Origin of the sequence: Lentzea sp. HUAS TT2 (assembly GCF_051853195.1) — a bacterium.
In the GTDB taxonomy this organism is placed as follows: domain Bacteria; phylum Actinomycetota; class Actinomycetes; order Mycobacteriales; family Pseudonocardiaceae; genus Lentzea.
This window is the reverse complement of the sequence record NZ_CP196667.1, coordinates 7,916,213-8,026,316: the sequence shown is the minus strand read 5'-3', so window position 1 is coordinate 8,026,316 and position 110,104 is coordinate 7,916,213. Positions and strand designations below refer to the sequence as shown.

Annotated in this window: 118 protein-coding genes, 1 tRNA gene and 1 pseudogene (2 of these 120 cut by a window edge); 58 read left to right on the top strand and 62 right to left on the bottom strand. The window is 68.8% G+C overall.

The features are described from left to right. Positions 1–141: the end of a hypothetical protein gene (locus tag ACSHWB_RS38325; RefSeq protein WP_439658209.1), read on the top strand. The gene continues 699 nt to the left of window position 1, outside the view; only the last 141 of its 840 coding nucleotides appear in the window; its start codon lies beyond the left edge, outside the window; it ends in the stop codon at positions 139–141. Positions 142–270: 129 nt separating this feature from the next. On the opposite strand, the gene ACSHWB_RS38320 is transcribed toward ACSHWB_RS38325, so the two are convergent. Continuing rightward, positions 271–600, bottom strand: coding sequence for a hypothetical protein (locus ACSHWB_RS38320; RefSeq protein WP_439658208.1), 330 nt, complete (start codon positions 598–600; stop codon positions 271–273). 174 nt (positions 601–774) lie between these two features. Between ACSHWB_RS38320 and ACSHWB_RS38315 the strand changes: the two genes are divergently transcribed. Continuing rightward, a complete protein-coding gene (locus ACSHWB_RS38315) occupies positions 775–4,524 on the top strand; it encodes a DUF4365 domain-containing protein (protein ID WP_439658207.1) in 3,750 nt (1,249 codons plus the stop codon). A gap of 23 nt (positions 4,525–4,547) precedes the next feature. Here the strand turns inward: ACSHWB_RS38315 and ACSHWB_RS38310 are convergent, their stop codons facing one another. From ACSHWB_RS38310 to ACSHWB_RS38290, 5 genes are all read right to left on the bottom strand, one after another. Next, positions 4,548–5,087: a restriction endonuclease gene (locus ACSHWB_RS38310; protein ID WP_439658206.1), complete on the bottom strand. Its 540-nt coding sequence runs from the start codon at positions 5,085–5,087 to the stop codon at positions 4,548–4,550. Further along, positions 5,084–6,046, bottom strand: coding sequence for a hypothetical protein (locus ACSHWB_RS38305; protein ID WP_439658205.1), 963 nt, complete (start codon positions 6,044–6,046; stop codon positions 5,084–5,086). Before ACSHWB_RS38305 ends, ACSHWB_RS38310 begins: the two co-directional genes overlap by 4 nt. Positions 6,047–6,289: 243 nt before the next feature. Further along, positions 6,290–7,132, bottom strand: a complete 843-nt coding sequence (locus ACSHWB_RS38300) for a DUF5753 domain-containing protein (protein ID WP_439658204.1) — start codon at positions 7,130–7,132, stop codon at positions 6,290–6,292. A 117-nt stretch (positions 7,133–7,249) separates the two neighbouring features. Next, entirely contained in the window at positions 7,250–8,143 is an 894-nt protein-coding gene (locus tag ACSHWB_RS38295; RefSeq protein ID WP_439658203.1) for a helix-turn-helix domain-containing protein, read from the bottom strand. Beyond that, positions 8,109–8,315: a hypothetical protein gene (locus ACSHWB_RS38290; protein ID WP_439658202.1), complete on the bottom strand. Its 207-nt coding sequence runs from the start codon at positions 8,313–8,315 to the stop codon at positions 8,109–8,111. Before ACSHWB_RS38290 ends, ACSHWB_RS38295 begins: the two co-directional genes overlap by 35 nt. A 344-nt stretch (positions 8,316–8,659) precedes the next feature. On the opposite strand from ACSHWB_RS38290, the gene ACSHWB_RS38285 reads away from it, so the two are divergent. After that, positions 8,660–10,210: a transcriptional regulator gene (locus ACSHWB_RS38285; RefSeq protein WP_439658201.1), complete on the top strand. Its 1,551-nt coding sequence runs from the start codon at positions 8,660–8,662 to the stop codon at positions 10,208–10,210. On the opposite strand, the gene ACSHWB_RS38280 is transcribed toward ACSHWB_RS38285, so the two are convergent. The 3 genes from ACSHWB_RS38280 to ACSHWB_RS38270 all read right to left on the bottom strand — a co-directional run bounded on the left by ACSHWB_RS38280 (position 10,199) and on the right by ACSHWB_RS38270 (position 12,623). Next, a complete protein-coding gene (locus ACSHWB_RS38280) occupies positions 10,199–10,549 on the bottom strand; it encodes a signal peptidase I (protein WP_439658200.1) in 351 nt (116 codons plus the stop codon). The two genes, ACSHWB_RS38285 and ACSHWB_RS38280, sit on opposite strands and share 12 nt — an antisense overlap. Next, positions 10,546–12,111, bottom strand: a complete 1,566-nt coding sequence (locus ACSHWB_RS38275) for a transcriptional regulator (RefSeq protein ID WP_439658199.1) — start codon at positions 12,109–12,111, stop codon at positions 10,546–10,548. Before ACSHWB_RS38275 ends, ACSHWB_RS38280 begins: the two co-directional genes overlap by 4 nt. Positions 12,112–12,239: 128 nt before the next feature. Continuing rightward, positions 12,240–12,623, bottom strand: coding sequence for an XRE family transcriptional regulator (locus tag ACSHWB_RS38270; RefSeq protein ID WP_439658198.1), 384 nt, complete (start codon positions 12,621–12,623; stop codon positions 12,240–12,242). A gap of 179 nt (positions 12,624–12,802) precedes the next feature. Between ACSHWB_RS38270 and ACSHWB_RS38265 the strand changes: the two genes are divergently transcribed. The 6 genes from ACSHWB_RS38265 (at position 12,803) to ACSHWB_RS38240 (ending at position 18,204) form a co-directional block, all read left to right on the top strand. Continuing rightward, a complete protein-coding gene (locus ACSHWB_RS38265) occupies positions 12,803–12,979 on the top strand; it encodes a helix-turn-helix domain-containing protein (protein WP_439658197.1) in 177 nt (58 codons plus the stop codon). Then, positions 12,972–13,310: a WhiB family transcriptional regulator gene (locus tag ACSHWB_RS38260; RefSeq protein ID WP_439658196.1), complete on the top strand. Its 339-nt coding sequence runs from the start codon at positions 12,972–12,974 to the stop codon at positions 13,308–13,310. The genes ACSHWB_RS38265 and ACSHWB_RS38260 overlap by 8 nt, the downstream gene beginning before the upstream one ends. Further along, positions 13,307–13,639 carry a hypothetical protein gene (locus tag ACSHWB_RS38255; RefSeq protein WP_319965296.1) on the top strand — a complete coding sequence of 111 codons (333 nt, stop codon included), beginning with the start codon at positions 13,307–13,309 and terminating at the stop codon, positions 13,637–13,639. Before ACSHWB_RS38260 ends, ACSHWB_RS38255 begins: the two co-directional genes overlap by 4 nt. After that, positions 13,636–14,229: a hypothetical protein gene (locus ACSHWB_RS38250; RefSeq protein ID WP_439658195.1), complete on the top strand. Its 594-nt coding sequence runs from the start codon at positions 13,636–13,638 to the stop codon at positions 14,227–14,229. Before ACSHWB_RS38255 ends, ACSHWB_RS38250 begins: the two co-directional genes overlap by 4 nt. After that, positions 14,226–16,304 (top strand): FtsK/SpoIIIE domain-containing protein, encoded by a 2,079-nt coding sequence (locus ACSHWB_RS38245; protein WP_439658194.1) that lies wholly within the window; start codon positions 14,226–14,228, stop codon positions 16,302–16,304. Before ACSHWB_RS38250 ends, ACSHWB_RS38245 begins: the two co-directional genes overlap by 4 nt. A gap of 151 nt (positions 16,305–16,455) precedes the next feature. Next, on the top strand, positions 16,456–18,204 hold the full coding sequence (locus ACSHWB_RS38240; RefSeq protein WP_439658193.1) for a recombinase family protein: 1,749 nt from the start codon (positions 16,456–16,458) through the stop codon (positions 18,202–18,204). On the opposite strand, the gene ACSHWB_RS38235 is transcribed toward ACSHWB_RS38240, so the two are convergent. Next, positions 18,186–18,268, bottom strand: a tRNA-Leu gene (locus ACSHWB_RS38235). The two genes, ACSHWB_RS38240 and ACSHWB_RS38235, sit on opposite strands and share 19 nt — an antisense overlap. Before the next feature lie 145 nt (positions 18,269–18,413). Between ACSHWB_RS38235 and ACSHWB_RS38230 the strand changes: the two genes are divergently transcribed. Further along, on the top strand, positions 18,414–19,340 hold the full coding sequence (locus ACSHWB_RS38230; RefSeq protein WP_439658192.1) for a squalene cyclase: 927 nt from the start codon (positions 18,414–18,416) through the stop codon (positions 19,338–19,340). Here ACSHWB_RS38230 and ACSHWB_RS38225 read toward each other — a convergent pair. The 6 genes from ACSHWB_RS38225 to ACSHWB_RS38200 form a co-directional block, all read right to left on the bottom strand. Beyond that, positions 19,337–19,942, bottom strand: a complete 606-nt coding sequence (locus ACSHWB_RS38225) for a response regulator (protein WP_439658191.1) — start codon at positions 19,940–19,942, stop codon at positions 19,337–19,339. The genes ACSHWB_RS38230 and ACSHWB_RS38225 overlap by 4 nt on opposite strands. Beyond that, positions 19,939–21,096 carry a sensor histidine kinase gene (locus tag ACSHWB_RS38220; RefSeq protein WP_439658190.1) on the bottom strand — a complete coding sequence of 386 codons (1,158 nt, stop codon included), beginning with the start codon at positions 21,094–21,096 and terminating at the stop codon, positions 19,939–19,941. The genes ACSHWB_RS38225 and ACSHWB_RS38220 overlap by 4 nt, the downstream gene beginning before the upstream one ends. Next, entirely contained in the window at positions 21,078–21,785 is a 708-nt protein-coding gene (locus ACSHWB_RS38215; protein ID WP_439658189.1) for an ABC transporter permease, read from the bottom strand. Before ACSHWB_RS38215 ends, ACSHWB_RS38220 begins: the two co-directional genes overlap by 19 nt. Further along, complete coding sequence (locus tag ACSHWB_RS38210) at positions 21,782–22,600, bottom strand: ABC transporter ATP-binding protein (protein WP_439658188.1); 819 nt, start codon at positions 22,598–22,600, stop codon at positions 21,782–21,784. Before ACSHWB_RS38210 ends, ACSHWB_RS38215 begins: the two co-directional genes overlap by 4 nt. Before the next feature lie 144 nt (positions 22,601–22,744). Next, positions 22,745–23,623: a LysR family transcriptional regulator gene (locus tag ACSHWB_RS38205; RefSeq protein ID WP_439658187.1), complete on the bottom strand. Its 879-nt coding sequence runs from the start codon at positions 23,621–23,623 to the stop codon at positions 22,745–22,747. An 18-nt stretch (positions 23,624–23,641) separates the two neighbouring features. After that, positions 23,642–24,046 carry a hypothetical protein gene (locus tag ACSHWB_RS38200; RefSeq protein ID WP_439658186.1) on the bottom strand — a complete coding sequence of 135 codons (405 nt, stop codon included), beginning with the start codon at positions 24,044–24,046 and terminating at the stop codon, positions 23,642–23,644. Positions 24,047–24,128: 82 nt separating this feature from the next. On the opposite strand from ACSHWB_RS38200, the gene ACSHWB_RS38195 reads away from it, so the two are divergent. The 10 genes and pseudogenes from ACSHWB_RS38195 (at position 24,129) to ACSHWB_RS38150 (ending at position 33,457) form a co-directional block, all read left to right on the top strand. Continuing rightward, a complete protein-coding gene (locus ACSHWB_RS38195; RefSeq protein WP_439658185.1) occupies positions 24,129–24,695 on the top strand; it encodes a TetR/AcrR family transcriptional regulator in 567 nt (188 codons plus the stop codon). An 11-nt stretch (positions 24,696–24,706) separates the two neighbouring features. Next, on the top strand, positions 24,707–25,354 hold the full coding sequence (locus tag ACSHWB_RS38190; protein ID WP_439658184.1) for a GAP family protein: 648 nt from the start codon (positions 24,707–24,709) through the stop codon (positions 25,352–25,354). 58 nt (positions 25,355–25,412) lie between these two features. Beyond that, entirely contained in the window at positions 25,413–26,570 is a 1,158-nt protein-coding gene (locus ACSHWB_RS38185; RefSeq protein WP_439658183.1) for a PucR family transcriptional regulator, read from the top strand. Positions 26,571–26,713: 143 nt separating this feature from the next. Further along, entirely contained in the window at positions 26,714–27,307 is a 594-nt protein-coding gene (locus tag ACSHWB_RS38180; protein WP_439658182.1) for a DUF6801 domain-containing protein, read from the top strand. Positions 27,308–27,334: 27 nt separating this feature from the next. Further along, positions 27,335–28,224, top strand: a pseudogene (locus tag ACSHWB_RS38175) (glutaminase). Between the two features lie 19 nt (positions 28,225–28,243). Further along, a complete protein-coding gene (locus ACSHWB_RS38170) occupies positions 28,244–29,569 on the top strand; it encodes a M20/M25/M40 family metallo-hydrolase (RefSeq protein WP_439658181.1) in 1,326 nt (441 codons plus the stop codon). Between the two features lie 10 nt (positions 29,570–29,579). Beyond that, positions 29,580–30,365 carry an SDR family oxidoreductase gene (locus ACSHWB_RS38165; RefSeq protein WP_439658180.1) on the top strand — a complete coding sequence of 262 codons (786 nt, stop codon included), beginning with the start codon at positions 29,580–29,582 and terminating at the stop codon, positions 30,363–30,365. 64 nt (positions 30,366–30,429) lie between these two features. Beyond that, complete coding sequence (locus ACSHWB_RS38160; RefSeq protein WP_439658179.1) at positions 30,430–31,263, top strand: alpha/beta fold hydrolase; 834 nt, start codon at positions 30,430–30,432, stop codon at positions 31,261–31,263. 11 nt (positions 31,264–31,274) lie between these two features. Beyond that, entirely contained in the window at positions 31,275–32,375 is a 1,101-nt protein-coding gene (locus ACSHWB_RS38155) for a hypothetical protein (RefSeq protein ID WP_439658178.1), read from the top strand. Then, positions 32,375–33,457: a hypothetical protein gene (locus ACSHWB_RS38150; protein WP_439658177.1), complete on the top strand. Its 1,083-nt coding sequence runs from the start codon at positions 32,375–32,377 to the stop codon at positions 33,455–33,457. The genes ACSHWB_RS38155 and ACSHWB_RS38150 overlap by 1 nt, the downstream gene beginning before the upstream one ends. A gap of 41 nt (positions 33,458–33,498) precedes the next feature. Here the strand turns inward: ACSHWB_RS38150 and ACSHWB_RS38145 are convergent, their stop codons facing one another. The 3 genes from ACSHWB_RS38145 to ACSHWB_RS38135 form a co-directional block, all read right to left on the bottom strand. Further along, positions 33,499–33,960: a hypothetical protein gene (locus ACSHWB_RS38145; RefSeq protein WP_439658176.1), complete on the bottom strand. Its 462-nt coding sequence runs from the start codon at positions 33,958–33,960 to the stop codon at positions 33,499–33,501. A 171-nt stretch (positions 33,961–34,131) separates the two neighbouring features. Beyond that, on the bottom strand, positions 34,132–37,770 hold the full coding sequence (locus tag ACSHWB_RS38140) for an nSTAND1 domain-containing NTPase (RefSeq protein WP_439658175.1): 3,639 nt from the start codon (positions 37,768–37,770) through the stop codon (positions 34,132–34,134). A gap of 46 nt (positions 37,771–37,816) precedes the next feature. Then, positions 37,817–38,539, bottom strand: coding sequence for an MmyB family transcriptional regulator (locus ACSHWB_RS38135; protein ID WP_439658174.1), 723 nt, complete (start codon positions 38,537–38,539; stop codon positions 37,817–37,819). Positions 38,540–38,609: 70 nt separating this feature from the next. Here ACSHWB_RS38135 and ACSHWB_RS38130 point away from each other — a divergent pair, with 70 nt between their 5' ends. Further along, positions 38,610–39,542 carry an aldo/keto reductase gene (locus ACSHWB_RS38130; protein ID WP_439658173.1) on the top strand — a complete coding sequence of 311 codons (933 nt, stop codon included), beginning with the start codon at positions 38,610–38,612 and terminating at the stop codon, positions 39,540–39,542. Here ACSHWB_RS38130 and ACSHWB_RS38125 read toward each other — a convergent pair. The 3 genes from ACSHWB_RS38125 to ACSHWB_RS38115 form a co-directional block, all read right to left on the bottom strand. Further along, positions 39,535–39,747, bottom strand: coding sequence for a DUF5703 family protein (locus tag ACSHWB_RS38125; RefSeq protein WP_439658172.1), 213 nt, complete (start codon positions 39,745–39,747; stop codon positions 39,535–39,537). The genes ACSHWB_RS38130 and ACSHWB_RS38125 overlap by 8 nt on opposite strands. Continuing rightward, the gene (locus ACSHWB_RS38120) at positions 39,744–40,400 is read right to left on the bottom strand and encodes a YncE family protein (RefSeq protein ID WP_439658171.1); all 657 of its coding nucleotides are present in this window, start codon (positions 40,398–40,400) and stop codon (positions 39,744–39,746) included. The genes ACSHWB_RS38125 and ACSHWB_RS38120 overlap by 4 nt, the downstream gene beginning before the upstream one ends. Before the next feature lie 196 nt (positions 40,401–40,596). Continuing rightward, on the bottom strand, positions 40,597–41,562 hold the full coding sequence (locus tag ACSHWB_RS38115; protein WP_439658170.1) for an aldo/keto reductase: 966 nt from the start codon (positions 41,560–41,562) through the stop codon (positions 40,597–40,599). A gap of 72 nt (positions 41,563–41,634) precedes the next feature. Between ACSHWB_RS38115 and ACSHWB_RS38110 the strand changes: the two genes are divergently transcribed. Genes ACSHWB_RS38110 through ACSHWB_RS38100 form a run of 3 tightly spaced genes read left to right on the top strand, consistent with a single transcriptional unit; the run spans position 41,635 to position 44,211 of the window. Beyond that, a complete protein-coding gene (locus tag ACSHWB_RS38110) occupies positions 41,635–42,684 on the top strand; it encodes an LLM class F420-dependent oxidoreductase (protein WP_439658169.1) in 1,050 nt (349 codons plus the stop codon). Continuing rightward, complete coding sequence (locus ACSHWB_RS38105) at positions 42,681–43,508, top strand: undecaprenyl-diphosphate phosphatase (protein WP_439658168.1); 828 nt, start codon at positions 42,681–42,683, stop codon at positions 43,506–43,508. The genes ACSHWB_RS38110 and ACSHWB_RS38105 overlap by 4 nt, the downstream gene beginning before the upstream one ends. A gap of 10 nt (positions 43,509–43,518) precedes the next feature. Next, positions 43,519–44,211: a histidine phosphatase family protein gene (locus ACSHWB_RS38100; protein ID WP_439658167.1), complete on the top strand. Its 693-nt coding sequence runs from the start codon at positions 43,519–43,521 to the stop codon at positions 44,209–44,211. On the opposite strand, the gene ACSHWB_RS38095 is transcribed toward ACSHWB_RS38100, so the two are convergent. Together ACSHWB_RS38095 and ACSHWB_RS38090 are read right to left on the bottom strand one after the other, a co-directional pair. Beyond that, positions 44,183–45,361, bottom strand: a complete 1,179-nt coding sequence (locus ACSHWB_RS38095; RefSeq protein WP_439658166.1) for an RNA polymerase sigma factor — start codon at positions 45,359–45,361, stop codon at positions 44,183–44,185. The genes ACSHWB_RS38100 and ACSHWB_RS38095 overlap by 29 nt on opposite strands. After that, positions 45,358–45,732, bottom strand: coding sequence for a YciI family protein (locus tag ACSHWB_RS38090; RefSeq protein WP_439658165.1), 375 nt, complete (start codon positions 45,730–45,732; stop codon positions 45,358–45,360). The genes ACSHWB_RS38095 and ACSHWB_RS38090 overlap by 4 nt, the downstream gene beginning before the upstream one ends. A gap of 113 nt (positions 45,733–45,845) precedes the next feature. On the opposite strand from ACSHWB_RS38090, the gene ACSHWB_RS38085 reads away from it, so the two are divergent. Next, the gene (locus ACSHWB_RS38085; protein ID WP_439658164.1) at positions 45,846–46,295 is read left to right on the top strand and encodes a YybH family protein; all 450 of its coding nucleotides are present in this window, start codon (positions 45,846–45,848) and stop codon (positions 46,293–46,295) included. Here ACSHWB_RS38085 and ACSHWB_RS38080 read toward each other — a convergent pair. The 5 genes from ACSHWB_RS38080 to ACSHWB_RS38060 form a co-directional block, all read right to left on the bottom strand. After that, on the bottom strand, positions 46,286–46,666 hold the full coding sequence (locus tag ACSHWB_RS38080) for a hypothetical protein (RefSeq protein WP_439658163.1): 381 nt from the start codon (positions 46,664–46,666) through the stop codon (positions 46,286–46,288). The two genes, ACSHWB_RS38085 and ACSHWB_RS38080, sit on opposite strands and share 10 nt — an antisense overlap. 107 nt (positions 46,667–46,773) lie before the next feature. Continuing rightward, complete coding sequence (locus ACSHWB_RS38075) at positions 46,774–48,291, bottom strand: M4 family metallopeptidase (RefSeq protein ID WP_439658162.1); 1,518 nt, start codon at positions 48,289–48,291, stop codon at positions 46,774–46,776. A gap of 365 nt (positions 48,292–48,656) precedes the next feature. Next, positions 48,657–49,775, bottom strand: coding sequence for a site-specific integrase (locus ACSHWB_RS38070; RefSeq protein WP_439658161.1), 1,119 nt, complete (start codon positions 49,773–49,775; stop codon positions 48,657–48,659). Beyond that, complete coding sequence (locus tag ACSHWB_RS38065; RefSeq protein WP_439658160.1) at positions 49,772–50,818, bottom strand: threonine aldolase family protein; 1,047 nt, start codon at positions 50,816–50,818, stop codon at positions 49,772–49,774. The genes ACSHWB_RS38070 and ACSHWB_RS38065 overlap by 4 nt, the downstream gene beginning before the upstream one ends. 52 nt (positions 50,819–50,870) lie before the next feature. Further along, positions 50,871–51,242 carry a DUF4180 domain-containing protein gene (locus tag ACSHWB_RS38060; protein WP_439658159.1) on the bottom strand — a complete coding sequence of 124 codons (372 nt, stop codon included), beginning with the start codon at positions 51,240–51,242 and terminating at the stop codon, positions 50,871–50,873. A 213-nt stretch (positions 51,243–51,455) separates the two neighbouring features. On the opposite strand from ACSHWB_RS38060, the gene ACSHWB_RS38055 reads away from it, so the two are divergent. Next, positions 51,456–52,166, top strand: coding sequence for an alpha/beta hydrolase (locus ACSHWB_RS38055; protein ID WP_439658158.1), 711 nt, complete (start codon positions 51,456–51,458; stop codon positions 52,164–52,166). 54 nt (positions 52,167–52,220) lie between these two features. Further along, on the top strand, positions 52,221–53,249 hold the full coding sequence (gene add, locus ACSHWB_RS38050; RefSeq protein ID WP_439658157.1) for an adenosine deaminase: 1,029 nt from the start codon (positions 52,221–52,223) through the stop codon (positions 53,247–53,249). On the opposite strand, the gene ACSHWB_RS38045 is transcribed toward add, so the two are convergent. The 3 genes from ACSHWB_RS38045 to ACSHWB_RS38035 form a co-directional block, all read right to left on the bottom strand. Next, positions 53,165–53,521: a hypothetical protein gene (locus tag ACSHWB_RS38045; RefSeq protein ID WP_439658156.1), complete on the bottom strand. Its 357-nt coding sequence runs from the start codon at positions 53,519–53,521 to the stop codon at positions 53,165–53,167. The two genes, add and ACSHWB_RS38045, sit on opposite strands and share 85 nt — an antisense overlap. Continuing rightward, positions 53,521–54,075 carry a DUF4240 domain-containing protein gene (locus tag ACSHWB_RS38040; protein ID WP_439658155.1) on the bottom strand — a complete coding sequence of 185 codons (555 nt, stop codon included), beginning with the start codon at positions 54,073–54,075 and terminating at the stop codon, positions 53,521–53,523. The genes ACSHWB_RS38045 and ACSHWB_RS38040 overlap by 1 nt, the downstream gene beginning before the upstream one ends. A 337-nt stretch (positions 54,076–54,412) precedes the next feature. After that, positions 54,413–54,637 carry a hypothetical protein gene (locus ACSHWB_RS38035; RefSeq protein ID WP_439658154.1) on the bottom strand — a complete coding sequence of 75 codons (225 nt, stop codon included), beginning with the start codon at positions 54,635–54,637 and terminating at the stop codon, positions 54,413–54,415. 75 nt (positions 54,638–54,712) lie between these two features. Here ACSHWB_RS38035 and hrpA point away from each other — a divergent pair, with 75 nt between their 5' ends. Next, a complete protein-coding gene (gene hrpA / locus ACSHWB_RS38030) occupies positions 54,713–58,579 on the top strand; it encodes an ATP-dependent RNA helicase HrpA (protein ID WP_439658153.1) in 3,867 nt (1,288 codons plus the stop codon). 46 nt (positions 58,580–58,625) lie between these two features. Then, positions 58,626–59,135: a hypothetical protein gene (locus ACSHWB_RS38025; RefSeq protein ID WP_439658152.1), complete on the top strand. Its 510-nt coding sequence runs from the start codon at positions 58,626–58,628 to the stop codon at positions 59,133–59,135. Here the strand turns inward: ACSHWB_RS38025 and ACSHWB_RS38020 are convergent. Then, positions 59,109–59,477 carry a winged helix-turn-helix transcriptional regulator gene (locus ACSHWB_RS38020; RefSeq protein WP_439658151.1) on the bottom strand — a complete coding sequence of 123 codons (369 nt, stop codon included), beginning with the start codon at positions 59,475–59,477 and terminating at the stop codon, positions 59,109–59,111. The two genes, ACSHWB_RS38025 and ACSHWB_RS38020, sit on opposite strands and share 27 nt — an antisense overlap. Before the next feature lie 39 nt (positions 59,478–59,516). Between ACSHWB_RS38020 and ACSHWB_RS38015 the strand changes: the two genes are divergently transcribed. Then, the gene (locus ACSHWB_RS38015) at positions 59,517–59,858 is read left to right on the top strand and encodes a YybH family protein (protein ID WP_439658150.1); all 342 of its coding nucleotides are present in this window, start codon (positions 59,517–59,519) and stop codon (positions 59,856–59,858) included. Here the strand turns inward: ACSHWB_RS38015 and ACSHWB_RS38010 are convergent. Genes ACSHWB_RS38010 through ACSHWB_RS38000 form a run of 3 tightly spaced genes read right to left on the bottom strand, consistent with a single transcriptional unit; the run spans position 59,855 to position 62,634 of the window. Further along, a complete protein-coding gene (locus ACSHWB_RS38010) occupies positions 59,855–60,622 on the bottom strand; it encodes an ATP-binding cassette domain-containing protein (protein WP_439658149.1) in 768 nt (255 codons plus the stop codon). The two genes, ACSHWB_RS38015 and ACSHWB_RS38010, sit on opposite strands and share 4 nt — an antisense overlap. Then, a complete protein-coding gene (locus ACSHWB_RS38005) occupies positions 60,619–61,620 on the bottom strand; it encodes an ABC transporter permease (protein WP_439658148.1) in 1,002 nt (333 codons plus the stop codon). The genes ACSHWB_RS38010 and ACSHWB_RS38005 overlap by 4 nt, the downstream gene beginning before the upstream one ends. A 3-nt stretch (positions 61,621–61,623) precedes the next feature. Then, positions 61,624–62,634: a sugar ABC transporter substrate-binding protein gene (locus tag ACSHWB_RS38000; protein ID WP_439658147.1), complete on the bottom strand. Its 1,011-nt coding sequence runs from the start codon at positions 62,632–62,634 to the stop codon at positions 61,624–61,626. A gap of 136 nt (positions 62,635–62,770) precedes the next feature. On the opposite strand from ACSHWB_RS38000, the gene ACSHWB_RS37995 reads away from it, so the two are divergent. Then, the gene (locus ACSHWB_RS37995) at positions 62,771–63,802 is read left to right on the top strand and encodes a LacI family DNA-binding transcriptional regulator (protein ID WP_439658146.1); all 1,032 of its coding nucleotides are present in this window, start codon (positions 62,771–62,773) and stop codon (positions 63,800–63,802) included. Here ACSHWB_RS37995 and ACSHWB_RS37990 read toward each other — a convergent pair. The 6 genes from ACSHWB_RS37990 to ACSHWB_RS37965 all read right to left on the bottom strand — a co-directional run bounded on the left by ACSHWB_RS37990 (position 63,795) and on the right by ACSHWB_RS37965 (position 71,020). Next, the gene (locus ACSHWB_RS37990) at positions 63,795–64,562 is read right to left on the bottom strand and encodes an alpha/beta hydrolase (RefSeq protein ID WP_439658145.1); all 768 of its coding nucleotides are present in this window, start codon (positions 64,560–64,562) and stop codon (positions 63,795–63,797) included. The two genes, ACSHWB_RS37995 and ACSHWB_RS37990, sit on opposite strands and share 8 nt — an antisense overlap. Positions 64,563–64,782: 220 nt before the next feature. Further along, positions 64,783–65,751, bottom strand: coding sequence for a PP2C family serine/threonine-protein phosphatase (locus ACSHWB_RS37985; RefSeq protein WP_439658144.1), 969 nt, complete (start codon positions 65,749–65,751; stop codon positions 64,783–64,785). Beyond that, positions 65,751–67,883 carry a tetratricopeptide repeat protein gene (locus ACSHWB_RS37980; protein WP_439658143.1) on the bottom strand — a complete coding sequence of 711 codons (2,133 nt, stop codon included), beginning with the start codon at positions 67,881–67,883 and terminating at the stop codon, positions 65,751–65,753. The genes ACSHWB_RS37985 and ACSHWB_RS37980 overlap by 1 nt, the downstream gene beginning before the upstream one ends. Before the next feature lie 11 nt (positions 67,884–67,894). Then, complete coding sequence (locus tag ACSHWB_RS37975; RefSeq protein ID WP_439658142.1) at positions 67,895–68,851, bottom strand: glutamate ABC transporter substrate-binding protein; 957 nt, start codon at positions 68,849–68,851, stop codon at positions 67,895–67,897. Then, a complete protein-coding gene (locus tag ACSHWB_RS37970) occupies positions 68,848–70,158 on the bottom strand; it encodes a hypothetical protein (protein WP_439658141.1) in 1,311 nt (436 codons plus the stop codon). The genes ACSHWB_RS37975 and ACSHWB_RS37970 overlap by 4 nt, the downstream gene beginning before the upstream one ends. A 106-nt stretch (positions 70,159–70,264) precedes the next feature. Next, positions 70,265–71,020 carry a TetR/AcrR family transcriptional regulator gene (locus tag ACSHWB_RS37965; RefSeq protein WP_439658140.1) on the bottom strand — a complete coding sequence of 252 codons (756 nt, stop codon included), beginning with the start codon at positions 71,018–71,020 and terminating at the stop codon, positions 70,265–70,267. Between the two features lie 41 nt (positions 71,021–71,061). Between ACSHWB_RS37965 and ACSHWB_RS37960 the strand changes: the two genes are divergently transcribed. From ACSHWB_RS37960 to ACSHWB_RS37940, 5 genes are read left to right on the top strand one after another with little or no spacing between them, the layout of a single operon-like run. Beyond that, a complete protein-coding gene (locus ACSHWB_RS37960; protein ID WP_439658139.1) occupies positions 71,062–73,383 on the top strand; it encodes a DEAD/DEAH box helicase in 2,322 nt (773 codons plus the stop codon). Further along, a complete protein-coding gene (locus ACSHWB_RS37955) occupies positions 73,380–74,138 on the top strand; it encodes an SWIM zinc finger family protein (RefSeq protein ID WP_439658138.1) in 759 nt (252 codons plus the stop codon). The genes ACSHWB_RS37960 and ACSHWB_RS37955 overlap by 4 nt, the downstream gene beginning before the upstream one ends. Positions 74,139–74,155: 17 nt before the next feature. Beyond that, on the top strand, positions 74,156–74,674 hold the full coding sequence (locus tag ACSHWB_RS37950; protein ID WP_439664743.1) for a sugar O-acetyltransferase: 519 nt from the start codon (positions 74,156–74,158) through the stop codon (positions 74,672–74,674). Continuing rightward, complete coding sequence (locus ACSHWB_RS37945) at positions 74,664–75,281, top strand: DUF2238 domain-containing protein (RefSeq protein ID WP_439658137.1); 618 nt, start codon at positions 74,664–74,666, stop codon at positions 75,279–75,281. The genes ACSHWB_RS37950 and ACSHWB_RS37945 overlap by 11 nt, the downstream gene beginning before the upstream one ends. Next, on the top strand, positions 75,271–76,062 hold the full coding sequence (locus ACSHWB_RS37940) for a DUF3626 domain-containing protein (protein ID WP_439658136.1): 792 nt from the start codon (positions 75,271–75,273) through the stop codon (positions 76,060–76,062). Before ACSHWB_RS37945 ends, ACSHWB_RS37940 begins: the two co-directional genes overlap by 11 nt. Here ACSHWB_RS37940 and ACSHWB_RS37935 read toward each other — a convergent pair. Both ACSHWB_RS37935 and ACSHWB_RS37930 read right to left on the bottom strand, forming a co-directional pair. Next, positions 76,040–77,206, bottom strand: a complete 1,167-nt coding sequence (locus ACSHWB_RS37935; RefSeq protein WP_439658135.1) for a hypothetical protein — start codon at positions 77,204–77,206, stop codon at positions 76,040–76,042. The two genes, ACSHWB_RS37940 and ACSHWB_RS37935, sit on opposite strands and share 23 nt — an antisense overlap. A 10-nt stretch (positions 77,207–77,216) precedes the next feature. Then, positions 77,217–78,182 (bottom strand): helix-turn-helix transcriptional regulator, encoded by a 966-nt coding sequence (locus ACSHWB_RS37930; protein WP_439658134.1) that lies wholly within the window; start codon positions 78,180–78,182, stop codon positions 77,217–77,219. Positions 78,183–78,230: 48 nt separating this feature from the next. On the opposite strand from ACSHWB_RS37930, the gene ACSHWB_RS37925 reads away from it, so the two are divergent. Together ACSHWB_RS37925 and ACSHWB_RS37920 are read left to right on the top strand one after the other, a co-directional pair. Further along, a complete protein-coding gene (locus ACSHWB_RS37925) occupies positions 78,231–78,707 on the top strand; it encodes a hypothetical protein (RefSeq protein WP_439658133.1) in 477 nt (158 codons plus the stop codon). A 65-nt stretch (positions 78,708–78,772) separates the two neighbouring features. Beyond that, positions 78,773–79,264, top strand: a complete 492-nt coding sequence (locus tag ACSHWB_RS37920; RefSeq protein WP_439658132.1) for a DUF2087 domain-containing protein — start codon at positions 78,773–78,775, stop codon at positions 79,262–79,264. 25 nt (positions 79,265–79,289) lie between these two features. Here ACSHWB_RS37920 and ACSHWB_RS37915 read toward each other — a convergent pair whose 3' ends face one another. After that, the gene (locus tag ACSHWB_RS37915) at positions 79,290–80,021 is read right to left on the bottom strand and encodes an SDR family oxidoreductase (protein WP_439658131.1); all 732 of its coding nucleotides are present in this window, start codon (positions 80,019–80,021) and stop codon (positions 79,290–79,292) included. Positions 80,022–80,514: 493 nt separating this feature from the next. Then, positions 80,515–80,805, bottom strand: a complete 291-nt coding sequence (locus ACSHWB_RS37910) for a hypothetical protein (RefSeq protein WP_439658130.1) — start codon at positions 80,803–80,805, stop codon at positions 80,515–80,517. Between the two features lie 84 nt (positions 80,806–80,889). Here ACSHWB_RS37910 and ACSHWB_RS37905 point away from each other — a divergent pair, with 84 nt between their 5' ends. From ACSHWB_RS37905 to ACSHWB_RS37850, 12 genes are all read left to right on the top strand, one after another. Further along, positions 80,890–81,468 carry an RNA polymerase sigma factor gene (locus tag ACSHWB_RS37905; RefSeq protein ID WP_439658129.1) on the top strand — a complete coding sequence of 193 codons (579 nt, stop codon included), beginning with the start codon at positions 80,890–80,892 and terminating at the stop codon, positions 81,466–81,468. Next, positions 81,465–82,721 carry a hypothetical protein gene (locus ACSHWB_RS37900; protein WP_439658128.1) on the top strand — a complete coding sequence of 419 codons (1,257 nt, stop codon included), beginning with the start codon at positions 81,465–81,467 and terminating at the stop codon, positions 82,719–82,721. The genes ACSHWB_RS37905 and ACSHWB_RS37900 overlap by 4 nt, the downstream gene beginning before the upstream one ends. A gap of 85 nt (positions 82,722–82,806) precedes the next feature. Beyond that, on the top strand, positions 82,807–84,417 hold the full coding sequence (locus ACSHWB_RS37895; protein ID WP_439664742.1) for an MFS transporter: 1,611 nt from the start codon (positions 82,807–82,809) through the stop codon (positions 84,415–84,417). Further along, the gene (locus tag ACSHWB_RS37890) at positions 84,399–84,887 is read left to right on the top strand and encodes a GNAT family N-acetyltransferase (RefSeq protein WP_439658127.1); all 489 of its coding nucleotides are present in this window, start codon (positions 84,399–84,401) and stop codon (positions 84,885–84,887) included. The genes ACSHWB_RS37895 and ACSHWB_RS37890 overlap by 19 nt, the downstream gene beginning before the upstream one ends. Positions 84,888–85,041: 154 nt before the next feature. Further along, the gene (locus ACSHWB_RS37885; RefSeq protein ID WP_439658126.1) at positions 85,042–85,551 is read left to right on the top strand and encodes a general stress protein; all 510 of its coding nucleotides are present in this window, start codon (positions 85,042–85,044) and stop codon (positions 85,549–85,551) included. Further along, positions 85,548–85,769 carry a hypothetical protein gene (locus tag ACSHWB_RS37880; RefSeq protein ID WP_439658125.1) on the top strand — a complete coding sequence of 74 codons (222 nt, stop codon included), beginning with the start codon at positions 85,548–85,550 and terminating at the stop codon, positions 85,767–85,769. The genes ACSHWB_RS37885 and ACSHWB_RS37880 overlap by 4 nt, the downstream gene beginning before the upstream one ends. A gap of 70 nt (positions 85,770–85,839) precedes the next feature. After that, entirely contained in the window at positions 85,840–86,520 is a 681-nt protein-coding gene (locus ACSHWB_RS37875; protein WP_439658124.1) for a hypothetical protein, read from the top strand. A gap of 63 nt (positions 86,521–86,583) precedes the next feature. Then, complete coding sequence (locus ACSHWB_RS37870) at positions 86,584–87,339, top strand: TetR/AcrR family transcriptional regulator (protein WP_439658123.1); 756 nt, start codon at positions 86,584–86,586, stop codon at positions 87,337–87,339. Further along, positions 87,336–88,172 (top strand): NAD(P)H-binding protein, encoded by an 837-nt coding sequence (locus ACSHWB_RS37865; RefSeq protein WP_439658122.1) that lies wholly within the window; start codon positions 87,336–87,338, stop codon positions 88,170–88,172. The genes ACSHWB_RS37870 and ACSHWB_RS37865 overlap by 4 nt, the downstream gene beginning before the upstream one ends. Positions 88,173–88,179: 7 nt before the next feature. Next, on the top strand, positions 88,180–88,965 hold the full coding sequence (locus ACSHWB_RS37860; protein ID WP_439658121.1) for an HAD family hydrolase: 786 nt from the start codon (positions 88,180–88,182) through the stop codon (positions 88,963–88,965). A 63-nt stretch (positions 88,966–89,028) separates the two neighbouring features. Further along, positions 89,029–89,259: a hypothetical protein gene (locus ACSHWB_RS37855; protein WP_439658120.1), complete on the top strand. Its 231-nt coding sequence runs from the start codon at positions 89,029–89,031 to the stop codon at positions 89,257–89,259. 7 nt (positions 89,260–89,266) lie between these two features. After that, positions 89,267–90,541: an RNA polymerase sigma factor gene (locus ACSHWB_RS37850; protein WP_439658119.1), complete on the top strand. Its 1,275-nt coding sequence runs from the start codon at positions 89,267–89,269 to the stop codon at positions 90,539–90,541. 118 nt (positions 90,542–90,659) lie between these two features. Here ACSHWB_RS37850 and ACSHWB_RS37845 read toward each other — a convergent pair whose 3' ends face one another. From ACSHWB_RS37845 to ACSHWB_RS37835, 3 genes are all read right to left on the bottom strand, one after another. Then, positions 90,660–91,550 carry an NmrA/HSCARG family protein gene (locus ACSHWB_RS37845; RefSeq protein ID WP_439658118.1) on the bottom strand — a complete coding sequence of 297 codons (891 nt, stop codon included), beginning with the start codon at positions 91,548–91,550 and terminating at the stop codon, positions 90,660–90,662. A 120-nt stretch (positions 91,551–91,670) separates the two neighbouring features. Beyond that, positions 91,671–92,096, bottom strand: coding sequence for a MarR family winged helix-turn-helix transcriptional regulator (locus ACSHWB_RS37840; RefSeq protein ID WP_439658117.1), 426 nt, complete (start codon positions 92,094–92,096; stop codon positions 91,671–91,673). Positions 92,097–92,193: 97 nt separating this feature from the next. After that, positions 92,194–92,784, bottom strand: a complete 591-nt coding sequence (locus ACSHWB_RS37835) for a LysE family translocator (RefSeq protein ID WP_439658116.1) — start codon at positions 92,782–92,784, stop codon at positions 92,194–92,196. 124 nt (positions 92,785–92,908) lie between these two features. Between ACSHWB_RS37835 and ACSHWB_RS37830 the strand changes: the two genes are divergently transcribed. Then, entirely contained in the window at positions 92,909–93,331 is a 423-nt protein-coding gene (locus ACSHWB_RS37830) for a VOC family protein (protein ID WP_439658115.1), read from the top strand. Here the strand turns inward: ACSHWB_RS37830 and ACSHWB_RS37825 are convergent. Beyond that, positions 93,324–94,094 carry an AraC family transcriptional regulator gene (locus ACSHWB_RS37825; RefSeq protein WP_439658114.1) on the bottom strand — a complete coding sequence of 257 codons (771 nt, stop codon included), beginning with the start codon at positions 94,092–94,094 and terminating at the stop codon, positions 93,324–93,326. The genes ACSHWB_RS37830 and ACSHWB_RS37825 overlap by 8 nt on opposite strands. A gap of 66 nt (positions 94,095–94,160) precedes the next feature. Here ACSHWB_RS37825 and ACSHWB_RS37820 point away from each other — a divergent pair, with 66 nt between their 5' ends. The 3 genes from ACSHWB_RS37820 (at position 94,161) to ACSHWB_RS37810 (ending at position 98,653) form a co-directional block, all read left to right on the top strand. Further along, positions 94,161–94,715, top strand: coding sequence for a TIGR03086 family metal-binding protein (locus tag ACSHWB_RS37820; protein ID WP_439658113.1), 555 nt, complete (start codon positions 94,161–94,163; stop codon positions 94,713–94,715). An 8-nt stretch (positions 94,716–94,723) separates the two neighbouring features. Beyond that, positions 94,724–95,407, top strand: a complete 684-nt coding sequence (locus ACSHWB_RS37815; protein WP_439658112.1) for an aspartate/glutamate racemase family protein — start codon at positions 94,724–94,726, stop codon at positions 95,405–95,407. 90 nt (positions 95,408–95,497) lie between these two features. Then, positions 95,498–98,653 (top strand): S8 family serine peptidase, encoded by a 3,156-nt coding sequence (locus ACSHWB_RS37810; protein ID WP_439658111.1) that lies wholly within the window; start codon positions 95,498–95,500, stop codon positions 98,651–98,653. Between the two features lie 70 nt (positions 98,654–98,723). Here the strand turns inward: ACSHWB_RS37810 and ACSHWB_RS37805 are convergent, their stop codons facing one another. The 5 genes from ACSHWB_RS37805 to ACSHWB_RS37785 are packed head-to-tail and all read right to left on the bottom strand — an operon-like array spanning position 98,724 to position 101,997. Then, positions 98,724–99,134 carry a YciI family protein gene (locus ACSHWB_RS37805; RefSeq protein ID WP_439664741.1) on the bottom strand — a complete coding sequence of 137 codons (411 nt, stop codon included), beginning with the start codon at positions 99,132–99,134 and terminating at the stop codon, positions 98,724–98,726. 5 nt (positions 99,135–99,139) lie between these two features. Next, entirely contained in the window at positions 99,140–99,538 is a 399-nt protein-coding gene (locus tag ACSHWB_RS37800) for a VOC family protein (protein ID WP_439658110.1), read from the bottom strand. Positions 99,539–99,583: 45 nt separating this feature from the next. Further along, entirely contained in the window at positions 99,584–100,150 is a 567-nt protein-coding gene (locus ACSHWB_RS37795; protein ID WP_439658109.1) for a TIGR03086 family metal-binding protein, read from the bottom strand. Between the two features lie 4 nt (positions 100,151–100,154). Next, positions 100,155–100,826 carry an RraA family protein gene (locus ACSHWB_RS37790; protein WP_439658108.1) on the bottom strand — a complete coding sequence of 224 codons (672 nt, stop codon included), beginning with the start codon at positions 100,824–100,826 and terminating at the stop codon, positions 100,155–100,157. 10 nt (positions 100,827–100,836) lie between these two features. Beyond that, positions 100,837–101,997, bottom strand: coding sequence for an MFS transporter (locus tag ACSHWB_RS37785; RefSeq protein WP_439658107.1), 1,161 nt, complete (start codon positions 101,995–101,997; stop codon positions 100,837–100,839). Between the two features lie 75 nt (positions 101,998–102,072). Here ACSHWB_RS37785 and ACSHWB_RS37780 point away from each other — a divergent pair, with 75 nt between their 5' ends. Both ACSHWB_RS37780 and ACSHWB_RS37775 read left to right on the top strand, forming a co-directional pair. Continuing rightward, the gene (locus tag ACSHWB_RS37780; protein ID WP_439658106.1) at positions 102,073–102,810 is read left to right on the top strand and encodes a DeoR/GlpR family DNA-binding transcription regulator; all 738 of its coding nucleotides are present in this window, start codon (positions 102,073–102,075) and stop codon (positions 102,808–102,810) included. Then, the gene (locus tag ACSHWB_RS37775; protein WP_439658105.1) at positions 102,807–103,355 is read left to right on the top strand and encodes an HAD family hydrolase; all 549 of its coding nucleotides are present in this window, start codon (positions 102,807–102,809) and stop codon (positions 103,353–103,355) included. Before ACSHWB_RS37780 ends, ACSHWB_RS37775 begins: the two co-directional genes overlap by 4 nt. A gap of 7 nt (positions 103,356–103,362) precedes the next feature. Here the strand turns inward: ACSHWB_RS37775 and ACSHWB_RS37770 are convergent, their stop codons facing one another. After that, positions 103,363–103,962 carry a helix-turn-helix domain-containing protein gene (locus ACSHWB_RS37770; protein ID WP_439658104.1) on the bottom strand — a complete coding sequence of 200 codons (600 nt, stop codon included), beginning with the start codon at positions 103,960–103,962 and terminating at the stop codon, positions 103,363–103,365. Positions 103,963–104,059: 97 nt separating this feature from the next. Here ACSHWB_RS37770 and ACSHWB_RS37765 point away from each other — a divergent pair, with 97 nt between their 5' ends. Beyond that, positions 104,060–104,797, top strand: a complete 738-nt coding sequence (locus ACSHWB_RS37765) for an SDR family NAD(P)-dependent oxidoreductase (protein WP_439658103.1) — start codon at positions 104,060–104,062, stop codon at positions 104,795–104,797. On the opposite strand, the gene ACSHWB_RS37760 is transcribed toward ACSHWB_RS37765, so the two are convergent. From ACSHWB_RS37760 to ACSHWB_RS37735, 6 genes are all read right to left on the bottom strand, one after another. Then, positions 104,798–105,334: a vitamin K epoxide reductase family protein gene (locus tag ACSHWB_RS37760; RefSeq protein ID WP_439658102.1), complete on the bottom strand. Its 537-nt coding sequence runs from the start codon at positions 105,332–105,334 to the stop codon at positions 104,798–104,800. After that, positions 105,331–105,927: a DsbA family protein gene (locus tag ACSHWB_RS37755; protein ID WP_439658101.1), complete on the bottom strand. Its 597-nt coding sequence runs from the start codon at positions 105,925–105,927 to the stop codon at positions 105,331–105,333. Before ACSHWB_RS37755 ends, ACSHWB_RS37760 begins: the two co-directional genes overlap by 4 nt. Before the next feature lie 54 nt (positions 105,928–105,981). Next, entirely contained in the window at positions 105,982–106,353 is a 372-nt protein-coding gene (locus ACSHWB_RS37750; RefSeq protein WP_439658100.1) for a hypothetical protein, read from the bottom strand. Between the two features lie 30 nt (positions 106,354–106,383). Beyond that, positions 106,384–107,802: a carboxylesterase/lipase family protein gene (locus tag ACSHWB_RS37745; RefSeq protein ID WP_439658099.1), complete on the bottom strand. Its 1,419-nt coding sequence runs from the start codon at positions 107,800–107,802 to the stop codon at positions 106,384–106,386. A 68-nt stretch (positions 107,803–107,870) separates the two neighbouring features. Beyond that, on the bottom strand, positions 107,871–108,437 hold the full coding sequence (locus tag ACSHWB_RS37740; protein WP_439658098.1) for a TetR/AcrR family transcriptional regulator: 567 nt from the start codon (positions 108,435–108,437) through the stop codon (positions 107,871–107,873). Between the two features lie 214 nt (positions 108,438–108,651). After that, positions 108,652–109,686 (bottom strand): NAD(P)-dependent alcohol dehydrogenase, encoded by a 1,035-nt coding sequence (locus ACSHWB_RS37735; protein ID WP_439658097.1) that lies wholly within the window; start codon positions 109,684–109,686, stop codon positions 108,652–108,654. A gap of 93 nt (positions 109,687–109,779) precedes the next feature. Between ACSHWB_RS37735 and ACSHWB_RS37730 the strand changes: the two genes are divergently transcribed. Next, positions 109,780–110,104, top strand: the 5' portion of a protein-coding gene (locus tag ACSHWB_RS37730; RefSeq protein WP_439658096.1) for a TetR family transcriptional regulator. Its footprint extends 263 nt past the window's final position; only the first 325 of its 588 coding nucleotides appear in the window; the start codon lies at positions 109,780–109,782; its stop codon lies beyond the right edge, outside the window.

The window sequence follows — 110,104 nt, the reverse complement described above, 5'->3', positions numbered from 1 at the left end:
GAGATGCGGCCGGCTCCCGGTGACGAGTTCGCCTTCCAGGTGTTCGACGACGGTGGGTATCAGGAAGAATACTACACGTTGACGGACGAAGAGTTTTCGCAACACTATAACGTGCCAGTCCGCGTTCGCTCGCAAGAATAGAAATGAAACGGTATTGCGCTTCGGGCTCCGATCTCCGGTCAGAATCTCGCTGGCCAGGCGTGTACAAGGGCTTGCGCGGCGGCGCTGCGCGTCTTCTGCAGGCCATTCGACGCGCAATGCCCGTTGTGCTCAAGTCGATCGAGGAACGTCAGTTCGGGTGTCCAGCGGGTCCTCCGTTGGAGTCATCTTCGGGCGCAGTTCATAGTCGAACGTCCCCTCCAGGTTCGCGCACGGCTCAAGGGTCACGAACGCGGTAGTGCCCCGCAGATCGATCCCTGCGGCATCGGCTGCGTTCAGTGCGATGACCTCCGCGTGGCGGTTCCCGCCCTGCCCTTTGTGCACAGACGCTAGGACCGTCTCGCCGCGGGCAACGACGACACCGATCCTGCTGGTGCTCGGGGATTGCCACATCTCCGCGATGGCCCGCTCCATGTGGTGCCTTGCCGTGGTCTCGTCCACCTCGTCACTCCGTCGTCGTCGCCACAACCCTGACTCAACCGACGCATCAAGGACAGTCGGTCGGCGTGCATCGCGAGCTAGATCCGGTCGACTCGCAGGCTCCGTGAGGCGCGTCGACCAGTAGTTAGGCTGCAACGCGCGTATGCTACTTACCCCATACGGAGGGGTGACGGCATGGCTGAGGTTGGACGCGGCTCGGATGCGACCAACCGCGAGGGCGTTTCGTTTGTGGGCTTCCAGATTGAACGCGAGTTCGGTTGGATCTTTCGTGAACAGTCCACGTCAGACTTCGGTGTGGATGCTCATGTGGAGATTCGTAGTGGAGCAAATCCAACAGGACGGCTTCTTGGTCTTCAACTCAAATCAAGTGCAGTCGGATTCTCGGAGCGTGTCGCCGACGGGTGGATTTACAGGCCCGACGGGCGTCATGTCGAGTACTGGCTGGGGCATTCGCTGCCAATGTACGTGTTGTATGTAGATCTAACCAACGATCAGATCTATTGGCAGCGAGTCGTAGAGGGAAATCTTGCTAGATCGTCAAAAGGGGGATGGAAGCTCCACATTCCATTCAGCAACGTTCTCGGAACAGCGGGCGCTGAGTGGGAGCTGGCCACTAGTGGAGTCGAGATGCGCGCAGAAAATGCGTGGTTTCAGAATCTCGAAGTTCTACCACCAAGTTCTATTAAGCACCTAACCTCTCTGTCTTCTACGAAACGTCGTTCCGCGCATCTAATTGCTCATCACTTGGCCGACGGGCGTAGGGTTCCTAAGCTCGTGGTCGAGACTCTTCTTGAAGCCATGCCGATCTGGATTGTAGAAGGCGGCGTCGAAGGTCTCGTGGCAATTGGAGACTATGCGTCAGCTCATCTCGCCCCTATGGAAGCGGCAAGGGCCTATGAGCGGGCGGCCACCATTCTGCCATCGAAGAACGGTCGAATACTCGCCGCAGCGGCGTTCGAGTTGCTTGAAATCGATGTTGTTCGCGCACGGGAACTGTTTGATCGCGCGTCACGTCAACCGTCCAGTGAGCTGCTTGGATCCCTCGGACTTCAAATACTCAAGGCTGATCCTTTGAGCGCTGCCGAGCTGGTTCTTCCTCCAGAGCTGACGAGAAGGGTCGAAGCGGCACGTGACGATCTGGCAATGGTGAGCTTTCGGGCGCAACAAGCCGTAAAAGCAGGCCGTATAAATGAAGGTGTAGCCCTCTGGGAACAGGCCCTCCAGCTAGCTCCCGAAAATTCGACTGCGATGCAGAAGTTTGCGTATGTGCTCGCGTTGAGATCTGGATCTTCGGAGGCGAACGCAGACGATCTGACGCGGGCACGAAACCATGCAGAAAAAGCGTTGGATCAACTGCACGCATGGGACGGTCCAACTGAGGAAGCCCTGGATCTACTCATGCAGATCTACGGTTTGACTGCAGAGTTTGACCGAATCTTGAATAGGTCAACGACGTTGCCGATCGGCACTGCTCGCGCAGACGAAGCCGCTAGGCCAAAGATTGCACGACACGCGGCGCGAGCAGCTGCCATGCTTGGTCGCCCTGAACTCTTGCCTGAGCTGCTGGACAAGATTCCGAGCGGAGTCGAAAGGGATCTGGTCGCTGCCGAATGTGACCTGCACAATACCGGCAGTGCCGAAGAAAGGGTCGAACTCTTCCGGCGCATTCTCGCTAGCACCGGCGACGACGAGCCTGATCGGATGGTCGAATCAGTTCGGAGATTGTCGACGTTTGGCATAGATGAAACTGCCCGTATTCGGCACTTGGTTGACCTAGGATGGCTGCAATCGTCGGTCGTCGACCTAATTCGAGTTGTTGCACGTGCGTACGCAGATCCGGACAACGGTATCTCAGCACTTCGTGCGTTGAGTGATGATAACGCTGCCGCAGTTGAACCGTTGATCTATCTACTTCTTCGGGAGGGGCGGCAGGAAGAGGCACAGGCTGTCTGTGCAAGAGCCGCTGAAAGGCTAAGGAACTCGACTTTCCTCGTGATGCGAGCGGAGATACTCAGCGATCTTGGCCGGTGGGGCGAAGTCGAGGCTACCGCGCATGAGGCGTTGGGAGACACTGGACTCAGTCAGACTCTCGCGAAGTCGATGTACAACCTCCTAATGCTGGCAGCACAGGAACGCGGCGACTGGCCGGCGGTTGAGAGGTGTGCTAACCAGTTTCTGTCGCGCTCGTCGGAGCAAGAGCGTGATCGTGCCATGGCTTGGCGGTTGATAATCGCTCAACTCAACCAGCGCGCGTTTGGGCGGGCGGCCCAGACTGTTCGACGTTTCCGGCCCACTGTTACGGACCCTCAAGAGGCACAACTTTGGCTACGCGCTCTCGTGCTAGAGCCATGGGATTCTGATCTGGCATCCCAGGCGCTAGCACTAGCCGCTAGGTTCGAGTCAGACGCAGAACTCAACGCAGCGCTATTGACCGCAGTGATCAGGTCTACGCGTACGCTTGATGAGGCGCAGTTGGACTCTGTATCCGCTGAAACAGTCGGAGATGATCGGCCTATTGTCCCTCAGGAGATTCATCGTCGGGCATTTGCTGCGCTGAACGAGCACGTGCGACGGCATGGTGAGGCAGGGGGCGTCTTTGCTTTTGCGGTCGGAGATTCAGCGCAGATGCTCCATAGACTCGAAGAACTGGCGACGAAGGATGAAGTTGCTAAGGATGCCAATGAGGCATTGCAAGAGGTCGCTAGACATGTGTGGATAGGCGAACTGCCTGTTGGACTTCTCGCCGCGGCCATTGACTACCCGTACGCGCAGATTCTGGTTTCCCGTGCTATTGGAGCGTATAGCTCATCATCCTTCATCGACGATGAGTATGAGGCTGATGGTGAAGCGGCAAGAATATGCTCCATTGGCTCAATGAATGTAATTGTTGATGCCTCTGCGCTGCTGGTATCTAGCGTTGTTGGCGAATTCGACTACTGCCGAGGTCTGTTCACGGAACTGCGGATGCCCTACGCAAGTCGCGATGATATCGTTCGAGCGCAAGTGGCTTTCCGTGGTATCGCTGGAAGTTCAGGATCGATCTCGTGGGACGCAAGCTCGCACAGCCTTGTATGGCGCGAAAGCTCCATTGATTCTCGAATCGAGCTTCGTCAAAGGATGTCGCTTCTGGCTGCTGCCGCAGATCGGACAACAGCCGTCCCTGTGCAAGCTAATGCCACCTATTTTGAATCCATGGACCGGCGCTCAAACGCGCATTGGCTATCGCCTGTCGATTTGGCGATAGAAACCGGTCTCCCTTTGTGGACTGATGATGTTGCGCAGCGACGTCTAGCACGCTCTCTTGGGGTTGCTACCTTTGGAACGGTTTCGCTTCTTCAGCTAAGGGATGATGCGGCGATAGTCGCTCTAGATGCAGATTCGGAAGCGGACGAGCTGGCGGTCGAAGCAGCCCTGTTGGAACGCCAAGCCAGTATGCGGCGCTACCTCGCGCAGCGAATCGTCGACCTTCCGTTTACCGTCGATGACATTATCGCCCAGGCGAGCTTGGATAATTGGGATGCCGAAGCCGCCATCGTGCCGCTGTCCCGGCATTCCTGGTGGCGTTGGGCGGCGACACCGGTAACGGATATCTGGACTATCTTCAAGGAGGTAGCCGCTAGGCATCCTGAAAAGGAATCTAACTGGCGCCACGCGGCCATGGTGGGCGTTGCGGCTTCCTGTGTGGGGATATCCGGATCTGGTCCGTCGTTGGTGCTTGCGGTGCTCGCCCTTCTCCCGTTGTCTGAAGGAGAGGTCCAAGCCCGCTCGAAAGAATTTCTCAAAATTGCGCGTAGGGTAGCGAAAGAGTGGGAAATGCCCGACCCTCGGGAGCATGTACCCGCTGCAGCTGAGAAACTCGCCGCTATCGGGGTTGTCCACGACGTTGTAGCGACGGTGGATGCGGCGCTGAGCGAACAGCCGTGAAGGTAGCTCGGAGCACGACTCATTTAGGCTTGAAAAATGGTGCCAGACACAGCGAGTTGTGCACGTTTGCGCTTCAGTAGTTGCACAAGCTCATCGGTGTCTGGGAGTTTTTCTATTTCACTCCGCGTTAGGACGATTATTTCGCGCCCTTCGGACAAGGCTCTAGCTAGGACACTGTGGGCTCTTGTGAGGTTTTGCGGATCACCGGTGATGCCAGAGGCTGCGACAAAGATTCCCATCGGACGTCCACGGCTTTGTAGTTTATCATTGAAGACGGCAAGCTCCGGGTAGCCGGCGGGGCTTGCCCAATTCTTCGCCTCGACGATCAAAATGTGATCGAAGAGACGAAGGCCAGCGCGGTCGCCTTCATTCCAAAATGCGACGTCAATTTCTTCTGCTTTGAAAGCATTGAGTTCGTTTCGAGCTGTGACCGTGATGCCAGGGATCAGCTCGAATAGGTATGCAATCAGGTCTTCAAGCGCACGTCCTCGCGCTGTAGTGGTGGTCGCGTCATCGCCAGCCTTAAGTAGCATGGCTACATGTGCGCAGTCGATGGCCGTCACGATTTGTGTACTCCGTGAACGCTGGCGTTCCTTAGCTGACGGATGATTTCGGCGAAGCTGGAGCCATGCATCCGAGTCAGCAGTTCTTGTAGTGAAATCGCAAGAACCGGAAATGGTGACAGTCGCTGTGCGTTAGAGCTGGAGACACTCGTATCTAGATATACAATCAGGGCCAGTCGGGCATTTCTGCTTTGGGTGAGATATGTCATCACCTGTTCGACTGCATTTACGTCGAATTTGCGTTTGACCTCGACTATCAGCGGATTGGCGCCGATCGAGTCGAGGTCGTCTGACCAGACTCCTAGGTCAATGCCGCGGTCGGCGGGATTTTGTGCCGGGAGAGCGCCGCTAGTTTCAATCGCCTGCGTGAGCAGTTCAACTGCCGCCCGTTCCGTTAGCGGCGAGGTATTGGCTACCTGAGCCAGGAGATCGTTGGCGAAATCGCCCAGCGGACGGCCTGTAACGGCAACGCGCGGAGAGCCGTAGGGAGGTGGTTTCCCGGCCTTTTCCAGTTGATCCAGCGTGAAGTTGAGGGCTTCGAGGTCATCAGGCTGGGTCCGGGTGGTCAGAACGGTGGAGAAGTCGGACGGTAGACGAACTTTTGGGTCGGCCAGAACGAGAAGAGGTTTACCTAGTGCCACCGCGAAACCGGCTTCGAAGTACGAGTTGAGCGAAGCTGATTCGCCGTTGATTACGACAAGGACGCGATCGGCGGTCGCAATTGCATCTCGTACGTTTTGCAGGAGGTCTGCTCCGGCGCGAGCTACGTCGGATAGCACGTACGGATGAGCGCCGCGTTTGCGCAGCGTGTCGATGAGGGGACCGAGTTGTACTCCTGCCGGTGCAGAGATGAACCAGCGTGCTTCGGACAACCCGCCATGCGAGAAGTCTGTTGTAACCGTGTCCGGACCGGTCTGATCGCTGCCCACATCAAGCCCTCTCCGTCGCTGCTTCGCCATCGTAGACACTGCCTGGTGAGCTAGAGCGTGCGCTGCTGTGGTTCGCGACTATGCAGAGGCGTCAGCAAGATCGCGAGCCTTTTTTGGTGGGCGGCGCGTGCGTGGTCGTGCATCGCGGGCACCCACTGGCTCAGGTGCGCACATTGCCTGGTGGACGGCCGGTCAAGTCGGTCTCGGGCTGAGTGATCACGCAGCTTTCGCGAGAACAAGCCCGCCGGGTGGCCGCGTGGAATGGTAGTTGGCCTAGATACGCGCGGCAGTCTCGGCAATGAGCTCCAGTGACTCGCCCTCGTCGAGTGCCTGCGTCCACAACCCCGAGAACCGCTCTGCCACCTGTTCGAGCTGGGAGTGGCTCTCCACGTAGTCGGACCGCAAGAACGTTTCCGTATATGCCACGTCATCGTGCTGGCGGTGCGGAAAGCTCAGCCATGTGAAGGGGCAGCTCATCGCGGGATGGGCCCCAGCCACATACGGCACGACCCGAAGACTCACCTCTGGCAGCTCGCTGACCGCCATGAGGTGTAGCAGCTGTGCCTTCAGTACGCGCCTGCCGCCGATCACCTGTCGTAGAACTGCTTCTGGGAAGACTGCCTCCACGGTGAGGGGGTCGTCTCCGGTAGAGCGGGTTGCCCATGCCTCCCTGATAGCTGTGAGCCGCGTAGCTTTGGCCTGGTCGTCCCACATCGCTGTTGCTGCGGTGTAGTCAGCGAGCTGGAAGACGGTCGGCACCGTGTCTGGGGCGAACGTCCGGATTCGTATCGCGTCGGCGATGAGAAGGGGGAAGTCCTCGGCAGGGTCGAAGATCGCAGTTTGCGGCTGCTGGTGCGCTCTTAGGCCTGATGCATACTGCGCCTGCAACGTCAAGCACTGCCACTCAGGTGTAGGCACCTTGTAGACGTATCCCAGCGCCATGATGTCGACGACCGCGGACGGCTGCATAGCGTTTTCCATCATGGACAGCTTGGCGCTGCTGAAGCCGACACGATTGCCTGCTTCGAGGAGACTCAAGCTGCGGTCGTCTCGCCACCTGCACAGCGTCCGGCCGATGGCACGTTCAAGCGCGGTGGCCCGGAAGTCCCTAGGCATGAGGAGATCGACTCAGTTGTCTCGCTGCGGCTTCGACCGCGACGGAACCCAGCGCGTAGGTGCCGGTCTTGGGCATCATGTAGCTCACTCTCAAATCGGTGGCGACGGCCTGGCCATCTAGGGCGGCGGAAAAGGCTCGTCTTCGCTGCTCACGGCCTCGGTCTCAGCGGCCTCCTGCAGGCGTACGCAGCGGCGAGACATCCACTTCATCGACTGGTCCTCGTCGAGGCTGATCTCGTCGAGCGCCTGGACGACCGCCTCGTACCCCTGGACCGCGTGCTCCTCTTCAGCGAATAGGCTGGAGTTCTCGGTCGTGATCCAGACCAGCGGCTGGTACTTCGGGAACTTGAGCAGCGTGAACTGTCCGGCCATGCCGGCGTGCGCACCAGCGGCCGCAGGCAGGATCAGGATTCGGATCCTCTTCCAGCTCGCCATGCGCATGAGATGTTGCAGCTGCGCGACCTGCACTTCGTGGCTGCCGACCTGAAGTTCGAGCGCGAACTCATGGATGTAGAACGTGCAGTCGAGGTCGTTGCGGAGCAGGTCCTGCATCTCGCGCAACGCGCGCAGCCGCTCGTCGAGTTCGGCCGTGGGCACAGTTGCCGAAGCGGCGAGCAGGGCCCGCGCGTAGTCACCCGTCCGCAGTAGGTCCGGGACCGCGTGCGGATGCCAGCTGACGAGGGTTCTGGCCGCCGCGAAGTTGGATCTGGCCGTGCCTGATCTGACCGGCACGCACTTGCCGTGCGACTGCCACCAGCCGTCCAGCTCCAAAGCTGGGAAGAGGTTGAGCAGATACTCGCGTTCCGGCTCGGGGACTCGACAGGCGCCGAGCACCAGCACGAGTTCCAGAACGGTGATGCCTCCCTTGCCGTTGACCATGTCCGAGACCTTGGCTTCCTGCCAGCCCAGCACGTCTGCGAGCTGTCGGGAGGTCATGCCCGCGCGCGCGATGGCCGCTCGCATTCGCTCGCCGAACTCACGGCCGCGAGCGGTGGAGTACCTCTTGGGCATGTCCGAGTTCCTTGGTCTGGTGCGTCTCGCTGTTGGTCGGGCTGGTCAACACATGGTCGAGTGCCTTCTCACTGAGTTGGTTGTCGCGCCGCACTGACAGCAGCTCGGAGCGCTGTTCCTTGGAGAGCGACAACCACGCTTCGCCGTAAGCCTCGACTGGGGGGTCGTTCATCGGAACGCCTGCCTAGTGGCCATGTCTCTGGTGACGGCGGCGCGCAGCTGCTCGCTGCCACCAGTCGAAGTGGTCGCCGATGACCCACGTCCACGTCGATGCCGTAACAAGGCCGAGAGCGATCGTGAGTGCGGTCATCGCGGCTCCCCTCCCGGCAGGCGTGTGCTTGAGGTGTCCGGTGACGTGCTTGAGGCGGACGCGGAGTCCACACGTCACCGGACGGTCTGACGGGTGTTGAGCGGGCGTGTCAGACTGAAATCAAGATTTCATCAGCGCACGATCAGCGGTATGGCCTGTGGATGACCTGGGGCGACCTGCTGCGACCTCGGGAACTAGGAGGAGCGATGCGGACGTTTCGCACCGTGCTTGAGCAGCGGATATGGGAACGCCGGCTGACGCTGGAGGAGTTTGTCGAGAAGGCCGAGCTGTACGCGCGTGAGCATCGGGAGCCTGGGACGCTCGGGCTTAGGCACCTTCAGCGGCTTGTTGCTGGGCGTCGGTCTGCTGGTGAGCCCCTTGGCCAGATGAAGGCGAGTACGGCCCGGTTGTTGGAGAGCATGCTCGACACGCCGGTCGAGGAGTTGTTGTCTGCGCCGATGGAGCGCGGTTCTGCGGCAACGCCTGCTGGCGTGGCTGTTCATCCGGGCTTGGAGGGTGCGTTCGAGTGGTTGGATGGCGCGGCCGACTGGGCTTCGGGGTTTGCCGCGGCGAAGGTTGGTGCTGCGCTGAAGCTCGCTGACATCGGCGCGCTCCAGGGGCGGCGTTCGAGGCGGAATGCAGTTGGCCGGCGCCAGGTCGTGGACGCGGTGAGGCAGTACTACGGAACTCCTGACACGTTCGCCATCCGTGGTCGGGGCTTGGACGTTCGGACCAGCGTGGTCACACGGTCTGAGTGGAATGACCTTCGGCTACCGCTCGAACCGGACCGCGAGCGGCTGACCCTCTCGCAGCGAGTACGGGTGACAACCCTGCTGGACGAGGATTGCGCAGAGGCAGCTGTCCAGCGGCTTGTGATGACCGCGGCTCTCGGCGTGCGGTTTGCGAACCTGCCGCTGTACCGGCTGGTGGAGATCGACGTCAGTGCAGGGGGCATCGGTGGGACCGTCGACGTTGCGAACTTTGTCGAGTACGCGCTGACGATGGACCTGCTCGAAACGGAGCTGGCTGATGCTCTGGCGAGCGGTTCAGGTGCGCTGTATCCGTTGCGAGACAAATATCTTCCGGATGTGGAGGCTGTGCTCGACACAGGGAGGCGGGTCTGCGCTGGCGGAGTTCTGTCGCTCGTGGCGATCGCACGGCCGGCCGACCCATTCCGCGGTGCGGCGGACTATGCGTTGATCGTGCAGACGCGGTCGCACCAGGTCGTGAACGCCGCTGGGAAGTTGGCGGTCATACCGAAGGGCTTCCACCAGCCGCTTACGGATCCACGCGCTGACGTCCGCATCGGCGCCACGCTTCGGCGAGAGCTGGAGGAGGAGTTGTTCGGGCGAGGCGATGTGGACGCCACAGCAGGTGATACGCGGGCTGCGGCACCGATGCATCCTGGTCGTTGGTCTGCGCCGATGAGGTGGCTGGAGGATGAGCCGGGTCGGATGCGGATGGAGTGCACCGGCTTCGGGCTCAACCTCGTGAGCGGCAACTACGAGTTCGCGACGCTCGTTGTGATCGAGGATGAGGAGTTCTGGCCGCGGTTCGGCGGGCAACTTGAGGCGAACTGGGAGGCGTCCGGGCTGACGCTGTACTCAAGCCTGGACAGCGAACTCATCACGGACTTGGTGCAGCAGGAGGCTTGGAGCAACGAAGGGTTGTTCGCGTTGCTCCAAGGGCTCCGGCGGCTGCGGGAGATCGGTGGCTCGCGGGTGAGCCTGCCGAGCTTCGAGCTGTCAGGTCTGTGACGGCCAGCGGACGGTCATGACGACGGAGTCTGCGAGAGCTTCCCACGAGTGGTCGACGCCTGGACCCCACATGATGTAGTCGCCCTGCCGGGACATGGTCTTGCTGCCATCGGTGGTGTCCACGCGGAAGTTGCCCTCTACCAACAGAACAAGCGTCGTGCGCTGGTCGTCAGCGGTCCACTCCGGACGCTTGTCGCCGGCGGGGTGGACTCCCCACTTCACTTCGACGTCCTTTTGGGAGCGGACGCCGATCGATGGGTCGATGAAGTGTCCGACTAGCCAGCCGCGGGTCTCCGTCGTGTCGTCCGCGGCGTTTCCGGCTTGCCAGTTGGCGGTCACCTGATCTCCCATTCGATCTCTGGCAGGTCTACGCGGTTGCCGCCGATCTCGCGGAGGCGGCGTAGGCCCTGCAGAAGGGCGAACAGCCCTTCGTTGCTCCAAGCTACATCGTTCACGAGTTCGTCCAGCAGCTCCCTGTCGTGGCTGGAGTACTGGTGCAGGCGGGACGCTTCCCAGTTCGCTTGGACGTCGCCGCCGAAGCGGTTCCAGAACTCCTCGTCCTCGATCACGATGAGGCTGGCGAACTCGAAGTTGCCGCTCACGAGGTTGAGGCCGAAGCCGGTGCACTCCATGCGGAGACGGCCGGGTTCGGCCAGGAGCCAGCGCATTGGTTCGGACAGGCGGCTTGGGTGCATCGGGTCCGCGTGGCGCTGTTCGCTGATCGTGTTGTCGATGTCGTCGCGGCCGAACAGTTCTTCTTCGACCTCGCGGCGGAGGGTTGCGCCTATCTGTGTGTCGGCGCGGAAGTCGGTGAGTGGCTGGTGGAAGCCCTTGGGGATGACGGCCAGGCGGCGGGCGGCGTTGATCACGTGGCCTGACCGTTCCTGGATCAGCAGCAGGTAGTCCGGTTCACCGCGAAACGCGTCCGCGGGGCGTGCGATGGCGGTGAGCGCGAGGGCTCCGCCTGCGCAGAGCCGGTCTCCGACGTTCAGCACTGCCGAGAGGTTCGGCAGATAGGCGTTGCGCATGGGGAGCGAGCTGACGTCCGCTGGCTTGTCGGTGGTGAGCGCGTCGATCAGCTCCCCTTCGAGCAGGTCCATCGTCACCACGTAGCCAACGAAGTCGGTCACGCCCACGGTGCCCCTGAGCTGGTGCTTCCGCATGTCGACCTCGAGCAGCCGGAACAGCGGCATGTTTACCATGCGGTTTCCCAAAGCCAGGGCTTCGGCCAGCCGTAGTGCGGCGCGGTCGGCGCTCTCCTCGTCAATGGTGATGTTGTCGGCTGGGGTTACGCCGGCGAGCTTCAGCTTGTCGTGCTTGGGGAACAGTGGGCAGTCGAGGTCGAGCCAGTCCGGGTGAGTCAGTACCGTTGTTGAAGCGGTCGTGTTCTCTCCGAACGTCGCGGTGTAGCGGCCGTGGCCGGAGGTCGTGGTGCCGTAGTAGTCCGTGAGCGCGCGTACGGTGTCGCGCTGGTTCACGCTGCCGCGGCGTACGCCCCGGTCGTGCAAGTCGCGGATGTCGAGCGCTACGAGACGCGCGGCTACCTCGCGGCGAGCCGTGCCGGGGTCCCAGCCGGCGTTGGCGTCGAGCCAGTTCAGCGCCGCGACGATCGTGGGGTCCGCGGTGAGCCGTCGTTCGGCGTCTTCGGCCGCGCCTGTCGGGAGGTCGAGCGGACCGCCGCTGATCAGTCTGTTGAAGCGGGCTCGGACGTCGTCGGGAGCCTGTTCCAGCGCGGTGTCGAGGATGCCTTTCATATCCGCGCGGGGCTTCGTGTCCGGCTTCTGGTGCCAGGAGGCGACTGTGCGAACGCCGATGCCCAGGCGCTCGGCGAACGCTTCGTGAGTCAGCCGCATTGCGCTCTGCAGGGCACTCGCCGTCTCGCCGGTCCAATCGATGCTCATGTTTGCGCTACCCCCGGAGCGCAGAACTTGCATTGAACATGCATCGCTCATGCATGGGTTTGCACGGCGTTGCGCGCTGGAATTGCTGCATGGAAATCAAGGCGCTCAACCAGCAGAAACGCACCGCTCTACCGGTTCTCGCGAACTTGCTTCGCCACCGATGCGAGGTCCGACTTCAGATCGTCCAGGCGTTCGGTGATGTCGATCAGGCGCTGTTCGACACTGTCCAAACGCGACCAAAGCGAGTCGCCGGGGTCGTTGATCGGCTCGTCTCGCTCAGGTGGGCGACGACCGTGCAGCACCGCGTCGAGGTGCAGTGGGTGCCAACCCATGGCTGTAGACAAGGACTCCAGCGTCCGCGGCCCCCGCCGGCGCTCCACTGTGTGGTGCTGGATCTCGCGGACGATTGCCTGGGAGACGTTCGAACGCTCCGCGAGCTCCCGTTGACGCCAGCCGAGCTCGTTCACGCGCTCGTTGATGGCTCTGGCGACTGCCGCCCAATCCTCCGACACGTATTCCTCCGCGCTCCGCCTCAGCGCTGAGATTAGCCGCTTTTCGTTCTTCGGTGACGTGACACGGCGCATTCCGCGGCGTGCGCGATCAAACGCGCCTTCATATGCGCTGAAATCAATAATTTAGAGCTGAAATCGTCAGCTCAATCTTCGAAGGGCCTATTCCTATGCGTACTTCTGTGTCCTCTGTTCACACCATCCGCGAGACCGCTTGGGTGCTCGGCGTCAGCCAGTCCGTCGTCTTCCGGGCGATCGGGCTCGGGCTCCTGACCGCTGAGCGTCAGTGCGGACGTCTCGTCGTCTCCAACAGCTCGCTGCGGCGACTGCTCTCGGAGCTGGGGGTGCCTCGTGACTGATCTGCGGCTGGTCGGCATCGCCTGGTCGCTGGACTACCTGCGATGGGTGCCGACTGATGAGTTGACCGACGTCGTTGAAAGCGACGGGCTGTGCATGTGGGCGTTCACGGGCGAACCGCCGTGGGTGGACGAGGAGCTGACCGACCGGGAGCTGGCCGAGCGGCAGTGCTCCGGGTGCCCTGTCCGGGACGAGTGCTTGGAGTTGGAGTTGCGCACGGCTGGCGCTGAGACGGTCGGGGTGTGGGGTGCGTTGCCGGAGGACGAGCGGCGTGAAGTGCATCGGCACTGGCTCCAGCGCGGTGAACGGGCCGAGAGGGGGCCGCGTTCATGAACGCCATCAGCGTCACGCCCACTCAGGTGCTGGCCGCGGTCGGTGTGCTCCTGGTTCTGGTGTTGGTCTGGCGGGCTGGTTCTCGTCGGGCGAAAGCTGCGGCGAACGCGGCGCGGACGAGCGTCCGGCTGATGTCGCTCGGTGGGCGCGTGGTCGTGAACGCCGTGCTGATCGTGATCGTTCAGTGGGTGGTCGTCACGCACGGCGGGAACGGCTGGCTGTTGTTCGCGGTGCTCGGAGTGCCTGCGTTGCTCGCGTCCTACACGCTGACGAAGGCGCTCACCGTGACCACCTACGAGCCTCGCGGCCGTGGTGGTGATCGGAAGTGAGCGAGCCGATCGAGCGGGTTGCCGTGCAAGTGGATCGGTTGTGCTGGACCGGGATTCTGCTCGGGCTCGCGTTCACGATGACCAACGTTCAGCAGTTCGCGGCGGCTGGCGCTGCCGCCTGGTCGCTGGCGTGGTTCGCGGCGTGGCTGTTGGACCCGATGGTGTCGCTGGTGCTGCTGGCGATCCTCCGTGCCGAGCAGGTGACGGCTCGGCACGGAGTGCGGCTCGGTGGATGGGTGCGGGCGGCCAAGTGGTTCACGCTCGGGGCCACGTACGTCATGAACACCTGGAGTGCGTTCGTGGCCGGGTCCGCAGCGCTCGTGGTGTTGCACTCGGTGCCGCCCCTCGTCGTGTTCGTCGCCGCTGAGGCAGTGACGGAGCTGCGGGACAAGCTTGGGACCGCTGCGGGTGCCACGCTGGAGGCCGTGGCACCCGCGCCGCGGACGTCGTTCGCGGAGTACTTGGCGGTTGCGCGCAAGGCTCGGAAGTCGAGCGCCAAGGTCTCGCCGGCCTGGGTTCGTGAGGTCACGGGGTGTTCGCGCGGGCTGTCCTCGAAGCTGGCTGCGGCGCTGAACGGGGACCAGCGATGAGCGGCGAGCTGGTGCCTGCCGAGGAGGTTTTCGAAGGGGAGCTGGTCGACGAGCGTGCGGCGCTCGTCCGGCGGATCGAGGCGACCTGGCGCTACTCGCGGGTGGTGCCTCCTGCGCTGAAATCTCGGGAGGCGTTGAAGCTCGCCGCGAAGGATGCGCTCGCCTGGGTGCTTCGGGCTCCGCTCCGGTATGCGAGTGCCGTTGGTCGTGGACTGGTGGTTGCGGCTCGTGGCTGGCGGAACTGGGTTCGGGTGCGGGACTACCGCGACGCTGCCGAGCAGTCGGAGAAGCTGGCGGATAAGTTCGTTGAGATCCGCGCGTTGACGCTGTTCCGGTGGAAGGTCACCGGGACCGTGCTGCTCGCTGGTGGTGCGGTGGTCACCGTGGCTTGGGTGCTCTATGGCGACCTGGTGTTGTGGGGCGTTGGAGGCGTCGGCGCGGCCGTGCTGGCGATCGTCGGCCGGGCGAAGGACGGTTCTCCAGGACGGAAGGCGGTGCTCGCCGGGCCGCGCACGCTGACGTGGACGATGGACCCTCAGGTGCTGGTCGACGCGTTCCGGGACGCCAAGTTGATCGGGAAGGACGAGTCACTGCGGCTGGTCGAGCGGGCGTCTCGGCAGGGTGCTGGTTGGGCGATCACCGTGGATCTGCCTGCCACGCGCAAGGCTGCCGATGTCGTGAAGCACCGGGAAGACCTGGCGTCGGCACTAGCGGTCGACGAGATCCAGCTCAGCGTCGAGCGTGTGCGCGGCAACGGTGGTCACGCTGGTCGTGTGGCGATGTGGGTGGCCGACGAGGACCCGTACGCCTCACCGCCGATCGGAACGCCGCTGCTCGCGGTCGAGCGTTGGGATGCGTGGCGGCCGGTGCCGTTCGGCACCGACGCTCGCGGCCGGCGGATCGACCTGCCGTTGGTGTGGACGTCGTTGCTCATCGGCGCGATTCCTCGGCAGGGCAAGACGATGGCGGAACGGCTCGCCGCGGCGGGGCTCATCCTCGATCCACACGCGCGGCTGTACGTCGCCGACTTCAAGAACGGGAAGGACTGGCAGGCCGCGGAGCAGGTCGCACACCGGTTCATGGCCGGTGACGACAGCGAGCACGTGTTGGCGTTCTTGGACTGGCTCGTTGAGCTGGTCGCGGATGTTCAGCGGCGGTATCGGCGGATGCAGGACCTGGACGACGTCACGTGTCCCGAGTCGAAGGTGACGCCGGCGATGTCGCGTGACCCGTCGCTGGGCATGCCGATCACGGCGCTGGTCGTCGACGAGGTCCACATTGCACTGGAGGATCGCACTCCCGTTGTCGTGCAAGGGAAGAAGCTCACGGCGGGGGAACAGATCGGCGAGCTGCTGACGTGGCTCGCGAAGAAGGCACCTGCGGCCGGCCTGGTGCTCGTGCTCGCCACGCAGCGACCGGACAGCAACACGATTCCGTCCAAGCTGCGAGCGGTGCTCGGGTCGCGGTTCGCGTTGCGGGTCATGGACTGGCGCGACAGCAACATCGTGCTCGGGGAGCAGATGAACACCCGCGGCTACGACAGCAGCCGGTTGCTCCCGTCGCACAAGGGCGTCGGGATTCTGCGACCGGACGGCGAGACGCAGGCCGGAGCTGACGTGCTGGCGCTGACCGTGCGGACGTTCTACATGCCCAACGAGGACTGGCGGGCGATCTGCGAACGCGGCCGCGCGCTCCGCGAGGCCGAAGGCACGTTGACCGGGCAGGCCGCTGGTCAAGACACGCCGCTGCTCCACCACGCGGAGGTCGTGCGAGAGATCGACGGGCCGAGCCGGGACGAGATCGAGTTGCCGGAGCCGTTGGCTGCGGTCGTGGACTACCTCGGTGACGGACTGGACGAGCGGGAGTTCGTGCCCACGGCCGAGCTGGTGGAGGCGCTGAACGTCGAGCCGACGACGTTCGGGAAGGACATGGGCGATCTCGGGTGCCGGCCCACACGGCAGTACGTCCAGGAGGAAGAGGGCACGCGACGGGTCCGGGGCTACCTGACTGCGGACATCCGAGTCGCGATTGTTGAAATCGGCGCATCTGGCCTGCCTGACGTGGACCAGCTATGACCGGTGAAGATCCGGAGCGCGCAGAGCTGAAGGTCAACCTTCCGGCGGAGCTACCTGTCCTCACCAGGCGGGTAAGCCGCATACTGCTAGACATCCTGTTCGAGCTGAGCGAGATGGAGGCCCCAGATGGGGCCTCCGGGAGGGAGGTGCGATGACTGTTGAAATCAGCCGAGACCCGTGGGCGACGCTTGATGACCTGTGGGGCATCGAGGTCGGCGAAGTTGCGGAAGACGGCATCGGGCCGGTAGCGGGATACGGGCGGTGCTCGACGGAGGACAACCAGGACCCCGAGACGTCGCGCGGCTGGCAGTTCGGCAACGCGGAGAAGTTCGTCGGGCCGTTGGGCGGCCGGATCGTGGAGGAGTTCTTCGACGTCGGGAAGTCGCGGTCGGTGCCGTGGGAGCGACGGGACGAGGCGTCACGGCTGCTAGCAGCGTTGAAGAACCCGCACCGTGGTTGGAATGCCGTTGTTGTGGGGGAGGGGACGAGGTGCTGGTTCGGCAACCAGTTCTCGTTGATCGCTCCGCGGTTCGAGGCGTACGGGGTCGACCTGTGGGTGCCGGAATTGGGCGGCAAGTACGACCCGCGCAACCCGTCGCACAAGATGCTGATGAGCGTGCTCGGCGGCATGAGCGAGTCCGAGCGCCAGCACGTGCAGGCTCGTGTTCGAGCCGCGATGGACACTCAGGTACTCAACGAAGGACGTCACCAGGGCGGACGAGCGCCGTACGGGTACGTGACGGTCGACGGCGGTCCGCATCCGAATCCGCGCAAGTCAGCGGAGGGCTACCGGTTGCGGGTGCTTGCGATCGACGACGAGTCCGCATGGGTCGTCCAGCGCATCTTTGCCGAGTACTTGAGCGGCATGGGCGACCGGGCCATTGCCAACGGGCTCAACCGTGACCGTATTCTGTGCCCGTCCGCGCGCCGGCCGGATCAGAACAAGCATCGGCCCGGCGATGGTTGGCAGGGCAGTACGGTGCGGGCGATCGTGGAGAACCCTCGCTACACCGGCTATGCGTTCTTCGGCCGCTCTACGAAGTTCGAGACGCTGCTCGACCCTGACGACGTGTCGGCTGGTCACGTCGTGCGATTCCGGAAGGCCAGTCCGGATCGAGTCGTCCGGTCGCGTAATCCTGCGCACCCGAAGATCGTGGAGATTGAGGACTTCACGGCTGCTCAGCTTCTGCGGAAGTCGAAGGGGAGCTTGCGGAGCGCGCGGAAGACGGAGCGGTCCGGGCGTGCGCTGAAACACCGCTACCTGTTCCGTGGTCGTATCCGGTGTGACATCTGTGGGCGGAAGATGGAGGGCAGCCCGCGCAAGAAGGCGATGTATTACCGGTGTCCGGCGCGCACATTGGCCCCGGGGTCTCCCGTGCTCGCGTCACATCCTGGTGCGGTCTATTTGAGAGAGGACGCTCTTCAGGATGCGGTGAACGGTTGGTTGGGGCATGTCTTTGATCGGAAGAACCGCGATCGGACCGTTGCCGCGTTGATGGATTCGCAAGAGCCGGTCATCCAGATCGGTCGCGATGCTGCGAAGAAGCGGCTGGCTGAGGCAGAAGCCAAGCTGACCAGGTTCCAGAACGCCATCATGGCTGGCGTTGACCCTGCGGCGCTGGTCGAGGCGATCAACGAGGCGCAGGCCGAGAGGCTCGCGTCACGGGCGGCCCTGGACAACGTCCCAGCACCGGTGGAGGTGGACGTCGCCGAGATCTACGCGGCGATCGACTCGATAGGAGATGTCAGCGCGGCACTGAGAGGCAGCGCGCCAACGAGACTGGAAGAGCTGTACGAAGCGATAGACCTGCAAGTCCGGTACAAGCAAAACCCCCACGAAGCTGATGTCTCCATCAACCCCGTGGGGGTGAATAACGCTCGTGTCCGAGGGGGGACTTGAACCCCCACCCCCTTTCGGGGACTAGCACCTCAAGCTAGCGCGTCTGCCATTCCGCCACCCGGACGTATTCAGTTTTGCCTCGGCTCGCGCCGTGGTGTGCCTAGATTACATGATCGTCAGCGCGGGCCAAAATCGGGGGGGCCCTGGGTGTGTCTGTGATGGTTGGGTGGGTGTGGTTGGTGTGTGTGACGTGGGGTTAGGGTCCGTGTGTGCGGGAGGTCATCGGGTGGTTGCTCGACTCCGATCCGGCTTTGCGGTGGCAGGTCGAGCGGGATCTGCTGGGGAGGCCTGAGGGGGTTTGGGGTGCTACTCGGGCTCTGGTGGGGGTTGAGGGGTTCGGGGCTCGGCTTCGTGCCCTTCAGGGGGACGACGGGATGTGGGCTGGTGGGGCCTTCTTTCCCGCCGGGTTCGACGGCACTGAGGCCGGGCAGCCTTGGACGGCCACTACCTGGTCGCTGACGTCGTTGCGGGAGTGGGGGCTTGAGGCCTCCGCGTTGGCGGGGACCGTCGAGTTGCTTGCCGCCTCGTGTCGGTGGGAGTACCAGGACCTGCCCTATTGGGGTGGGGAGGTCGACTGCTGCATCAACTCGTGGACCTTGGCCAACGGGGTGTGGCTCGGGGCTGATGTTCAGGGGATCGCCGAGTGGTTCGTCGAGCACCAGCTCGAGGACGGCGGGTGGAACTGCGAGTGGGTTGAGGGGTCCACGCGGTCCTCGTTCCACTCGACGCTCAACTCGGTGAAGGGGTTGCTCTTACACGAGGTGGCTACTGGTGGGACTGCTGCTACTCGGGCCGCTCGGGCCCGAGGGGAGGAGTACCTGCTCGAGCGGGATCTCTTTCGGCGGTTGTCCACCGGGGAGGTCGTGGGGGAGTGGGCTTTGCGGTTCCGGTCGCCTTTTCGGTGGGGGTACAGCGTGTTGAACGCCCTGGACCACTTCCGGGCGGCCGGCGTCACGGATCCTCGGATGGCTGAGGCCGTGGAGATCGTTCGTGGTGCTCGGCAGGAGGACGGGACCTGGTTGCAGGGTGGGCGGCATCCTGGGCGGGTGTGGTTCGAGATCGATGTTGCTGAGGGGGAGCCGTCCAAGTGGCTCACGTTCTACGCGATGCGGGTGTTGAAGTGGTGGGATCGTTAGATCCAGCCCTTGGCCCTGGCGAAGCGGGCTGCTTCGTGGCGGTTCGAGGCTCCGGTCTTGCCCACCGCTGAGCTGAGGTAGTTGCGGACTGTGCCTGGGGAGAGGGAGGCTCGGCGGGCTATCTCGTCGATGGGGGCGCCTTCTAGGGCTAGTTCTAGTACGTCTGCTTCTCGTGGGGTCAGCGGGCTGTCGCCGGCGCTGATGGCTTCTGCCGCCAGCGCTGGGTCCACGTAGCGGCCGCCTGTGTGGACGGTTCTGACCACTGTGGCCAGTACGTCCGACGAGACGGTTTTCGGTAGGAAGCCTCTTACTCCTGCTGCCAGGGCTCGTTTGAGGTGGCCCGGGCGGCCGTGGCTGGTGACGATCATCGTGGAGCAGGTGGGGAGTTCCAGGGCCAGGGATTGGGCTACTGCTACGCCGTCGAGGTCTGGCATCTGCAGGTCGATCACGGCCACGTCCGGGCGGACCACCCTTGCTGTGGCCAGGGCTTCTTTGCCGGTGGCGGCTTGGGCCACCACCTCCAGGTCGTCTTCCAGGGACAGCAGGGCCGCCATGGCGCCTCGAATGAGGTGTTCGTCGTCGGCCAGCAGGATGCGGATCACGGGAGCTCCACGGTCAGGACGAAGCGATGGGGAGCTTCTGGGGCCGCTGTCACGGAGCCGCCGAGGATCGCCACGCGTTCGCGCAGGCCGGTCAGGCCGCTGCCGAAGCGGAACGGTGCGGAGGAGGCGCCGTCGTTGGTCATGGTGAGTTTTTTGCCTCGCAGCGTGATCGTGCACGTGCTGGCCTTGCTGTGGCGCAGGACGTTGGTCACGCCTTCCCGGACGGCCCAGCCCAGGGCGCCCGCCGGCTCGCCGTCGAACGTCACGTCGCCGATCACCCTGCAGTCGATGCCGGCGGAGGCCAGTAGCGAGCGGGCGCCGGCGAGTTCCGCGGAGAGGTCTGCCGTGCGGTAGCCGCTGACTACGGCACGGAGTTCGTCCAGGGAGTCCTGGGCGATCTGGCGGACTTCCAGCATCTCGTCGATGGCGTCGGCGGAACGGTCGCGGCGAGCCAGTTGGGCCGCCAGGTCTGCTTTGAGGGCTACGGCGGAGAGGTTGCGGCCCACCACGTCGTGGAGGTCTCTGGCGAAGCGCAGGCGTTCTTCCGCCACGGCGAGGTTCGCGCGCACGTCTCGGCTGCGGTCCAGTTCCCACACGATCCGCAGCATCCACAGGGTCGAACGGAACGCGCCCACCAGGAACTGCAGCATCAGGCCGATGAACAGGGCGTGGCCCGGCGGTGCGGTGAGGAGCATCCAGAGGCCGCCCGCGAGGGCGAGCAGGACCAGGGTGCGGGGGCGCAGCACGGCGGACAGGGTGGTGATCGCCAGGACCAGGAAGATCACCGAGATGCCGTCGCCGGGGCTGTCGGGCTTGCCGGGCAACGGGTCGGGGTAGAAGACCTGCCCGAAGGCCAGCACGACGGCGGTGGCGACGAGGTAGACCGTCAGCAGGCGGCGGGGGAACGGGGTGCGGTCGAGGTGGTGCTCGATGCCCAGGTGGACCAGCCGGATGCTCGCGGCCACGTAGGCCAGCACCGTCGTGATCAGGACGATCAGCCCGACGGTGCCGACCTCGTTGGAGAAGCCGGTGATCAGCAGCGGTGGCAGGAACACGTAGCTGAGGTAGAACGTGTAGCGCACGAACAGGTCGAACCGCGCCGCGCTGCCACGGGACCGCCACCAGCCGAGCAAGTTCACCTCCGGGGGTCCCACCTGAACCACCGCTGCACAGCGTAGGTCCCCAGGACGGTCCACACCGCCAGGACGATCATCGGCTGGAGCACGGGGCCGTCCGCCCACCCGGCGCGCAGCAGCTCGAGCACCGGCGTCAGCGGTAGGTACTCCAGCACCGACGCGAGGCCGGAGGGCAGCGCGGAGAGCGGGAACATCAGGCCCGAGCCGAACAGGCACGCCATCAGGATCGGCAGCGACGTCACCTGCGCCATCTCGACGGTCCGGGTGAACGCCGAGGACACCGCCGCCAGCAGCACGAACACCAGGGTGCCGGCGAGCACGCCGAGCAGCAGGAACCACGGCCGCGCCGGCACGGCGACGCCGGTGACCACGGCGACGACCGCGCAGTAGAGCACCATCTGCCCGAGCGCCACCACGACGGACGGCAGGGAGGCGCCGACCAGGATCTCCTGGTCGGTCAGCTCGCCGACGCGCAGCCGCTTGAGCACCAGCTCCTCGCGCCGGGCGACGAACGTGGTGACGAGGTTGTAGTACACCGCCATGAGCAGCGCGAACCCGATCAGCCCGACGACCAGCGGGATGCCCTCGGCGTCCACCGAGATCAGCACCGGCACCAGCAACAACGGCAACAGCAGCGAGTTGAACAGCGCGGTCCTGTTGCGCCAGAACAACTTCAGCTCGGCCTGCCCAATGGCCACGGCCCTCATGCCGCCTCCTCCGCGATCGCCAGGAACGCCTCTTCCAGCGACGCCGAGCGGGCGTCCAAACCGGACAGTTCAACGTCGTTGTGCTGGGCCCACACGAGAAGCTCGTGCAGGGTGGACTGCAGTTCGTTCGTGCGCACGGTCACGCGGCCCGACGACTCGACATCGGCGACGACCGGCAGCGACACCCCGGGAGGCGGCGTGAACGAGATGCGCGACGGGTACGCGTCGACGACCTCGGACACCGTTCCCTGCGCCACGATCCGGCCGCGGTGCATGATCGCCAGCCGATCGGCCAACGCCTGCGCTTCCTCCAGGTAGTGCGTGGTCAGCAGCACGGTCACGCCATCGCGCAGCAGGGTGCGGATCAGCTCCCACGTGTTCCGGCGGCTCTCCGGGTCGAGCCCGGTCGTCGGTTCGTCGAGGAACAGCACCTCCGGCTTGCCCAGCAACGCCAGCGCCAGGTCCAGCCGCCGCCGTTCACCGCCGGACAGCTGCTTCACCCGGACCGTCGCCCGATGGGTCAGGTCGACGAGCGACAACGCCTCGTCGACCGGCCGCGGCGACGTCAGGGTCCCCGCCCACATCCGCGCGGCCTCGCTCACGGTCAGGTCGGGCGGGAAACCGCCTTCCTGCAGCATCACGCCCATCTTCGGCCGGACGACCTTCCGCTCCGCGAACGGGTCGTGGCCCAGCACACGCACGGTCCCCTCGGCCGGACGTGTGAGCCCCTCCACCACCTCCACCGTCGAGGTCTTCCCCGCTCCGTTCGTGCCGAGAAGGGCGAACATCTCGCCCCGCTCCACGTCAAAGGACACGCCCCTTACAGCTTCGAAACCTCCGCTGTACCGGCGAGTCAGCCCCCGCACCTCGATCGCTGTCATGATTCAACGATCTCGGCAAACAAGGGCGACCGGCAGTGCGGTCCCACACCAGTTCCCCATGACAGATGTCATCGACGCTCACGGGTGCGTGCCGACGAGCGCGTCCACCACCACGGAGGCGGGTTCGGACAGATTCAGCCACGCGACGACGACGCGCTGACGCTCCCGTGAGCGCACTCGTATGACCTGCACGCCATGAGGCACCAACGTGGCCAACGGCTCGGGCAACGTCGTGATGCCCGCGCCGGACGCCACGAGCTGCAGCTTGGCCAGCCAGTCGCGGGCGAGGTGGGCGACCACCGCCCGTTCGTCGAGCCCCGGCCAGACGCCGGATCCCGCCGGGCCCGCGATCCACGCCCAGCCGCGCAGGTCCGCCACGTCGATGAAGTCCTTGTGCGCCAGTGGATGCGTCGACGGGACGGCCAGCAGCAGCTCGCGCTCGTCGAGCACCTTGGTCCGCAACGCCGGCGTCTCGTCGTCCAGCGGCGGGAACGGGGGCTCGGACGCGAGCACCGCGATGTCGACCGTGCGTGCCCGCAGCGCGCGCACCAGGGACGCGGTGGTGCCATCGCGCGTGGTCACGGTCAACGCAGGATGACTGCGCCGCAACGCCGCCAGCGCCGACGGGACCAAAGTGCCGCCCGCACTCGTGAACCACCCGAGCCGCACGGTGCCCGCGGTGGCCGGCAGTCCGGACAGTTCACGGCTCGCCGCGTCGAGTTGCGCGAGAACGAGTCCCGCGTGCCGCAGCAGCACGTGCCCGGTATCGGTCAGTTGCACGCCATCGCGCTGACGGTCGAGCAACGGCGCGCGCACGACCCGTTCGAGCGCGGCGATCTGCCGGGCCACCGCCGACTGCGTGTAGCCCAGCGCGACGGCCGCGGCGCTCAGCGAGCCCCGCTCGGCCACCTCCTGGAACACCCGCAACGCCACCAGCGGAACCGCAGTGAGGTCCATGGACCAGGTGTATACGGGCTACGGGTGGTATCGCCCCTGAATCTCGGTGATCTCGCCGTCGCCGTTGAACGTCAGCCGGGGCGCGTAGGGCGGGTCCGCCCTGGCGAGGAAGTCGGCACGGCTGCATTCGGCCGCACCCATCCCGTACCAGGTCAGCGTCAGTGCTCCGCCCTCACCGCACCCGAACGCCGTGCGGATCTCCACGTCGTCGGCGAGCCGGGACACGTGGGTCTCACCAGGCAGTTCGTGGACGTTGGTGTTGTTCTCCTCCGCCTTGCGGATCTCCCCGCCGACCCACTGCACGGTGCCGTCGGGGTTGATCGCGGTGATCACCGCGACGTCCGTGGTGTTCGGGAGTGTCCACCAGATCGCGCCCGCCACCACAGGCACCGCGGCCGCAGCCGCCCAGATCCAACGCTTCACGTCGGTGTCGACGCCCGCATGATGCGCGAGGTTGCCTCCCACGCGGTTGCAGTGATCAGATTAAGGTCGTAATCTAACGGTCGTGCCAAAACACGCGGATCCCGCCGAACGGCGCCGGCAGGTGGCCGCCGCCCTCTACCGGGTGGTCGACGCCGAGGGGTTGGACGCGGCGAGCCTGCCCAGGATCGCCAGGGAGCTGAACGCCACCACGGGCCTGCTGCAGAAGTACTTCCGCAGCAAGGACGAGCTGCTGCTGTTCGCGCAGGACCAGCTCGTCGAGGAGCTCACCGCGAGCGTGCAGGCGGCCCTGAACCAGGAGGGGAGTCTTCAGGGCCGCCTGCTCAAGGCGTTGTGCACCATCGCGCTCGTGGACGACCCAGCACGCGCACGGGTGTGGCTCGCGTTCACGGCTCGTGCGGCAGCGAATCCCGTGCTGCTGCAACGGCACGCGGAGGGCGCACGGGAGATCAGGGACCTGTGCCGGCACGCGCTGGAGGCGGCGGGTCTGGACGGCGGGGAGGCCGTCGGGCTCGCGGCCCTGGTCGACGGGGTGACGGCGCAACGCGCGCTGGAGCCCGAAGTGATGACAGCAGAGGTGACGGAGCGGGTGATCGCCCGCCACCTGGAACGACTGTGGGGGAGCAAGTGACATTAGGACTGATGGCGGCGCTGGCGGGGCTGGCGCTGCTCGACTCGACGAGCATCGGCACGTTGTTCATCCCGATCTGGCTGATGCTCGCGCCGGGCCGGTTGAAGCCGAGCAGGTTCGTCGTCTACCTCGGCACGATCTCGGTCTTCTACTTCGGGGTCGGCGTGCTGATCGTGCTCGGCGCCTCGCAGGTGATCGATCACCTCGACAGCAAGATCGCGCTCTGGATCCAGCTGGTGATCGGCGTGGTCCTGTTCGCGGTCAGTTTCCGCTTCGACAGCAAGAAGAAGCTCGACACGGGCAAGTGGCAGAACCGCGCCCACGGGTCCGGGGTGGCGCTCGCCGGTGTCGCGGTGCTCGCGGGCGTGGTCGAGCTCGCGACGATGCTGCCGTACCTCGGCGCGATCGGGATGATGAGCGCCGCCGACCTGAACGCGGGCCAGATCGGGCTGCTGCTCGCCGGGTACTGCCTGGTCATGATCGTGCCGGCGCTCCTGCTGCTCGGCGGCAGGCTGGCGCTGCGGCAGCGGATCGAGCCGTTCCTGACCCGGATCAGCACCTGGTTCGCGGAGAAGGGCGCGGGCGCGACGGGCTGGATTCTCGGCATCGCCGGGTTCCTGGTCGCACGCGATGCGATCGCACGGCTGTTCTTCCTGTGAACCATTTGGTCCGGTTGGCTGAACGACCCGGTTTCGTTTTACTCCTACACTCCCCAGGGTGACTGGGCTGGACGATCCGCGCAGATCGGTCCCGCGCGAACTGGCGCCGTTGCTCCGAATGGAAGTGACGCCCGTCGCGGTGAGCATTTTCGAGGCCATCGAGAAAGCGATTCCGGAATACAGCATGTTCCGGGACAACGTGGTCGACGGAATCCGGCAGGCGTTGGTGAAGTTCGTCGACCGCATCGCCGCGCCGGATTCCGAGCCCGATCCGCACGACGACATCCACCGCAAGCTCGGCGCCTGGGAGTTCAAGTCGGGGCGCAGCCTCGACAGCCTGCAGGCCGCCTACCGGATCGGCGCGCGGGTGGCGTGGCGGCACGTCTGCGGGTTCGCCGAGCAGCGCGAGCTGTCGCTGCACCTCATGTCGGTGCTCGGCGAGGCGATGATCGCCCACGTCGACGAGCTGGTGAGCCTGTCGGTCGAGGGGTACGCGGCCGCACAGGCGAGTGCGGCCGGCACGCTGGAACGCAAGCGGCGCAAGCTGATGGAACTGCTCGTCGGTGATCCCGCCGGCAACTGGCAGGCCGTGCTGGACGCGGCACGGGCGGCGGCGTGGCCGATGCCGGACCGGCTCGCGGCGGTGGCGCTCGAGCCGTCCGCCGCGCCCGCGGACGACCTGCCGGGCGACGTCCTGGTCGACTTCGAGGACGCCACGCCGTACCTGCTGGTGCCGAACCCGGTCGCGGTGACGCGCTGGCTGCGCGGAGCCCTCCCGGGGTGGCGTGCCGCGGTCGGCCTTCCGGTGGCGCCGCAGGACGCGCGCAGGTCGCTGGCCTGCGCACGCCGCGTGCTCGCTCTCTCCCAGGACAAGGTGCTGCCGCAACGCCAGGTCCTCGACTCCGCCGACCACCTGGTCGAACTGACCGTGCTCGCGGACGAGTTCCTGTCCAGGCAGCTGTCCGAACGGGCACTGGCGCCGCTGGCCCCGCTCACCGACCTGCAGCGCACCAAGCTCGCCGAGACGTTGCTGGTGTGGCTGTCGGCACGCGGCGGCGCACCCGAGGTGGCCGCCCGGCTGAAGGTGCACCCGCAGACCGTGCGCTACCGCGTGAACCAGTTGGAGGAACTGTTCGGCGACCGAATGCACGACGCCGAGGAACGGTTCACCCTCGAACTCGCGCTGCGCGCGCACTATTTGTTGCTGCGCGACTGACAAACAACCGAAAGCCATTTCGTACGCGGGTGATAAAAGCGTGTTTTTGCTTGCCTTGCCGAATCAAAGCTGGCTACTTTACTGGCGAGTAAAGCAACACCGCCTTCTTGCAGTTCAATGACGTACTCAGGAGGTCCCTGCAGATGAAGACCGGACTTTTCGCGCGCGCCGCCGCCGTCGTTCTGGTTGCCGGAGCGCTGAGCGTGACGACGGCCGGCACCAGCTCCGCCGCGACCGCCTCGCTGAACATCACCTACGTGTGCGAGTTCTCGATCACCGGCACCCACGACGTGCCGACCGTGGTCACCTCTCCCAACGTGCCGGACTCCGCCGCCGTCGGTGTGCCCACCGCGGCAGCGGACACGACGGTGGTCGCCACCGTGTCGGACGACATCCGCAACACCGTGTGGTGGATCGGCGGCAGGTCCGTCGACGGCACGCTGACCACGAACGTGGTGGTGAACAACGCGGGCGCGGTGCAGAACCTGACGGCGACGTCGGCCATCCCGAACACGCCGGTCCCCTCGTCCGGCACGTTCCAGGTCGTGGCCACGGGCACGCTGCCGTCGCTGACGCTCGCCAACGCCGGGACGACGTCGATCTCGCTGGGCAACGCGACCCTCGCGCTGACCCCGCGTTACGCGAACGGAGACCCGACGTGGATCGGCACCGTCAACTCGCCTTGCACGGTCAAGGCCGGCCAAGCCACCAAGTTCCACGAGTTCACGGTGGCGTAAGGCCCATCCCGTGATGGGATGACGGCCATGGAGCTCCAGCAACTGGTGGACCGCATCGCGTCCGAGGTCTCGCCAGGTGGCACCGCGGCCGACTACATCCCGACACTGGCCAGGATCGACCCGCACGCCTTCGGCCTCGCCGTCGCCACCCTGGACGGCGAGGTCTTCGGCGCGGGGGAGTTCGACAGGCCGTTCTCGATCCAGAGCATCTCGAAGGTGTTCATGCTCGCTCTGGCCCTCGCCGAGAACGACGACGTGTGGACCCGCGTCGGCCGCGAGCCGTCCGGGTCACCGTTCAACTCGCTGGTCCAGCTGGAGACCGAGCAGGGCGTCCCGCGCAACCCGTTCATCAACGCCGGCGCCGTCGTCGTCACCGACCACCTGGGACTCGGCGCCGCGGACCGGCTGCTCGGGTTCCTGCGGCAGGAGAGCGGCAACCCGGCGATCGCCGTCGACCCCGAGGTCGCCAAGTCCGAGCTGGACCACGCCGACCGCAACCGCGCGCTCGCGCACTTCATGGCTCCTACGGCAACATGCGCAACCCCGTCGACGTCGTCGTGCACGAGTACGTGCGGCAGTGCTCGATCGCGATGAGCTGCGCCGATCTTGCCCGAGCCACCCTCTTCCTCGCCCGCCACGGCGTCCGCAACGACGGCGCCCGGCTCCTCGGCGTCAGCGGTGCCAAGCGCGTCAACGCGGTGATGCTCACGTGCGGCACCTACGACGCCGCCGGCCAGTTCGCCTACCGCGTCGGCCTGCCCGGCAAGAGCGGCGTCGGCGGCGGGATCATCGCCGTCGTCCCCGGGAAGTGCGCGATCTGCGTGTGGAGTCCAGGATTGGACGCACGCGGGAACTCCGTCGCGGGCGTCGACGCGCTGGACCGTTTCACCACTCTCACGGGGTGGAGCGTGTTCTGACGGATGGTAGGAAGACGGGGTGAGCACAACGGGGAACGCACTGGCAGTGGCGGAGGACGAGGTTGTCACCCTCGTCAGCGAGTTGATCAGGATCGACACGACGAACACGGGTGATCCCGCGACGGTCGTGGGGGAGCGCAAGGCCGCCGAGTGGGTGGCCGAGAAGCTGTCCGAGGTCGGCTACGAGACGACCTACGTGGAGTCCGGCGCCAAGGGCCGCGGCAACGTCGTCGCACGCCTGCAGGGCGCCGACCCCAGCCGGGGCGCGCTGCTCGTGCACGGCCACCTCGACGTCGTGCCCGCCGACGCCTCCGAGTGGTCTGTGCACCCGTTCTCCGGCGCCGTGCAGGACGGGTACGTGTGGGGCCGCGGCGCCGTCGACATGAAGGACATGGTCGGCATGACGCTGGCCCTGGCCCGGCACTTCAAGCGCGAGAACGTCGTGCCGCCGCGCGACATCGTGTTCGCCTTCCTCGCCGACGAGGAGGCAGGCGGCCTGTTCGGCGCGAAGTGGCTGGTCGAGCACCGGCCGGAGCTGTTCGAGGGCGTCACCGAGGCGATCAGCGAGGTCGGCGGCTTCTCGATCACGCTCAAGGACGACGTCCGCGCGTACCTCGTCGAGACCGCGGAGAAGGGCATCCGCTGGCTCAAGCTGCGCGTCAAGGGCACCGCCGGGCACGGCAGCATGATCCACCGCGACAACGCCGTGGCGAAGCTCGCCGCCGCCGTCACCAAGCTCGACCAGCACCAGTGGCCGCTGATCATCCGCCCGTCCGTGCGCGAGTTCCTCGACGGCGTCACCGAGATCACCGGCCTCGAGTTCCCCGACGACGACATCGAGGGCTCGATCGGCAAGCTCGGCGCGTTGTCGCGGATGATCGGTGCGACGCTGCGCGACACGGCGAACCCGACGATGCTCTCCGCCGGCTACAAGGCGAACGTCATCCCGTCGACCGCAGAGGCCACTGTGGACTGCCGCATCCTGCCCGGCCGCGAGGAGGCGTTCGACCGCGAGCTCGCCGAGCTGCTCGGCCCGGACGTGGAACGCGAGTGGATCGGCCTGCCGCCCGTGGAGACGACGTTCGACGGCGCACTGGTGGACGCGATGACGGCGTCGATCATCGCCGAGGACCCCGGCGCCCGCGTGCTGCCGTACATGCTCTCCGGCGGCACGGACGCCAAGTCGTTCCAGCAGCTCGGCATCCGCAACTTCGGCTTCTCGCCGCTGAAGCTCCCGGCCGACCTCGACTTCTCCGGGCTCTTCCACGGGGTGGACGAGCGCGTGCCGGTGGACGCGCTGAAGTTCGGCGTCCGGGTCCTCGATCGGTTCCTGCGCAACAGCTGAGGAGATCGCCGTGTCCACTGTGGACTTGACCGGGCGGGTCGCGTTGGTCACGGGCGGCGCGCGAGGGATAGGCGCCGCCGTGGCGCACCGGCTCGCGAAGCTCGGGGCGGGCGTCGCGGTGCTCGACCTCGACGCCGCCGGGGCGCAGCGGGTCGCGTCCGCGGTGGGCGGCATCGCCATCGCCGGTGACGTCAGCGATCCCGCGACCATGCCCGCAGTGGTGGCGCAGGTGGAGAAGGAACTCGGCCGCCTCGACGTCGTGCACCTCAACGCCGGGATCGGCGGTGGGCAGACCGGTGTGGACGTCCTGGACGTCGAGCGCTACCGCAAGCTGGTCGGCGTCAACGTCGACCACGTCGTGTACGGGTTGTGCGCGGCCGTCCCGGCGTTGCGTCGGCAGGGCGGCGGGAAGATCGTGATCACGGCGTCGCTGGCCGGCATCACCGCGATGCCGTCCGACCCGCTGTACACGCTGACCAAGCACGCGGTCGTCGGGTATGCGCGGGCGGCGGGCAAGGCGTTGGCTGGTGAGGACATCACGGTCTCCGCGCTGTGTCCCGGGTTCGTCGACACGCTGCTGCTGGGCGGGGCGAGGGAGGAGTTCGCCGCGGCCGGGTTCCCGCTGCTGACGCCGTCCGACGTCGCCGAGGCCGTGCAGTCGGTGCTGGCCGACGGACAGCCGGGGGAGGCCTGGATCATCCAGCCCGGGGGGAAGGCCACGGCCTACGACTTCCGCGGTGTGCCGGGCGTCGGCGGCGGGCAGTTGCCGCCTCCCGTGGTGCTCGGCCGCGTTTAGTGCGTGTCCTTCCGCCGTGTCGTCTCGTTAGGACGAACAGACGACACGGCGAAAGGACTTCCGCATGGTGCGGCTGGAAGACGGAACCGAGCTCAACGTGCTGCGCGCGGGCGACCCCGAGGCACCGGTGACGGTCGTGCTCGCCCATGGCTACGCGCTCGACCACCGCAGCTGGCACAAGGTCGTCGAGCAGCTGAGCCCCGAGTTCCAGGTCATCGCCTACGACCACCGCGGCCACGGCAAGTCCGCCGCCGCGTCCAAGGAGACGGCGACGATCGAGCAGCTCGGCGAGGACCTGGGTGAGCTGATCGAACGCGCGGTGCCGCAGGGCCAGATCGTGATCGCCGGGCACTCGATGGGCGGCATGGCGGCACTGGCGATGGCCGAACGCAGGCCGCGGCTGTTCCGGCAACGGGTGCTCGGCAACGTGTTCGTGTCCACGGCGGCCAGCGGCATGTCCGAGACGTCGCTCGCGTGGCCCAAGGCCGTCGGGAAGCTCGTGCGGGAGCTGGAACGGGCGTTCGGGCCGCTGGTGCGCGCCGTGCGGGAGAAGATCGAGCCGGCCAAGACCGCCGGGCTGCGGTGGTGGCTGTTCGGTGACCAGCCGGTCGACGAGGACGTCGAGCTGACCGCGGACATGGTGTGGGGGCACTGGCCGGAGACGGTCGCGCTGTTCCGGCCCGCCGTGGACCGCTACGACCGCGAGGCCGGGCTGACCGTGGCCAAGGAGAAGGCCGTCGTCGCCGTCGTGGGGGACGAGGACCGCCTGGTGCCCGAAACGGACGCGGCGAAGTTCGGCGGGACGTCGGTGATCTTGTCGGACGCGGGACATATGCTTCCGCTGGAGCGGCCGGCCGATCTCGTGAACCTCATCCGGGAGGTCGCCGCCAAGGCATAGCTGGGGGGCTGGTGCTGCACTACCTGGAGCCGCGGACGGACGTGCCCGCGAGAGACGACTGGTCGACCCGTCTGGCGTTCGCCGGCATCCGCATCGGCACGGAGGACCGGGTCGTCGCGGTCATCACGGCCGTGGCGTTCATCGGCACCTTCTTCATGCCGGTGACGCCGGGCAACGCGGCCGCGCAGGTGGTCCTCGGCGGGACGCTGCTGATGAACCTCGCGTGGGTGTTGCCGCGGTTCGCCCTGTGGCGGGCGCGGCGGCGTGGGCTGCTGGATGGGCCGTGGAGGCGGGTCCGGGCCGAGGTCGCCGAGAAGAGGGGCAACGACCGCGCCGACCGTCTGCTGCTCGACGGCCTGGTGCTGCGGGGCGCGTTCGGGCCCGCAGTGGACGTGGTGCTGCAACGGCAGGAGGTCTTCGTCTGCGGGCCGGACGCGGAAGGCCGCGCGGTGGTCAGGATCGCGGGATCGACGTCGCCCTACCTGGCGCAGGTCGACCACGGGAGCTACCAGGCCCGGGAACGCGTGGAGCGTCCGCTCGGCCGGCCCGGGGACGAGCCGCGGATCCGGGAGGTGCTGCGGCAGACCCGTCAGTCGGGGATCTTCGCCTGGCCGCTCATGGCGATGGGGCCGCTGATCGCGGGGATGCTGATCGCGTACAGCCTGGCCCCGCCGGCGCCGCTGGGGTTCGTCGCGGCCGCTCTGTGGTTCCCGACGGTGCTCCTCGTTCCCTCGATGATCGAGGTGCGGCTGCGTTGCCGCACCATCGCCAGGGCGGTGGCGAGTTCGCAGGCGTGGACTCCGGTGCCGATCACGTTGCTCCCGTGGCGGCGTGGTCACCACGTCGCCGGGATCGCCGATCTGCCCGGCGGGCAGGCTCTCGTGCGCTTCCCGCGGCCGTGGGGTGACGTGGTCGCGAACGTTGCGGACACCGGGACGGCGTGGATCGTGGGCACCCACAAGGGAGTCATGGTCCTGGGCGTGCCGGGAACGAACCAGCTCAACTTCGCGGTCGTGCGGCCGGTGGCGACGAGCGACCCGATGTCGTGGTGGCGGCGGTACCGGCAGCCCGACTTCAGCGCCCTGCCCTCAGAGATGGTCAGGGCCGCCTGATGGTGCCCTACCTGGAACCGCGGACGGACGTGCCCGCGAGAGACGACTGGTCGACCAGGCTCGCGCTCGTCGACGTCCGCATCGGTGTGTCGCAGCGCGTGGAGTCGCTCCTCGCGGCCGTCACGTTCGTGGCCACGTTCTTCCTGCCGGACTCACCGGGCAACACGGCCGCGCGGATCGTGACGGGCGTGCTGGTGGTGATGTCGCTGGGCGGACTGCTGCCGAACCGGCGCATCCGGCGTGCGCTGAGGCGCGGGGCGTTCGCCGAGCCGTGGCGGCGCGTCGCGGCGCGGGTGGCCGAGAAGCAGGAGACCGACCTGCGGGACCGGCTGCTGCTCGACGGGCTGGTGCTCACGGGGTCGTTCCACGACCTGGTGGACGTGGTGCAGGAACGGCAGGAGGTCTTCGTCCTCGGGCCGGACGCCGAGGGCCGGGCGCTCGTGAGGGGCGCGGGCTCGACGTCGATGTACGTCGCGTCGGTCGACGAGGGGGAGTACCCGGCGGCGGAACGCGTGGAGCGGGAGCTCGGCCCGCCTGCGGAGGACAAGCGGCTTCAGGCCGGCGCCGACCTGATGCGCGTGGCCGGGCACTTCTTCTGGGTGTTGCCGGTGCTGACGTCCGCTGTCGTGGTGGTGCTGGTCGTGTTGAGCGTGTCGCCGGTCCAACCGGCCGGGCTGGTCGCGGCCGCGGTGCTGGCCAAGGGGTTGTGCGACGCCCCTTGGGCGATCGAGGTGTTCCTCCAGGCCCGGGACAACGCCAAGGCGGTGGCCGGTTCGCAGGAGTGGACCGAGGTGCCGGTGAGGCTGTTGCCGCGGCGGCGTGGGCACCACGTCGCGGGGATCGCGGACCTGCCGGACGGCCCGGCGTTGGTGCGGTTCCCGAGGCCGAACTACGACCTGGTCGCGAACATCGCGGACACGGGTGTCATGTGGGTCGCCGGCACGTATCGGGGCCGGCTCGCCGTGGGGTTGCCGGGAGGCGGCGGGCTGATGGCCGCGGTCGTGCGGCCGGTGGCGACGGGCGACCCGCTGTCGTGGTGGCGCCGCTACCGGCAGGCGGACTTCAGCGCACTGCCGCGCTGAGCGGGGGATCGGGGCGTCCCGATCCCCTCGGACCAGTGGGTTCAGCGGCCTGCCGCGCTGGAGCGGCGTCGTCCCGGCGGGCGGCCGAAGAGCCGCACGTGCTCGTCGACCAGCCAGTCCTTGAGCGGTGACCACTCGGGGTGGTGGTTGAGCACCAGCAGGCGGTGCATCCACCAGTTCGGGTCGTCGTGGCGGGGGAACGCGGCGAGCCACGCGGCCCGCTCGTCCGCCGTGAGGCCCCAGAGGTGCCGCAGCTGGCCCTCCGCGTCCGTGTCGAGCTGGGCGGTGATCCGACCGTCCTCCGTGTGCCATTCCGCGCGCAGTTCGCGCAGCACGGCTATCGCGCGTTCGTCACCTTCCTCGGCGGTGACGACGACTGTGTGCAGGCCCTGCGACGCGGCGTGCGCGAGCAGGGCACGGGCTGACGTTTCGTCGTGCGGCAGTGCGCTGTGAGCGACCCCGACTTCGTGCGGCACGAGCTCCATGACCCAGAATCTGATCATATCTACAACCAGTTCGGTAAATTTTATTGCTTCAGTGTTGACTGAAGAGTCACCTTCCCCTGGTCGGGTCCCTCCCATTGCGCGAACGTTGTTGTACGGCGCCCATGCGTCGACACCGCACAACGTTTTCGCACTACAAATACGGTGAGAGGGAAAGGGGAGGGTTGTTGTTCAGCAGAGAGGCCTCGGCTCCACGCCGGGGAAGTACAGCTCCCAATGACGACTGGACAGGTGCGCCGTCGTAGTGGCGCACACGCGGGCTGCGGTCGCCTCGACGTCGATGTCCCAGACGCGGACGGTGCGGTCCGCGCCGGTGGTCGCGAGAGTGCGGTTGTCCGGCGCGAAGGCCACACCCCACACCCGTTCCGCGTGACCGTGGAGTGCTGCCCGGACCTGGGGGTTTCGGGGATCGCTCACGTCCCACACGCGGATCAGGTCGTCGGTCGTCCCTGCCGCGAGCAGGGTGCCGTCGGGGGAGAAGGCGAGGCGCTGCAGCGGCCCGCCGTCGTTGGGCAGGGAGCCGAGCCTGCGCGGCTGTGCGGGATCGCTGATGTCGTACAGCGCGCCGCTGGCTCCCATGTTGGCGAACGCCATGACGTTGCCGTGGATGACCACGGTCATGACCTCCTCGCGGCCGGCCTGGCCGCCGCGGCGGATCGGGTCGGGGTTGCCGTCGGTCCTCAACGCGGGATAGGCGCGCGGCGAGGCGGGGTCGCTGACGTTCCACATCTGGAGCTCACGGGTGCCGCTCGCGACCACGAGCGTGCGGTCGTCCTGGGAGAACTCGATCTGCCAGACGTGGTCCGCCGTGGGCACCGCGAAACTGCCCGTCTTCACCGGGGCGGCGGGATCGGTGATGTTCCAGAGCCCCACCAGGCCGTTCTTCTCGGCGACGGCGAGTGTGGTGCCGTCGTGGCTGAACGTCGCGGACTCGATGACCTGGGTGCCGGTGATCGCACTGCTCAGCAGCCGCGGGCGGGCCGGGTCGCCCACGTCCCACAGCCCGCTGGCGGTGTAGGTCGAGGCGAACAGCAGCTTGCCGCCGGGGTGGACGTCGACGGTGGCCGACTCCTCGGTCGCGGGCAGCTTCGGCAGGGCGGCGACGAGTTCGGGGTGGCGGTCCTCCGGGCGCCACAACCTGATGTCGCCGTCGGAGGAGACGGTGGTGAAGAACCTGCCGGCCGGGTCGTAGTCGAGCTTCCAGACCGTCTCGCGGTGGCGCGGCGGGTTGAGGTTCGCGAGGTCGAGCACGCGGACCTCGGCGTCGGTGGTGGCGGTGACCATCTGCCGCGAGTCGGCGCTGAAGGTGACCGACCAGAGCATGTCGGTGTGACCGGCGATGGCGGCGGCGAGCAGCACCTCACGCGGGTCGGTGACGTCCCAGACGCGCGTGATCTTGTCGCCGCCGCCGGTGGCGAGGTAGCGGCCGTCAGGGGAGAACGCCATCGAGTGCACGGAGAAGATGTGTCCGGGGGTGACGCCGAGCAGGACTGGGTTGCGCGGGTCGTTCGCGTCCCAGATCCGCACGGTGCCCTTCTCGCCGCCCGTGACGAGCAGTCCGGTGGGGGAGAAGGCGATGGCGTCGGAGGAGACGTCACCGAGGGCGGACGTGATCGTGGAGAGGTTCTCGCCGGTCGCGAGGTCCCAGAGCCTGGCTGTGCCGTCCCAGGAGACCGACGCGAGCGTGGTGCCCGCGGTGTTGAGCGCGATGGCGTGCACGACGTCGGTGTGGGCCTTGATGGTGCGCCCGAGGGCGGCGGGGCCGGAGACGTCCCAGAGCCGGATGGTCCCGTCCTCGCCGCTGCTGACGAGCGTGCGGCCGTCCGGGGTGAACAGGACGGCCTCCACCTGGCCGTCGTGGCCGGTGATGCGGGCCTTCTCCGCGGGTTTGCGCGGGTCGGAGACGTCGAACAGGCGGATGTTGCCGTCCCAGCCGGCGGTGGCGAGGGTGCGGCTGTCCGGGCTGAACGCCATGCCGTGCGTCGCGTCGTCGCCGGCGTGCACGCGGCTGAGCTCGACCGGGTGGTAGCGGTCGGAGTTGTCCCAGATGATCACGAACTTGTCGTCGGCCGAGGAGGCCATGAGCTTCTCGTCCGGGCTGAACAACGCGAACGACACGGCCTCCGCGTGGCCCCTGGCGACGGTGACCTGGGGCGCGGCGAACGTGCTCAGCAGGCTGTCGCGGGCGCCGGGCTGCCCGGTCAGGCGGTAGGCGGCCAGGCGGAGCTGGCTCGCGAGGCCGGGGTCGCGGTCCTGCAGGCCGTTGGCCTCGGCGATGGCCTTCTGGGCGAGCGCGATGGTGCGTTGCTCGGTGGTCTGGCGTTGCGCGCGCACGGCGAACACCGTCGCGCTGGTGGCCACGAGCAGAAGGGCGGCGAGCAGGGCGACCACGCGGCGAAGGGTGGTGGTGCGCCGCTTCTCGGTGGCCAGCTCCCGTTCGGCGGCGGCCTTGCTGGCGTCGAGGAACGCCCTCTCCCCGGTGTTGAGCGCGTCGGGTTCGCGCTGGGCCCAGTCGGTGGCCTGGGTCAGCGAGACACCGCGGTAGAGCGAGCCGGGGTCACGGCTGTGCGCCTCCCAGTCCGCGGCCGCGGCGGTGAGCCTGCGGTGCACGCGCAGGTCGTCGCGTGCCTCGGCGAGCCAGTCCCGCAGGCGCGGCCAGCTGCGGATCACGGCCTCGTGGCTGATCTCGACGCTGCCGCCGTGGACGGTGAGGATGCGTGCGCCGGCGAGGTGTTCGACCACGTCGTCAGCCGCGAGCTCGGACCGCTTGACGTGCCGTTTGGTGTCCTCGGTGCCTTCTCCCGGGGTGACCAGGCGCAGGAAGACCTGGCGTGCCTGGGCCTGCTGCGCCTCGCCGAGGCTGGTGAAGGCGTTCTCCGCGGTGTTGGCGATGGCGCGGGCGATGCCGCCGCTCTCGTGGTAGCTGGAGAGCGTGAGGGTGTTGCCGCGCTTGCGTTGCCACGTCTCGAGCAGCGCGTGGCTGACGTGGGGCAGGACGCCGGGTTCGCCGGTGGCGTCGGCGATGAGACGGGCCACGAGTCCGGTCTCCAGTGCGCAGCCGACGACGACGGCGGGCTGGGTGATGGCCTTGCGCAGCTCGTCGGTGGTCATGGGGCCGACCAGGACCTGCGCGTCCTCGACGGCGGCCACGAGGTCGGGGTAGCGGGCGCAGTGGCCGTAGAAGTCGGCGCGCATGCCGATGACGGTCTGGCCGGCGCGAGCGGTGAGCGCGGCGATGAACTCGTCGCGGTGGGGGAGCGCGAAGATCTCCTCGAACTGGTCGACGACCAGCAGGCCGTCGGTCCGGGGGAGCGTCTCGTGGGTGCCCGGGGTGATCAGCTCGCCGGGCACGCGGGCCAGCAGACCGGCCCTGAGCAGCGAGGACTTGCCTGAACCCGATGCACCGAGGACGAGCACGGTGTTGTGGTGCTCGAGCTTGCCCAGCAGCTTGCCGACGAGCCGTTCCCGTCCGAAGAAGCGGTCGGCGTCGTGCTCGGTGAACGCCTGGAGGCCGACGTAGGGGGAGTCGGCGCCGGGCTGCTGCGGTTCGGCCTCGCCGATCTCCCGCCAGCGCTCTTCCCACACCTCCTCGTCGCCGCCGCAGGCACGGACGAACGCGAGGGTGACGGCGAGGCTCGGCAGGCGCTGGCCGCGGGCGGCGTCGGCGAGGGTGCTGGCGGAGTAGTGGCTGAGCTTGCCGAGGTCGCGGTAGCCGGGGGAGCCGGCCTTCTCGCGGAGCTTGCGCAGGTCGAAGGCGAACTGTTCGACAGGCCCGGCGAACGGGTCGAGCGGTTTTTCCGGGCGAGGCATGACGGAGATTCTTCCATTCGTCTTCATCCCGTCATTCTCTATAGCTTCAGTGTTGACTGAAGTAGGTCATCAACCGGTGATCGCCTTCGCCGGACAGGTACAGCATCTCGAACACCAGGAGGTGAGGGCCCCAGCGTTCGGTGCCGGTGGCCGGTGGCAGGGACGCGGCGGCCTGGTAGCGGTCGCTGAAGGCCGCGCCGGCGGTGATCGAGAGTTCGAACGCGAGCGTCGCCGCGGCATGATCGCCCAGGTCAGCGGCTGCGCGCAGGGCGGCGGCGCGGTCGTTCGCGATCTGGTCCCAGTCGGGGTAGTGGGCCAACGCCCGAGGACTGAAAGCGAAGCGGACGAGGTTCTGCTCGTCGTCCAATCCGGAGATTTCGCGGAACCGCGCGGTGCTGGCGAGGACGTCGCCGGCGGGGGAGAGCACGGCGGCCGCGGTGGGTTCGAGTGCGTCCAGCATTGCGTGCACGGTTGAACGCAGCGGTGGTGGCGGTGCAGGAGCGCAGTTCGTGTCCGCCTTGATCAGGCGGTACAGGTGGACGCGCTCGTCGGCGGTCATGGTCAGCGCGTCGGCGAGGGCGGACAGGACCTGGCCGGAGGGGGAGCGGTCGGTGCCGCGTTCGAGGCGGGTGAGGTACTCGACGCTGATGCCGGCGCGGTCGGCGAGTTCGCCGCGGCGCAGTCCTGGAGTGCGGCGGCGGTGCAGGGTCGGGGGAGTGGTGGCTTCGCGGCGGGCGCGCAGGAAGCGGCCCAGTGCGTTGTCGGCCATGGCAGCCGAGCTTAGAGGGGCCCTGAGCCGGTCTCCCTGGGAACGCCGTCCGCGGGTGATGCTGTGGATCATGAGATACCGACTGTTCGGCAGGACCGGCCTGCGCGTCTCGGAGTTGTTGCTGGGCACGATGACGTTGCGTTCGGAGGAGCTCGCGCGGCAGGTGGTCGGCACCTATGCCGACGCCGGTGGGAACTTCCTGGACACGGCGTCGGCCTACGGCGAGAGCGAGGAGGTGCTCGGGGCCGTGCTGGGGCGGCGGGACCGGTTCGTGGTGGCGACGAAGTACGCGTTGTCGCGGGACCCGTCGGATCCGAACGCGGGCGGGAACCACCGCAAGAACCTGGTGCTGTCGCTGGAGCGGTCGTTGCGGCGGTTGCGCACGGACTACGTGGACGTGCTGTGGGTGCATCTGTGGGACCGGCACACGCCGGTCGAGGAGACGATGCGGGCGCTGGACGACGTGGTGCGGGCGGGGAAGGTGCTCTACGTCGGGGTGTCGGACGCGCCGGCGTGGTTCGTGGCGCGGGCGAACACGCTGGCGGAGTGGCGGGACTGGACGGCGTTCTCGGGGTTGCAGGTGCCGTACAACCTGCTGAAACGCGATGTGGAGCGGGAGCTGCTGCCGATGGCCTCTGCGTTGGGGCTGAGCGTGGCAGCCTGGGCGCCGTTGGCGGCGGGGAAGCTCTCCGGTGGCACGCAGCGGTCCGGTCGGCTGTCCGAGCGGGAGCAGGGCGTGGCGCGGGAGGTGAGGGCGGTCGCGGAGGAGTTGGGGGCGACGCCGGCTCAGGTGGCGCTGGCGTGGGTGCGTGCGTCCGGGGCGCTGCCGTTGGTGGGCGCGCGGACTCCGGAGCAGGTGCTGGACTGCCTGGGCGAGGTCGTGCTGCCGCCGGAAGCGGTCGCGCGCCTGGAGGCGGCGGCCCCGTTCGAACGGGGCTTTCCGGCGGACTTCATCGCCGAGTGCGAACCCGGTGCGTTCGGCGACGGGTTGGTGGTCAGGTGATGAGGCCTGGCACCAGGGCGGGCTGGACCTTGCGGCGCAGCCACATCTTGCGGGAGCCGTCGCTGTAGAGCAGCGTGCGGGACAGTTCCCAGCCGGCGAACTCGGCCTGGATGGCCAGCTGCGTGGTCGCGGTGCGGCGGGAGACGCCGGGCGGCAGACGCAGAGGCCTGTACTCCCAGTCTCCGTCGATCACCCCTTCGGTCATGGCGAGATCACCTGTACCCCTCCGTTGTCGCCGGACGTGACGGTGACGCGTCCGGACTCCTGGTCGACGCTGACGGTGTTGGGTTGACGCACGGTGGGGAACCGGTACTTCTCGGCTGGTTCTCCAGCGGCAACGTTGAGTCCGACGACCTCGTTGCGCTCGGTGAGTGTGATCCACGCGATGTCGCGCTTGGCGTCGTAGGCGATGCCGTACGGGGTGCCGGGCATGGGGTAGCGCTGACGCATGATCAGCGGGTTGATCGAGAACGCGATGAACTCGCCGCCGCGGGTGTCGACCACCAGGAGGCGGCCGAAGCGGTCCGGAACGCCGTTGGTGGCGCCGTCACCGGCCCTCAGACCCGCGCCCCTGGTCTCGGCGCCCTTGTCGTCCTTGGTCATCTCGAAGACCGCGCTGCGCAGCCGGTCGAGCTCGACGTCACGGCCGTTGACCTGGAACTTCAGCGTGGTGCCCGCGTCGGAGAAGGTGCCGCCGGGCGTGATCTCGCCGGGTGGGGTGCCGGTCTGGGCGGGGGAGTGGGCCGGTCGCGCGGCCTCGAGGGTCTCGGCGACCTGCAGCGGATCCTGTGACCCCTCGCTCTGGCCGCACGCGGTCAGCGTGGCGGTGGTCAGGATGAGAGCGGCGAGCCGGCGCAAGATCGGTTCCTCCCGTGGAACGTGGTGGTCTTTCCAGGATCCACGACGTTCGGGCGAAGGTCACGCAAGGGGTGGGGTGAAACCACGTTCGGCCGATCTGGCATTTATCTCTATAGCTTCAGTGTGGACTAAAACTAATGTTACACCGTGTCTCAAGACCAACTCCAAGTGACAGTTCAGACAACCAACAACGAGGTCAGGGCATCGGGCGCTCGGGGTAGCCGAGCTCGATGGCGCTGACGTCGTCCAGTGCGGCGCGGATCGCCGGGGGCAGGGTGAGCTGCTCGGCTTCCAGCGAGGCGATGAGCTGGTTGGTGTCGCGGGCGCCCACGACGGGGGCGACGACGCCGGTGCGGTCGCGGACCCAGGCCAGTGCCACGCACAGGGCGGAGGTGCCGAGGCCTTCGGCGGCGGTGGAGACGGCCTGGACGATCCGGGCGGCGCGTTCGTTGCGGTGCTGTTCGACGTAGCCGGCGAAGTGGGCGGAGGCGCCGCGGGAGTCGGGTGGGGTGCCGTTGCGGTACTTGCCGGTGAGCACGCCGCGGCCCAGTGGTGCCCAGGGCAGGAGGCCTAGGCCGTGGTGCAGGGCGGCGGGGGCGACTTCGCGTTCGATGCCGCGTTCCAGCAGGGAGTACTCGACCTGGGTGGAGATGAGCGGGTAGGTGGTGGGGGTGAGTGCTGCGGTGGCGAGCTGCCATCCGCTGTAGTTGGAGATGCCGGCGTAGCGGACCTTGCCGGAGTTGATGGCGTGGTCGAGGGCGGACAGCGACTCTTCGATCGGGACGCCGGCGTCCCAGGCGTGCAGTTGCCAGAGGTCGACGTGGTCGACGCCGATGCGGCGTAGGGAGCCGTCGAGTGCGGAGAGCAGGGCGCCGCGGGAGGCGCCTCCGCCGAAGGGGCCTTCGGTGCGGCGGGCGACGGCTTTGGTGGCGAGGACGAGTTCGTCGCGGGGGACGACCTCGCTGAGCAGGGTGCCGAGGATGCGTTCTGCTTCGCCTTCGGAGTAGACGTCGGCGGTGTCGACGAGGGTGCCGCCTGCGTCGGCGAAGGCCATGAGCTGGGTGGCTGCCTCGTCCGCGTCGGTGTCGCGGCCCCATGTCATCGTGCCCAGTGCCGTCCTGGACACGCGGAGGCCGCTGCGGCCGAGGTATCGCTGTTCCACGTGCGCGATGCTAAGGGGTGATCATCGGCTGAGCCTGGCAATCGGTGTTACTGACCGGTAGGGTCTCGCCGTGTGAAGCTCGGACTGAACCTCGGATACTGGGGCGCCGGCAACGACGCCGCGAACCTTGAGCTGGCCAAAGAGGCCGACCGACTCGGTTTTTCGGTGGTGTGGGCCGCGGAGGCCTACGGCTCCGACGCGCCGACGGTGCTCGCGTGGGTGGCCGCGCAGACCGAACGCATCGACGTCGGTAGCGCGATCTTCCAGATCCCGGCGCGGACGCCGGCGATGGCCGCGATGACCGGGGCCACTTTGGACACGTTGTCCGGTGGGCGGTTCCGGATGGGTCTCGGTGTGTCGGGTCCGCAGGTGTCGGAGGGCTGGCACGGTGTGCGGTTCGACAAGCCGCTGGCGCGCACGCGTGAGTACGTGGAGATCGTGAAGCTGGCGCTGACGCGGGAGAAGCTGCGGTACGAGGGTGAGCACTACACCCTGCCGTTGCCGGATGGTCCCGGTAAGGCGTTGCAGCTGACGGTGCACCCGGTGCGGGAGCAGATCCCGATCTACCTGGCGGCGGTGGGGCCGAAGAACCTGGAGCTGACGGGTGAGATCGCGGACGGGTGGCTGGCGATCTTCTTCTCGCCGGAGTACTCGGCGGAGTCGCTCGCGTCGGTGAAGGCGGGCCGGGAGAAGGCCGGCAAGACGATGGACGGGTTCGACATCGTGCCGACGGTGCCGTTGATCGTCGGTGAGGACTGGAAGGCCTGTGCTGACCCGGTTCGCGCGTACACGGCGCTGTACGTCGGCGGCATGGGGTCGCGCAAGCAGAACTTCTACAACAACCTGATGGTGCGCATGGGTTTCCCGGCTCAGGCCGAGGAGATCCAGGAGAAGTACCTGGCTCGTGACTACGCGGGGGCGATGGCGGCGATTCCGCTGGAGTTCCTGGACGCGACGTCGTTGCTGGGCCCGAAGGAGCGTATAGCAGACAAGATGAAGGCTCTTGCCGCCGCAGGGGTCACCACGCTGTCCGTTTCGCCGATGCTGCAAGATCTGGAGCAGGGGATCGCGGGTCTTCGGACCGCGGCCGAGGCTTTGGATCTGGCAGGAGTGGGTAGTTGAGCTGGTTGCAGGCTCTGGTCCTCGGACTGGTCCAAGGACTGACGGAATTCCTGCCGATTTCCAGCAGTGCGCACCTGCGCATCACGTCGACGCTGTTCTTCGGCAACGACGCGGGCGCTTCGTTCACCGCGGTCATCCAGCTGGGTACCGAGGTGGCGGTGCTGATCTACTTCGCCAAGGACATCGGGCGCTTCATCAGCGCCTGGTTCCGCGGCCTCTTCTCCGCGGAGGCTCGCAAGGAGAAGGACTACAAGCTCGCGTGGTACGTGATCATCGGTTCCGTGCCGATCTCGGTTCTCGGGTACCTGCTCAAGGACGAGATCCGGACGTCGGCGCGGAACCTGTGGATCACGGCGACGATGCTGGTGGTGTTCGGTCTGCTGCTGGGTCTGGCGGACCATCTGGCCAAGCAGCAGCGTGACGAGCTGAGGATGAAGGACGCGATCGGGATGGGTCTGGCGCAGGCGCTGGCGCTCATCCCGGGCGTTTCTCGTTCGGGTGGCACGTTGACGGCGGGTCTGTTCCTGGGGCTGACGCGGGAGGCGGCGGCGCGGTACTCGTTCCTGCTGGCGATTCCTGCGGTGTTCGGGGCGGGGTTGTTCTCCATTCCGGACGTTCTGGAGCGTTCTGGTTCGGGTGTGCAGGCGTCGATCCCGCAGATGGTCGTGGCGACGCTGATCTCGTTCGTGGTGGGGTACGCGACGATCGCGTGGTTGCTGAAGTACGTCTCGAAGCACTCTTACTCGGCTTTCGTGTGGTACCGGCTGATGCTGGGTCTCGTGCTGATGGGGCTGCTGTCGATGGGGTTGCTGCAGCCGATCTAAGGTGGGTGCCGTGGCCACGGTGATCCTGCTTCGACATGCTCGTTCGACTGCCAACGGTTCCGGTGTGCTCGCCGGGCGTTCGTCGGGCGTGGGGTTGGACGAGCGGGGGCAGAAGCAGGCTGCGGCGCTGGTGGCGCGGTTGAAGGACATTCCTGTCAGCGCGGTGGTGTCGTCTCCTTTGCAGCGGTGTGAGGAGACGTTGGCGCCGTTGCTGGCCGATCGTTCTCTGGTGGCCGTGACGGAGCCGGATTTGTCCGAAGTGGACTACGGTGCGTGGACCGGTAAGGCGTTGAAGGACCTGTACGACGAGCCGTTGTGGGCTGTTGTGCAGCAGCATCCGTCCGCCGCGGTGTTTCCCGATGGTGAGGGTCTGGCGCATGTGCAGGCTCGTGCGGTGGCGGCGGTGCGGGCGCATGACGCGCGTATCTCCGCGGAGCACGGTCCTGGTGCGGTGTGGGTGTTGTGCTCGCACGGTGATGTGATCAAGTCTGTGCTGGCGGATGCGTTGGGTGTGCATCTGGACGGGTTCCAGCGGATCGTGGTGGATCCGTGTTCGATCTCGGTGGTGCAGTACACGCAGACGCGGCCGTTCGTGTTGCGCACCAACGACAACGGTGGGGATCTGTCGGGTGTGGTGCCGGTGGCGCCGCCGCAGGAGGAGCCGTCGTCGGACGCTACCGTGGGTGGCGGGACCGGGTCCTGAGGTAGCGCTGTTCGGGGGCGCTCAGCGTCAGTTTCGCGGCTTTCTCGTATTCCTGGCGTGCTTGGTCGTGTTCTCCTTGCAGGTCCAGCAGATGTGCTCGGACGGCGTGGACGCGGTGGTGGTCGAGTTCCAGTGTGGACAGTTCTTCCAGTGCTTGCTGCGGGCCGTGGACCATGGCGACGGCGACGATGCGGTTGAGTGAGACCATCGGGCCGGGTGCGGTGACGGTGAGCAGGTCGTAGAGGCCGAGGATCTCGTGCCAGTCGGTGTCGTCGGCGGTTTTGGCGTCGGCGTGGACGGCCGCGATCGCCGCCTGCAGCTGGTACGGGCCGATCTGGGCCGTCTTGAGCGCGGTGCTGATCAGTTCGGTGCCCTCCGCGATGGCCGTGGCGTCCCATTTGCCGCGGTCCTGTTCGGCGAGCGGGATGAGGGCGCCGTGGGCGTCGGTGCGGGCGGGGCGGCGTGCGTCGGTGAGCAGCATCAGCGCGAGCAGTCCGGTGAGCTCACCGTCGGTGGGGCGGCGTTTGTGCAGCTGGCGGGTGAGTCGGATGGCTTCCGCGGTGAGGTCGACGCGGACGAGTGCGTCGCCGGAGCTGGCGGTGGAGCCCTCGGTGAAGACCAGGTAGAGCACGTGCAGGACGGCGGTGAGGTCCTGGGGTGGCCGGAACCGGGCGCCGGACTGCTTGATCTTCTGCTTGGCGCGGCTGATGCGTTGTGCGACGGTGGCCTCGGGGACGAGGAACGCGCGGGCGATCTCGGCGGTGGTGAGGCCGCCGACCGCTCTGAGGGTGAGCGCGATCTGCGAGGCCGTGGTGAGGGACTCGTGGCAGCACAGGGCGAGGAGTGTGAGGGTGTCGTCCTGCGCGGGCACCGGGTCGGGTGGCGGGGGTGTCAGCGCGACGACCTTGTCCTCGCGGTGGCGGCGGGCGGTGTCGGAGCGGTACTGCTCGATCCACCTGCGGCTGGCGGCGGTGATGAGCCAGCCCTTGGGGTTGTCGGGGATGCCGTCGGCCGGCCATTGCTGGGCGGCGCCGAGCAGTGCCTCCTGCACGGCGTCCTCGCAGACGTCGAACTGGCCGTGGCGGCGCACGAGCACGCCGAGGACCTGCGGCGCGAGTGTGCGCAGCAGGCCCTCCACCTCTGGGTTCACAGGCCGTCCAGCATGGAGCGGTCCCAGACGGGCCTGACCTCGATGCCGTCGTTGTGGGCGTCGGGCAGGGTCGCGGCGTGGGCGATGACCTGGTCGATGCTGTCGGCCTCGACGAGGTAGAAGCCGGCGAGGTACTCCTTGGCCTCGGCGAAGGGGCCGTCGGTGACGACGACCTCGCCGTTCTTGATGCTGACGCCCTTGCCGGTCTCGGGTCCGGGGAGGCCTTCGCTGACGATGAGCTCGCCGGAGGCGCGGAGTTTGTCGGACAGGTCGTAGTGGTCCTGGCCGAACTTCATCTGCTGCTCGTCGGTGAGCTTGTCCCACGCGGCCCGTGACTTGGGGTTGCTGTAGATCAGGATCAGGTACTTCACGTGCGGCCTCCCGGCTCGTGGCTGGCTGGCGGAAAAAATCTTCTCACCGCCATGTCGAGGCCGCGGGCCGTGTCTCGACACCGGAGTGTCACTTCGAGACGGAGGTTGTGGGAATGACTCAGACGCTGGTGCAGGACGAGACCGCGATCCGTGCGTTGTTCACCGAGCAGGAGGAGGGCATGCGGCTGCGTTCGCCGGAGCGGATCGTGGCGCGGTACGCCGACGACGCGGTGACGTGCACGCTGGCGCCGCCACTGCGCAACACCGGGCTGGACGCGCGTGACCCGGAGGCGTTGGCGGGGTGGATGGCGGGGTTCACCGGTCCTATCACGCGGGAGCACCGGGACCTGGAGATCGCGGTGTCCGGTGACGTGGCGTTCGCGCACGGGCTGGCTCGGCTGGCGGCGGTGCCGGTCGGGTATCCGGAGGGGTTCTCGATGTGGATGCGAGTGACCGTGGGGCTGCGGCGGCGTGAGGGGCGGTGGCTGGTGACGCACGAGCACGAGTCGGTGCCGTTCTACATGGACGGGTCGTTCCTGGCGGCGACCGATCTTCAGCCCTGATCGGTGGGGCGGCGGTCCGGCGGGTAGTCGTCGAGGACGACGAAGTCGCCGTCGCGCCGGAGGTCGAAACGGCCGTTGTCCCAGGTGACGAGAGTGATGACGTCGTTTTCGAGGTAGACCTCGAACCAGTCGTTGCCGACGCGTTCCAGGTCGTACGGGCCGTTGCAGGCGGAGCAGGCGCTGCCGATGCCGCCGGTCACCACCAGGCGGTGCCCCGGCTCGCCCTCCCGGAGGCCTTGCCAGGTGATGGAGTCGCCGATCTCGAACACCTCGCCCCGGCAGTCGCCGAACTTGAACTGGACGGAGTAGGTGTCCCGGTGGTGGCAGGCGGGGCATTCGTGGTCGCGAGTGAGCACGTCGCTGAAACCCATGGCGCTGAGGAAACCAGGCGTTGGGGGGTGTGCGCGACACAAATATGCCGAGGTCCGGACCGTGCAGGGGGTCGGTCCGGACCTCGGCGCTTCTTGCGGCGGCGGGTCTACTTGACGTTCACCGCGGCCCAGGCCCTGTTGACCGCCGCGTACTCGGGCGACGAGGCGCCGTAGAGGTCCGCGGTGGCCGCGAGGGTGCCCGTGCGGGCGGCGGCGTACTTGGTGCTGGAGGTGAACTTCGTGGTCAGGGCGCGGTACCAGATCTTCTCGGCCTTGTCGCGGCCGATGCCGGTGACGGGCTGGCCGTCGGTGGTGGGGGAGTCGTAGGTGACGCCGTTGATGGTCTTCTGGCCGCTGCCCTCCGACAGCAGGTAGAAGAAGTGGTTGGCGATGCCCGAGGAGTAGTGGACGTCGACGTTGCCGGCGGTGCTGGACCAGTAGTCGAGGCTCTTGCCGTCCTTGGAGGGCTTGTCCATGTAGCGCAGGGGCTTGCCGTCGCCGCGGATGTTGATCTTCTCGCCGATCAGGTAGTCGCCGGCGTCGGTGGTGTTGGCGGCGTAGAACTCCGTGGTGGAGCCGAAGATGTCGCTGGTGGCCTCGTTGAGGCCGCCGGACTCGCCGGAGTAGACCAGGCCCGCGGTGGCGGAGGTGACGCCGTGCGACATCTCGTGGGCGGCGACGTCGATGCTGGTCAGCGGGTTGCGGTTCTGGGCGCCGTCGCCGTAGGTCATGCAGAAGCAGGAGTCCGACCAGAAGGCGTTGCTGTAGTTGTTGCCGTAGTGGACCTTGCTCAGCGCGCCCTGGCCGTTGTTCTTGATGCCGCTGCGTCCGTGGATGTTCTTGTAGTAGTCCCAGGTCTTGGCGGCGCCGAACGCGGCGTCGACGCCCGCGGTGGCCTTGTCGGTGTAGGTGCCGTTGCCCCACTTGTTGTCGGCGTCGGTGAACAGGGTGCCGGTGCCCGAGCCGTTGTTGAGGTTGTTGACGGCCTGGTTGCCGCGGGCCGGGTCCTTGAGCTGGAACGTGGAGACGGACTGGGTGGTGTTGAGGCCGACGGTGCCGGTGTAGGTGGACTGGCCGGTGCCCTCGACGTGGTGGACGTCGTCGTAGGTCAGCAGCGTCGCGCCGGTGGTGGCGTCGGTGAAGGTGTGCAGTTCGCTGGGCGTCTGGTCGTCCTTGACGCTGTGCGTGACCGTCTCCCAGGCGAGCACGGGGGCGTGGTCGAGGGCGAAGACGACGAGGGTGCCGGCGGCGTTGGTGGTGGGCGCTGCGGTGCCGAGGCCGGCGAGGGAGGCCTCCGACGCCTTGGTCACGCCTGTGACCTGGCCGGACTTCTGGGTGACGACGAGGTCGCCGCCGATGACCTTCAGACCGTTGAGGGTGCGGTCGAAGCGGAGGTGGTGGGTGCCGTCGGCGTCGCGCACGACGTCGCGGGGGACGAGTCGTTCGCCGCCGGACAGGCCGAGGGCGGAGGAGATCGTCCCCGCCTGCTCGGCCGCGGCGTGCAGAGCTTCCTGTTGGGTGGGGGCCGTCGGCCGCGGTGCGGCGTTGGCTCCCAGCGTGCCCGTGGCGGCCAGGGCCGCTCCGGCCACCAGGGCGGTGGTGATGCCCAGGGTTTTGCGCTTCATGAACGCTCCTTGTTCCGGCGCAGGGAGTGATCGCCCCGGCGTTACAGGGGTGCCGGGTCGATCACCGTGGAACATGCCGGCCGTCGTCGATGACCGGGTGTGGTGATCGTATTGCTCTCAGTGCATGCGACCAGTCACTCCCAAAGTGCGAGATAACTTCATGAATTGGGCTGATGCGCTGGTCAGGACACCGGGTTTTGTCCGAATGGCGGGACAAAAGAGCAGCTCAAACGGCGTGGAAACACGACGGAAACTTCCCGGTACGACCGTGCCGACGGCCTAGTGCGCTGCTCTGTTCGGTGCAGCCCTACCGGCGGGGATCTTGTTTACAGTTAACTACGCACAGTGAGAGCTGGGTCACAGATTCACAGGCCCAGGCGGGTCACGGCGTTGTCCTCGAGCGGGTTCGCCGTGCGGATGTAGCGGTGCACAGTGCGCGGGTTCGTCCACCGGCCCTGCCGCATGATCTCCCGGTCGCTCGCCCCGCCCAGCGCCGCCTGCGTCGCGAACCCCGCCCGCAGCGAGTGCCCGCCGAACAACGCCGGATCCAGCCCCGCCCGCACCGCGTACCGCTTCACCAGCTCCGCCACCGCGCGCCCCGACATCGCCTTCGCGCTGATGCCGCCGTGCCGGTTGATGATCGGGAACACCGCGCCCTGGCCGCGGGTGGCCTGGTAGCCGTGGCAGCGGTGCAGGCCGGTCTCGGTGATCTCCTTGCCGTCGAGCACGTCGGCCCAGTCCGCGAACGCGCACACCGGGCACGTCGGGCGCCTGCTGCCGCGCGGCAGCACCACCGACTGCTGGTGCTTGCCCGTCTGGTCGGTCTTCGTCGTCCCCAGCCGGATCAGCAGCAACGGCTCGTGCGTGCGCGGGTCCACGTCCACCGTGACGTCCTCGAACTCGATGGCCGCCAGCTCGCTGCGCCTGAGCGCACCGGCGAACCCCACGAGCAGCAGCACCGCGTCCCTCGCGCGCGCCGGCCCGTCCGGCGGTCGTTCGGCCAGCAGTGCTTCGAGGGTGTCGAGCAGCACCGGGCGTTTGCGGCGGGGCTGCGACTTGCGGGTGCGCCGGATACCGCGCAGCGTCAGCCGCACCACATCGCTGCGGGTCGGGCTCGGCAGCCCGTTCGCCGCGTGCACCGCCGAGATCGCCGCCGACTTGCGTTCCAGCGTCGACGCGCCGAACGCCGGTGACCCGTCGGGCTTCACCGTGTCCGCCGCGACCGCCAGGTACACCGCCACGTCCAGCGGGTCCGCGGGCAACGCCTGCCGGCCCTCCGCCTGGCACCACCCCGCCCACGCGATCCAGTCCGACCGGTACGCGCGCACCGTGTTCGCCGCCTGGGCGCTGCGCAGATAGCCGCTCAGGGAGGCCGCCTGCTCGTCGTCGAACCTCTCGCGCACCCTCGCGAGCGCGTCGACGTCGATCAGCACCGAGTGCGAGACCCTGACCAGCGCGTGCTGGACGGGTTCGGGCAGGCTCACACCCGCGATGGTAGTCCTCTGATCAACTCCACCACCTCGCGCGGCGTGAACTCCAGCCCGCTGATCCCCACGCTCACCTCGAAGGAGCACCGGCTCGGGTCCGGATTGGACCGCGCGTAGAGGAACAGCTTGATCCTCGTCTCCTCCGCCAGGTGCTCCGCCGCTCGTTGCGCGTCATGGCGTGACATCGGCAGATGGACGTGGAACAGGGGAGTGGCGGGCACGTGCGGTGCCGTGTGCGCGAAGCCGTCCTCGTTGATCGCCCTCGCGAGCGCCTGGGCGTGGTCGCGGAACTCCGCCATCCGCGGCAGGTTCTCGTCCATGCCCATCAACGCGATCGACGCCAGCGGCCACGCGTCCACGATCGCCCCGCCCATCCGGCGCCGCCACACCGCCGCGTGCCCGATCGTCTCCTCGTCACCCGCGAGCACCGCGCCCCGCACGCCTTCGAGTCCTTTGTAGAGCGACACGTACACCGTGTCGAACACCGCGGCGATCTCCGCGAACGTGGCGTCGTAGCCGGTCTGCGCCTCCCACAGCCGCGCGCCGTCGCAGTGCGCGGCCGCGCCGCTCTGCCTGACCCACTTCGCCTGCCTGGCCAGATCCCCGAACTCGGGCAGCATGCCGCCGATGTCGCGTTGCGGCAGCTCGAACACCACGGCGGCGAGCGGCTCGTGCACCGCGGCCAGGTCGTCCAGGCCGAACAGCTCGTTGCGGTCGCCCACCGGGTGGAACCGCAGACCGTGCAACGCGTTGTAGCCCTGGTTCTCCCACACCTGCAGATGTGTCTGCGGATGCCCCGCGAACGAGCGGCGGCCCGTCCGATCGGCGTGCACCCGCAACGCCACCTGCTGCGCCATCGTCCCCGACGGGAAGAACAACGCCTTGGGCTTGCCCAGTAGCCCCGCGACCCGCTCCTCCAGCTCCCGCACCGGATCCTCCGGCCGGGTTCGTGGCGTGACCTGCTCGGCGAGACGACGCAGGACCTCGTGCGGCGACCTGCGCGGACCACTGTGCGACGACAGAGAACGACGGATGTCCATGCCCGCGACCCTACCTATTGCAATCTGGTTGCAATAGAGCCGTTTGTCGTGGTCAGGCCACCGCGCTCAGACGTGCGTCCAGCTCCGCCTCATCCGCGACGAACCACAGCTGCCGGCCCCGGTTCGACTCGTGGACGAAGTCGCGCAACGCCGTGCTCGCCGCCACCTGCTCGGTGACGTCCCCGACCACCACGAGCCGGAACCCGTACTGCTGGAACTTCTGCACCACCGCACCCGCCACCCGCGTGCGCAGCACCAGGAAGTCCTCGGACAACCGCTGCAGCGGCAGCACCAGCCACTGCACGTCCTGACCCCACAACGTGCCCATCAAGTCCACAGCGGACTGCTCGTCGACGATCCGCGGACCGTCCGGGGCGCACATCAGCACCGTCGCGCCATGGCGCGTCTGCACAACATCAGGCATGGCACCGGAACCTAATGGCCACGCACAACCGATGTCGCGCCGAATACCCGCGCGCCCGGCCGACACCGCTTGCTAGGGTCGCCGCACGCGATCGGTCAGAGGAGGTGAGTCCCATCAACGCGGTCACCCCAGATGGGCGCTCCCTCCCGTCCCCGGCCTGACGCCCCGCGCGTCGCCACGGGAGCGCTCCAGGCAGCCCCCGAAAGGCGATCGATGATGCACTTCACCTCCACGGCCAGCCACGCCCACGGCGTCACCCGGCGTGACTTCGTCCACGACGGCGTGCCCGGAGCGTTCTGGACCCCCGAGGGCGAGCCCACCGGCCTCGTCCTCGGCGCCCCCGGCGGCGGCCAGCACACCCACGCTCCCGGCGTCATCGCCCGCGCGCACCGCTGTGCCGCCGCCGGACTCGCCGTCGTCACGCTCGACGCCCCCGGCCACGGCGACCGGCCCCGCACCGCCGTCGACGAGCGGTACATCACCGGGATCCGCACCCGCACGGCCGCCGGACAGGACGCCTGGGAGCTCATCGCCGAGTACAACGCCCTGCTGGCCTCCCAGGCGATCCCGGAATGGCGCTCCGTCCTCGACGCCCTGCCGTTCTCCGGTTCTCGCATCGGGTTCTGGGGCACGTCGATGGGCAGCGCCATCGGCATCCCGCTCGTCGCCGCCGAACCCCGCGTCCGCGCCGCCGTGTTCGGGCTCGTCGGCGCCACCGAAGGCCTCGTGCTCGCCGCCGCGCGGATCACCGTGCCCGTGCGGTTCCTGCTGCAGTGGGACGACCAGCTCGTCGCCCGCGACGCCGGCCTCGCGCTGTTCGACGCCTTCACCACACCGCACAAGTCGTTGCACGCCAACCCCGGCGGGCACGGCGACGTCCCCGACCACGAGAGCGACAGCGCCGTGGCGTTCCTCGCGCGGTAGCCCGCCGAAAAATGCCGGGCGCCCGCTGACGGGCCTTGGGTAGCGTCGCCGATCATGCGTGACCTCGCGACGTTGCCCAAGGCCCACCTGCACGTGCACCTCGAAAGCACCGTGCGCGAGGACACCCTCGCCGAGCTCGCCGACGTGCACGGCGTCGACGTCCCCGCCGTGCAGGCCGGGGCGTTCGACGGCTTCGCACAGTTCGCCGCGCACAACGGCGCGGTACGGGACTGCCTGCGGCGAGCCGAGGACTTCCACCGGATCGCGTACGAGTTCTGCGCCGAGGAAGCAGCGCAGGGGACCCGGTACGCCGAGGTCACGTTCACCGCGGCAGCGCACGGGGAACGGCTCGGTGATCCGGACATGCCGCTCGAGGCGGTGTTGTCCGGGCTCGCCGCAGGACAGGCCGCCCACGGCATCGAGTGCCGTGTGATCGTGGACCACCCCAGAAAGCGATCGGTCGCGCGGTTCGAGGAGTCACTGCGACTCGCGACAGCACACCCGCAGGTCGTGGCCATCGGCACGGCCGGAGCGGAGAACCACCCGCTCACCCCCTTCGCCGCCGTGTTCCGCGCCGCACGGGAGGCCGGGATCGGGCTCGTGCACCACGCCGGCGAGTCCTGCGGGGCGGCCAGCGTCGCCGAGGCCCTCACCGTCGGGCTCGCCGACCGGATCGGACACGGGTTCCGCGCACTCGAGGACCCGGAGGTCGTCGCCATGCTGCGCGACCGCGGCACCCCGCTCGAAGCCTGCCCGTCCTCGAACGTCGCACTGGGACTGGTCGAATCACTCTCCTCTCATCCGCTGCCACTGCTCATCGACGCCGGCCTGACCGTCACCCTCAGCACCGACGTCCCCGCCTCCACCGGCACCACGCTCACCGGCGAGTACCAGCTGCTGCGCGAACACCTCGGCTTCGACGACGACGCCCTCGCGCGCCTCGCCACCAACGCCGTCGACGCCTCCTACGCACCCGCCGCCACGAAGACCGCGCTGCGTCAGGACATCGCGACCTGGCGGGCAGGCTCGAAACACACCAGCCCGTGCCGCGACGCCAGCAACGCCACCAGTTCCAGCACCTGACGCTGACCCGGCCACACCACGTGCACGATCACCGCGTCCACCCCCACCGTCAGCGCCTCCTCCCACGACACCGCCGACGACGGATCCGGCGACGTCAGCCGTAACTCCCGCACGAACGCCGCCACCGCGGGCTCGAACGCGCCCAGCGGCGAGGACCGCAGCTCCGCATACCGGGCCGCCGCCTCCGCGAACGAACCCGGACCAGGAGCCCGCCACACCACCACGTCGACCGGCACCTCTGCCGGCACCTCGGCACCGCCCGGCACGTCCATCACGCCACCTTCCCGAACAACGCACCCAACCGCGGAACCCGCGCGGAGATCTCCGCCGGATCAGCGAAGTCCCACCTCTCACCCACCGGCTCCGGAGACACCAGCACCCCGTGCACCGCGGGCTCCGACTCCAGATCACCGTCGAACGCCTCGGCCGCCACGTAGTCGAGACCCTCCCAGTCAGGCCAGTCCTCATCGGCCCACGCGTGCACGCCGCCCCGCGACGCCAGCAACCGCACGTGCGGCAGATCGGCCAGCGCGTCCGGCGACGAGGCCACCGCCTCGAACACCTCGCGGCCCTGACCCACCAGCCACGCCTGGAAGTAGAAGAACCCGTCGTCCGAACACAGCCCGCCGCAGATCAGGTCCGCCGCCTGCCAGTGCGCCCACGTGTCCACCCGGCGGCGTTGCTCGTCGAGCCGCAACGCGAACCCCACCACCTCCGCGGGAGGCAGCGCGGCCAGCGCGGCCGTCAGCCGCTCCAGCCGATCGTCCTGGTCGGTCGCCTCCACGCCGGAGGACTCCACCAGGCCCCAGAACGAGTTCAGGTCCATGCCCGGAACGCTAGCGAGGGGGTCTGACAATTTTTGACGCCCCGGGATCGGCGCAGGTCAGGGCTCGGTCAGAGGGCGATGGGTGCGGGTTCTGCCGGGTTGTGCGCGGTGATGGCGACCGGAGTCGGGCTTGGGATGGGCCCGCACGCCTCGCTCCGCGGGACAGCGACAAGGCCGGGATGCCATGGAGGAAGTGGCGGGGAATCCCGCAGCGCGACCCGGCGACCGCGCGGTGAGGGCGGTGAGGAAGGTGGGCCGCCGGGGAGAGAAGAGGGATTGCCAGGGCGTGAGGAAGAGAACGTCGGGGCGGCCAGGCGGGCGCTTTCCCGAACAACGCCTACAGGTGCGGAGTGCGGCGCGCCATGTCCGCCGGAGGAACGTGTCCAGATCGCCGGTGCGCCGTCGACGCCGCCGAGCGTGGCAAGGACGAGTCCGCGAAGTCGGCGATCTCACCCGCGGGCGACAACGCGAGCCGCCCGGACAGCCACTCGCCACGTCTGTCCAGGTCAGGCGCCACGACAAGGGCGTGATCGAGCAGCTTCCAGAAGCCCCCGGAGTCCATGGCGGCACGCCCGCGGCGGGGTCCGACAGTTATTGACGCGAGCGAATCGGAGCTCCCCACTATCCTGGAACCCAAATGGACACCCCGCACGCTGAACTGCACAAACGCCTGCCCGAGCTCATGCCGCGTGATCAACGCCGGCTCGCCAGGCGCCTCGACGGCGCACGCCGGGTCAAGGACCCGCTCGCGCGCAAGAAGATCACCGAGGAGATCGCCGCCCAGATCGACGAGGCCGCGCTCAAGGTCGCGCTGCGCAGGGAGTCCGTTCCCCAGATCAGCTATCCGGCCGAGCTGCCGGTCAGCCAGCACAAGGACGAGATCAAAGAGCTGATCGCGCACCACCAAGTCGTGATCGTCGCGGGCGAGACCGGGTCCGGCAAGACCACGCAGCTGCCCAAGATCTGCCTGGAGCTGGGGCGCGGCATCACCGGTCAGATCGGGCACACCCAGCCCCGGCGCATCGCCGCGCGCACCGTCGCCGAACGGGTGGCGGAGGAGCTGGGCACCAAGCTCGGGGACACGATCGGCTACAAGGTCCGGTTCACCGACCAGTCCGGCGACGAGACGCTGGTCAAGCTCATGACCGACGGCATCCTGCTCGCCGAGATCCAGACCGACCGCGAGCTCTCGCGCTACGACACGATCATCATCGACGAGGCCCACGAACGCAGCCTCAACGTCGACTTCCTGCTCGGCTACCTCAAGCAGCTGCTGCCGCGCCGTCCCGACCTCAAGGTCGTGATCACCTCGGCGACGATCGACCCGCAGCGCTTCAGCCAGCACTTCGGCAACGCCCCGGTCATCGAGGTCTCCGGCCGCACCTACCCGGTCGAGACCCGCTACCGGCCGCTGGAGGAGGACGACGACCAGACCCAGGGCATCATCAGCGCCGTCCGCGAACTGCAGGCAGAAGGCCCCGGCGACGTCCTGGTGTTCCTGTCCGGCGAACGCGAGATCCGCGACACCGCCGACGCCCTCAAACAGGAAGACCTCCGCAACACCGAGATCCTGCCGCTGTACGCGCGGTTGTCCGTGGGTGAGCAGCACCGGGTCTTCCAGCGGCACACCGGCCGGCGCATCGTGCTCGCCACCAACGTCGCCGAGACCAGCCTCACCGTGCCCGGCATCAAGTACGTCGTCGATCCCGGCACCGCGCGCATCTCCCGCTACAGCCACCGCCTCAAGGTCCAGCGCCTGCCGATCGAGGCCATCAGCCAGGCGTCGGCCAACCAGCGCAAGGGCCGCTGCGGCCGTGTCAGCGAGGGCATCTGCATCCGCCTGTACTCCGAGGAGGACTTCGAGGCCCGCCCCGAGTTCACCGACGCGGAGATCCTGCGCACCAACCTCGCCAGCGTCATCCTGCAGATGACCAACATCGGCCTCGGTGACGTCGCCCGGTTCCCGTTCATCGACCCGCCGGACTCCCGCAACATCAACGACGGCATCGGCCTGCTCCAAGAGCTCGGCGCGATCAACGCCGCCGAGAAGAAGCTCACCCCGACCGGCCGCAAGCTCGCCGCGCTGCCCGTCGACCCGCGCCTGGGCCGCATGGTGCTCGAGGCCGACACCACCGGCTGCCTCAAAGAGGTCATGATCATCGCCGCGGCACTGTCCATCCAGGACCCCCGCGAACGCCCCGCCGACCAGCAGGAGGCGGCGACCCAGCAGCACGCGAGGTTCGTCGACAAGGAGTCCGACTTCACGACGTTCCTCAACCTGTGGGAGTACCTCAAGGAGCAGCAGAAGGAGCTGAGCGGCAACCAGTTCCGCAAGCGCTGCAAGGCCGAGTTCCTCAACTACCTGCGCGTGCGCGAGTGGCAGGACATCTACCTGCAGCTGCGCCAGGTCGCCAAGCAGATCGGCATGCACGTCAACGACCAGCCCGGCGACCCGCGCAACATCCACATCGCCCTGCTGTCCGGGCTGCTCAGCCACATCGGCGTCAAGGACATCGTCAAGAAGCAGGCCCCCAACGAGAAACGGCGCCCGCTCACGGAGTTCCTCGGCGCCCGCAACGCCAAGTTCGCGATCTTCCCCGGCTCCGCGCTGGCCAAGAAACCACCGCAGTGGGTGATGGCCGCCGAACTCGTCGAGACCAGCCGCCTGTGGGGCCGCATCGTCGCCAAGATCGAACCCGAGTGGGCCGAACGCCTCGGCGAGCACGTCGTCAAACGCCAGTACTCCGAACCGCACTGGGAGACCAAACGCGGATCCGTCGTCGCGCTGGAGAAGGTCACGCTCTACGGCGTGCCGATCGTCGTCGGCCGCAAGGTCAGCTACGGCCGCATCGACCCCGAACTCTCCCGTGAGCTGTTCATCCGCCACGCGCTCGTGCAGGGGGAGTGGACCACCCACCACCGGTTCTTCCACACCAACCGCGCGCTGCTCGACGAGGTCGGCGAGCTGGAGAACCGGGCCCGGCGCCGCGACATCGTCGTGGACGAGGAGACCCTCTACGAGTTCTACGACAAGCGCGTCGCCGCCGAGGTCGTCTCGGCGCGGCACTTCGACACGTGGTGGAAGAAGCAGAAGGACAAGAACCAGCTCACCTTCACCAAGGAGATGCTGGTCAACGAACGGGCCGACGTCACCCCCGACGCCTATCCCGACCAGTGGCGCCAGGGCGAGCTCAGCCTGCCGCTGAGCTACCACTTCGAACCCGGCACGAAGAACGACGGCGTCACCGTCCAGCTCCCGCTGCCCGCGCTCACCACGCTGGACGACGACGCGTTCTCCTGGCAGATCCCCGGCCTGCGCCACGACCTCGTCGTCGCGCTCATCCGCTCGCTGCCCAAGCAGATCCGCCGCAACTTCGTGCCCGTCCCCGACGTCGCCACGGCCGTGCTCGCGCGCATCAAGCCCGAGGAGACGAGCCTGCTCTATGGCGTGGAACGGGAGCTCAGGGCGCTCACCGGCGTGACGGTGCAGCGCGAGGACTGGCAGTTCGACGCCGTCCCGGACCACCTCAAGCTGACGTTCCAGGTCGTCGACGAGCACAACCGCACCCTCGCCGAGGGCAAGGACATCGCGGCGCTGAAGGAGAAGCTGCGCGACGAGGTCCGCGAGTCGCTCAGCCAGGCCGCCGGGCACCTCGAACGCACCGGGCTGACGACGTGGGACTTCGACGCCCTGCCCAAGACGATCGAGCAACGGCAGTCCGGCATCACCGTCACCGCCTACCCGTCGCTGCTCGACCAGGGCGAGACCGCCGCGATCAAGGTCCTCGACACACCCGGCCGGCAGGCCTACGCGCACCGCCGCGGCGTGCGCAGGCTCCTGCTGCTGGGCATCAACTCACCCGTCAAGCACCTGCAGCGCCACCTCGACAACGCCGCCAAGCTCGCCCTGACCCGCAACCCGCACGGCAGCGTCGCCGCGTTGCTGTCGGACTGCATCATGGCCGCCGTCGACCGGCTCATGGGCGAGCCAGCCTGGAACGCCAAGTCCTACGCGGCGCAGCTGAAGAAGGTCCAGGCCGCGCTCAACGACACCACGTGGGTCGTCGTGCAGGAGGTCCGCAAGGTCCTCGAGGCCGCCCACGACGCCGAGCTCAAGCTCAGCGGCCTCAAGGGTGCCCCGGACTCGGCCAACGACATCCGCGCACACCTCAACTCGCTGGTGTACAAGGGTTTCGTCACCCGCACCGGCTACGACCGGCTGCCCGACCTCGTCCGGTACCTCAAGGGCATCGCGCGGCGCATCGAGAAACTGCCCGAGAACCCGCGCCGCGACCTCGACTGGACCGCCAAGATCCACGAGGTCCACGCCGAGTACCGCGAACTGCGCGCGCAGACGCCGGCCGACGAACCCGCTCCCGAGCTCGACGAGATCCGCTGGATGATCGAGGAACTGCGCCTGTCCTACTTCGCCCAGACCATCCCGACCCGCTACACCGTGAGCGACAAGCGGATCTACAAAGCACTCGACGCCGTGCCGTTGTGAGCCGCTACCGTGGAACATGCACTTTCCTGGGGATTCCACGTGGCAGGTGTCCAGCGGCTCCGGCGACACCTTCGTCCTCTACGTCCGTGACGCATTGGGCGTCAGCACCCCGACCGCCGACGCGATCCCACGCCTGACCCCGCCGGTACCGCGCGACCACGACGCGTACGTGCCGGAGACCTTCGGGTCGGCGTGGGACCGGTGGTGGACCGAGGCGCTCGCCACCGGTGGCGGAGGCCGGCCACCCGTCGGCGTGCCCGAACACATGCGTGCCGCCCACACCCTGTGGCGGCCCGACCCGACCTCACCCGAGCGGACCCGGCTGCGCGACGCCGCCCGCCAGGACGGCTACCTCATGCTCAAGGAGATCGTCGACCAGCTCACCGTCGAGCTCGGCCACCAGCCCGTCTTCACCCTCCGCATGATCGAGATCCCCGTCGAGGGCCAGTTCTGGAAGCGCGTCGACAAGCACACGGTGCTCGTGTCCGAGGAGCTCAAGATCTCCCGCAACCTCATCGCGCCACTGGAGTCAGTGCTGCGCGAGCTCGCCCATTAGCGCCTCGCCCGTGCGGTACAGCTGCACCAGCAACGGCCGCAGCACCAGCCCGGCCGGCGTCAGCTCGTAGGACGTCCGGACCGGGAAACCGGGGGAGCGCGAGCAGGACACCAGCCCCTGCGCCACGAGCGAGTCCAGCCGCTCGGTCAGCACCTTCGCGCTGAGCTGCGGCAACCCTGCACGCAACGCCGAGAACGACCGCGGCCCGTGCATCAGGTCCCGCAGCACCAGCGTCGCCCACCGGCCGCTGATCGCCGCCAGCGCGACCTCCACCGGGCACTCCGCGCTCGGCCGCGTCGTGCGCCCGGCCTCCGATGGCACCAGCTCGTCGTCCCAGGTCACCGTTTGGTGACCCACGCCGGAGCCCGCGACGCTCCCACCATGACCATCCACCCCGCCAGTGTCGCCCACGACTTCGCCGCCGCGTTCAACTCCCGCGACGCGGACGCCGTCGACGCCGTCTACGAACCCGGCGGCCTGTTCGTCCCCGAACCCGGCCAGACCGTCACCGCCGCCGCCCGGCGCGCCGCCAACCAGCGGTTCCTCGGACTCGGCCTGCCCATCGACGTGCGGCCCCGGCACGTCTACGCCCACGACGGCATCGCGCTGCTCATCGTCGACTGGAGCATCGGCGAGGTGACCGGCACCGCCACCGACGTCGCTCGCCGAGGCGAGGACGGCCGGTGGCGGTACGTGATCGACAACCCCTTCGGCACCGCCTAGGCCTCAGGCGGTTCCATCGCGCCGGTCATGATCGCCACCGCGTCCGACATCGACACCGACTTCGGGTCCACCACCGCCTTGCGCCTGCCCAGGCGCTGGATGTGGATCCGGTCGGCCACCTCGAACACGTGCGGCATGTTGTGACTGATCAGGATCACCGGCAGACCCCGGTCCCGGACCTGCAGGATCAGGTCCAGCACCGCACGCGACTCCCGCACACCCAGCGCCGCCGTCGGCTCGTCCATGATCACGACCCGGCTGCCGAACGCTGCCGCCCGCGCCACCGCCACGGCCTGCCGCTGCCCGCCCGACAGCGTCTCCACCGCCTGGCCGGGGTTCTGGATCGTCATGATCCCCAGCGCGTCGAGCTGACGGCGCGCCTCCTCCCGCATGCCCGCGCGGTCGAGCATCCGGAACACCGACCCCAGCACGCCCTTGCGGCGCAGCTCCCGGCCCAGGAACAGGTTCGCCGCGATGTCGAGCGACGGCGACACCGCCAGCGACTGGTGCACCGTCTCGATGCCGGCGTTGCGGGCGTCCAGCGGCGTGGAGAACGACACGGGGGAGCCGTCGAGCAGCACCTCGCCCTCGTCCGGTACCACCGCGCCGGACAGGGCCTTGATCAGCGACGACTTGCCCGCGCCGTTGTCGCCGATCACCGCGAGGATCTCGCCCGGCAGCAGCTCCAGGTCCGAGCCCGCCAGCGCCGTCACCCTGCCGTACCGCTTGACCAGGCCCGTGGCCTGCAGGATCGGGGTGGTCATGCCTTCACCTTCCTGATCCACTGGTCCAGCGACACCGCCACGATGATCAGCACACCGACCGCCATCGTCTGCCACAGCACGTCCACCCCGGCCAAAGCCAGGCCGTTGCGGAACACGCCGACGATCAACGCGCCGATCAGCGACCCCACCACCGCGCCGCGGCCACCGAACAGCGACGTCCCGCCGATCACCACCGCCGTGATCGAGTCCAGGTTGTCGGTCTGCCCCGCCTGCGGTGAGGCCGAGGCGATCCGGCCGATCAACGTCCACGCCGCCACCGCGTAGATCAGCCCCGCCGTCGCGTACACGCTCAACAGCACCCGCGCCGTCCGGATCCCCGACAGGCGCGAGGCCTCCAGGTCGTCACCGGTCGAGTAGACGTGCCTGCCCCACGCCGTGTTCTTCAAGACGAACGCCATCGCCGCCACCAGCAGCACCAGCATGATCGAGCCGTAGGTGATGCGCGTGCCGCCCACGGTGAACGTCTGCCCGGTGAACAGCAGCAACGACGGCATGTCCGAACCGCGGATCGTGGCACTGCCCGAGTACCAGAGGTTCAGCGCGAAGAACACGTTCAACGTGCCCAGCGTGACGATGAACGGCGGCAGCTTCAGCCGCGTCACCAGCATCCCGTTGAGCAACCCGCACACCGTGCCGACCAGGAACCCCAGCAGCAACGCCGGCAGCCCCGGCAGGCCCGTCTCCGAGGCCACCTTCGCCATCACGATCGACGTCAGCACCATGATCGCCCCGCACGACAGGTCGATGCCGGCAGTGAGGATCACGATCGTCTGCCCCACCGCGAGCGTGCCCACCACCGCGACCTGCTGCAGGATCAGCGAGATGTTGCCCGGAGTCAGGAACCGGTCCGACAACAACGCGAACACGATCACCGACACCAGCAGCACCACCGCCGGCCCGATCGTCGCCTGCGCGTGCAACACGTGCTGCACGCGCGTCAGCAGCGACCGGTCCCGCTGCTCCACCACCGCCGTCATGGCTCAGCCCCAGCAGTTCTGCAGGCCGAACGCCGAGTCCTTCGACTCGACGCCCTCGGCGGGCTGGTCGGTGATCAACGTGACCCCGGTGTCGGTGTTCTGCGGCTTCGAGCCGTCCTTCGCGAACTTCGACACCGCCTCCACACCCAGCTGCGCCATCTTCAGCGGGTACTGCTGCGAGGTCGCGCCGATCACGCCCGCCTTGACGTTGTCCACCCCGGGACACCCGCCGTCGACCGAGACGATCACGACGTCCTTCTCCTTGCCCGCCGCCTTCAACGCCTCGTACGCACCGGCCGCCGCGGGCTCGTTGATCGTGTAGACCAGGTTGATCCCGGGGTCCTTCTGCAGCAGGTTCTCCATCGCCGTGCGGCCGCCCTCCGGGGCGCCGTCGGTCACGTCGTGGCCCACGATCCGCGGGTCGGACTCGTCCCCGATGCGGGCCTTGTCCTTCACGTCGACGCCGAAGCCCTCCAGGAACCCCTGGTCGCGCTGCACGTCCACCGACACCTGGTTCGGGTTGAGGTCCAGCAACGCGATCTTGGCCTGCTTGCCCTCCTTCGCGAACTTCGCCTTCGCCCACTGCCCGATCAGCAGACCGGCCTTGTAGTTGTCGGTCGCGAACGTCGCGTCGGCGGCGTTGGCCGGCTCCAGCTGCGTGTCCAGCGCGATCACCAGCAGACCCGCCGCGCGCGCCTTGTCCACCGACGGCACGATCGCCTTCGAGTCGCTCGGCGTGATCAGGATGCCTTTCGCGCCCGACGCGATCAGGTTCTCGATCGCGTCGACCTGCGACTGGTTGTCGCCGTCCTGCTTGCCCGCGAACGACTGCACCGTCGCCCCCGCCGACGAGGCCGCCTGCTGCGCGCCCTCCTTCATCTTCACGAAGAACGGGTTCGTGTCCGTCTTCGTCACCAGGCCGACCAGCGTCGTGCCGCTGGAGGACCCACCACCCCCGCACGCGGTGAGCAAGGTGAGCAACGCCGCCGCGGTGACTCCGACACTTCTACGCATGGCAACTCCTACGTCAACGTTGACGTAACCGCCCGTCCGAAGTCTCGCGGATGATGAACGGGAGAGCGGCTACGCGAGCTGTGCAAACGGGTATACCGTTGCGTCATCGTTGACGCAAGAGTCGTAGGACGTGCACATGGACAGAGCACCCGCCAGACGCGAACCCACGATGCGCGACGTCGCCGCGCTGGCCGGGGTCAGCACCAAGACCGTCTCGCGCGTCATCAACGGCCTGCCCGGCGCCGGCACCGAGGTCGTCGACCGCGTCCGCGCCGCCGCCCGCACCCTGGGCTACCGGCCCAACCTCACCGCCAGCAGCCTGCGCCGCTCCGACCGCCGCAGCGCCACCATCGGCGTGCTGTTCGAGGACCTCTCCAACCCCTTCGACGCCGCCCTGCTGCGCGCCGTGGAGGACCACGCCCGGCGCAGCGGCGTCCTCGTGCTCGCCGGCAGCAGCGAGGACGACCACACCCTGCAACGCGAACTGCTGCTGTCGCTGTCCGCGCGCCGCGTCGACGGCGTCGTCGTCATGGCCGCCGGCGGCCACCAGGACGCCCTGCAGCAGGAACGCGACCGCGGCACGCCGATGGTGCTCGTCGACCGGCCGCCCACCTTCGGCGGCACCGACTGCGTCACCACCACCAACCGCGACAGCTCCCGCGAGGCCGTCCTGCACCTGGCCGCACTGGGGCACCGCGACATCGCGTTCCTCGGCGACCGGCGCACCCTGTGGACCAGCCAGGAGCGCTACACCGGCTACCTCGAAGGCCTCGCCCAGGCCGGACTCACCCTGCGCGAGACGCTCGTGCGCACCGACCTGCACGGCGCCGACCTCGCCGAGACCGCCACCGCGGAGCTGTTCGACCTCGACCGGCCGCCCACGGCGCTGTTCGCCGCCCAGAACCTCGTCACCGTCGGCGCCATGCGCGTGCTGCGCGCCCGCGACCTGCACCGCGACGTCGCCGTCATCGGGTTCGACGACTTCCCGCTCGCCGACATGCTCGAACCCGGCATCACCGTCGTGCGCCAGGACGTGCCCGGCATCGGCCGCAGGGCCGCCGAGCTCATCCTCGCCCGCGTCGACGGCGACACCTCACCGCCCGTGCACGCCGTCGTCCCCGCCGCCCTCGTGCACCGCGGCTCCGGCGAGATCGCGCCGGTCAGCTGACCGACAGCACCGCGTCGATCACCTGCGGCCCCGACACCAGCACCTCGTCGTTGTGGTCCGCGCCCGCGACCTCGACGAGCTTCGCGCGCGCCGCCGTGGCCACCTCACGGCTCTGCGCGGGCGGCACCACCGAGTCCTTCGTCCCCAGCAGCACCACGGTCGGGACGTCCACAGCGGACACCCGTTCGAGCACCGGGTACTTGTCCTGCAACAACATCTTCACCGGCAGCCACGGGTAGTGGTGCGACCCGGCCGCCGCCAGCGACGTGAACGGCGAGCGCAGCACCATGCCCTTGGGCGCGCGATAGGTCGCGAGCTCCGCGGCCACCGCCGCGCCCAGCGACTCGCCGAAGTACACGACCGGCCCGTCGATCAGGTCCAGCGCCGCCCGCGCGTCGAACGTCAGGCCCTCCTCCGACGGCTTGCCCGGGTTGTCGCCGTAGCCGCGGTAGTCGAACAGCAGCACCGACAGGCCGCGCGCGGTCAGCTCCCGCGCCAGCGACACCCGCCCCGCCCGGTTGCCGCCGTTGCCCGGGAACACGATCACCGTCGCGGGCGCGTCCGGGAGCTCGAAGTGCCAGCCGTCGAGCAGCAAGCCGTCCGCCGTCACCAGCCGGACGTCGCGCCCGCCGGGCAGCACCTCGTCCGCGCTCGGCAGCGGACCGGGGGAGGGGAAGTACACGAGCTTGCGCTGGAAGGTGAAGACCACGGCGACGATGGTGACAACCACCGCCACCGCGATCAACACCGCCCTCCTCATATCCCCATGATGAGGGCCTCAGCAGCGCTTGTCGGTGACGCCGCAAATCCGCTGCCGAAGTCGTGCCTCCTGTCCTTGCCGGACCGCACGCGGGGCGCTTTCGTACCGCATGTCGGTACGAAAGCGCCCCGCGTGCGGCACAAGGGCGGGCAAGGAGAGCCGGTGGCCCTCGTCGGCGGGCAACGGGCCGACCGGCTCGTCGACCCGACCGTCAGCGGCGTCAGCTCTCCGGCGCGAACGGCACCAGCACGACGGTGATGTTGTCGTGCCCGCCCGCCTCCAGCGCGACCTTCACGAACTCCTCCGGCCCGCACGGCAGCAGCGGCTGCAGGTCCTCGGGCTGCGGGCGGTAGTTGTGCAGCCCGTCCGAGCACAGCAGGAACACGCCCGGTGAGGTCGGCTGCAGCGTCACGACCTGCGGCACCACCACACCCGCGTCCGCGCCGATCCACCGCGACAGCACGTGCGCGCGGCGGTCCGTGCGCGCCTGCTCCTCGGTCAGCACACCCTCCGCGACCAGCTGCGCCGCCCACGTGTCGTCCGTCGTGAGCTGCTTGGAGCCCTCGTCCGACAGCCAGTAGGCACGCGAGTCGCCGACCCAGCCGACCGTCACCGACGGGCCCGAGACCAGCACCGACACGAAGGTGCACGACGGCGCCACACCCCGGCCGCCCGCCTCCATCGGCTCCAGCTCGACCAGGTGCTCCACCGCCGAGCACGACGCGGCGACCGCGTCGACCATCGCCTGCTCGGCGTCCGCGGTGTCGATCAGGGCGTTGAGCAGCACGTCCACCGCGGCGTCGGCGGCGGCCTGCGAGGCCTGCTCCGCGCGTTCGGAGGAGGCCACACCGTCGCAGACCACGGCGGCGACACCCTTGCCCGCGACGTGCCCGAACGCCATCGAGTCCTCGTTGCGCGCCCGGCGCTTGCCCCGGTCCGACACGCCGGAGACCGCGCCCAGCGTGTACTCGACCCGGTCACGCGCCGAGGGCTGGTGACGGCCGCACTGGGTGCAGTAGTCCTCGTCGTCGATGTCGGGCGATCCACACAGGATGCACTCGGCCTGCGCGGGACCGGTCGGTCCGCCCAGCGGCGTGCGGCGGACCAGCAGGTTGCGTCCGCACGCCTCGCAGAACCGGTCCTCCGCCGCGACGGGCGCGAAGCACTCCGGGCACTTCAGGGTGTCCATCAAACCAACGTCCTAGGCCTTACCGCGTTCGCGCGGTCCACCAATGCGATCCGTTCCTCCGGCGTGGCCGCGAACCGGGCCAGCGTGCGGTAGCGCCGCTCGAGACCCAGCCGAAGCTCGTGTTCGGAGAGTGCACAGTCCAGCACCTTGCCCTCGGCGGCCTGATTGCGGGTCACGTAGTCGTACGCCGCCTCCAGCACCTCGGCCGAGAGCTGGGTGTGCGAATGGACGTCGATGTCCAAGGCGTGCAACCGTTCCCCGGCCGCGACGAGGTCCTCGGCGGCGCAGTCGCCGAGCTGCGCGCGGACCGCCGCGATCTGGGCCGCCAGATGTTGCGACGACGTGTCCGGGACCGACAGCAGCACCTCGACGGCGCGGGAACGGTCCCCACAGGCCAGCAGGACGCGCGCCAGCCCGAACGCCGCGGACACGTACGAGTGGTCCGTGCGCCACACGAGCTCGTACCAGTCCGCCGCGCCCTTGAGGTCGCCGACGGCCTCCGCGCACACGCCCAGCGCGAGCTTCGGGGCCGCCTCGCCCGGCACGGCCGAGCAGACCGCGTCGAAGAACCGCAGCGCGTCCTCCGGCCGTTCGTCGGTCAGCGCGGCGAGACCGCGGTACCAGTCCGGGCGCCAGTCCTCCGCGGGGTCGATCTCGGGCTCGTCGAACATCGACGGCGCGGTCAGCGACTCCAGCTCGCGCAACGCGGCCTCGGTGTCGCCGGACTCGATCAGCACGCGCACGATCCGCAGCCGCACCTCGACGGTGAGCTCGGGCGCCTTGCGCAGGCCCGCCGGGTCCGACGTCGTCGCCGTCGCCAGCCACGAGGCCGCCGCGTCCGAGGTGCTCACGCTCGGCGCCGGCAGCGCCAGCGCCACCTCGGCCAGGTCCAGCTCGCCCTCCACGCCGAAGCGGCGGCGTTCCGGCGTGAACTGCCGCGACGGACCCGGCCGCGCCACGCCGTCCTCGATCGCCAGCACCTCGCGCAGCACGCCCGTGAGCTGCTCGGCCATGTCCTCGGCGCTGGAGAACCGCAGCTCCGGGTTCGGGTTCGTCGCGCGCAGCAGCAGCCGGTGGAACGAGGAGAACCGGCCCAGCAGCGGCTCCTCGTCCACCGTCGGCAGCCGGTCCTTGCAGCGGCCGCGGAAGTCGAACGGGAAGCTCATCACCGCCAGCGCGCGCCCGACCGTGTAGATGTCGGAGAACACCGACGGGCCGATCGTGCCGATCTCCGGCGCCTGGTAGCCGATCGTGCCGTAGATGGGGGAGTGGTGGTCGTCGATGCGCCGTACCGCGCCCAGGTCGATGAGCTTGAGCTGCTCCTCGGTGTGGATCATGTTGTCCGGCTTGAAGTCGCAGTACAGCAGCCCCACACCGTGCAGGTAGCCGACCGCGGGCAGGATCTCCAGCACGTACGCGATGGCCTGTGCCAGCGGCAACGCCTCGTCGCCGCGGCCGTCGCGGCGCCGCCGGGTGATCATGTCCTTGATCGACTCGCCGCCGACGTACTCCATCACGATGTACTCGACGAGCTTGTCGCTGCCGCCGCGCTCGTGCCGGATGAAGTTGTGGATCTTCACGATGTTCGGGTGCTCGACCTCGGCCAGGAACCGCCGCTCCGCCAGCGCCGCCGCCATCGCGTCCGCGTCACCGGAGTCGAGCAGGCCCTTGAGCACCACCCACCGGTCGCTCACCGCGTGGTCCAGCGCCAGGTACAGCCAGCCCAGGCCACCGTGCGCCAGGCACCCCAGCACCTCGTACTGGTCGTGCAGCACCTCGCCCGGCGCCAGCTTCGGCGTGAACGAGTAGGCGTGCCCGCACTGCGGGCAGAACCCCTCCACCCGGCCCGGCTTGCCGTCCTTGCGCCGCCCGACCTTCTTGCCGCACTTCGAGCAGAACCGCTTCGCCTCCGGCACCTCCGGCTGCTCCAGCACGGCGGTCTTCGGATCGCGGTACGGCACCCGCGGCACCTCGACCAGCCCCGCGCCCAGCCGCCCGCGGCTCATCGACCGCGCACTGCCGCGCCGCGTGCGTCCCGAGTTCGACCGCGACACCTCCTGCGACACCGACCAGGGCGCGGTCCCCGGCGCGGTCTGCGGCCCGGTCTCGGGCAGATCCAGCTCTTCACTCATCGCGGACCCTCCTAATCCCGATAACGCGCGACCGGCGGCACTGGTGCCGGACCCAGCGGCGTCAGCCACCGTCCGTAGATGCCGCTCCACGTGCCGTCGGTGCGCATCCGCTCCAGCACGCCGTTGACGAACCGCACGAGGTCGTCCTGCCCCTTCGGGATGCCCACGCCGTAGGACTCGTCGGTGAACCGCGACCCCACCACCTCGGTGTAGGGGTCCTGCGCCGCCAGCCCCGCCAGGATCGTGTCGTCGGTCGAGATCGCGTCGGTCTGCCCCTGCTGCAGCATCACCAGGCAGTCCGTCCAGTTCGGCACGCTCACCGTGGTCTTCGCCCTGTTCACGACGTTGCCCAGCGACGTGGACCCCGAGGCCACACACACCCGCTTGTCCGCGAGGCCCTCCACGCCGGTGATGCCGGAGTTGCGGCGCACCAGCACCCGCTGCCCCGCCTGGTAGTAGACCTGCGAGAAGTCCACGTCCTTGAGCCGGTCGCAGGTGATCGTCATCGTGCGGACCACCACGTCGACCTCGCCGCGCTGCAGCACCGGGATCCGCTCCGCCGCGGTGACGACCTTGAACTGCACCTTCTTCTCGTCACCGAACACGGCCTTCGCGATCTGGCGCGCCACGTCGACGTCGAAACCCTCGATCTCGCCGGTGAAGGAGTTGCGGAACCCCATCAGGTACGAGTTCTGGTCCACCCCGGCGATCAACCGGCCGCGCTGCGCGATCCTCGCCATCGCCGACCCTGCCGGCATCTGGCCCGCCTGCGGCAACGGGCCCGGCCGCAGGCTCGCCGTCGCGTCGCACGCGGGCGGCGCGCCCGCCGAGCTGCTCGGCGCCGCGGACACCGTGCTCGCGTTCGCCGGCTGCGGGGCCGCGGCGCTGCGCGGCACCACCTCGCTGGGCGCCGGTCCCGCCGAACACGCCCCGAGCAGCATCACCGCCGCCAACGCCAGTCGCCTCACCTGTACTCCTTGAGCCGCTGCCACAACCCCATCGCCGATCCCGCCGCCCCGATCACCGCGAGCACCAGCACGCCGACCACCGTGCCCGCCAGCGACGCCCGCGCCACCGCCACCTCGTCGCTGAAGTCCTGCCGCGCCTCGCCGATCGCGCGCACCAGCGACTGGTCCAGCGAGTCGAAGTACGGGTTGTCGATCAGCGCCACCGCGTCGTTGTACTGCCCGGCGTCGTCGGCCTCGCGGATCCGCTGGTGGACCTGCTGCCACTGCCGGAACTGCCGCATCGCCTGGTCGACCGCCTCGGTGTCGTCCAGGCTCTTGGCCCGCTCCAGCAGGCCCTCCAGCCGTTCGGAGACCTCGACGACCGCCTCGGTGTCGTCCAGGCTCTTGGCCCGCTCCAGCAGGCCCTCCAGCCGTTCGGAGACCTCGACGAAGTTCTTCTCGTAGGTCTGCCCGGCGCCGCGCGCGACCAGCGTCAGCGTCTCCTCGCCGCGCGCCGTCAGCGTCGCGATCCGCGCCTGCGCCAGCGCGTCGACCTTCTCCGAGGCCATCCGCGAGTCCGCCACGTCGTTCATCACCAGCACCGACACCGTCGTCACCCACAACAGCGACAGCACCGCCGCACCCGTGGCCACCAGCAGGCCGACGTTGAGCAGCCGGTTCGTCTTGCGGGTCAGATACCGCTGGATCCCCACCAGCGCGATCACGAACGCCAGCGCGGCCAGCACCGGCACCACGGGGAAGTTCGCCTCGTCCTGCGCGCGGGCCACCCGGTCGGTCTCCGCCCGGTACAGCTCCTGCGCCGCCGGCAGCAGCTGCGTGCGCATCAATCCCGACGCCTCACGCAGGTACGCCGCGCCCACCGGGAAACCCTGCCGGTTGTTCGTGCGCGCCGTCTCGATCAGTCCCGTGTAGACCGGCAGCTGCGCCGCGAGCGTCGCCGTGAGCTCGGGGGAGGAGGCCGTCGCCACCGTCAGCGCCGCCTGGGCCTGCGCGATGTCCGCCTCGTAGCGCTCCCGCAGCTGCGACGGTTCCAGCCCGCCGGACAGGAACGCGCTCGCCGCCGTCGCGTCCGCGTCCTGCAACGCCCGGTAGACCTCCTGCGCCGCGTGCGCGAGCGGCTCCGACCTGGTGGCCAGGTCCTCCAGCGCCCGCTCCTGGCGGTTCACGCTCCACGTCGTCAGCCAGCCGCTCGCGAGGCTCGCCACGACCAGCACGACGACGATCAGGCTCAGCCGTCCCGGGGTCGACCGCGCCAGGCCGGTGACGCGGCGCACCAGCGCCTGCCGGGGCTGCGAGTCGATCACCACGAGCGGGCCTCCCAGCGGTGAAGTTGATCGGCGTGGCGTAACTGTAGGCACCTCAGTGACACCGCGTGGGAATTAACGACGCATCCCGCAAGGTGTCACTCAGCAGTTACAGCCGACGCGACTCGATCAGCCGATTGACGCCGTCGAGGATCATCTCCAGCCCGAACTCGAACGAGTGCTCCGGGCTGAACGCGCTCTGGTGCGCCTCCCCGACCGCGCCGCCCACCCGCGCCGCCACCGGATAACGGGCGGGGTCGAACACGGTCATCAGGAACGGCGCCGCCGCGTCCCACCACTGCTGGTCGGTCAGCCCGGTCTCCTTCTCGGTGACCGCGGCCGCCGTCAGCCCGCGCGCCGCGTTCTGCACGTGGCCGAGCACGAGCTCGAGGACCGAGTCCATCTCCACGTCCGACAGGCCGATGCCGTCCAGCCCGCGCAGCTCGAAGTCGTACTTCGCCGCCACCTGCGGGCCCAGCACCGTGCGCGACGGCGCGACCTGCAACAACCACGGATGACGCCGGTAGAGCGCCAGGTTCTCCCGCGCCACGTACCCCAGGTGCGCGCGCCACCCCTGCGCCGGCTCGCGGCCGGTCACGGCCTGCACGGTGTCGACCATGACGTCGATCAGCTCGCCCTTGCCCGGCACGTAGGTGTAGAGCGACATCGTCCCCACACCCAGCGACTCGGCCACGCGCCGCATCGACAGCGCCTTGAGCCCGTCGGCGTCGGCCAGCGCGATGCCCGCCCGCACGATCCGGTCCACGCTCAGGTCCGGCTTGCCCTTGCGCGACACGCGTTCCTGGGTACGCCACAGCAACGCCAGCGTCCGCGCCGGGTCGCCGCTGCCCGTGTGTTCGATCACGAGCGCGACACTACCGTACCGTATGCTGTACGGTACATAGTATGTTCGTGCCTGCCGACCCGCCCAGATTCGGCCAGCTCCACGGAGAACCCCTGCTCGAGGCCTTACCGGGCGTGCTGGCCGGCGACGGTTACTGGGCGGTGGCCGCCGCGACGGCGCTCACCCTCGTCGCCCGCGGCCGGATCGTGCCCGGCGTGACCGCGCAGGGGCACGACACGTGGCGCGTCGGCCCGCTCGACCACGCCGACGAACTGCACCTGCGCCAGCTCGCCGCCCACGGCGACTACGACGAGCTGCGCCTGTTCCTCGACGCCGTCGCCGACACGCTGCCCCGCACCGGCACGGGCCCGTTCGCGGGCGTGCAGGCCTGCGACGTGTCCGAGCTCAAGGCGTGGGCCGACGAGCAGATCACGCTCTCGCTGCGCATCGAGATGACCGACGACCAGCGGTTCCGCGCGATCGTGCAGGTCCGCGCCGTCACCGACCCCTACCCGCGCGACGTGCGGGGCTCCGGCCGTGAGCTCGACGCCATCCGGGCGATGGGCCGCGTCGACTGGCCGCCGCTGCAGCGCCTGCTCGACCAGGCCGAGCTCACCGACGACGAGGTCGGCGAGCTGCTGGGCACCGGCATCGAGGTCCACTGGCCGCGCGAACTCGCCACGAACGTGTCCGCGAGGGCCGTCATCGGCGAGACCGGCGGGCAGCTCGGGGCCGGCGACCTGCTCTCGTTCGACTGGCAGCTGGCCCTCGGAGGCGCGGAACTGACCGCCGCCGAGATGGACCTCATCGCCGAGGCGTCCCGGCCGATCGTGAAGCTGCGCGACCAGTGGGTGCTGATCGACCCGAGGCTGCGCAAGAAGGCCCGGCAGCGGCTCAAGCCGATCACCGCCGCCCAGGCCGCCACCGCCGCGCTCACCGGAGTCGCGATCATCGACGGCGAACCCGTCGAGGTCGCCCCGCACAGCCTCACCACCGCGATCACGACCGTGCCGGAGTTCCCCCAGCCCGCCGCCCTGCAGGCGAGGCTGCGCGACTACCAGCTGCACGGCCTGCGCTGGCTCGCCCACATGACCGGCCTCGGCCTCGGCGCGTGCCTGGCCGACGACATGGGCCTCGGCAAGACCATCACCCTCATCGCCCTGCACCTGCACCGCCGCCACGAGCGGCCCACGCTCGTCGTCTGCCCGGCGTCGCTGCTGGGCAACTGGGAACGCGAGATCCACCGCTTCGCACCCGGCACGCCCGTCACCCGCTACCACGGTGCACAAAGGACGCTGCCGGACGAAGGCGTCGTGCTCACCACCTACGGCACGATGCGCCTGGACGCCGAGACGCTGCGCGACCACGCCTGGGGCATGGTCGTCGCCGACGAGGCCCAGCACGTGAAGAACCCGCACTCCGGCACCGCCAAGGCACTGCGCTCGATCCCGGCCGCCGCCCGCGTCGCGCTGTCCGGCACGCCCGTGGAGAACTCGCTGTCCGAGCTGTGGGCCGTGCTGGACTGGACGACACCGGGCCTGCTCGGCACGCACCGCGCGTTCCGCACCCGCTGGCCCGAACCCGACGACACGCTGGCCAAGGTCGTGCGGCCGTTCCTGCTGCGCCGCCGCAAGTCCGACCCCGGTGTCGCCCCCGAACTGCCGGCCAAGACCGAGACCGACCGCTACGTCTCGCTGGGCGTCGAGCAGGCGGCGCTGTACGAGGCGCTGACCCGCGAGACCCTCGACCAGATCGCCCGCTCCGACGGCATGGCCCGGCGAGGTCTGGTCCTGAAGCTCCTCACGGGGCTCAAGCAGATCTGCAACCACCCGTCGCACTACCTGGGCCACAGCACGTTGCAGGGCACCTCCGGCAAGCTCGACCTGCTCGACGAACTGCTCGGCACGATCATCGCCGAGGACGGCTCCGCGCTGATCTTCACCCAGTACGTCGGCATGGCCAGGCTGCTCGAACAGCACATCGAGCAACCCACCCGGTTCCTGCACGGCGGCACCCCCGTGCCCCAGCGCGAGCAGATGGTCGACGACTTCCAGAACGGCCGCGCCCCGGTCTTCCTGCTGTCGCTCAAGGCCGCGGGCACCGGCCTCAACCTCACCCGCGCCGACCACGTCATCCACTTCGACCGCTGGTGGAACCCCGCCGTCGAGGACCAGGCCACCGACCGCGCCTACCGCATCGGCCAGACCAGACCCGTGCAGGTGCACAAGCTCGTCACCGAGGGCACCGTCGAGGAACGCATCGCCGCGCTCCTGCAGGACAAGCGCGACCTCGCCGACGCCGTCCTGCACGGCGGCGAGTCCGCGTTCACCGAACTCACCGACGCCGAACTGGCCGAACTCGTCCAACTCAGGAGCACCCCGTGACCGCCCGCGGATTCGCCGCCTTCCCCAAGGTGAAACGCCGCGTCGCCACCAGCTGGTGGGGCAAGGCCTGGGTGCAGGCCCTCAAGGACACCGCCCTCGACACCGGCCTCATCGGACTGGGCCGCCGCTACGCCCACGCCGGCGTCGTCGGCCCGATCACCGTCAGCCCCGGCCTGCTGCACGCCCAGGTCCACGACGACGACACCGTCTACAACACGACGGTCGCCGTGCCCGCGCTGTCCGAGGTCCAATGGGGACGGTTCCTCGACCGCGTCGCCGAACACGCCGGCCACATCGCCGCCCTGCTGGACAACGACATGCCACGCGACCTCGTCCTCGCCGCGGAAGAGTCCGGTGTGGACCTGCTGCCCGGCATCGGCGACCTCGAACCCGAGTGCGACTGCGACGGCTGGGAGCTCCCGTGCCGCCACGCCGCCGCCCTCGCCTTCCAGGTCGGCTGGCTGCTCGACGCCGACCCGTTCGTCCTGCTGCTGCTCAAGGGAAAACCGGAACAGGAACTCCTCGACGCCCTGCGGCAGCGCGTCGCCGGGCCCGTCGGGACCAGAACACCTGTGGTGGTTTCGCACGACGTCGCAGGTCAGCTGCCTGCTCGGCCGCCGGTTCCGACCACCACACCTGTGGTGCTCGGGGTCGAGCCGCCGCCGGGGTTCGAGGCGGCGGAACTGGTGGCGTTGATGGAGATCGCCGCGTCCCGTGCCCGCGCGCTGCTGCGTTCGGGCACTCTCGAAGGGTGATCACCGAGAAGCAGAAGATGATGACCGGCCTGCTGTACAAGGACTCCGACCCCGAACTGGTGGCGGAAAGGCTGGCCGCGCAGCAGTTGGTGGACGAGTTCAACGCCACCCGCTCCGGCGAGGTCATCTCGAAGCTCTTCGGCTCGATCGGCGAGGGCTCGTGGGTCATGCCGCGGTTCCAGTGCGACTACGGCTACCAGATCCACATGGGTTCCAACAGCTTCCTCAACTACGACGCCATCCTCATGGACTGCGCCACCATCACCATCGGCGACGACGTCTCCATCGGCCCCCGCGCCCAGTTGCTGACCGCCCTGCATCCCATCGAGGACCACGAGGCCCGCCGCCAGCGCTTCGAGTCCGCGGCCCCGATCACCATCGGCGACAACGTGTGGCTCGGCGGCGGCGTCATCGTCTGCGCGGGTGTCACGATCGGCTCGAACGCCGTCATCGGAGCCGGTAGCGTCGTCACGCGCGACATCCCGCCGCGCGTCCTCGCCGTCGGCAATCCCTGCAAGGTGATCCGTGAGCTATGACAAGCGCACCACCGAACCGCTGATCCTGCTCGGCCTGACCCTCGTCGCCCTGACCGCGTCGGGCATCGGCCCCTACGACCGCGCGACCTGGTACCTCGAGGTGGCGCCCGTCGTGATCGGTGGCGGCATTCTGGTGGCGACCTACCGGCGCTTCCCGCTGACACCGCTGCTGTACCGGCTGATCTTCCTGCACGCGCTGGTGCTGATCCTGGGCGGCCACTACACCTACGCGCGGGTGCCGGTGGGGTTCTGGGCGCAGGACCTGCTCGACCTGGCGCGCAACCACTACGACCGGTTCGCCCACTTCGTGCAGGGGTTCGTCCCGGCCGTGCTCGCGCGCGAGATCCTGCTGCGGCGGACTCCGCTTCGGGCTGGTGGGTGGTTGTTCTTCCTGGTCGTGTGCGTGTGTCTGGCGTTCAGCGCCACCTACGAGCTGGGGGAGTGGCTGGCCGCGGTCGTGGGTGGGTCGGCGGCGGACGAGTTCCTCGGGACCCAGGGCGACGTGTGGGACACCCAGTGGGACATGTTCATGGCTCTGCTGGGGGCTGTGACCGCGCAGCCGGCGTTGTCGCGGGTGCACGACCGGGCGCTCGCTCGTGTCGGTTGAGCGGGCTCTGAAGCACGTCGACGCCCTGTCCACCGGCGGGCCGCTGCCGCGCGACCTGCGCGTGACGCTCAACTTCCACCCCGGTCGCGGCGTCCTCGCGAGGCTCGCGCAGGAGGGCGTCTACCGCTCCCAGTTCGAGACCGGCACCAGCAACGGCGGCCTCACCGCCCACCCCGGCGGTGCCCGCTGGGACTGGGAGAGCCGCCTGTTCGGAGGCGCCTACGACGACGCGGCCCCCGCCGACCGGCCGAAGTACGGTGCGCTCAACCACCGCGCGCTCCCGCACGGCGCCGCACCGAGGTTCGGCTCGGCACACCTGCGGCTCAAGGAGGACGTGCTCGACCGCACCACGTTCTGCTACCCGGACAGCGTCTTCGACCCGGTCGACTTCGGCACCGCCCAGCGCTTCGGCCTGATCGCACTGGCCGAGGCCGACCACCGCGACGCCCTCGACAACTACATCGAGGCCCACGTCCACGGCCCCGTCACCCTCGACGACGTCGAAGCCCTCGTGCTCGACCCGACCTACCCCGACGCAGACCTTCCCAGGGCCTTGCCCTGCCGGGTCGAACGACACCCCGGCTTCCGCCTGTCCACACAGGACCTCCTGCGCCACGCCGGCTACCGCACGCCGAAGTCCGTCGCACTAGGACTGGAGCTGGCGGAGAACGGCCTGCTCACCCCACACCTGCTCGACCACGCCCCAGCGGCACCACAGGTCGTCAAACACCTGTGGCACCACCTGGCGCGGTTCGGGGTCAGCTGTCCTGGATCTCGTTGATCTGCAGGTTCTGCGCCCCGGTCAGCGTCAGCGGGATCCCGAGGTAGTCACGCCCCGACCTGGCCAGCCAGATCCAGCCCCGGTAGGTGTTGTTGGGGTCGTAGACGTGCACCCGGTGCCGCGTCCAGTTCAGCCGCGCGTCGAAACCGTTGAACTCCTCCACGTCGAGCAGGTCGATGCGGAACCTGTCGCCCGACGGCGCCGCGATCGCGCCCTGCTCCCAGTCCACCTGCGAGATCAGGATCGGGCAGCACTCCACCGTGACCAGGCCGAAGCGCGAGGTGTGCAGGACCTTGCCCAGCGGGGCGAGCGCGACCTTGCAGCCGAAGACCACGATGCTGGAGCCGTCGGTGTGCTCGCTGAAGAGCAGTCCGGTGTGGAAGCCGCACACGTGCACGTCGCGCAGGTAGATGACCGCGTTGTTGCCGCCGCTGGGCAGCACGACGCCGGTCGACCAGTTGTGCGTCGGCTCGACGATGCCGGGCAACGGGTCCGGGGTGCTGATCCGGACGCTCTGCAGGCGGGCCTGCGGGGCCCAGAACAGGTTCAGGCCGGACAGGGTCGGGTTCGACGGCACCTGGATCGCGAGGTTCGTGACCGCCACGCTGACCCGGTTGAAGCCGCCCCACTCCGCGCCCCTGGGCGACGCGAGCACGGCCGGCGGCTGGCCCGCGCCGTGGCCGGGCCAGGTCGTGGTGACCGTGGACTTGAGCAGGGTGCCGGCCGGTGCCTGGTCGCCGTCGTAGACGAACTGCAGGCCTGTCTGGACGCCCGCGCCCGCCAGTTCGAGCGTGATCATCGGCCCGGACGTGCGCAGCGGGATCATCAGCTGGCCCGCCGTCTGCGCCTCGCCCGCCACCGGCCTGACCGGCTGCGCCGCCAGGCGGTAGGTCCTCGACTCGAACTCCACGCGGGCGTAGCCGTTGCCCTCCGAGGCCAGCCGGTAGGCCTCGTTGATCGCACGCTGGATCGCGGCCGTGTCGTCGGCCTGACCGTCGCCCACGGCACCGAAGTCGCCCGGCCTCACCACGTGCACGCCACCGACCGCCGCATGCGCGGGCACGGCCATCACGCCGACACCGCCCACGGCCACCGCACCGGCCCGTAGGAACGAACGGCGAGTTGAGCTTGAATTGTCCCCCATAAACCTCAGTTTATAGATAGAGGGCGGCCAGCGAGCGCACCTCGGACGCCACCTGCTCGCGCAGTTGCACAGGTTCGAGCACCTCGGCCTCGCCGCCCAGCCGCAACACCATCCCGGTCGCGTGACCGAGCGACTCGATCGGGATCGTCACCACGAAGAACCCGCCGTCCTCCACCACGGACTCCTCGGCCGCCCGCGCCACCAGCGGCAGCACGTGCGACGAGAACATCTCCCAGCCCCGCGGCGACAGCCTGAGCACCGCCGAACCCGTGTACTGCCGCGCCTGGAACTCCTCCAGCGACGCACCCCAGTGCGCCGCCAGGTCGAACCCGGCCGGCCGCGAGAACGACTCCTCCAGCACCGTCGCCGCCTGGATCTGCGACACCCGGTACGTGGAGATCCGCGTGTCGCCCTGCGCGACCAGGTACCAGCGGCCCGCCTTGAGCACGAGGCCCAGCGGCCTCAGCACGCGCGTCACGTCCTCCGGCGCGCGCCACCGCCGGTAGTGGACCTCCAGCAGCCGCTCGCGCCACACCGCGTCCGCCACGACCTCCAGGAACGGCGACCGCTCCGGGTCGTAGTACCAGGCGGGCGTGTCGAGGTGGAACCGCGTGGCCATGTGCGAGGCCCGGTCGCGCATCGACGCCGGCAGCGCCGCCATCAGCTTGAGCTGCGCCGCCGACACCGCGTCCCCGAGGCCGAGCTCCGCAGCCGGACCCGGCAGGCCCGCCAGGAACAGCGACTCCGCCTCCTGCTCGGTCAGCCCGGTCAGCCGCGTGCGGTAGCCGTCGAGCAGCTGGTAGCCGCCGGACGGTCCCGCGTCGCCGTACAACGGCACCCCGGCGCCGTGCAGCGACTCCACGTCTCGGTAGATCGTGCGGACCGACACCTCCAGCTCGTCGGCCAGCGCCTGGGCGGTCATCCGGCCCTTGCTCTGCAGGAGCAGCAGCAACGACACCAATCGGCTCGCACGCACGCGGACACACTGACACAGGTTGTCAGGGATAGCTCATACGTTCGACCCATGGCTTTCTACGAGAAGCAGCTCGCGGTCAAGGAACCGCTGGTCGTCGCGGGCAGGCACGTCAAGCGCTACGAGGTGGTCACCCCGGGGCTGGAGATCACCGACGACATCCGCGAGGCGGCCTGCGCGTTCCTGCCGACGATCTACCCGGACTTCGAGGACCCGACCCCGCCCGCCACGGTCACCGTGCTGCACCGCAGCGCCGCGGGCATGTACCTCAACGCCTACAACTGGGTCTGGGACAACGTCCTGCACTGCCGCACCGCCGTGTCGGGCGACCAGCCGTTCCTCGGCTCGACCGACCCGGACCTCACGCGCTTCACCGTCATCCCGAAGGACCTCATCGGCTGTGTCTGGGAGCTTCCGCCGCTGGCCCACGAACGCACCGCGTGGGTGCGGCACGTGCTCGAACCGGACACCCCCGACTTCGACGGCTACCTCGCCGACGTCATGGCCGAGGGCCTGGTGGGCCGATGAGGCAGGACTGGCAGGGAGCGCCTTCCCGCTGAAAACGGGTGGACGGCGGCGTTAGGTTCGCAGGCATGACCACTCCGGAATCCGTTGTGCGCGCGCTGGCCGAACCCACGAGGCTGCGGGCGTTCGCCGCCGTCGTCCTCGGAGCGGGAACGCTGGCCGACGTCGCCGCCGCCTCCGGACTGAAGGCCAAGGACGCCGGCACCGCGCTGCGCAAGCTCCGCGAGGCCGGGCTGGTCGAGGGAGAACCGGCCCGGCCGGCCGACCTCAAGCCGCTCGCCGCGACGCTCACCGAGGCGATGCCCGCCGACGGGCTCGCGCCGTTCGTGCGGGGCGGCAAGCTCATCTCACTGCCGGTCGCCCACGAACGCCGCCGCAAGATCCTCGAGCACGTCGCCGCGCACGCCTTCACCGCGCGGACGTACTACGAGGAGAAGGAGATCAACGAGCGGCTGAGGGCGTGGTGCGACGGGGGAGAGGTCGACCACGTGACGATCCGCCGCTACCTCGTCGACCTCGGTCTGCTGGAACGCGGCGGCGGCCTCTACCAGGCCAAGTAACCCCCTCACTGCCGATGTAGACGTCTCATCCTCGGCCGACGAATGGCATCGCCGTCGCCATCACGGTCATGAACTGCACGTTGGCGTTCAAAGGCAACCGAGCTTGGTAGAGCACGGCATCGGCCACGTGCTGCACGTCGAACGTCGGCTCCGGCTTCACCTCGAAGTTCGCCTGCAGCACACCGGCACCCATCCGCTCGGTCATCTCGGTGGCCGCGTTGCCGATGTCGATCTGCCCGCACGCGATGTCGTGCGCGCGGCCCTCCAGCGACAACGACTTGGTCAGCCCGGTCATCGCGTGCTTGGTCGCGTTGTACGCCACCGCGTGCGGGCGCGGCACGGACGCCGAGATCGAGCCGTTGTTGATGATCCGGCCGCCGCCGTGGGTCTTCATCACCTTGAACGCCTCACGGGCGCACAGGAACGCGCCCGTGAGGTTCACGCCGACGACCTTCTCCCACGCGCTGAGGCTGAACTCCTCGATCGGTGTCGCGCGCACGTTCATCCCGGCGTTGTTGAACAACACGTCCACGCGGCCGAAGCGCGCGACGACCGCCTCGAACAACGCGACGACCGAGTCCTCCCGCGACACGTCCGCCGGCACCACGAGAGCGCTCTCGGGAAAGCCCTCTCCGGTCTCGGTCAACGCGTCCTCGCGCCGACCGGCCAACGCGACCTGGAATCCCGCCGCCAGCAGGGTTCGCGCCGCCGCGCGCCCCACCCCGGAACCCGCTCCCGTCACGACCGCGACTGCCATCGGTGATCTCCCCTCGATCCAGCGATTGCCTGAAGTGTCCCGTGTGGAGTAACTACAGGTGTGGAGTGCGAAGAGGACACCTGCCTGCTGTGCGCGGGTTCCGGAACCATGTCGTGGAAACAACCCGTTCCCGGTCCGCAAGGCCTTGTGCTGCACGAGATGTCGCACCCGTGCCCACGCGGGTGCTCCGGCTGGTGGAAGCTCCCGCACGGCGACAGCAGAGGCATCGTCGCAGGCAATGTCGCACGTGCCAACGAGATTCCGGCCCGACCGTCCACCCAGGCCTGATCACCGAGCGTGAACGGTGGGGGTCACCCATTATTGCCGGGAGGGTCCCTGCTTGGCGGCTGCCCCCACTCGGAGTAGAAGCGGACACTGTTCTTCTGTGAAGGAGTGCAGCCGTTGCCTTGGTTCCGGGCTCAACGAGGACCGGTCCGCCTGCCGGGTCTGCGGAGGCCTGGGGCAGGTCCCGGACCGCTAGCCGTCGCGGGGCCTATTTCTTCGTCATCAAGGTCGGGCCGAGGATCCGGCGGGCCAGCCGCCGGGTCAGCGACTTGGACTTCCGTTCCGCCGCCGCGGTGCTCGCCGCCGACGCGGGAGCCGGCGCGGGGGCCGGTGGAGTGGCCGCCGCGGGTGCGGGCGTCACCGGGGACACGCCCGGGATGGTCGCCGCGTCCTGCTGCGGGATCGTGATCTTCGCGAACACCTGGGTCTCCGCCTCGACATTGCCGGGCTGCTGCTGCTCGATCGGCACGCCGAAGATCTTGCCATCGGTGCCATTCACGCCTCGAATGAGGGGCGGCTCCCCGGCAGAGGGTGACGGGCGTCACGCAGCACACTGGGCGGTGACGGCCCCAGGCGGAGTGTGATGACTGAGACGACCGAGCGTGCGAACGTCGGGCCGCCCGACACGCGCCTCTGGGAGCAGATCGCGAAAGGCGACCACGCCGCGTTCACGGAGCTGTTCGAACGCCACGCCGAAGCGGTCTGGAACTACGCCTACCGGCTGACGGCCTCGTGGTCGCAGGCCGAGGACCTGCTCTCCGCGACGTTCCTGACGGCCTGGCGCAAGCGCGGCGACGCCCAGCTGGTGCGCGACTCGGCGCTGCCGTGGCTCTACACGGTGACCGCGAACCGCGCCCGCACCGAGTGGCGGGCCTCCCGCAGAGCCCTGCGGCTGGTGGGGAGGCTGACCCCGCAGGACGAACGCGACCACGCCGACGAGGTCGCCGCCCGCACCGACGCGCAACGGCGCCTGGCCGCCGTGGTGGCCGCCATCGCGAAGCTGCCCGCGTCCGAACGCGAGATCGCCCAGCTGTGCCTGCTGGGCGACGTGTCCACCGCCGACGCCGCCGCGCTCCTCGGGATCACCGAGTCGAGCGTGCGCGCCCGCGTCTCCCGCACCCGCGCCCGGCTGCGCGACCTGACCTCCGAGGACACCCCGTGATCGACCAGCTGCCCGAACACCGCGCCCTGCCCGACGACGTCCGCATGCGCGCCCGGCAGCGCCTGTCCGAGGGCATGCGCCCCGCCGCCCGCAACGGCCGGCCGGTCCTGATCGCCGCGGGCGTGAGCCTGCTCGCCGCCGGCACCGTCTTCGCCAGCCAGGCGCTTCTCGGCAGCTCCGCCGAAGTCGCGGGCCCGCCCGTGCAGCACAACGGCGAGTTCGTCGGCAAGGACCGCGGCATCGTCAACCACGTCGAACGCGACAAGGTCGCCCCCGACGTGCTGGCCCGCTGCGCCGCGGCGGCCACGGCCCACACGCCCGCGTCCGAGTGGACGCCGCTGGCGACCAGCCACAAGAACGGCACGGTGCTCACGGCGTTCCGCACGATGGCCGGCGTCTTCTTCTGCGCGAACACCGCGACCACGACGACGATCTCCACACCGGACCCCGTCCCGCTCGAGGGAGGGCGCCAGGTGGAGATCCTCTTCACCACCCCGACCGGCGCCATGGCGGGCCTGGTCTCGTCCGAGGTGAAGTTCCTCAGCCTGTCCCGGATCGCCGGCTCCGGCCAGAACACCACGATGCCCGCCCTCGTGGACGGCCTGTTCCTCGCGCCCAGCGGCTTCCAGAAGGCGGAGACCGGCACGAAGGCCCTGATCAACGGCCAGGAGTCCGCCGTGCGGGGGGTTCCGAAGCCCACCTCGTCCGTCGTGGACCGCCCGCTGCCGCCCGCGGCCCGCGACACCGCCGAGGCCACCCGGTTCGGCGCCTGCCTGAAGGGCAGGCCGATTCCGGACCCCGACCAGTTCGCGCACGGCCTCACCGCCAAGCTCAGCGCCACGGACACGATGATCACCGGCCGGTTCGGCGACCTGCTCGCCCTCTGCCGCGACGCCGAGCACGACCCGACGTCAGGCACGGTGGTCGACCTGGACGACCTGACTGAGGTCCGCGGCGAGACCGTCGCGGGAATGACGGCGTTCTACGACTTCAAGCCGTACAAGGTGAACGAACAGGGGGAGTACTACGACGGCGGCAGCACCACCGCCGCGTACGTCGGCCTGGTCCGCGACCCCCGCGTGGCGTCGATCACCTACACCAGCCCTGGCCTGGCCGATGCTCCGGCCACGATCGGCAACGGCACGTTCGTGCTGTCCGCGAAGCTGCTCGACCGCCACCCCGACGCCCGCGTGGTCGTGCGCGACGCCGCCGGGAACGTGCTGGAGACGATCACGCCGCAGAACCCGAGCTAGACAAGTTGGTTAGCATGGCGAAGTGACTGTGCAGGCGGCTCCGGCCGGGTACAAGTGGATCGCGCTGTCCAACACCACGCTGGGCATGCTCATAGCGACGATCAACTCCTCGATCGTGCTGATCGCACTGCCCGACATCTTCAAGGGCATCGCGATCAACCCGCTCGACCCGGCCAACACCGGCTACCTGCTGTGGATGATCATGGGGTTCCTGGTCGTCACGGCGGTGCTGGTGGTGAGCTTCGGCCGCCTGGGCGACATGTACGGCCGGGCCCGCATGTACAACCTCGGCTTCGCGATCTTCACGTTCTCCTCGGTGATGCTCGCCATCACCTGGTTCGACGGCGACGCGGCCGCGCTGTGGCTGATCGGCTGGCGGATCGTGCAGGGCGTCGGCGGGGCGTTCCTGATGGCGAACTCCTCGGCGATCCTGGCCGACGCCTTCCCGGTCACCCAGCGCGGCATGGCACTGGGCATCAACGGCGTGGCCGCGATCGCGGGGTCGTTCCTCGGCCTGGTGGTCGGCGGGCTGCTGGCCCCGGTCAACTGGAACCTGATCTTCATCGTGTCCGTGCCGTTCGGCCTGTTCGGCACGGTCTGGGCGTACCTGAAGCTGCACGACACCGGCGAGCGCCGCCACGCCGAGATGGACTGGTGGGGCAACATCACCTTCGCGGTCGGCCTGATCGTGCTGCTGGTCGGGATCACCTACGGCATCCAGCCGCACGGCACCTCCCAGACCGGCTGGACCAGCCCGTTCGTGCTGACGTGCCTGATCGGCGGGCTCGCGGTGCTGGTGGCGTTCGTCGTGATCGAGCACCGCGTGCCGAACCCGTTGTTCGACCTGCACCTGTTCCGGCTTCCGTCGTTCACCTGGGGCAACATCGCGAACTTCGCCTCGGCGCTGGGCCGTGGCGGGCTGCAGTTCATCCTGATCATCTGGCTGCAGGGCATCTGGCTGCCGCTGCACGGCTACCCCTACGAGGAGACGCCGCTGTGGGCGGGCATCTACATGCTGCCGATGACCGTCGGGTTCCTGCTCGCCGCGCCCACCGCCGGCATCCTGTCCGACCGGCTGGGCAGCCGGGCGCTCGCGTTCACCGGCAACGTGCTGACCGCGGTGACGTTCGCGCTGCTCATCGCCCTGCCCGTCGACTTCCCGTACTGGGAGTTCGCGGTGATCCTGGTGTTCACCGGCATCGGCATGGGCATGTTCTCCTCGCCCAACCGCGCCGAGGTCATGAACTCGCTGCCCGCCAACGCCCGCGGCTCCGGCAGCGGCATGATGACCACGTTCCAGAACACCGCGATGGTGCTGTCCATCGGCTTCTTCTTCAGCCTGATCATCGTCGGGTTCTCCCAGTCGCTGCCCGGCGCGATGCGGACCGGACTCGTCGAGCACGGCGTCGCCCCCGCCGCCGCGGCCCAGGTCGCGGCACTGCCTGCGGTGGCCGTGCTGTTCGCCGCGTTCCTCGGGTACAACCCGATCCAGCAGCTGCTCGGCGACCAGCTCGCGACGCTGCCGCCGGACCAGGCCGCGTTCCTCACCGGGCGCGGGTTCTTCCCGAGCCTGATCTCCGGGCCGTTCGCGCAGGGGCTCGCGATCGCGTTCGGCTTCGCCATCGTGCTGTGCCTGCTGGCCGCGTTCGCGTCGCTGAAGTGCGGCACGATCTCCTCGTGGAAACGGAACGACTGACGCTGCGCCCGCTCGGGGAGTCCGATGTGGACTCGCTGCGGGAGCTGCACGCCGACCCCGAGGTGATGCGGTACCTCGACCCGTCGCCGGTGGAGAACTACCTCGGTGACAGCTTCTACGCCGCATTCGAGAAGGCGACCGGCCGGTTCGTCGGCTGGTTCGAGTTCAAGGGCACCGACGAGGTCGAGCTCGGCTACCGGCTGCACCGCGCGTTCTGGGGGCTCGGGTACGCCACCGAGGGCGGGAAAGCCCTGATCGAACGCGGTTTTTCTGCCGGTGGCGTGCGGCGCGTCGTGGCCACCACGATGTTCGTCAACGCCGGGTCGCGGCGGGTGATGGAGAAGTGCGGGTTGCGGCACGTCCGCACGTTCCACGTCGACTTCCCCGATCCGCTGCCCGGTTCGGAACACGGCGAGGTCGAGTACGCGCTGACGAAAGAAGAATGGCGAACGGCCCGCGGACAAACCTGAGAATTCTCAGGTTGAGGACCTCGGAAAACACCGGAGTCGCTGGAAATCACGCTTACCGGCAGGGAGCTGAGTCACACCAGCTCAACTTTGGGAACAACCACGGGGCCGCGTTCGTAATACCGGGTGTAGGGATCGCAATTCGGAGGTGTTGGAAATGACCACCGCGACTCCGTTCGCCACGGGAGCAAATTCCACGGGCGTCAACGCACTGCCCACTCCGCCCACTGGCTGGCCCATCGGTTCCTACGGGACCTACGAAGAGGCCCAGCGGGCCGTGGACCACCTGGCGGACAACGACTTCCCCGTCGCGGACGTCACCATCGTCGGCGTCGAGCCGATGATCGTCGAACGCGTCACCGGCCGGTTGACCTGGGGCCGCGTCCTCGGCGCCGGTGCCGCGTCGGGTGCCTGGTTCGGTCTGTTCGTCGGCCTGCTGCTCGGTTTCTTCTCGACCGGCGGCGCCCTCGCCCCGATCATCGCGGGCCTCGTCTTCGGTACGGTCTTCGGCCTCGCGAGCGCCGCCGTCCGCTACCGCGCGACCGGCGGGCGTCGTGACTTCGCCTCGGTCACGCAGCTCGTGGGCGGACGCTACGACGTGCTGAGCGCCCCGCGCAGCGCGGAACGCGGCAAGGAGATGCTGACGACGCTGGCCTGGCGTTCATGACCACCCCGCTGACGGTCGACGAGCTGCGCACCGCGCTCGACGACATCCGGCAGACCAGTGCCCGGCTGGGCACGCAGGCCGCCAACCTCGCCGGACGCGCCGAGCACGACCTGGGCCACGACGTCGCCGAGATCGTGAAGGACCTGAGGGCAGCCGCCAGTCAGCTCCGGGTCACGCAGCTGCTGCTGGAACCTGCCGGCTCCGATCTGGCAGCCTGAACGAACGCTCCCACCACAGAGGAAACGCCGTCCCGATCTTCGGGGCGGCGTTTCCGCTTTACTGGCGGCCATGTCCACTGCGGGGGAAGCGGTCCGGCTGCACTGGTGGAGAGCCGCGCTGCTCGTCGCGGCCGTGGTCGTGGGGACGTTCCCGTGGACCGTGGCGCCTTCGGGACTGTTCGGTGTCGTGCCGATCCTCATCTGGTGTTTCCTCGCGCGGTCGCCCCGTGCCGGGGTGGTCGTCGGGCTGATCCTGCTGACCGTGCTGGTGTGGTTCGTGGTGCCGCGCGGGCTCGGGTGGTCCGGATCGCTGGTGCCCTCGGAGGTCGAGGTCTACTGGCTCTACCCGGTGATCGCGGCGGTCGTGTGCCTGCCGGCCCTGACGAAGGTGGGGAGCGGCGTGGTCGGGCTCGTCGCCATGGTCATGACGGGGTTCCTGGCCGCGGCGGTCGTCCTGCTCGGTCAGCTGGAGGCCAAGCCCGGTGACGAGGCCGTGCTGCCGGCGCCGGCTGGTTTGCGCGTGGCCGAGGGCAGTGGCTACTGCGGTTCCGGCAACTGCTCGCGAGAGGTGGTGGCGACCGGAGACCGCGCACCCGAGGTGATGCGTGCGCACCTGGAGTCGCACGGGTTCACGGCTCGGACGCCGGTGCGGATGTGCCGGGCCACCGGACTCGTGTTCACGCACGAGGTGTGCGCGGAGTCGAAGACGATCTCCGCCGACGCCGTCAAGGTGACCTGGTACGTCAACTAGCCACTCATTCCCGTACGTCATACGGTATTGTTTCCGTATGGCCTACGGAAATGGGGTGGACGGATGGCCGCCGAACGCAGCGGCGGGGGAGACCCGGCCAGGACGCTCGCGCTGCTCTGGCGCGGGCCGCAGGAGCCGAAGCCGGTCGGCAGGAAACCGAAGGTGAGCGTCGACCAGATCGTCACCGCGGCGATCGCGGTGGCCGACCGCGAGGGGCTCGGCGCGATGTCGATGGCCCGCGTCGCGCAGGAGCTGACCGTCGGCACGATGTCGCTCTACACGCACGTGCCCGGCAAGGCCGAGCTGATCGACCTCATGGCCGACGCGGTGTTGCAGGAGCGGGAGCTCACGCCGGAGGGCACGTGGCGTGAACGCGTCAAGCACTACGCCGACCGCACGCGTGCGGTCTACCAGGCGCACCCGTGGATGCGGGACGTGTCGATGGTGCGGCCGCCGCTCGGGCCGGGGCTGATGGACGGCCAGGAGTTCGTGCTGGCCGCGCTCGCCGACTCCGGGCTGGAGCCGAGGCAGGTCACCGTCGCGCACGTCGCGGTCGAGGGGTTCGTGCACGGTGCGGCGGCGTCCGAAGTCGATGACCAGCAGCTCGCGGCCGTCACCGGCGAGTCCGGCGACTCGTGGTGGGGCTCCCGGCAGCTGTTCTGGGACGACTACTTCGACGTCGAGCGCTACCCGGCGATGACGGCGCTGTGGAACGCCGGCGCCTACGAGACCGACGGCACGCTCGCCGACACCATGCGCAGCTCGTTCGACTACGGGCTCGACAAATTGCTCGACGGCATCGAAGGGGGCATGCGATGACGACACTGGTGACCGGCGCGACGGGCAACGTCGGCAGGCTGGTGGTGCGAGGACTCACGGGTCCGGTGCGGGCGATCACCCGCGACCCGGCCAAGGCGGACTTCCCCGCCCACGTCGACACGGTGAAGGCGGACCTCGACGACCCGGACAGCATCCCGTTCGGCGGCGTCGAGAAGCTCTACCTGTTCGTGCACCCGCCGACCGCCCAGGAGGTGGTCGACCGCGCGGTGCGGGCAGGCGTGCGGCGGATCGTGACGCTGTCCTCCGGCGCCGTGACCTATGGCTACGACACCACCCACCACCTGCCGGTCGAGCAGGCCGTCGAGGCGTCCGGCGTGGAGTGGACGCACCTGCGGCCGGGCGAGTTCGCGGCCAACAAGATCGACCTCTGGGGCCCGTCGATCCGCGCGGACGGCACGATCGTGCACCCCGACCCGGACGGGTTCGGGCAGCCGATCCACGAGGCCGACATCGCCGACGTCGCGGTCAAGGTGCTGCAGGAGGACGGGCACGCGGGCAGGGCCTACAACCTGTCCGGGCCACCGCAGCTCACCCAGCGCGACATGGCCCGCGACATCGGTGCCGCGATCGGGCGCACGCTGACGTTCCAGGACGTCACCGTCGAGGAGGCGCTCGCCTACTACGTGAGCGTCGGTTGGCCGGAGGAGATCGCCCGGTACATCCTCGGCATCGCCGGGTACGAGGGTGGCGATCCCGACGACTTCGCCGACTACGAGTTCGTCGTGTCGCCGGACTACGAGGAGCTCATCGGCAGGCCGTACCGGACGTTCGCGCAGTGGGCGCGTGATCACGCGGCCGACTTCACCGCATGATGGTCCGGTGAAGCTGATCGCGACCGACCTCGACGGCACGCTGCTGCGCGACGACCGAACGCTGTCGCGCCGCACGCTCGCCGCGTTGCGCGCCGCCACCGAGTCCGGCGCCCAGGTCGTGTTCGTGACGGCACGGCCACCGCGGTTCGTCGACACGCTCCCCGCGGGGCTCGTCGGCACGGCGATCTGCAGCAACGGCGCGATCGTCTACGACCTCGGCGAACGCGCGGTCATCAGCACCAGGACGCTCGACGTGGCCGTCGCCCGGGAGGTGGCAGCCACGCTGCGGGCGGCGGTGCCGTCGGCCGGGTTCGGCGTGGAGACGGGTCACCGGCTGCGCTACGAGCCCTCCTACCTGCTGCGGATGCCGGAGGACGCCGCTGCCGAACACCCGGTCGAGACGATGGACGAGCTGTGGGCGACGCCGTTCGTGAAGCTGCTGGCGTACTCAACGCACCACAGCGCGGACTTCATGGTGGCCGCGGCCGAGAGCGTCTCGGCGGGTCTGGCGCAGTTCACCCACTCCGGCGGCCGCGGGTTGCTCGAGGTGAGCGCGCGCGGCGTGAGCAAGGCGGGCACGCTCGCGGCGCTGTGTGCGGAGTGGGGCGTGGCGGCGCACGACGTGGTGGCGTTCGGCGACATGCCCAACGACCTCACGATCCTGCGCTGGGCAGGCACCGGCTACGCGATGGCCAACGCGCACCAGGACGTCCTCACCGCAGCGGACCGCCTGACGCTGAGCAATGAGGAGGACGGCGTGGCCGTCGCCCTCGAGCACCTGCTCACCCGCTGATCATCGCGTCGATTCCGGACCTCCTCGTTCGACGTCCGAGTAGAGGGCGATCGAGGAGGTCCGGTGCGGTTCATGGTGTTCGTCAGGAGCCCGAGACCGTTGGCGGCGCTGCACGGGGACGTGCTGGTGCGCGCGGGTGTCCTGCTCGACGCGGGCGACTTCGTCCCGGACGCGTGCGGGATCACCGGGTACTGGCTGATCGACGTCCGCGACCACGAGGAGGCGGTCGAGCGGATCAGGCGCATCGCCCTCCCGGCGTGCGTCGTGGAAATACGTCAGGTGGCTGTGGTCTGATTCCTCCATGGGGGCTATCTCGGTGCACCGCACTATCGACGCGGTCTGGCGGATGGAGTCGGCGAAGGTCATCGCCGCCCTGGCGCGCTACGTGCGCGACGTCGGTCTGGCCGAGGAGATGGCCCAGGACGCGCTGGTCGCGGCCCTGGAGCAGTGGCCACAGGAGGGTGTGCCGAAGAACCCCGGCGCGTGGCTGATGACCACGGCGAAGCGGCGGGCGATCGACCAGATCCGGCGGCGGGAGAACTTCAACCGCAAGGTCGAGGAGATCGGCCGCGACGTCCAGGAGGCCACGCCGGACGCGAGCGACGGCATCGAGGACGAGATCGGCGACGACCTGCTGAGCCTCATGTTCACCGCCTGCCACCCGGTGCTGGGCACGGAGGCGCGGGTCGCGCTCACGCTGAAGATGCTGGGCGGTCTCAAGACCGAGGAGATCGCCCGCGCGTTCCTGGTCAGCGACGCGACGGTGGCCCAGCGCATCGTGCGCGCGAAGAAGGCACTGGCCGACGCCGGGGTGCCGTTCGAGGTGCCGGAAGGTCCCGAGCTCGCCACCAGGCTCGCGTCCGTGCTCGAAGTGATCTACCTGATCTTCAACGAGGGCTACTCCGCGACCCAGGGCGACGACTGGCTGCGTCCTGAGCTGTGTGCCGAGGCCCTCCGGCTCGGCCGGGTGCTTGCCGAGCTGGCGCCCAAGGAGGCCGAGGTCCACGGCCTGGTCGCGCTGATGGAGATCCAGGCCTCCCGCACCAAGGCGCGGACCGGGCCCGGCGGTGAACCCGTGCTGCTGCTCGAGCAGGACCGGGGTCGCTGGGACTGGCTGCTCATCGGCCGCGGCCTCAAGGCCCTCGAACGCGCCGAAGCCCTCAACCAGCCGCCCGGCCCCTACTACGTGCAGGCCGCCCTCGCCGCGTGTCACGGCCGCGCGCGCAGGCCCGAGGACACCGACTGGCAGCGCATCGCGACGCTCTACCAGGTGCTCGCAGGGATCTCGCCGTCCCCGATCGTCGAGCTGAACCGCGCGGTGGCGTTGTCGATGGCCTACGGACCCGCCGCCGGGCTCGCGTTGATCGACGAGATCGCGGGCGAGAAGGCGTTGCAGGGCTACCACCTGCTGCCCAGCGTGCGCGGCGACTTCCTCGTCAAGCTCGGGCGCAACGCCGAGGCGAAGGCCGAGTTCGAGAAGGCCGCCGGGCTCACCCGCAACGAACGCGAGCGGACGTTGCTGCTGGAACGCGCCGCTGCCTGTCAGGCGAGCGATGAGGCGCACGCCCAGCCGTAGATCGTCATGGCCGGCTGAGGCTGGTCGACCAGCAGCCCGACCTGGAACCGGTCGGCGCGGTGGCCGTGCCATGTCCGGGACCGCCACGCCGGCAAGATCACGACCTGCGGCTGGAGCATCAGGAACGGATCCGGTCTGCGGGCGCGGTCCAGCCGGTGGAGCGGATCCACTCGGCCAGGTCCCGGGTGGTCGGCTCGATCGCCTTCACCGCTGCGAGGTCTGACGGGTGTTCGGACGCCTCAGCGAACTGGCGGAACATCGCCTTGTCGAGGTCGTTGCCGAGGACGCTCAGTGGCAGGGCCTCGTAGCGTGACGGCAGCCCGGCGCGCGCGCCGAACGCGGCGGCGATCTGAGGGCCCGTCGGCTCGTCGCCGATGACCTCGATGGCGTCGCCGGGCACGTCCGCGGTGTCGAGCAGGATCGCGGCGGCGACCTGGCCGATGTCCCTGATCGAGATCATCTTCAGGGCGACGTCGTCCGGCAGCGGCAGCCTCAGCACGATCGTTCCGTCCTCCAGGCTCGGCGCCATCACGGTCGTGAAGTTCTCCATGAAGGCGGTCGCGCGAACCATCGTGGTCCTCAGACCGGAAAGCTTCAGGTATTCCTCGATGCGGTGCTTCGAGTCGTGGTGCGGCACGCCCGTTTCGCGATCCGCCCCGCTGACCGAGTTGAACACGACGTGGGGCACGCGCGCCGCGGCAGCCGCATCGACAAGGGCGGTGCCCACTCGGACCTCCTCCTCGACCTCCTCGAGGCTGTTCGCCTCCGGGGTCATGAAGTAGAACGCGTCGACCGCCTCCAGCGCGGCGACCGTTGACGCCGGGTCGTCGATCCGGACGGTCGCCAGCTCGACGCCCCGGGCGGCCAGCGCCTGCGCTCGATCGGACTCGGGGGTGCGGACGAGAGCCCGCACCCGCGCTCCTCGGGCCAGGAGCGCGTCGACGACCGCCCCGCCCTGCTGTCCCGTCGCACCGAAGACCGCGATCGCACCGTTTTCCCGCGTGGCCATGTCGTCACCTCTCGCTGAGGAATGGCATGAACCCTGACTAGTTCATGCCATGAACGAACTTAGTTCATGGCATGAACTGATGCAAGGCATGCGGGTGCCCAGGGGGGACTGCACGGTATGTCAGGGCGAGGTGGACGCCGAGACGCCCGACGCGTCCACGATGGCGGTGGCAAGGCGTTCGAGGTCGCGCTGGTCGTCGGCGCCGAGGTTCTCCGCGATGTCGGGCAGGCGCTTGGTGGTCTCGGCGAACACCGCCTCGGCGAGCACCTTCCCCGTGGGCGTCACGCTGAGCATGATGACCCGCCGGTCCTGCTCTGAACTCGCTCGGCTGACCAGGTGGCGCCGCTCGGTGCGATCGACGAGCTGACTCAGCGCGTTCTTGGTCATGCCGAGCGCGGCGGCGAGGTAAGTCATCTGCCGCGGCTCGTCCTTGACCGCGCACAGCAGCGTGGCCTGCAAGGAAGTCAGGTCGTACTCGGCGCAGATCTGCGCGTACCTCCGCTGGATCAGGACCGACAGCCAGAAGAGCTTGTCGCCGTAGTCCACGCCCGCCGCCCCTCGTCTGGTGCCGAACGCCCAGTCTACCGACGCCGACCGGCCTGCCCGACTGTCCAGCCGGGGACCGGTTCAGCAGGCCCTGCGGTCAGCTCAACGCCAGCTTCAGGCCCAGCGCCGCGAACGACGCCGCGAAGAACCGGCGCAGCCACACCATCACGCGTGGCCGGGCCAGCACCCGGTCGCGCATCGAGGCCGCGAACACCCCGTAGCCCGCGAACACCACGAACGTCAGCGCCATGAACACCGCGCTCAGCGTCACCATCTGCCCGAACCCGGTCGCGAACTGCGGCAGGAACGCCACGAAGAAGATCGTCAGCTTCGGGTTGAGCAGGTTGATCAGCACCGCCGACACCACGACCGCACGCGCCGACGCCGGTGCCGCCGCGGTGTCCACGACCAGTTCGCTCTTGTCCCGCAACGTCGCCCACGCCAGGTAGACGAGGTACGCGACCCCCAGGTACTTCACGATCTCGAACGCCAGCGCGCTCGCGTGCAGCAGCGCCGCCAACCCCGTCACGGTCGCCAGGACGTGCGGCACGATCCCCAGCGTGCAGCCGAACGCGGCGATCACGCTGGCCCTGCGGCCGTGCGCGAGACCGGCGGACAACGTGTACAGCACACCGGTGCCGGGTGTGGCGACCGCGATCAGCGTCGTGACCAGGAAGGCGAGGCTCATGCCGGTGAACTCTGCCGTCAAAGCGGTCCAGGCAGGAGAGCCAAAAACGCCTCGCGAAGTTGGACCACTTCGAACGTCGAAGAGAGGTCGTGGGCTCCGTCCCAGGGGCATGAGCATCAAGAGCATGCACCACGTGGGAATGACCGTCACCGACCTCGCGGCCGCCGTCGCGTTCTTCGAGGCGCTCGGCATGGAACTCGAAGGCAAGGCGCACATGGAGGGCGAGTTCGTCGACGGCGTCATCGGGCTCGACGGCTCCAACAGCGACATCGCCATGATGAAGACCCCCGACGACCGGTACCGGATCGAGTTCAGCCAGTTCCAGGCCCCGCAGAGCATCGACGGCAGCTCGCACGCCCCGATCCACGCCCTCGGCCTGCGGCACATCGCGTTCGTCATCGACGACCTCGACGCCACCCTCGCCCGGCTGAAGCCGCACGGCGCCGAGCTGGTCAGGAACGTCGAGACGTACGAGGACATGCTGCGGACCTGCTACGTCCGCGGTCCCGAGGGCATCCTCGTCGAGCTGTGCCAGTACTTCACGTGAGCGCCCGCGCGTACGCCGTGGGGGAGACGCCCACGGTCTGCGTGAAGTCCCGCACGAGGTGGGCCTGGTCGCTGTACCCGAGGTCGGCGGCCAGGTGCGCCCACTCCACGTCCGACTCGGCGCGTTCGAGCGCCTCGTGGATGCGGTAGCGCAGGATGACCCACTTCGGGCTCACCCCGACGTAGTCCGCGAACAGCCGTTGCATCGTCCGCACCGCCACGCCGCAGTCCCGCGCGAAGTCCGCGACCCGCCGGATCTCCCGGTCGTCCCGGATCCGCTGGACCAGCTCCATCGCCAGCGTCGCCTGCGGGTCGGGCACCGGTCCCATCTCCAGCAGGAACGCGTCGAGCGCTGCCACCCGTTCGTCCTCGTCCTCCACGTCCAGCACCAGGGCGGAGGGGACGTCGAGGCGCACGTGCCGGCCTGTCCACTCCGACACCGGTTCCGCCCGGAACGGACGGAACCCGCCCGGCCGGAACTGCACGCCCGCCACCCTGATCCGTCCGTCGAGCACGCGGCTGAACAGCCCCAGCCCCACTCCGGCGATCTCCGGCTGGGCGAAGCCGCGTTCGAAGACGACGTTCACGGACGGATGCGGCACGACGTGCGTGGTGTACGGCGCGTCCAGCTGACCGTCGATGAGCCAGTAGTGCTCCAGATAGGGCTGCAGCTCCGGGCACGGCATGCGGCGGCGGAACCGCACGCGGGCGAACAGCTCGCGCGCGTCCACGATCCCCCGAGTGTCCCGGCGCGGCCCCTGCACAGCGCAGATCCTAGGTTGGCGCGTTTCTTCAAGAAGGGCGAAGTGCCCGGAAATAGGCTCACGACCATGAAGCTCAGCGTTCTGCTCGACCGAGCCCGCGACCACGCGTTGCCCGTCATCGCGAACATCACCGACGACGACCTGGCCAAGCCCACGCCGTGCGCCGACTACGACGTCCGCGCCCTGCTCGACCACCTGCTGCACGTCGTCGTCGAGTTCCAGAAGCTCGCCGCCAAGCAGGACGCCGACTTCAGCCACACCCCGTCCTACCCGGACTGGCGCGCGCAGTACCCGGCCGAGTCCGCGAAGCTCGTCGAGGCGTGGGGACAGCCCGGCGCCACCGAGGGCATCGCCGGCAACATGCAGATGCCCGCCACCGTCGTCGGCGGACTGGTGCTGCTCGACCTCACCATCCACGCCTCCGACCTCGCCCGGGCCACCGGCCAGAGCTTCGAGCCGGACCCCGAGGTGTTCACCGAGGTCGCGGGTCTGGTCAGCCAGATGGGGCCGATGGCGATCGAGATGAAGGTGTTCGCCGCACCCGTCGAGGCACCCGCCGGCGCGTCGCCGTTCGAGCAGCTGCTGGCCACCACCGGCCGCGACCCGCGCTGGAGTGCTTGACTGGCCCCATGCTGACGATCGGGATGCTGGGCGGGATGAGCTGGGAGAGCAGCGCGGAGTACTACCGGCTGGCGAACGTGCTCGTACGGGAACGGCTCGGCGGGCTGCACTCGGCGAAAGTCGTGCTGCACTCCGTCGACTTCGCCGAGATCGAACGCATGCAGGTCGAGGGCCGCTGGGACGACGCGGGCAAGGCGCTCGCCGAGGCCGCCGCACACGTGCAGGCCGGCGGCGCCGACTTCCTGCTGATCTGCACCAACACCATGCACAAGGTGTTCGACCAGGTCCAGGCCGCCGTCGACATCCCGGTGATCCACCTCGGCGACACCACCGCCCAGGCCATCAGGCAGGCCGGCCTCACCACGGTCGGCCTGCTCGGCACCGGGTTCACCATGGACCAGCCGTTCTACCGCGAACGCCTGGAGTCCCACGGCCTGAAGGTCCTGCTGCCGTCGGCCGAGGACCGCGCGATCGTGCACCGGATCATCTACGACGAGCTGTGCCTGGGAGTCGTGCGCGACGAGTCCCGGCGCGCCTATCAAGACGTGATCGCACGGTTCGAAGGGGCGGAGGGCGTCATCCTCGGCTGCACCGAGATCGAACTGCTGATCTCCCAGGCAGACGTGCCGATTCCGGTGTTCCCGACCACCCGCCTGCACGTCGAGGCGGCCGTGGAGCGCGCTGTTCTGTGAACCGTTGATGTGACCTGGCGTACAACGCGACCACCCTGGGGAGTGTCTCAGTCACTGAGGGCTAATCCTCCGTGAACCAGGGGAGTTCGCTTGAAACGATCACATCTCGCCGCAGGGTTGACGGCTGTCGTGGTTGCCGCCACGGCAGCCGTTCCTGTTTCGGCGGCGCCACAGGAGCACCAGGTCCGTGCGGACGGGCTGACCACCAAGGTCACGCTCATCACGGGTGACGAGGTCGTCGTCAGCAACGGCAAGGTCACCGCCAGAGGGGCGCAGGGCAGGGAGAACGTCGGGTTCCGCAGCTTCAAGGACCCGCGCGGCGACCTCCACGTGGTCCCGCTCGACGCCCAGGCCCGGCTGAACTCCGGTGAGCTCGACGAGCGCCTGTTCGACGTCTCGCTCCTGGCCAGATCGGGCTACGACGACGCGTCACGCAAGACGCTTCCGCTGATCGTGCAGGGGCAGGGGATCAGCGCGGCGAACGCCGAGTCGTTGCCGAGCATCGACGCTCGCGCGATCACGGTGGAGAAGAACGGCTCGTTCTGGGCCGGTGTCCGGGCGGCGGGCACCGGCAAGATCTGGCTCGACGGCAAGGTCACGGCGTCGCTGGACCGCAGTGCCGCGCAGGTCGGTGCGCCGCAGGCCTGGGAGAAGGGCTTCACCGGCAAGGACGTCACCGTTGCGATCCTCGACACCGGCGTCGACGAGACGCACCCGGACCTCGCGGGTGCCGTCGTCGAGTCCAAGAACTTCAGCGACAGCGACACCACCGACGACCGCGTCGGCCACGGCACGCACGTCGCGTCGACCGTCACCGGCGACGGCAAGTACAAGGGCATCGCGCCCGACTCGAAGCTGATCAACGGCAAGGTGCTCGGCGACTACGGTGGCGGCGCCGAGAGCGACATCATCGCCGGCATGGAGTGGGCCGCGGCCAAGGCCAAGGTCATCAACATGAGCCTCGGCAGCTCGTGGCCCGACGAGGGCACCGACCCGATGTCGCTGGCTCTCAACCGCATCACCGAGCAGACCGGCGCCTTGTTCGTGGTCGCCGCGGGCAACTCCGGTGGCCCCATCGGCTCACCGGGCTCCGCCGACGCGGCCCTCACCGTCGGCGCGGTCAACCGCGACGACACGCTCGCCGAGTTCTCCTCGCGCGGCCCGCGCTGGTTCAACAACGCCGTGAAGCCCGACATCACCGCGCCGGGCGTCGACATCGTGGCCGCCAAGGCCAAGAACGGCCAGATCGGCACGCCCGCCGACGAAGGACACGTCGCGCTGTCCGGCACGTCGATGGCCACGCCGCACGTGGCGGGCGCGGCGGCGATCCTCGCCTCGCAGCACCCGGCGTGGAAGGCGGAGGACATCAAGGCCGCGCTGATGAACAGCGCCAAGCCCAACCCGTCGCTGAGCATCTACGAGCAGGGCGCCGGGCGTCTGGACGTGGGCCGCGCCGCGTCGTCGGCCGTCACCACGGACCACGGCAGCTTTTCGCTGGGCACCGCCGCGTGGCCGCACGACGACGACAAGCCCATCACGCAGAAGCTGACCTACCGCAACAACGGCACCTCCGCCGTGACGCTCGACCTGAGCATCGCCGAGGTGAAGCCCGCGGGCTCCGGCCTGTACAGCGTCTCGCCCGCGAAGCTGACCGTCCCGGCGGGCGGCACGGCCGATGCCACGATCACCGCGGACACTCGTGCGGCGGTGGCCGACGGCGTCTACGGCGCCGTGGTGCTGTCGTCCGACGGCGTGCGGGTGCCGATCGGTGTGGTGAAGGAGGTCGAGAGCTACGACGTGAAGCTCACGTTCCTCGACCACAACGGCGCGGCGACGCCGAACTACAACTACCGGTTCGTCAGCATCGACCAGCCGCAGGCGTACTTCCGGTTCGACCCGTCCGGCACGCTCGTGCAGCGCCTGCCCAAGGGCAAGTTCTTCCTCGACGGTTCGGTCAGCACGCGAGACCCCGACCCGACGAAGGGCGGAATCACCACCGCGCTGACCGAACCGGCGCTGGACGTCACCGGCAACACCGAGATCGTGTTCGACGCACGGGACGGCGTGAAGCCGGCGATCGCGGTCGACCAGAAGGACGCCAAGCCGGCCAGCGCAGCCCTCGCGTTCCTCATGCAGGCCAACTGGGGTGAGACCGGCGGAGGCTGGTACCTCAACGACTTCGAGACGGTCCGCGTCCGCCCGTCGAAGACGACGTGGCCGAAGTTCGAGTTCTACGCCGAGTCGGTGCTGGCCAAGCCGGACGCCAACGGCAAGTTCGACGGCAGCCCGTACCAGTACCACGTGCGGATCGGCGAGAAGACCCGCGTGCCGGCGAACCTCCAGCGCTCCGTGAAGGACCGCGAGCTCGCCCGCGTCAACTCCATCACGCACGCCCGCGTACCGGGCTCGGTCGGCCAGCGCGACAACGGCGCCTCGGGCCCGCTGCCGTTGCGGCTCAAGGAGTTCTACACGCCCGGCATCGAGTGGTCCGGCTCGCTGGCGGAGTTCACGAAGCTCGGCGAGTACCCCAGCCTCGGTTACCAGAGCTCGGTCGCGCCGCGCGTGTTCCAGCTCGGCCGCCCCACCACCGAGCACTGGAACAGCGCGGTCTACGGCCCCGGCGTACCGCACCAGCCGGGAGCCGTGCGCTTCGCCGGACGCGTGGGCAACCTGCTGCGCATGGACCTGCCCGTGCACAGCGCACAGGGCATGTACGGCTACTCCTCGCCGAGCACCGGCCGCACCACGGTCACGCTGGACGGAAAGGTCATCTCCGACCAGCCCGAGGCCGGGTACGCCTACATCCCGAACGCGCCGGCGGAGAAGAAGCGCTACACCGTCCACACCGAGGCCGCCCGCGACTCGTTGTCGTCGAAGGTGACCGCGGACTGGTCGTTCTCCTCCGAGCACGTCGCCGGCGATCTCTACCAGTCGGTGCCGCTGCTGGCCGTCCGGTTCGCGCCGGCGCTGGACGAGAACAACCGCGCCGGACGCGTGCTGACCGTGCCGATCACGGTGGAGCGCAACGGAACGGGTCCCGTCACGAACATCAAGGACCCGGCGGTGCAGGTGTCCTACGACGAGGGCAAGACGTGGAAGCCGGTGTCGCTGCGCAAGACGCGGGCGGGCTGGCAGGTCACGCTGATCCATCCGCACGGGGCCAAGAACGTGTCGTTCAAGGCTCGCGCGGCGGACGCGGGTGGTGACGTCCAGCAGACGATCATCCGCGCGTACGACCTGAAGTAGCTGTTGCTCCCGCACGCGGGGACCTTTCGTACCGCATGTCGGTACGAAAGGTCCCCGCGTGCGCTCAGTGCTACGTCTGGTACGGCGCCAGGGTCTCCGGGTCCACGTCGGGCGCGGACATGATCGGGTGCACCTCGATCGGCTGGTTCAGGATCTTCCCGCCCGGCCCGGGACACGCCGAGGCCTTGCGGGCGATCTCCAGCAGCCGTTCCTGGCTGGCGACGTCCACCACCCAGTACCCGGCGATGACCTCCTTGGACTCGGCGAACGGTCCGTCCACCACGACCGGCCCGTCGTCGCTGCCGCGCACCACGAACGCCCGCGCCGGACCGCTCAGCCCCTCGGACTGCAGCAGCTCGCCGGACGCGCGCAGCTCGGCGTCCAGGTCGCGCATGTAGGCGATCATGCGGTGCATGTCCTCGTCGGACCAGGCGGCCAGGCCCTCCCAGTCCTCCTGGCTGCCGCCGTAGCTGACCAGCATGTACTTCACTTCCACTCTCCACCGGTCGCGCGGGCCTTGATCTCCTGCACGGCCCAGCTGTTGCCGTCCGGGTCGTCGAAGAAGATGAACGACCCTCCGTCTGCCTCGTTCATGCGCACGATCTCGCCCACCTCGACGCCGCGCTCGACGAGCTGCGCGCGGGCCTTCTCCAGGTCCGAGACGACGAGCTGCACGCCCTTCAACGTTCCCGGCTCACCCTTGACGATGCCCTTGCCCATCACGATCGAGCAGCCGGAGCCGGGCGGGGTGAGCTGGAGGACGCGCGTGTCCTCGTTGAACGTCGTGTCGTGGTCGACCTTGAAGCCGAGCTGCTCCTCGTAGAACCGCTTCGACCGGTCGAGATCCGACACCGGTACGACGATGACTTCCAGGGTCCAGTCCATGTTCGTTCCTCTCAGCGGCTGCCCTACACGGACCCGTCGAAGGGCTCAGAGACTTTTCGACATGGGGTCCCGGCCCACATACCCGAGCAGCCTGTCCTGCAGCGGGGCGTCGTCGGGCACCGCGATCTCGGCGCCGTAGACCTCGATGCCGGGACCGAACGCGCCAGGCGTGCGGAAGCGTTCCATCAGTTCGGGCGGCACGGCGGTCGCGGTGGCCCAGAGGCGTTCGACGTCGGACGCCGGGATCGTCTCGTCCTGGCCGGTGGCGCGGGCGAGGTCCCAGCCGTGCAGCACCAGGTCGTCGCTCACGACCTGGTCGATGTGGTCCTCGAGCGTCATCGGGCCGCCGGGGGTGGAGACCTCGCTCCGCGCGCGGTCCGACTCCAGCGCCTCCTCTACCTGGCGGCGGGCCTCGCGGAAGTCCGTGAGCGGATCTTCGGTGCGTGGGATCGGGTGGCCGAGCATCACGCCGTGCATGTCGACGACGTGGTCCACGACTTCGAGCGCGGTCCACTGCGCGCACGGCGACGCGTTGGTCCACTGGTCCGAGCGCACGCCCGCGACCTTCGCCTCGAACGCGTCAGCACGTGCCCGGTATCTCGCCAGAATCATGGCCTCACTCCTCGACGGCGCCGCCGATCTTGCGCAGGTGCTCGCGGAACGTGAGTCCGCTCGCCAGGTACTCGCCGAACCTCAGCTGCTCGCGCAGGGACTCACCCTGCCGCACGCGGTCCGCCTGCGCTCGTTCGACGTCGCGGATGCCGCGCGCCTTCTCGATGAGCGTCTCCGCGTCCGAGGCCGGCACGAACAGCACGCCGTCGTCGTCACCGAACACGACGTCGTCGGACGTGACGGTCCACTGGTCGACCTCGGCCGTCGAGAGCGCCTCGGGGGCGCGGTCGCGCAGGCTGAGCGGTCCCGTCGGGTTCGCGCCGAGGCTGAACACCGGCAGTCCGATCGCGCGGATGTCCTGGGTGTCGCGGTGCAGGCCCCAGATCACGACGCCGGCGAGCCCTGCCTGCTGCGCCTCGAGCACGATCAGGTCGCCGACGCAGGCCTCGTCGGTGCGGCCGATGTTGTCGACGACGAGCACGTCGCCGGGCTCGCTGCGCTCGATGGCCTCGAGGAAGATGTCGACGCTGCCCGCGTGCCGGGCGGGCAGCACGCGGCCGCAGGTCTTCGAGCCGGGGATGACCGGCGTCAGCGTGACGGTGCGGACCGGGATGTTCGCCCGGATGCACGCGTCGGCCAGATGTGCGGTGGTGAGATCCAGTTCGGCAAGATCCATGGGCGCATTCTTACGCCGAGACCTTCTCCTCGGCGGGATCGGTGCGGAGAACGTTCGCCGACAACGCCGCGACCAGGCACAACGCCACCGGCAGCAGGAAGGCGATGTTGAGCGGCACGATGTGGGTCAGCCAGCCGATGACCGCCGGTCCGGCCAGCACGCCGAGGTAGCCGAGCCCGGCCACGCGCGAGACGTTGGCCCCCGCCGCGCCGGGTTCCGCGTGCCCGGCCGCGCTGAACAGCTGCGGCACCGTGCCCGACAGCCCGATGCCGGCGATCGCCCAGCCCACCAGCGCGAGCCAGATCCACGGCGAGAGCGCCGCGGTCGCGATGCCCACGGCGCCGATCACCGAGCCCCAGCGCAGCACCATCACCGAACCGACCTTCGCGGTGATCCGGTCCGCGAGCAGCCGGCCGACGGTCATAGTGGTGGCGAACGCGCCGTAGGCCAGGGCCGCGATCTGCGGCGGGGCGTCGAGGATGTCCTGCAGGTGCAGCACGCTCCAGTCGTTGGCCGCGCCCTCGCTCAGCATCACCAGCAGGGCGAGCACCGCCATCACCCAGATCCGGCGCGGTGCCTTGCGCTTGCCGGTCTGCACGGCGGCGTGCTGCTCCTCCTTCTCGTCGAGCAGCAGCCTCGCGGTCACCAGGCTCACGACGACACCGAGCACGGCGGCGGCACCGAGGGTGGTGGCGGGGGAGAGTTCCCAGCTCAGCGTCCGTGCGCCGGTCAACGCGGCGGCGACACCGCCGAGGGACCAGGTCGCGTGGAACGCGGACATGACGGGACGGTTGTAGTGCCGTTCCACCACGACCGCGTGCGCGTTCATGCTGACGTCGATCAGCCCGTTGCCGAGACCGAAGATGAGCAGCGCCGCGCCGAGCGTCCACTGGTTGAAGGCCACACCGGGCAGGAACGCCGTGACGCTGCAGAACACACCTGCGGCGGGCACGACCAGTTTGACGCCCACGCGGTCGGTGAACTTGCCGCCCAGCCTCATGCCGATGAACGCGCCCAGGCCGAGCAGCAGCAACAACCGGCCGAGCTCGGCGTGGCTGATGCCGGTGCGGTCCTCGACCGTCGGGATGTGCACGAGCCACAGCCCGAGCAGGAACCCGTTGAGCCCGAAGTAGGTGAAGGTGGCCACCCGCGCGGCCTTGAGAGCGTTCACACGGAGCACGCTAACCGAACACCGTCAATGTTTGAAAGCTTGAGTTTCGAACATCACTGATGTTCAATCGAGGCCGTGTCCCGACTGAAGCAGATCACCGAGGCAGTCCGCGACGCCGGCTCCCTCGGTGTGGCGGAGCTGGCCTCGCTGACCGGCGCCTCCGAGATGACCATTCGCCGCGACCTGGAGGTCCTCGCAGCTCAGGGCGTCCTCGAACGCTACCGAGGTGGCGCCCGCAGCCTGCTGCTGCGCGGTTCCGAACCGCCGTTCGCACTGCGCTCGGACGAGAACACGACCGCCAAGCGCCGCATCGCCGCCACCGTGGCCGCCCTGATCGCGGACGGCGAGTCCGTCGTCCTGGACAGCGGCACCACGTGCCTGGAAGTGGCCCGCCTGCTGCACGACCGACGCCTCACCGTCATGCCGTTGTCCCTGCACGCCGTGAACGCACTGTCTTCTTCTTCGACCCTCACACTGCTGGTCCCCGGCGGCCGTCCCCGCCCAGGCGAACTGGCCCTGACCGGCCCGCTCACGCTGGCTTCCGTGCAGGCGTTGCGCTTCGACACGGCCGTGATCGGCTGCTGCGGTCTCTCCGCCGAGCACGGCCTGACCGCCTTCGACCTGGAGGACGCCGCGGTGAAACGAGCCGCCATCGCCTCGGCCCGCCGCGTGATCGCCGCGGTCGATGCCTCGAAACTGACCCGCACCGCCCTCGCCCACGTGGCGCCGGTGTCCTCTTTGGACGCCGTCGTCACCGACGCGGACGGCGACGACGGCCTCACCGCCGCGGGCGTCACGGTGGTGACGGCATGATCGTGCTGTTCGACATGTTCGGCGTCATCGCGCGCGACCAGTCACCCGACGTCATGAACACCATGAGCACGTCGCCAGACTTCTGGGACGCCTACTGGTCCCACCGGCCCGCCTACGACCGCGGCGACGTGACGGCCGACGAGTACTGGGCCCTCGTGGGCCACCCGCCGCTGGTGGAGCAGGACGTCGCGAGCTGGAGCCGCGTCGACTACGAGATGGTCGCGCTGCTGCACGACCTGCACAACGCGGGCCGGCGGATCGCGTTGCTGTCGAACATCCCCGAGGACCACGCCCAGAACTTCGAACGCACCCACGCGTGGCTGGACCTGTTCGAGGTGCGCGCGTTCTCGTGCCGCATCGGGCACGCCAAGCCGGACCGGGCGGCTTTCGAGTGGTGCCGGGATGCGTTGGGAAACGAGGACATCCTGTTCGTGGACGACCGGGTGGAGAACGTGCGGGCGGCGGAGCTGGTGGGGATGCGGGGGCATCACTTCACGGGGATCGACGGGCTGCGGCCGGTGCTCGGTACGCCGCAGCCCCTGTGACGGGAAGTCACCTCTGCCGCGGTTCAGGCGGCACGGTCCGGACCCGCAGATGGGCGCGCTCTCCCTGCAGACCGAGGAGGCTCAGCACCTCGACGGGGTGCTCATCGGCGTTGCCGAACCAGTGGGGCGTCCGGGTGTCGAACTCCGCCGCCTCACCGGGCCCCATGACCAGGTCGTTGTCACCCAGGAGCAGCCGCAGGCGCCCGTCGAGCACGTAGAGCCACTCGTAACCCTCGTGACTGGACCGCTCCGGCTCGGAGGAACGCGCCCTCGGCGAGATGATCAGCTTGTAGGCCTGCAGGCTGCCCGCGCGCCGGGTGAGGGGCAACATCGTCATGCCGTGCCGGGTGACGGGGGTGAGACGCAGCCGGGGGTCGCCGGTCTGCGGTGCTCCGATCAGCTCGCCGATGTCCACGCGCAGCACCCGTGCCAGCGGGAGCAGGAGTTCCAGGGTGGGGCGACGGTGGCCGGACTCCAGGCGGGAGAGCGTGCTCAGGGAGATGCCGGAGGACTGCGCGAGGGCGGTCAGCGAGAGACCGCGCCGGGTGCGAAGCCCTTTCAGGCGGGGACCGACGGCCGCCATCGTCGACGAGGTTTCGTCATCCATGCCCCAACCTTGCCACCGCGGCAAGATTCTTTGCAGTTCCGCACGAACGGCCTGAACCCTGCTTCTACACCGCCGCACCACGGAGAGAAGCGCGAACATGAGCAAGGACCTCGCCCGGCAGACCGCACTGGTCACCGGAGCCACCGCGGGCATCGGCCGCGCCACCGCACTCGCGCTGGCCGCACGCGGCGCCGACGTCATCGTGCACGGCCGCGACGGGGAACGTGCCGCCCTCGTCCTGCGCCAGATCGAAGCCCTCGGCGCCGGCGCCCGCTTCGAGCCCGCCGACCTGTCCGACCCCACCGAGGTGACCACCCTCGCCGAACGCGCAGGGGACGTCGACATCCTGGTCAACAACGCGGGCATCTTCCGCTTCGCCCGCACCGCCGACACCGACCAGGCCACCTTCGACGACCACGTCGCCGTCAACCTCCGCGCCCCCTACCTCCTCGTCCAGGCGCTCGCCCCCGGCATGGCCGAGCGTGGTCGCGGAGCGATCGTCAACATCAGCAGCGGCGCCGCCACGACCCCAGGTATGGGCAGCGGAATCTACGGCGCCACCAAGGCGGGCCTCGAATCCCTCACCCGAGTCTGGGCGGCCGAGTTCGGGCCCGCCGGCGTCCGGGTCAACGCCGTCGCCGCCGGTCCCACCCGCACCGAGGGCACCGCCGGCTTCGGCGAGGCGTTCGAGTCCGCCGGACAGGCCGTCGCACTCCAACGCCTCGCCAACCCCGAGGAGATCGCCGCGGCCGTCGCGTTCATGGCCTCCCCGCAGGCCAGTTACGTCAACGGCACGGTCCTGAGCGCCGTGGGCGGACTTCCCGCCCACGGCTAGTCAGAACAGTGACGACCAGTAGAACCAGAACGCCTGCAACACCCCACCCGCGATCACCAGATACCACAGGATCAGCACCACGCTGTGGAACTGGAACGACGGCCGGATGTTCCGCAAGGTCGTGTACCAGAAGATCGGGATCATCACCGCCCACACCACCATGCAGTACGGGCACAACGCCCCGATCTCGTACAGCGACTGCACGATCAGCCAGTGCACGAAGAGCACGCCGAACGTCACCCCGACCTGCAGCCCGATCCACACCCACGACGGCAGCGTCACCCCGGCGAGCAGCAGCACGCCGAGGGTCGTCACCACCGCGAAGCCCGCGACGCCGATCAGCGGGTTCGGGAAGCCGAACACCTCGGCCTGGGCGGTCTTCATGATCGAGCCGCAGCTCAGCACCGGGTTGATGCTGCACGTCGGCACGTAGAACGGGTCCTTGAGCAGCGCGATCTTCTCGATCGTCAGCACGAACGACGCGGCGAGTCCGACGAACCCGCCCACTGCCAGCACCCAGGCGACGATCCGGTTCACGAACGCACCTTCTCGATGGCCGCCTTCAGGGCGTCGTAGGTGGGGGCGCCGGTGAACTTGGTGCCGTTGACGAAGAACGTCGGCGTGCCCGTGACTCCGGCCTTGCTGCCCTCGGTTCGCTGGGCAAGGACGCGGTCGCGCAGTGCCGGGTCGTCGAGTGCCTTGTCGAACGCGGCCTGGTCGAGGCCGAGTTGCTGGGCGAAGGCGGTGAACGCGGCGCGCTGCGACGTCTGCTGGCCGCCCCACTCCTGCTGCGCGTCGAACATCAGCCTGAACATGTCGTCGCGCTTGCCCTGGGCGGCTGCTGCCTCCACGGCCACGGCGGCCAGTTCCGCGTTGCGGTGGCTGGGGATCGGGAAGTGCCGCACGTCGAACGTCACGCGGTCGCCGTACTCGGTCTTGAGCCTCTCGACGCTCGGGTAGGCGGCGCGGCAGGACGGGCATTCGAGGTCGAGGTACTCGACGACGGTCACCTTGCCGTCGGCGGACTGGGGTGCGGCGGTGGTGTCGGTGCGGCTGAAGAAGATGAAACCGGCGACCACCACCGCGACTACGGCGACGATGATCAGGGACAGCCGGGCGTTCTTGGACATGACGAAGAAACCTCCACGAAGGCGGGATGGACCGAACCGCAGAACGGGGTCGGTCTAGGCGCGCAGCACGCAGAGTTGGGCGAGCCGCACTTCCAGCCGGCGTGAAGGGGGAGACAGAACCGAAGGCAGGCGCATCAGAAGCACCCGGAACGAGCCGGAGCGCCGCAGCACGGCGAACCCGATGAGCACGGCCAGCGCCACCACGAGGCAGGCTCCCGCGACGAGGATGCCCTCGATCAGGCCGCCGTCGTCCGACTGGTCGGAGTGGGCCACCGCGTGCGTGCTCGACGTGGGGCACTGCGCGGTCCAGGCGAACTCCGTCTCGCACGGAGTGCCCTGCATCATCGCGATGCCGGCGACCAGCGCGAGCACGGCGAAAACCCGCGCGAGATACGCGCGGGTTCGCGAGCTGCGGGTGCCTGGCACGTGATCCAGGGTAGCGAGGACCGGCCGGGGCTAGTTCCAGAACCCCAGTTTGTGCTCGGCCGCGTAGTCCACGCGCCCGATCGCACCGGGAGCCAGTGACTGCACGTACTGACCGTCGGAGAACCGCGGCCACCCAGGCGTGCCGCCACGGGCGAAGTCCGTCCACGCCTTGATCATGTGGTCGGACAGCCCGCGGTCCTTGGCGAAACCGGTGCCGGGGAACAGGTACTCGATGTCGGACGAGTGGTTCGCGCCGTGCAGGTCGGCGGGCAGCGACGGGTCCGTGGCTGCGTTGCGGTCGGCGAACTCGAACGCGTAGACGGGCGCCTTCTTGGCGTACAGCGTGTTCTGGCGGTACGTCGACCGCGCCCACATGCGGTCCGTCAGCAAAGTCGCCCACGCCTGCTTCGGCGACGCGTACGCGCTGACCGGGTACTCGCGTTCGATCTCGGCCGCGCGGTCCGGGAACGCCTCCCGCACCAGCCGCGAGTAGTCCTCAGTGGACATCGGGTCCGGCCGGAACAGGCCCACGAAGCTGTTGTGCTCGTCGCGGGTCGCGCCGGCCAGGATCGGCACGTCCGCGAACTCGCCCGCCTCCAGCGACTCGACCGGCAGCCGGGGGAGTAGTGAACCGCCGTAGCCGACGGGCTGGAAGATGTTCATGATCTGCGGGTAGTCCAGCAGCTTCTCGACCGGCAGTCGCCGCAGGCACTCGACGTCCGCGCAGCCCAGCTCGGAGCTGATCATCGTGCCGATCTCCTGGATCTCCGGCACCGCGCGCCACGCCAGTGACGGCAACGCCTCCAGGTCCGGAAACCAGGCGCCGCGCGGGACGTCCACCAATGTGAACGAGCTGTGCATGATCGCCTTGTGGAACAGCGGCTGCTGCCCGATCAGGTGTGCGCCCACGGCCGTCGCGCCGAACGAGACGCCGAACAACGTCACGTTGCCCGGGTCCCCGCCGAAGCCGGAGATGTTGCGCTGCACCCACTCCAGCGCCGCCCTCTGGTCGAGCAGCCCGAACTCGCCGGAGTGCTCGAGGCCCGGCAGGCCGAAGCCGCCGAACACGCCCATCCGGTAGTTGAACGTCACCACGACGACATCCCCTTGCCGCGCAAGGCGTTCCGCGTCGAAGTAGTGACCGGCTCCGATCGCGCCGTCGCCGTGGATCCACACCAGCACCGGCTTGGAGCCGTTCACCGACGGCGTCGTGACGTTGGCGAACAGGCAGTCCTCGTCCGTGCTCTTCGTCTCGGAGTAGCTGGACCCGACCTGCGGGCACGGACTGCCCGGCTTCAGCGCGTCCCGCACCCCGCTCCACTCCGCGGCGCGCACCGGCGGCTCCCAACGGGCCGCGCGGGCGTACGGAACCCCCTGGAACCGCAGGTGCCCGTCCCGCACCTCACCGCGTACCTGCCCGGTGTCGGTCGTGACGACGTCCGACGGCATGGCCTCCCCCTTTCCGCATGCGCTGAGCAGCAGCAATGCGGTGACTAACAACGTCCCCCGACGCATGGCTAACCTCCCGTGGCCAGCTCGACGGCCGCGATCAACTCCCTTTCGCAGACGTCGAGATCGAGTGCCCCGGACCGCAGCACGACGCCGTTGCGCATCGCGAGCACGAACACCGCCATCACGTCCGGGTCGAACACGCGGAACTCGCCGGCCTCCTGCCCTTGTCTGAGCAGTCCGGCGAGCGCCACGTGATCGGAGTCGGCGATGCCCCCGTCCGTCACCGCCGCGTGGGCCCTGATCCGCAGGAACGCCACCATGTCCGCGCGGTGCTCGCGCAGGAACGCGATGTTGGCGACCAGGAACGCCCGCAGCTCCTCGCGAGCTCCGGCCTGGCCCATCCGCGCGTGCACGAACCCTTGGAAGCGCTCCAAGATGTCCGCGAACACGACGTCGACGAGCTCCTGCTTGTTCTTGAAGTGGTACGAGATCAGGCCCGTGCTGCTCAGTCCGGCCCGCGCCGCGATGGCCTTGAACGACGCCTCCGCGTAGTCCAGCTCCGCGATCGTGGCGATCGCCGCCGCCACGATCTGCGCCCGCCGGGCCTGCTCGGTCACGGACTTTGCTCGCATGAGCAAAATTTAGCACGCCTGAGCAAACCGTGCGGATCTCGCGGCCTGGACCGACGCCGTCGCCCGCACCGAAGAACGCTTCGGCCCGGTGGACATCCCGATCAACAACGCCGCCTATCTCAGCGTCGGCACGACGGAGAGCATCCCGCTCGACGAGTTCCGGCGGGCGCTCGACACCAATCTGACGGGCACCCGGACTCGTCGTCTGAGCTCTTCAGTCGAGGTCGGACAGGTCCAGCACGAAGCGGTAGCGGACGTCGCCGCGTTCGAGCCGGTCGAGGGCCTCGGTCACGCGGGCCGACGGCAGCGTCTCGACGTCGGCGACGATGCCGTGCGCGGCGCAGAACTCCAGCATGGCGGTGGTGGCGGGAAGCCCGCCGCTGCCACCGGAGCTCAGCTTCTTGCGGCCGACGAGCAGGTCCATCGTCTCCACGGTGACGGATCCGAGGTAGCCGACCTGGCTCAGCGTCCCGTCCACGGCCACCAGCCTGAGATAGGGGCCGAGGTCGTGCGCCACGGGGATGGTGTCGATCAGCACGTCGAACCGGTCGCGGGACGCCGCCGCGCTCTCCGGGTCGGTGGAGACGACGACGTCACGGGCACCCAGCCGGATCGCGTCGCTCGCGCGGTCCGCGGATCGGCTCACGACCGACACCTCGGCACCCAGGGCCGCGGCGAACTTGACCGCGAGGTGCCCCAGCCCGCCCAGGCCGGCCACCGCGACGCGCGTCCCCGGACCGACGCCCAGCGCGCGCAGCGGTTCCCACACCGTGATCCCGGCGCACAGCAACGGCGCCGCGGCCGCAGGGTCCAGCCCGGACGGCAGGGGATGGGCGAACCGCTCGCGGACGACGTACTCGCGGGAGAAGCCGCCCATGGTCGTCGTTCCGTCGTGACGATCCTTGCCGCCGTAGGTGAGCGTGGGGAACTCACGGCAGAAGTTCTCCTGTCCCGCCGTGCACATCGTGCACACGCCGCAGGAGTCGACGATGTTGCCGACGGCGACGGAATCGCCGACCCGGAACGCCGTCACTTCGGCACCGGTCTCGATCACCACGCCGGTGAACTCGTGACCAGGCACGAGCACGTCCTCGCCGTTGTGCCCGCGCACGGCGTGCAGGTCCGTGTGGCAGACACCGCAGAAGTCCACCCGGACCGCGATGTCGTCGCGCCGCAGGTCACGCCTGTTGATCGGTACTTCGTGCAGCTTGGCGGGTCCGTCGGCCTGCCAGCCGGTGGTGGCGCGCATGACTTCTCCCTTAAACAGACTGTTCGGTCTATTTCACGCTACCCCCGGAGGGGACGCAAAGTAAACCGACTGGTCTGTCGGTACAGTTCGGTCATGTCCGACCAGCAGCTGACCGCCCGTGGCGCGGCCACGCGGCAACGCATCATCGACGTGGCCACCCGCGAGTTCGCCGAGCACGGCATCGCCGGAGCCCGCATCGAACGGGTCGTCGCCGCGGCGCGCACCAACAAGGCGCAGCTCTACGCCTACTTCGGCAACAAGGACGGGCTGTTCGACGCGATCTTCTTCGCCTCGCTGGAGCGGATCGTCAACGTCGTGCCGATCGACGCCACGGACCTCGCGGACTGGGCCGTGCGCCTCTACGACGAGTACCTCGAGCGCCCCGACCTCATCCGGCTCGCGACCTGGGCCCGCCTGG

Bases quoted from the DNA above. Each gene is read 5' to 3' on its own strand.
- ACSHWB_RS38315 (WP_439658207.1), top strand. From the start codon at position 775: ATGGCTGAGGTTGGACGCGGCTCGGATGCGACCAACCGCGAGGGCGTT.
- ACSHWB_RS38305 (WP_439658205.1), bottom strand. From the start codon at position 6,046: ATGGCGAAGCAGCGACGGAGAGGGCTTGATGTGGGCAGCGATCAGACC.
- ACSHWB_RS38300 (WP_439658204.1), bottom strand. From the start codon at position 7,132: ATGCCTAGGGACTTCCGGGCCACCGCGCTTGAACGTGCCATCGGCCGG.
- ACSHWB_RS38295 (WP_439658203.1), bottom strand. From the start codon at position 8,143: ATGCCCAAGAGGTACTCCACCGCTCGCGGCCGTGAGTTCGGCGAGCGA.
- ACSHWB_RS38290 (WP_439658202.1), bottom strand. From the start codon at position 8,315: ATGAACGACCCCCCAGTCGAGGCTTACGGCGAAGCGTGGTTGTCGCTC.
- ACSHWB_RS38285 (WP_439658201.1), top strand. From the start codon at position 8,660: ATGCGGACGTTTCGCACCGTGCTTGAGCAGCGGATATGGGAACGCCGG.
- ACSHWB_RS38275 (WP_439658199.1), bottom strand. From the start codon at position 12,111: ATGAGCATCGATTGGACCGGCGAGACGGCGAGTGCCCTGCAGAGCGCA.
- ACSHWB_RS38255 (WP_319965296.1), top strand. From the start codon at position 13,307: ATGAACGCCATCAGCGTCACGCCCACTCAGGTGCTGGCCGCGGTCGGT.
- ACSHWB_RS38245 (WP_439658194.1), top strand. From the start codon at position 14,226: ATGAGCGGCGAGCTGGTGCCTGCCGAGGAGGTTTTCGAAGGGGAGCTG.
- ACSHWB_RS38240 (WP_439658193.1), top strand. From the start codon at position 16,456: ATGACTGTTGAAATCAGCCGAGACCCGTGGGCGACGCTTGATGACCTG.
- ACSHWB_RS38215 (WP_439658189.1), bottom strand. From the start codon at position 21,785: ATGAGGGCCGTGGCCATTGGGCAGGCCGAGCTGAAGTTGTTCTGGCGC.
- ACSHWB_RS38205 (WP_439658187.1), bottom strand. From the start codon at position 23,623: ATGGACCTCACTGCGGTTCCGCTGGTGGCGTTGCGGGTGTTCCAGGAG.
- ACSHWB_RS38190 (WP_439658184.1), top strand. From the start codon at position 24,707: ATGGCGGCGCTGGCGGGGCTGGCGCTGCTCGACTCGACGAGCATCGGC.
- ACSHWB_RS38180 (WP_439658182.1), top strand. From the start codon at position 26,714: ATGAAGACCGGACTTTTCGCGCGCGCCGCCGCCGTCGTTCTGGTTGCC.
- ACSHWB_RS38160 (WP_439658179.1), top strand. From the start codon at position 30,430: ATGGTGCGGCTGGAAGACGGAACCGAGCTCAACGTGCTGCGCGCGGGC.
- ACSHWB_RS38150 (WP_439658177.1), top strand. From the start codon at position 32,375: ATGGTGCCCTACCTGGAACCGCGGACGGACGTGCCCGCGAGAGACGAC.
- ACSHWB_RS38145 (WP_439658176.1), bottom strand. From the start codon at position 33,960: ATGATCAGATTCTGGGTCATGGAGCTCGTGCCGCACGAAGTCGGGGTC.
- ACSHWB_RS38140 (WP_439658175.1), bottom strand. From the start codon at position 37,770: ATGCCTCGCCCGGAAAAACCGCTCGACCCGTTCGCCGGGCCTGTCGAA.
- ACSHWB_RS38135 (WP_439658174.1), bottom strand. From the start codon at position 38,539: ATGGCCGACAACGCACTGGGCCGCTTCCTGCGCGCCCGCCGCGAAGCC.
- ACSHWB_RS38130 (WP_439658173.1), top strand. From the start codon at position 38,610: ATGAGATACCGACTGTTCGGCAGGACCGGCCTGCGCGTCTCGGAGTTG.
- ACSHWB_RS38125 (WP_439658172.1), bottom strand. From the start codon at position 39,747: ATGACCGAAGGGGTGATCGACGGAGACTGGGAGTACAGGCCTCTGCGT.
- ACSHWB_RS38085 (WP_439658164.1), top strand. From the start codon at position 45,846: ATGACTCAGACGCTGGTGCAGGACGAGACCGCGATCCGTGCGTTGTTC.
- ACSHWB_RS38080 (WP_439658163.1), bottom strand. From the start codon at position 46,666: ATGGGTTTCAGCGACGTGCTCACTCGCGACCACGAATGCCCCGCCTGC.
- ACSHWB_RS38075 (WP_439658162.1), bottom strand. From the start codon at position 48,291: ATGAAGCGCAAAACCCTGGGCATCACCACCGCCCTGGTGGCCGGAGCG.
- ACSHWB_RS38065 (WP_439658160.1), bottom strand. From the start codon at position 50,818: ATGGACATCCGTCGTTCTCTGTCGTCGCACAGTGGTCCGCGCAGGTCG.
- ACSHWB_RS38060 (WP_439658159.1), bottom strand. From the start codon at position 51,242: ATGCCTGATGTTGTGCAGACGCGCCATGGCGCGACGGTGCTGATGTGC.
- ACSHWB_RS38055 (WP_439658158.1), top strand. From the start codon at position 51,456: ATGATGCACTTCACCTCCACGGCCAGCCACGCCCACGGCGTCACCCGG.
- add (WP_439658157.1), top strand. From the start codon at position 52,221: ATGCGTGACCTCGCGACGTTGCCCAAGGCCCACCTGCACGTGCACCTC.
- ACSHWB_RS38045 (WP_439658156.1), bottom strand. From the start codon at position 53,521: ATGGACGTGCCGGGCGGTGCCGAGGTGCCGGCAGAGGTGCCGGTCGAC.
- ACSHWB_RS38040 (WP_439658155.1), bottom strand. From the start codon at position 54,075: ATGGACCTGAACTCGTTCTGGGGCCTGGTGGAGTCCTCCGGCGTGGAG.
- ACSHWB_RS38035 (WP_439658154.1), bottom strand. From the start codon at position 54,637: ATGGACTCCGGGGGCTTCTGGAAGCTGCTCGATCACGCCCTTGTCGTG.
- hrpA (WP_439658153.1), top strand. From the start codon at position 54,713: ATGGACACCCCGCACGCTGAACTGCACAAACGCCTGCCCGAGCTCATG.
- ACSHWB_RS38015 (WP_439658150.1), top strand. From the start codon at position 59,517: ATGACCATCCACCCCGCCAGTGTCGCCCACGACTTCGCCGCCGCGTTC.
- ACSHWB_RS38010 (WP_439658149.1), bottom strand. From the start codon at position 60,622: ATGACCACCCCGATCCTGCAGGCCACGGGCCTGGTCAAGCGGTACGGC.
- ACSHWB_RS38005 (WP_439658148.1), bottom strand. From the start codon at position 61,620: ATGACGGCGGTGGTGGAGCAGCGGGACCGGTCGCTGCTGACGCGCGTG.
- ACSHWB_RS38000 (WP_439658147.1), bottom strand. From the start codon at position 62,634: ATGCGTAGAAGTGTCGGAGTCACCGCGGCGGCGTTGCTCACCTTGCTC.
- ACSHWB_RS37995 (WP_439658146.1), top strand. From the start codon at position 62,771: ATGGACAGAGCACCCGCCAGACGCGAACCCACGATGCGCGACGTCGCC.
- ACSHWB_RS37990 (WP_439658145.1), bottom strand. From the start codon at position 64,562: ATGAGGAGGGCGGTGTTGATCGCGGTGGCGGTGGTTGTCACCATCGTC.
- ACSHWB_RS37985 (WP_439658144.1), bottom strand. From the start codon at position 65,751: ATGGACACCCTGAAGTGCCCGGAGTGCTTCGCGCCCGTCGCGGCGGAG.
- ACSHWB_RS37980 (WP_439658143.1), bottom strand. From the start codon at position 67,883: ATGAGTGAAGAGCTGGATCTGCCCGAGACCGGGCCGCAGACCGCGCCG.
- ACSHWB_RS37960 (WP_439658139.1), top strand. From the start codon at position 71,062: ATGTTCGTGCCTGCCGACCCGCCCAGATTCGGCCAGCTCCACGGAGAA.
- ACSHWB_RS37950 (WP_439664743.1), top strand. From the start codon at position 74,156: ATGATGACCGGCCTGCTGTACAAGGACTCCGACCCCGAACTGGTGGCG.
- ACSHWB_RS37935 (WP_439658135.1), bottom strand. From the start codon at position 77,206: ATGGGGGACAATTCAAGCTCAACTCGCCGTTCGTTCCTACGGGCCGGT.
- ACSHWB_RS37925 (WP_439658133.1), top strand. From the start codon at position 78,231: ATGGCTTTCTACGAGAAGCAGCTCGCGGTCAAGGAACCGCTGGTCGTC.
- ACSHWB_RS37920 (WP_439658132.1), top strand. From the start codon at position 78,773: ATGACCACTCCGGAATCCGTTGTGCGCGCGCTGGCCGAACCCACGAGG.
- ACSHWB_RS37915 (WP_439658131.1), bottom strand. From the start codon at position 80,021: ATGGCAGTCGCGGTCGTGACGGGAGCGGGTTCCGGGGTGGGGCGCGCG.
- ACSHWB_RS37905 (WP_439658129.1), top strand. From the start codon at position 80,890: ATGACTGAGACGACCGAGCGTGCGAACGTCGGGCCGCCCGACACGCGC.
- ACSHWB_RS37895 (WP_439664742.1), top strand. From the start codon at position 82,807: ATGCTCATAGCGACGATCAACTCCTCGATCGTGCTGATCGCACTGCCC.
- ACSHWB_RS37885 (WP_439658126.1), top strand. From the start codon at position 85,042: ATGACCACCGCGACTCCGTTCGCCACGGGAGCAAATTCCACGGGCGTC.
- ACSHWB_RS37880 (WP_439658125.1), top strand. From the start codon at position 85,548: ATGACCACCCCGCTGACGGTCGACGAGCTGCGCACCGCGCTCGACGAC.
- ACSHWB_RS37875 (WP_439658124.1), top strand. From the start codon at position 85,840: ATGTCCACTGCGGGGGAAGCGGTCCGGCTGCACTGGTGGAGAGCCGCG.
- ACSHWB_RS37870 (WP_439658123.1), top strand. From the start codon at position 86,584: ATGGCCGCCGAACGCAGCGGCGGGGGAGACCCGGCCAGGACGCTCGCG.
- ACSHWB_RS37865 (WP_439658122.1), top strand. From the start codon at position 87,336: ATGACGACACTGGTGACCGGCGCGACGGGCAACGTCGGCAGGCTGGTG.
- ACSHWB_RS37850 (WP_439658119.1), top strand. From the start codon at position 89,267: ATGGGGGCTATCTCGGTGCACCGCACTATCGACGCGGTCTGGCGGATG.
- ACSHWB_RS37845 (WP_439658118.1), bottom strand. From the start codon at position 91,550: ATGGCCACGCGGGAAAACGGTGCGATCGCGGTCTTCGGTGCGACGGGA.
- ACSHWB_RS37835 (WP_439658116.1), bottom strand. From the start codon at position 92,784: ATGAGCCTCGCCTTCCTGGTCACGACGCTGATCGCGGTCGCCACACCC.
- ACSHWB_RS37830 (WP_439658115.1), top strand. From the start codon at position 92,909: ATGCACCACGTGGGAATGACCGTCACCGACCTCGCGGCCGCCGTCGCG.
- ACSHWB_RS37820 (WP_439658113.1), top strand. From the start codon at position 94,161: ATGAAGCTCAGCGTTCTGCTCGACCGAGCCCGCGACCACGCGTTGCCC.
- ACSHWB_RS37815 (WP_439658112.1), top strand. From the start codon at position 94,724: ATGCTGACGATCGGGATGCTGGGCGGGATGAGCTGGGAGAGCAGCGCG.
- ACSHWB_RS37805 (WP_439664741.1), bottom strand. From the start codon at position 99,134: ATGCTGGTCAGCTACGGCGGCAGCCAGGAGGACTGGGAGGGCCTGGCC.
- ACSHWB_RS37800 (WP_439658110.1), bottom strand. From the start codon at position 99,538: ATGGACTGGACCCTGGAAGTCATCGTCGTACCGGTGTCGGATCTCGAC.
- ACSHWB_RS37795 (WP_439658109.1), bottom strand. From the start codon at position 100,150: ATGATTCTGGCGAGATACCGGGCACGTGCTGACGCGTTCGAGGCGAAG.
- ACSHWB_RS37790 (WP_439658108.1), bottom strand. From the start codon at position 100,826: ATGGATCTTGCCGAACTGGATCTCACCACCGCACATCTGGCCGACGCG.
- ACSHWB_RS37775 (WP_439658105.1), top strand. From the start codon at position 102,807: ATGATCGTGCTGTTCGACATGTTCGGCGTCATCGCGCGCGACCAGTCA.
- ACSHWB_RS37770 (WP_439658104.1), bottom strand. From the start codon at position 103,962: ATGGATGACGAAACCTCGTCGACGATGGCGGCCGTCGGTCCCCGCCTG.
- ACSHWB_RS37765 (WP_439658103.1), top strand. From the start codon at position 104,060: ATGAGCAAGGACCTCGCCCGGCAGACCGCACTGGTCACCGGAGCCACC.
- ACSHWB_RS37755 (WP_439658101.1), bottom strand. From the start codon at position 105,927: ATGTCCAAGAACGCCCGGCTGTCCCTGATCATCGTCGCCGTAGTCGCG.
- ACSHWB_RS37745 (WP_439658099.1), bottom strand. From the start codon at position 107,802: ATGCCGTCGGACGTCGTCACGACCGACACCGGGCAGGTACGCGGTGAG.
- ACSHWB_RS37740 (WP_439658098.1), bottom strand. From the start codon at position 108,437: ATGCGAGCAAAGTCCGTGACCGAGCAGGCCCGGCGGGCGCAGATCGTG.
- ACSHWB_RS37735 (WP_439658097.1), bottom strand. From the start codon at position 109,686: ATGCGCGCCACCACCGGCTGGCAGGCCGACGGACCCGCCAAGCTGCAC.